The sequence below is a fragment of the Saccharothrix stipae genome (assembly GCF_054781895.1).
Window position 1 is genome coordinate 448,882 of record NZ_BAAGTN010000009.1, and the last position, 113,555, is coordinate 562,436.

At 72.4% G+C, this 113,555-nt stretch carries 107 protein-coding genes and 1 other RNA gene (1 of these 108 running past the window's edge); 69 read left to right on the forward strand and 39 right to left on the reverse strand.

Going from position 1 to position 113,555, the window contains the following annotated elements; translation table 11 throughout:
• The 6 genes from ACYVLT_RS25270 to ACYVLT_RS25295 all read left to right on the forward strand — a co-directional run.
• Positions 1–215, forward strand: the 3' portion of a protein-coding gene (locus tag ACYVLT_RS25270; protein ID WP_461122680.1) for an ABC transporter ATP-binding protein. The gene continues 967 nt to the left of window position 1, outside the view; only the last 215 of its 1,182 coding nucleotides appear in the window; its start codon lies off the left edge, out of view; its stop codon occupies positions 213–215.
• 277 nt (positions 216–492) lie between these two features.
• Positions 493–1,380, forward strand: a complete 888-nt coding sequence (locus tag ACYVLT_RS25275) for an SDR family NAD(P)-dependent oxidoreductase (protein ID WP_461122681.1) — start codon at positions 493–495, stop codon at positions 1,378–1,380.
• Positions 1,381–1,434: 54 nt separating this feature from the next.
• Positions 1,435–2,025, forward strand: coding sequence for a type IV toxin-antitoxin system AbiEi family antitoxin domain-containing protein (locus tag ACYVLT_RS25280; protein WP_461122682.1), 591 nt, complete (start codon positions 1,435–1,437; stop codon positions 2,023–2,025).
• 172 nt (positions 2,026–2,197) lie between these two features.
• Positions 2,198–2,479, forward strand: a complete 282-nt coding sequence (locus ACYVLT_RS25285) for a hypothetical protein (RefSeq protein WP_461122683.1) — start codon at positions 2,198–2,200, stop codon at positions 2,477–2,479.
• A complete protein-coding gene (locus ACYVLT_RS25290) occupies positions 2,446–2,802 on the forward strand; it encodes a nucleotidyl transferase AbiEii/AbiGii toxin family protein (RefSeq protein WP_461122684.1) in 357 nt (118 codons plus the stop codon). Before ACYVLT_RS25285 ends, ACYVLT_RS25290 begins: the two co-directional genes overlap by 34 nt.
• A gap of 79 nt (positions 2,803–2,881) precedes the next feature.
• Positions 2,882–3,853: a hypothetical protein gene (locus tag ACYVLT_RS25295; RefSeq protein WP_461122685.1), complete on the forward strand. Its 972-nt coding sequence runs from the start codon at positions 2,882–2,884 to the stop codon at positions 3,851–3,853.
• A gap of 1 nt (position 3,854) precedes the next feature.
• Here ACYVLT_RS25295 and ACYVLT_RS25300 read toward each other — a convergent pair whose 3' ends face one another.
• Entirely contained in the window at positions 3,855–4,694 is an 840-nt protein-coding gene (locus tag ACYVLT_RS25300) for a chromosome partitioning protein ParB (RefSeq protein WP_461122686.1), read from the reverse strand.
• A gap of 13 nt (positions 4,695–4,707) precedes the next feature.
• A complete protein-coding gene (locus ACYVLT_RS25305; protein WP_461122687.1) occupies positions 4,708–5,370 on the reverse strand; it encodes a metallophosphoesterase family protein in 663 nt (220 codons plus the stop codon).
• A gap of 107 nt (positions 5,371–5,477) precedes the next feature.
• On the opposite strand from ACYVLT_RS25305, the gene ACYVLT_RS25310 reads away from it, so the two are divergent.
• Entirely contained in the window at positions 5,478–6,563 is a 1,086-nt protein-coding gene (locus ACYVLT_RS25310) for a DUF2332 domain-containing protein (RefSeq protein WP_461122688.1), read from the forward strand.
• A 7-nt stretch (positions 6,564–6,570) separates the two neighbouring features.
• On the opposite strand, the gene ACYVLT_RS25315 is transcribed toward ACYVLT_RS25310, so the two are convergent.
• The gene (locus tag ACYVLT_RS25315) at positions 6,571–7,788 is read right to left on the reverse strand and encodes a hypothetical protein (protein ID WP_461122689.1); all 1,218 of its coding nucleotides are present in this window, start codon (positions 7,786–7,788) and stop codon (positions 6,571–6,573) included.
• Between the two features lie 181 nt (positions 7,789–7,969).
• Positions 7,970–9,046 (reverse strand): magnesium/cobalt transporter CorA, encoded by a 1,077-nt coding sequence (gene corA, locus ACYVLT_RS25320; protein ID WP_461122690.1) that lies wholly within the window; start codon positions 9,044–9,046, stop codon positions 7,970–7,972.
• Between the two features lie 297 nt (positions 9,047–9,343).
• Between corA and ACYVLT_RS25325 the strand changes: the two genes are divergently transcribed.
• Both ACYVLT_RS25325 and ACYVLT_RS25330 read left to right on the forward strand, forming a co-directional pair.
• Positions 9,344–9,850 (forward strand): MaoC family dehydratase, encoded by a 507-nt coding sequence (locus ACYVLT_RS25325; RefSeq protein WP_461122691.1) that lies wholly within the window; start codon positions 9,344–9,346, stop codon positions 9,848–9,850.
• Positions 9,851–9,931: 81 nt separating this feature from the next.
• A complete protein-coding gene (locus ACYVLT_RS25330; protein WP_461122692.1) occupies positions 9,932–11,017 on the forward strand; it encodes a DUF2332 domain-containing protein in 1,086 nt (361 codons plus the stop codon).
• Between the two features lie 59 nt (positions 11,018–11,076).
• Here ACYVLT_RS25330 and ACYVLT_RS25335 read toward each other — a convergent pair whose 3' ends face one another.
• Complete coding sequence (locus ACYVLT_RS25335) at positions 11,077–11,496, reverse strand: NUDIX hydrolase (protein ID WP_461122693.1); 420 nt, start codon at positions 11,494–11,496, stop codon at positions 11,077–11,079.
• 137 nt (positions 11,497–11,633) lie between these two features.
• On the opposite strand from ACYVLT_RS25335, the gene ACYVLT_RS25340 reads away from it, so the two are divergent.
• From ACYVLT_RS25340 to ACYVLT_RS25360, 5 genes are all read left to right on the forward strand, one after another.
• On the forward strand, positions 11,634–11,792 hold the full coding sequence (locus ACYVLT_RS25340; protein WP_360453817.1) for a hypothetical protein: 159 nt from the start codon (positions 11,634–11,636) through the stop codon (positions 11,790–11,792).
• A 38-nt stretch (positions 11,793–11,830) separates the two neighbouring features.
• Positions 11,831–12,391: a PH domain-containing protein gene (locus ACYVLT_RS25345; RefSeq protein WP_360453820.1), complete on the forward strand. Its 561-nt coding sequence runs from the start codon at positions 11,831–11,833 to the stop codon at positions 12,389–12,391.
• A gap of 14 nt (positions 12,392–12,405) precedes the next feature.
• Positions 12,406–13,263, forward strand: coding sequence for a PHP domain-containing protein (locus ACYVLT_RS25350; RefSeq protein WP_461122694.1), 858 nt, complete (start codon positions 12,406–12,408; stop codon positions 13,261–13,263).
• 108 nt (positions 13,264–13,371) lie between these two features.
• Complete coding sequence (locus ACYVLT_RS25355) at positions 13,372–14,178, forward strand: RecB family exonuclease (protein WP_461122794.1); 807 nt, start codon at positions 13,372–13,374, stop codon at positions 14,176–14,178.
• 10 nt (positions 14,179–14,188) lie between these two features.
• Positions 14,189–14,491: a hypothetical protein gene (locus ACYVLT_RS25360; protein WP_461122695.1), complete on the forward strand. Its 303-nt coding sequence runs from the start codon at positions 14,189–14,191 to the stop codon at positions 14,489–14,491.
• Between the two features lie 57 nt (positions 14,492–14,548).
• Here the strand turns inward: ACYVLT_RS25360 and ACYVLT_RS25365 are convergent, their stop codons facing one another.
• The 4 genes from ACYVLT_RS25365 to ACYVLT_RS25380 form a co-directional block, all read right to left on the reverse strand.
• A complete protein-coding gene (locus ACYVLT_RS25365) occupies positions 14,549–15,010 on the reverse strand; it encodes an RICIN domain-containing protein (RefSeq protein ID WP_461122696.1) in 462 nt (153 codons plus the stop codon).
• A 214-nt stretch (positions 15,011–15,224) separates the two neighbouring features.
• Complete coding sequence (locus ACYVLT_RS25370) at positions 15,225–16,097, reverse strand: alpha/beta fold hydrolase (protein ID WP_461122697.1); 873 nt, start codon at positions 16,095–16,097, stop codon at positions 15,225–15,227.
• Positions 16,098–16,139: 42 nt separating this feature from the next.
• Positions 16,140–17,495, reverse strand: a complete 1,356-nt coding sequence (locus tag ACYVLT_RS25375) for an Rv3212 family protein (protein WP_461122698.1) — start codon at positions 17,493–17,495, stop codon at positions 16,140–16,142.
• A gap of 307 nt (positions 17,496–17,802) precedes the next feature.
• Positions 17,803–19,464, reverse strand: a complete 1,662-nt coding sequence (locus ACYVLT_RS25380) for a DEAD/DEAH box helicase (protein WP_461122699.1) — start codon at positions 19,462–19,464, stop codon at positions 17,803–17,805.
• Between the two features lie 354 nt (positions 19,465–19,818).
• Here ACYVLT_RS25380 and ACYVLT_RS25385 point away from each other — a divergent pair, with 354 nt between their 5' ends.
• Together ACYVLT_RS25385 and ACYVLT_RS25390 are read left to right on the forward strand one after the other, a co-directional pair.
• Positions 19,819–20,517 (forward strand): ferritin-like fold-containing protein, encoded by a 699-nt coding sequence (locus tag ACYVLT_RS25385; RefSeq protein WP_461122700.1) that lies wholly within the window; start codon positions 19,819–19,821, stop codon positions 20,515–20,517.
• A 40-nt stretch (positions 20,518–20,557) separates the two neighbouring features.
• Positions 20,558–20,788, forward strand: a complete 231-nt coding sequence (locus ACYVLT_RS25390) for a DUF3107 domain-containing protein (protein WP_461122701.1) — start codon at positions 20,558–20,560, stop codon at positions 20,786–20,788.
• Between the two features lie 105 nt (positions 20,789–20,893).
• On the opposite strand, the gene ACYVLT_RS25395 is transcribed toward ACYVLT_RS25390, so the two are convergent.
• A complete protein-coding gene (locus ACYVLT_RS25395; RefSeq protein ID WP_461122702.1) occupies positions 20,894–21,196 on the reverse strand; it encodes a DUF4873 domain-containing protein in 303 nt (100 codons plus the stop codon).
• Positions 21,196–21,930 (reverse strand): TetR/AcrR family transcriptional regulator, encoded by a 735-nt coding sequence (locus tag ACYVLT_RS25400; RefSeq protein WP_461122703.1) that lies wholly within the window; start codon positions 21,928–21,930, stop codon positions 21,196–21,198. The genes ACYVLT_RS25395 and ACYVLT_RS25400 overlap by 1 nt, the downstream gene beginning before the upstream one ends.
• Before the next feature lie 65 nt (positions 21,931–21,995).
• Here ACYVLT_RS25400 and ACYVLT_RS25405 point away from each other — a divergent pair, with 65 nt between their 5' ends.
• Both ACYVLT_RS25405 and ACYVLT_RS25410 read left to right on the forward strand, forming a co-directional pair.
• The gene (locus ACYVLT_RS25405; protein WP_461122704.1) at positions 21,996–22,895 is read left to right on the forward strand and encodes an AurF N-oxygenase family protein; all 900 of its coding nucleotides are present in this window, start codon (positions 21,996–21,998) and stop codon (positions 22,893–22,895) included.
• Positions 22,892–23,785, forward strand: coding sequence for an alpha/beta fold hydrolase (locus ACYVLT_RS25410; protein WP_461122705.1), 894 nt, complete (start codon positions 22,892–22,894; stop codon positions 23,783–23,785). Before ACYVLT_RS25405 ends, ACYVLT_RS25410 begins: the two co-directional genes overlap by 4 nt.
• Before the next feature lie 49 nt (positions 23,786–23,834).
• Here the strand turns inward: ACYVLT_RS25410 and ACYVLT_RS25415 are convergent, their stop codons facing one another.
• The gene (locus ACYVLT_RS25415) at positions 23,835–24,482 is read right to left on the reverse strand and encodes a TetR/AcrR family transcriptional regulator (RefSeq protein WP_461122706.1); all 648 of its coding nucleotides are present in this window, start codon (positions 24,480–24,482) and stop codon (positions 23,835–23,837) included.
• A 139-nt stretch (positions 24,483–24,621) separates the two neighbouring features.
• On the opposite strand from ACYVLT_RS25415, the gene ACYVLT_RS25420 reads away from it, so the two are divergent.
• The 13 genes from ACYVLT_RS25420 to ACYVLT_RS25480 all read left to right on the forward strand — a co-directional run bounded on the left by ACYVLT_RS25420 (position 24,622) and on the right by ACYVLT_RS25480 (position 40,464).
• Positions 24,622–25,605: an alpha/beta fold hydrolase gene (locus ACYVLT_RS25420; protein ID WP_461122707.1), complete on the forward strand. Its 984-nt coding sequence runs from the start codon at positions 24,622–24,624 to the stop codon at positions 25,603–25,605.
• Between the two features lie 55 nt (positions 25,606–25,660).
• Positions 25,661–26,695, forward strand: coding sequence for a DUF3152 domain-containing protein (locus tag ACYVLT_RS25425; RefSeq protein WP_461122708.1), 1,035 nt, complete (start codon positions 25,661–25,663; stop codon positions 26,693–26,695).
• Positions 26,696–26,948: 253 nt separating this feature from the next.
• Complete coding sequence (moeZ, locus tag ACYVLT_RS25430) at positions 26,949–28,121, forward strand: adenylyltransferase/sulfurtransferase MoeZ (RefSeq protein ID WP_461122709.1); 1,173 nt, start codon at positions 26,949–26,951, stop codon at positions 28,119–28,121.
• A 261-nt stretch (positions 28,122–28,382) separates the two neighbouring features.
• Positions 28,383–29,180, forward strand: a complete 798-nt coding sequence (locus ACYVLT_RS25435; protein ID WP_461122710.1) for a TIGR02569 family protein — start codon at positions 28,383–28,385, stop codon at positions 29,178–29,180.
• A 152-nt stretch (positions 29,181–29,332) separates the two neighbouring features.
• Positions 29,333–31,306: a molybdopterin oxidoreductase family protein gene (locus tag ACYVLT_RS25440; RefSeq protein WP_461122795.1), complete on the forward strand. Its 1,974-nt coding sequence runs from the start codon at positions 29,333–29,335 to the stop codon at positions 31,304–31,306.
• Complete coding sequence (locus ACYVLT_RS25445) at positions 31,303–32,745, forward strand: FAD-dependent oxidoreductase (RefSeq protein ID WP_461122711.1); 1,443 nt, start codon at positions 31,303–31,305, stop codon at positions 32,743–32,745. The genes ACYVLT_RS25440 and ACYVLT_RS25445 overlap by 4 nt, the downstream gene beginning before the upstream one ends.
• Positions 32,746–32,844: 99 nt before the next feature.
• Positions 32,845–34,200, forward strand: coding sequence for an MFS transporter (locus tag ACYVLT_RS25450; protein WP_461122712.1), 1,356 nt, complete (start codon positions 32,845–32,847; stop codon positions 34,198–34,200).
• 118 nt (positions 34,201–34,318) lie between these two features.
• Positions 34,319–36,823 carry a nitrite reductase large subunit NirB gene (gene nirB / locus ACYVLT_RS25455; protein ID WP_461122713.1) on the forward strand — a complete coding sequence of 835 codons (2,505 nt, stop codon included), beginning with the start codon at positions 34,319–34,321 and terminating at the stop codon, positions 36,821–36,823.
• Positions 36,820–37,140 (forward strand): nitrite reductase small subunit NirD, encoded by a 321-nt coding sequence (gene nirD, locus ACYVLT_RS25460; protein WP_461122714.1) that lies wholly within the window; start codon positions 36,820–36,822, stop codon positions 37,138–37,140. The genes nirB and nirD overlap by 4 nt, the downstream gene beginning before the upstream one ends.
• Complete coding sequence (locus ACYVLT_RS25465) at positions 37,137–38,252, forward strand: uroporphyrinogen-III synthase (RefSeq protein WP_461122715.1); 1,116 nt, start codon at positions 37,137–37,139, stop codon at positions 38,250–38,252. Before nirD ends, ACYVLT_RS25465 begins: the two co-directional genes overlap by 4 nt.
• A complete protein-coding gene (locus ACYVLT_RS25470; protein WP_461122716.1) occupies positions 38,249–38,914 on the forward strand; it encodes a sirohydrochlorin chelatase in 666 nt (221 codons plus the stop codon). Before ACYVLT_RS25465 ends, ACYVLT_RS25470 begins: the two co-directional genes overlap by 4 nt.
• A gap of 204 nt (positions 38,915–39,118) precedes the next feature.
• Positions 39,119–40,078, forward strand: a complete 960-nt coding sequence (locus tag ACYVLT_RS25475; RefSeq protein ID WP_461122717.1) for a pirin family protein — start codon at positions 39,119–39,121, stop codon at positions 40,076–40,078.
• The gene (locus tag ACYVLT_RS25480) at positions 40,075–40,464 is read left to right on the forward strand and encodes a tetratricopeptide repeat protein (protein WP_461122718.1); all 390 of its coding nucleotides are present in this window, start codon (positions 40,075–40,077) and stop codon (positions 40,462–40,464) included. Before ACYVLT_RS25475 ends, ACYVLT_RS25480 begins: the two co-directional genes overlap by 4 nt.
• Here ACYVLT_RS25480 and ACYVLT_RS25485 read toward each other — a convergent pair.
• Positions 40,427–40,753 carry an MGMT family protein gene (locus ACYVLT_RS25485; protein WP_461122796.1) on the reverse strand — a complete coding sequence of 109 codons (327 nt, stop codon included), beginning with the start codon at positions 40,751–40,753 and terminating at the stop codon, positions 40,427–40,429. The genes ACYVLT_RS25480 and ACYVLT_RS25485 overlap by 38 nt on opposite strands.
• 64 nt (positions 40,754–40,817) lie before the next feature.
• Between ACYVLT_RS25485 and ACYVLT_RS25490 the strand changes: the two genes are divergently transcribed.
• Together ACYVLT_RS25490 and ACYVLT_RS25495 are read left to right on the forward strand one after the other, a co-directional pair.
• Positions 40,818–43,991: an ATP-dependent helicase gene (locus ACYVLT_RS25490; RefSeq protein WP_461122719.1), complete on the forward strand. Its 3,174-nt coding sequence runs from the start codon at positions 40,818–40,820 to the stop codon at positions 43,989–43,991.
• A gap of 63 nt (positions 43,992–44,054) precedes the next feature.
• On the forward strand, positions 44,055–47,567 hold the full coding sequence (locus ACYVLT_RS25495) for a UvrD-helicase domain-containing protein (RefSeq protein ID WP_461122720.1): 3,513 nt from the start codon (positions 44,055–44,057) through the stop codon (positions 47,565–47,567).
• Here the strand turns inward: ACYVLT_RS25495 and ACYVLT_RS25500 are convergent.
• Both ACYVLT_RS25500 and ACYVLT_RS25505 read right to left on the reverse strand, forming a co-directional pair.
• Positions 47,564–48,100, reverse strand: coding sequence for a hypothetical protein (locus ACYVLT_RS25500; RefSeq protein ID WP_461122721.1), 537 nt, complete (start codon positions 48,098–48,100; stop codon positions 47,564–47,566). The two genes, ACYVLT_RS25495 and ACYVLT_RS25500, sit on opposite strands and share 4 nt — an antisense overlap.
• A gap of 79 nt (positions 48,101–48,179) precedes the next feature.
• Positions 48,180–48,560: a DoxX family protein gene (locus tag ACYVLT_RS25505; RefSeq protein WP_461122722.1), complete on the reverse strand. Its 381-nt coding sequence runs from the start codon at positions 48,558–48,560 to the stop codon at positions 48,180–48,182.
• Between the two features lie 69 nt (positions 48,561–48,629).
• Here ACYVLT_RS25505 and ACYVLT_RS25510 point away from each other — a divergent pair, with 69 nt between their 5' ends.
• The gene (locus ACYVLT_RS25510) at positions 48,630–50,042 is read left to right on the forward strand and encodes a M20/M25/M40 family metallo-hydrolase (RefSeq protein WP_461122723.1); all 1,413 of its coding nucleotides are present in this window, start codon (positions 48,630–48,632) and stop codon (positions 50,040–50,042) included.
• Complete coding sequence (locus ACYVLT_RS25515) at positions 50,039–51,106, forward strand: potassium channel family protein (protein ID WP_461122724.1); 1,068 nt, start codon at positions 50,039–50,041, stop codon at positions 51,104–51,106. Before ACYVLT_RS25510 ends, ACYVLT_RS25515 begins: the two co-directional genes overlap by 4 nt.
• 69 nt (positions 51,107–51,175) lie before the next feature.
• Here the strand turns inward: ACYVLT_RS25515 and ACYVLT_RS25520 are convergent, their stop codons facing one another.
• Both ACYVLT_RS25520 and ACYVLT_RS25525 read right to left on the reverse strand, forming a co-directional pair.
• The gene (locus ACYVLT_RS25520; protein ID WP_461122725.1) at positions 51,176–52,720 is read right to left on the reverse strand and encodes a sensor histidine kinase; all 1,545 of its coding nucleotides are present in this window, start codon (positions 52,718–52,720) and stop codon (positions 51,176–51,178) included.
• Positions 52,717–53,394 (reverse strand): response regulator transcription factor, encoded by a 678-nt coding sequence (locus ACYVLT_RS25525; RefSeq protein ID WP_360458899.1) that lies wholly within the window; start codon positions 53,392–53,394, stop codon positions 52,717–52,719. The genes ACYVLT_RS25520 and ACYVLT_RS25525 overlap by 4 nt, the downstream gene beginning before the upstream one ends.
• Before the next feature lie 447 nt (positions 53,395–53,841).
• Between ACYVLT_RS25525 and ACYVLT_RS25530 the strand changes: the two genes are divergently transcribed.
• Positions 53,842–54,279 (forward strand): hypothetical protein, encoded by a 438-nt coding sequence (locus tag ACYVLT_RS25530; protein ID WP_461122726.1) that lies wholly within the window; start codon positions 53,842–53,844, stop codon positions 54,277–54,279.
• Here the strand turns inward: ACYVLT_RS25530 and ACYVLT_RS25535 are convergent.
• Both ACYVLT_RS25535 and ACYVLT_RS25540 read right to left on the reverse strand, forming a co-directional pair.
• Positions 54,249–55,148, reverse strand: coding sequence for a neutral zinc metallopeptidase (locus tag ACYVLT_RS25535; RefSeq protein WP_461122727.1), 900 nt, complete (start codon positions 55,146–55,148; stop codon positions 54,249–54,251). The genes ACYVLT_RS25530 and ACYVLT_RS25535 overlap by 31 nt on opposite strands.
• A 15-nt stretch (positions 55,149–55,163) precedes the next feature.
• On the reverse strand, positions 55,164–56,246 hold the full coding sequence (locus ACYVLT_RS25540) for a neutral zinc metallopeptidase (protein ID WP_461122728.1): 1,083 nt from the start codon (positions 56,244–56,246) through the stop codon (positions 55,164–55,166).
• 309 nt (positions 56,247–56,555) lie between these two features.
• Here ACYVLT_RS25540 and ACYVLT_RS25545 point away from each other — a divergent pair, with 309 nt between their 5' ends.
• From ACYVLT_RS25545 to ACYVLT_RS25565, 5 genes are all read left to right on the forward strand, one after another.
• Positions 56,556–58,196: a DUF2207 domain-containing protein gene (locus ACYVLT_RS25545; RefSeq protein ID WP_461122729.1), complete on the forward strand. Its 1,641-nt coding sequence runs from the start codon at positions 56,556–56,558 to the stop codon at positions 58,194–58,196.
• Between the two features lie 338 nt (positions 58,197–58,534).
• Positions 58,535–59,821, forward strand: coding sequence for a M16 family metallopeptidase (locus ACYVLT_RS25550; protein ID WP_461122730.1), 1,287 nt, complete (start codon positions 58,535–58,537; stop codon positions 59,819–59,821).
• The gene (locus ACYVLT_RS25555) at positions 59,818–61,206 is read left to right on the forward strand and encodes a M16 family metallopeptidase (protein ID WP_461122731.1); all 1,389 of its coding nucleotides are present in this window, start codon (positions 59,818–59,820) and stop codon (positions 61,204–61,206) included. The genes ACYVLT_RS25550 and ACYVLT_RS25555 overlap by 4 nt, the downstream gene beginning before the upstream one ends.
• Positions 61,203–62,153, forward strand: a complete 951-nt coding sequence (gene nudC / locus ACYVLT_RS25560; RefSeq protein WP_461122732.1) for an NAD(+) diphosphatase — start codon at positions 61,203–61,205, stop codon at positions 62,151–62,153. Before ACYVLT_RS25555 ends, nudC begins: the two co-directional genes overlap by 4 nt.
• A 346-nt stretch (positions 62,154–62,499) precedes the next feature.
• Positions 62,500–63,690 (forward strand): ROK family transcriptional regulator, encoded by a 1,191-nt coding sequence (locus tag ACYVLT_RS25565; RefSeq protein WP_461122733.1) that lies wholly within the window; start codon positions 62,500–62,502, stop codon positions 63,688–63,690.
• 6 nt (positions 63,691–63,696) lie between these two features.
• Here ACYVLT_RS25565 and ACYVLT_RS25570 read toward each other — a convergent pair whose 3' ends face one another.
• The 3 genes from ACYVLT_RS25570 to ACYVLT_RS25580 are packed head-to-tail and all read right to left on the reverse strand — an operon-like array spanning position 63,697 to position 70,597.
• Positions 63,697–67,941 carry an SbcC/MukB-like Walker B domain-containing protein gene (locus ACYVLT_RS25570; RefSeq protein ID WP_461122734.1) on the reverse strand — a complete coding sequence of 1,415 codons (4,245 nt, stop codon included), beginning with the start codon at positions 67,939–67,941 and terminating at the stop codon, positions 63,697–63,699.
• Positions 67,938–69,116 carry a TIGR02678 family protein gene (locus ACYVLT_RS25575; RefSeq protein ID WP_461122735.1) on the reverse strand — a complete coding sequence of 393 codons (1,179 nt, stop codon included), beginning with the start codon at positions 69,114–69,116 and terminating at the stop codon, positions 67,938–67,940. Before ACYVLT_RS25575 ends, ACYVLT_RS25570 begins: the two co-directional genes overlap by 4 nt.
• Complete coding sequence (locus tag ACYVLT_RS25580) at positions 69,116–70,597, reverse strand: DUF2397 domain-containing protein (RefSeq protein ID WP_461122736.1); 1,482 nt, start codon at positions 70,595–70,597, stop codon at positions 69,116–69,118. Before ACYVLT_RS25580 ends, ACYVLT_RS25575 begins: the two co-directional genes overlap by 1 nt.
• A gap of 51 nt (positions 70,598–70,648) precedes the next feature.
• On the opposite strand from ACYVLT_RS25580, the gene ACYVLT_RS25585 reads away from it, so the two are divergent.
• A complete protein-coding gene (locus tag ACYVLT_RS25585; protein ID WP_461122737.1) occupies positions 70,649–71,617 on the forward strand; it encodes a cobalamin biosynthesis protein in 969 nt (322 codons plus the stop codon).
• Here the strand turns inward: ACYVLT_RS25585 and ACYVLT_RS25590 are convergent.
• Genes ACYVLT_RS25590 through ACYVLT_RS25605 form a run of 4 tightly spaced genes read right to left on the reverse strand, consistent with a single transcriptional unit; the run spans position 71,559 to position 74,256 of the window.
• On the reverse strand, positions 71,559–72,386 hold the full coding sequence (locus tag ACYVLT_RS25590) for an SURF1 family cytochrome oxidase biogenesis protein (protein ID WP_461122738.1): 828 nt from the start codon (positions 72,384–72,386) through the stop codon (positions 71,559–71,561). The two genes, ACYVLT_RS25585 and ACYVLT_RS25590, sit on opposite strands and share 59 nt — an antisense overlap.
• A 16-nt stretch (positions 72,387–72,402) precedes the next feature.
• Positions 72,403–72,966 (reverse strand): DUF1349 domain-containing protein, encoded by a 564-nt coding sequence (locus ACYVLT_RS25595; protein WP_461122739.1) that lies wholly within the window; start codon positions 72,964–72,966, stop codon positions 72,403–72,405.
• Positions 72,967–72,973: 7 nt separating this feature from the next.
• The gene (locus ACYVLT_RS25600; protein ID WP_461122740.1) at positions 72,974–73,804 is read right to left on the reverse strand and encodes a fructosamine kinase family protein; all 831 of its coding nucleotides are present in this window, start codon (positions 73,802–73,804) and stop codon (positions 72,974–72,976) included.
• The gene (locus ACYVLT_RS25605; RefSeq protein WP_461122797.1) at positions 73,801–74,256 is read right to left on the reverse strand and encodes a low molecular weight protein-tyrosine-phosphatase; all 456 of its coding nucleotides are present in this window, start codon (positions 74,254–74,256) and stop codon (positions 73,801–73,803) included. Before ACYVLT_RS25605 ends, ACYVLT_RS25600 begins: the two co-directional genes overlap by 4 nt.
• 64 nt (positions 74,257–74,320) lie before the next feature.
• On the opposite strand from ACYVLT_RS25605, the gene ACYVLT_RS25610 reads away from it, so the two are divergent.
• From ACYVLT_RS25610 to ACYVLT_RS25645, 8 genes are all read left to right on the forward strand, one after another.
• Positions 74,321–74,794, forward strand: coding sequence for a hypothetical protein (locus ACYVLT_RS25610; protein ID WP_461122741.1), 474 nt, complete (start codon positions 74,321–74,323; stop codon positions 74,792–74,794).
• A gap of 370 nt (positions 74,795–75,164) precedes the next feature.
• On the forward strand, positions 75,165–76,124 hold the full coding sequence (locus ACYVLT_RS25615) for a polyprenyl synthetase family protein (protein WP_461122742.1): 960 nt from the start codon (positions 75,165–75,167) through the stop codon (positions 76,122–76,124).
• Between the two features lie 41 nt (positions 76,125–76,165).
• Positions 76,166–77,209, forward strand: a complete 1,044-nt coding sequence (cobC, locus tag ACYVLT_RS25620; RefSeq protein ID WP_461122743.1) for an Rv2231c family pyridoxal phosphate-dependent protein CobC — start codon at positions 76,166–76,168, stop codon at positions 77,207–77,209.
• Positions 77,206–78,072 carry a Nif3-like dinuclear metal center hexameric protein gene (locus tag ACYVLT_RS25625; RefSeq protein ID WP_461122744.1) on the forward strand — a complete coding sequence of 289 codons (867 nt, stop codon included), beginning with the start codon at positions 77,206–77,208 and terminating at the stop codon, positions 78,070–78,072. Before cobC ends, ACYVLT_RS25625 begins: the two co-directional genes overlap by 4 nt.
• Positions 78,069–78,806 carry a zinc ribbon domain-containing protein gene (locus tag ACYVLT_RS25630; RefSeq protein ID WP_461122745.1) on the forward strand — a complete coding sequence of 246 codons (738 nt, stop codon included), beginning with the start codon at positions 78,069–78,071 and terminating at the stop codon, positions 78,804–78,806. Before ACYVLT_RS25625 ends, ACYVLT_RS25630 begins: the two co-directional genes overlap by 4 nt.
• Positions 78,803–79,951, forward strand: a complete 1,149-nt coding sequence (locus ACYVLT_RS25635; protein ID WP_461122746.1) for a bifunctional RNase H/acid phosphatase — start codon at positions 78,803–78,805, stop codon at positions 79,949–79,951. The genes ACYVLT_RS25630 and ACYVLT_RS25635 overlap by 4 nt, the downstream gene beginning before the upstream one ends.
• A gap of 279 nt (positions 79,952–80,230) precedes the next feature.
• Positions 80,231–80,752 (forward strand): hypothetical protein, encoded by a 522-nt coding sequence (locus ACYVLT_RS25640; protein ID WP_461122747.1) that lies wholly within the window; start codon positions 80,231–80,233, stop codon positions 80,750–80,752.
• Positions 80,683–81,183: a tetratricopeptide repeat protein gene (locus tag ACYVLT_RS25645; protein WP_461122748.1), complete on the forward strand. Its 501-nt coding sequence runs from the start codon at positions 80,683–80,685 to the stop codon at positions 81,181–81,183. Before ACYVLT_RS25640 ends, ACYVLT_RS25645 begins: the two co-directional genes overlap by 70 nt.
• On the opposite strand, the gene ACYVLT_RS25650 is transcribed toward ACYVLT_RS25645, so the two are convergent.
• The gene (locus ACYVLT_RS25650) at positions 81,180–81,737 is read right to left on the reverse strand and encodes an NAD(P)H-dependent oxidoreductase (protein ID WP_461122749.1); all 558 of its coding nucleotides are present in this window, start codon (positions 81,735–81,737) and stop codon (positions 81,180–81,182) included. The genes ACYVLT_RS25645 and ACYVLT_RS25650 overlap by 4 nt on opposite strands.
• 221 nt (positions 81,738–81,958) lie before the next feature.
• Here ACYVLT_RS25650 and rnpB point away from each other — a divergent pair.
• Positions 81,959–82,359, forward strand: an RNA gene (gene rnpB, locus ACYVLT_RS25655) — RNase P RNA component class A.
• 187 nt (positions 82,360–82,546) lie between these two features.
• Positions 82,547–84,157, forward strand: a complete 1,611-nt coding sequence (locus ACYVLT_RS25660; protein ID WP_461122750.1) for a DUF6345 domain-containing protein — start codon at positions 82,547–82,549, stop codon at positions 84,155–84,157.
• Between the two features lie 306 nt (positions 84,158–84,463).
• Here the strand turns inward: ACYVLT_RS25660 and ACYVLT_RS25665 are convergent, their stop codons facing one another.
• A complete protein-coding gene (locus tag ACYVLT_RS25665; RefSeq protein WP_360462520.1) occupies positions 84,464–84,808 on the reverse strand; it encodes a hypothetical protein in 345 nt (114 codons plus the stop codon).
• A gap of 383 nt (positions 84,809–85,191) precedes the next feature.
• On the opposite strand from ACYVLT_RS25665, the gene ACYVLT_RS25670 reads away from it, so the two are divergent.
• Genes ACYVLT_RS25670 through ACYVLT_RS25710 form a run of 9 tightly spaced genes read left to right on the forward strand, consistent with a single transcriptional unit; the run spans position 85,192 to position 94,522 of the window.
• Positions 85,192–85,467: a hypothetical protein gene (locus tag ACYVLT_RS25670; protein WP_360462517.1), complete on the forward strand. Its 276-nt coding sequence runs from the start codon at positions 85,192–85,194 to the stop codon at positions 85,465–85,467.
• A gap of 3 nt (positions 85,468–85,470) precedes the next feature.
• Positions 85,471–85,944, forward strand: coding sequence for a hypothetical protein (locus tag ACYVLT_RS25675; RefSeq protein ID WP_461122751.1), 474 nt, complete (start codon positions 85,471–85,473; stop codon positions 85,942–85,944).
• A gap of 25 nt (positions 85,945–85,969) precedes the next feature.
• A complete protein-coding gene (locus tag ACYVLT_RS25680) occupies positions 85,970–88,786 on the forward strand; it encodes an ATP-binding protein (RefSeq protein ID WP_461122752.1) in 2,817 nt (938 codons plus the stop codon).
• Entirely contained in the window at positions 88,783–90,717 is a 1,935-nt protein-coding gene (locus tag ACYVLT_RS25685; RefSeq protein ID WP_461122753.1) for a hypothetical protein, read from the forward strand. The genes ACYVLT_RS25680 and ACYVLT_RS25685 overlap by 4 nt, the downstream gene beginning before the upstream one ends.
• Positions 90,717–91,325: a hypothetical protein gene (locus ACYVLT_RS25690; RefSeq protein WP_461122754.1), complete on the forward strand. Its 609-nt coding sequence runs from the start codon at positions 90,717–90,719 to the stop codon at positions 91,323–91,325. Before ACYVLT_RS25685 ends, ACYVLT_RS25690 begins: the two co-directional genes overlap by 1 nt.
• A 1-nt stretch (position 91,326) precedes the next feature.
• On the forward strand, positions 91,327–92,328 hold the full coding sequence (locus ACYVLT_RS25695; protein ID WP_461122755.1) for a C40 family peptidase: 1,002 nt from the start codon (positions 91,327–91,329) through the stop codon (positions 92,326–92,328).
• Between the two features lie 12 nt (positions 92,329–92,340).
• Positions 92,341–92,868 carry a hypothetical protein gene (locus tag ACYVLT_RS25700; protein WP_461122756.1) on the forward strand — a complete coding sequence of 176 codons (528 nt, stop codon included), beginning with the start codon at positions 92,341–92,343 and terminating at the stop codon, positions 92,866–92,868.
• Between the two features lie 37 nt (positions 92,869–92,905).
• On the forward strand, positions 92,906–93,094 hold the full coding sequence (locus ACYVLT_RS25705; protein ID WP_360462496.1) for a hypothetical protein: 189 nt from the start codon (positions 92,906–92,908) through the stop codon (positions 93,092–93,094).
• A gap of 21 nt (positions 93,095–93,115) precedes the next feature.
• Entirely contained in the window at positions 93,116–94,522 is a 1,407-nt protein-coding gene (locus tag ACYVLT_RS25710) for an RNB domain-containing ribonuclease (protein ID WP_461122757.1), read from the forward strand.
• Positions 94,523–94,525: 3 nt separating this feature from the next.
• Here ACYVLT_RS25710 and ACYVLT_RS25715 read toward each other — a convergent pair whose 3' ends face one another.
• Positions 94,526–95,638 (reverse strand): FAD-dependent monooxygenase, encoded by a 1,113-nt coding sequence (locus ACYVLT_RS25715; protein WP_461122758.1) that lies wholly within the window; start codon positions 95,636–95,638, stop codon positions 94,526–94,528.
• 118 nt (positions 95,639–95,756) lie between these two features.
• Here ACYVLT_RS25715 and ACYVLT_RS25720 point away from each other — a divergent pair, with 118 nt between their 5' ends.
• Genes ACYVLT_RS25720 through ACYVLT_RS25730 form a run of 3 tightly spaced genes read left to right on the forward strand, consistent with a single transcriptional unit; the run spans position 95,757 to position 98,168 of the window.
• A complete protein-coding gene (locus ACYVLT_RS25720; protein WP_461122759.1) occupies positions 95,757–96,692 on the forward strand; it encodes a TetR/AcrR family transcriptional regulator in 936 nt (311 codons plus the stop codon).
• Between the two features lie 52 nt (positions 96,693–96,744).
• The gene (gene npdG / locus ACYVLT_RS25725; protein ID WP_461122760.1) at positions 96,745–97,413 is read left to right on the forward strand and encodes an NADPH-dependent F420 reductase; all 669 of its coding nucleotides are present in this window, start codon (positions 96,745–96,747) and stop codon (positions 97,411–97,413) included.
• On the forward strand, positions 97,413–98,168 hold the full coding sequence (locus tag ACYVLT_RS25730) for a helical backbone metal receptor (protein WP_461122761.1): 756 nt from the start codon (positions 97,413–97,415) through the stop codon (positions 98,166–98,168). The genes npdG and ACYVLT_RS25730 overlap by 1 nt, the downstream gene beginning before the upstream one ends.
• Here ACYVLT_RS25730 and pip read toward each other — a convergent pair.
• The 4 genes from pip to ACYVLT_RS25750 form a co-directional block, all read right to left on the reverse strand.
• Entirely contained in the window at positions 98,158–99,099 is a 942-nt protein-coding gene (pip, locus tag ACYVLT_RS25735) for a prolyl aminopeptidase (protein ID WP_461122762.1), read from the reverse strand. The genes ACYVLT_RS25730 and pip overlap by 11 nt on opposite strands.
• Before the next feature lie 46 nt (positions 99,100–99,145).
• Positions 99,146–99,769 (reverse strand): hypothetical protein, encoded by a 624-nt coding sequence (locus ACYVLT_RS25740; RefSeq protein WP_461122763.1) that lies wholly within the window; start codon positions 99,767–99,769, stop codon positions 99,146–99,148.
• Positions 99,770–99,933: 164 nt separating this feature from the next.
• Complete coding sequence (gene panB, locus ACYVLT_RS25745) at positions 99,934–100,788, reverse strand: 3-methyl-2-oxobutanoate hydroxymethyltransferase (RefSeq protein WP_360462477.1); 855 nt, start codon at positions 100,786–100,788, stop codon at positions 99,934–99,936.
• A gap of 174 nt (positions 100,789–100,962) precedes the next feature.
• Positions 100,963–101,769: an alpha/beta fold hydrolase gene (locus ACYVLT_RS25750; RefSeq protein ID WP_461122764.1), complete on the reverse strand. Its 807-nt coding sequence runs from the start codon at positions 101,767–101,769 to the stop codon at positions 100,963–100,965.
• Between the two features lie 18 nt (positions 101,770–101,787).
• On the opposite strand from ACYVLT_RS25750, the gene lysX reads away from it, so the two are divergent.
• Positions 101,788–105,060, forward strand: coding sequence for a bifunctional lysylphosphatidylglycerol synthetase/lysine--tRNA ligase LysX (gene lysX / locus ACYVLT_RS25755; protein WP_461122765.1), 3,273 nt, complete (start codon positions 101,788–101,790; stop codon positions 105,058–105,060).
• Here lysX and ACYVLT_RS25760 read toward each other — a convergent pair whose 3' ends face one another.
• Positions 105,061–106,761, reverse strand: coding sequence for a right-handed parallel beta-helix repeat-containing protein (locus ACYVLT_RS25760; protein WP_461122766.1), 1,701 nt, complete (start codon positions 106,759–106,761; stop codon positions 105,061–105,063).
• A 57-nt stretch (positions 106,762–106,818) separates the two neighbouring features.
• Here ACYVLT_RS25760 and ACYVLT_RS25765 point away from each other — a divergent pair, with 57 nt between their 5' ends.
• Positions 106,819–107,631 carry a TetR/AcrR family transcriptional regulator gene (locus tag ACYVLT_RS25765; RefSeq protein ID WP_461122798.1) on the forward strand — a complete coding sequence of 271 codons (813 nt, stop codon included), beginning with the start codon at positions 106,819–106,821 and terminating at the stop codon, positions 107,629–107,631.
• Between the two features lie 34 nt (positions 107,632–107,665).
• On the opposite strand, the gene ACYVLT_RS25770 is transcribed toward ACYVLT_RS25765, so the two are convergent.
• Positions 107,666–108,415, reverse strand: coding sequence for an SDR family oxidoreductase (locus ACYVLT_RS25770; RefSeq protein ID WP_461122767.1), 750 nt, complete (start codon positions 108,413–108,415; stop codon positions 107,666–107,668).
• 120 nt (positions 108,416–108,535) lie between these two features.
• Between ACYVLT_RS25770 and ACYVLT_RS25775 the strand changes: the two genes are divergently transcribed.
• Positions 108,536–109,366 (forward strand): helix-turn-helix transcriptional regulator, encoded by an 831-nt coding sequence (locus ACYVLT_RS25775; RefSeq protein ID WP_461122768.1) that lies wholly within the window; start codon positions 108,536–108,538, stop codon positions 109,364–109,366.
• Here the strand turns inward: ACYVLT_RS25775 and ACYVLT_RS25780 are convergent.
• Positions 109,320–109,496: a DUF397 domain-containing protein gene (locus tag ACYVLT_RS25780; RefSeq protein ID WP_461122769.1), complete on the reverse strand. Its 177-nt coding sequence runs from the start codon at positions 109,494–109,496 to the stop codon at positions 109,320–109,322. The two genes, ACYVLT_RS25775 and ACYVLT_RS25780, sit on opposite strands and share 47 nt — an antisense overlap.
• Positions 109,493–110,323, reverse strand: coding sequence for a helix-turn-helix domain-containing protein (locus tag ACYVLT_RS25785; protein ID WP_461122770.1), 831 nt, complete (start codon positions 110,321–110,323; stop codon positions 109,493–109,495). Before ACYVLT_RS25785 ends, ACYVLT_RS25780 begins: the two co-directional genes overlap by 4 nt.
• 111 nt (positions 110,324–110,434) lie before the next feature.
• On the opposite strand from ACYVLT_RS25785, the gene ACYVLT_RS25790 reads away from it, so the two are divergent.
• Positions 110,435–110,647 carry a hypothetical protein gene (locus tag ACYVLT_RS25790; protein WP_461122771.1) on the forward strand — a complete coding sequence of 71 codons (213 nt, stop codon included), beginning with the start codon at positions 110,435–110,437 and terminating at the stop codon, positions 110,645–110,647.
• Between the two features lie 77 nt (positions 110,648–110,724).
• Positions 110,725–111,006: a DUF4287 domain-containing protein gene (locus ACYVLT_RS25795; protein ID WP_461122772.1), complete on the forward strand. Its 282-nt coding sequence runs from the start codon at positions 110,725–110,727 to the stop codon at positions 111,004–111,006.
• 7 nt (positions 111,007–111,013) lie between these two features.
• Here the strand turns inward: ACYVLT_RS25795 and ACYVLT_RS25800 are convergent, their stop codons facing one another.
• Together ACYVLT_RS25800 and ACYVLT_RS25805 are read right to left on the reverse strand one after the other, a co-directional pair.
• Positions 111,014–112,513, reverse strand: coding sequence for a class I SAM-dependent methyltransferase (locus tag ACYVLT_RS25800; RefSeq protein WP_461122773.1), 1,500 nt, complete (start codon positions 112,511–112,513; stop codon positions 111,014–111,016).
• Positions 112,514–112,541: 28 nt separating this feature from the next.
• Entirely contained in the window at positions 112,542–113,474 is a 933-nt protein-coding gene (locus ACYVLT_RS25805; protein ID WP_461122774.1) for a hypothetical protein, read from the reverse strand.
• Positions 113,475–113,555: the final 81 nt, after the last annotated feature.

The window sequence follows — 113,555 nt, forward strand, 5'->3', positions numbered from 1 at the left end:
GCCTCCAGGGTGAACAGGCGACCTCGGCCGAGTTGGCCGAGCTGGCCGCCGACGCGGGCTCGGCCGACGTGCCGGGCGGCGGTGTGTCGCTGGTCGCCCGGATCGCCGCCACGTCCACCGCGGTCGAGGGCGAGCCGGCCGAGATCTGGTTCGACGCGGACCAGGTGCAGCTGTTCGACCCGGCCAACGGCCGCAACCTCACCTACCGCGGCTGAACACCCGACGCCGAGGCCGTCCCCGCGCGCCGGGGACGGCCTTTCGCGTTTCCACCCGAGCCCAACGGGGGTTTTCCGGAGGTCACGGGAAGATGCTGACCAGTCGGGACCATCGGCAGGGACGAACTCCATAGGCCATTCAGCGCAGCAAACACACACCTCGTCGCATTTGTCCCGCCGCCTCTGTTGCCGATCCCCACCCTGGTCGAAGGCGGGAACGACTCCGGCCGTAAGCGCCGGGGCAGGGGAGACCGCCGAGCACAGAGAAGAGCGCGAGATGGGGACTCTTGACGGAAAAGCAGTCGTGATCACCGGGGCGGGGCGAGGGCTCGGCGAGGCCTACGCGATGCACGCCGCGCAGGCCGGCGCCGCGGTCGTCGTCAACGACGTGGACGCTGACCAGGCCGAACAGGTCGCCGAGCACATCCGGGCGTACGGCGGGCGCGCGGTGGCGAGCACGCACACGGTCGCCGATCCCAGCGAGGCCGAGAAGATCGTGGGAATGTGCCAGGCTGAGTTCGGCCGGGTCGACGGCCTGGTCAACAACGCCGGGCTGAACTACGAGGTGCTGCCGTGGGACGACGAACCGGAATCGATCCGGCGGATCGTCGAGGTCAACCTCCTGGGAGTCATATACACCGGGATGGCCGCGATGCGGGTGATGCGCGAGCAGGGCTCCGGCTCGATCGTGAACATTTCGTCGGGAGCGTTTCTGGGCCAGCGCAAACTGGCCGCCTACTCGGCCACGAAAGGCGCGGTGGCCTCGCTCAGCTCGTCGTGGGCCCTGGACCTGGAGGGGGACAACATCCGGGTCAACGCCGTCTGCCCGGTCGCGCACACCCGGATGGTGTGGAAGTCGGAGCGGTCGTTGCGCGCCATCCCGGCCGACCGCACCCCCGGCAAGGTCGCGCCGCTCGTGCTGTTCCTGCTCAGCGACGCCGCGGACGGCATCACCGGGCAGATCGTCCGGTGCAACGGCCGGCAGCTGCACCTGGTCGGCCACCCGTACTTCAAGCAGCCGATCCTGGAGAGCGACACGTGGGACACCGCGTCGGTCAAGCGGGCGTTCGACGGCGTCCTCCAGGCCCACCTGGAACCGTTCGGCCTGGAGAAGCGCATGCCACCGCGCCTGCGTGACCTGGTCGAACCCGGCCGCACGGCCTGAGATTCGTGGATGGAAGTGTCGCCAGGATCGACCAAGGTGGTGACACTTCCATCCATGGCGCCGTCTCTCGACGACCTGCCCGACACGTTCACGACGGCCACGGCCCGTGCCCACGGCCTCCACTTCCGCGACCTCTACCGGCTTCGGGACGGGGGAGAGGTGGTCGAGCTGTCGCGTGGTGTGTTCCGCAGAGCGGGCGCGCCCGCACCGTCCCTGCCCGATCTGCTGGCGATCGCCTATCGCGTGCCGAACGCCGTGGTCTGCTGCGTGTCCGCCGCCGCGGTGCACGACCTGACGGACGAGATCCCGATCGCGGTGCAGTTCGCCGTGCCGCGCGTGCAACGCCCGCCACGCATCGACTACCCGCCGACCGAGGTCTTCCGCTTCAACGCGGACACGTTCGAACTTGGTCGCACCGACGTGGAAGCGGCACCCGGCGAGGCCATTCGCGTCTACTCCGAAGAGAGGACCGTGGTGGACCTGATGAGGCTGCGGCACCGGCTCGGCGAACCGATCGCGCTGGTCGCCCTGCGCCGCTACCTCGGGCACCGCTCCGCTCGGCCGGGGCAGTTGCTGGAGATCGCGCGCCGGCTCGGTGTCCATGGGCCGGTGCGAACCGCGGTGGACGTGGTGATCTCCGAATGAGCCGCCCCACCAAGGGGACGCCCGGTGGGCGTGCCTACCGGGACCTGCGGAACCGGGCACGCAGGGAGGGACGCCCCACCGAGGAACTGCTCGTGCTCTACACCCTCGAACGGTGGCTCGCGCGGCTGGCCGGGTCGCCCCACGCGGCGAAGTTCGTGCTGAAGGGCGGCATGTGTTGGCCGCACTCGGTGCCCGCAGGCCGACGTCCGACGCCGACCTCCTCGCCACGCACCTCGCCAATGACGGGCAGACCGTGGTCGCCCTCGTGACCGAGGTGGCCGGTCGGTCGCCGGACCCGGACGATGGTGTCGAGTACCTGGTCGACTCGGTCCCGTCGCAGTCGATCCGGGACGACGCGCTGTACGCCGGGGTGAGGGTCACGATGGACTGCCGGGTGGGCAGCGCCCGGGTGAGCCCGACGTGGTCGTGCTGGGCTACCCCGTCGAGACCGTGATCGCGGAGAAGCTGAGCACGGTCATGGCGCTGGGGGAGGCGAACACCCGGGTGCGGGACTACGCGGACGTGTACGTGCTGATCGGTCGGAACGCAGTCGACCGTCCTGCCGTTCGCGCTGCGTTGCGGGCCACGACCGCGTACCGGGGAGTGGCACTCCGCGAGCTCTCCGAAGTCGTCGGCGGGCTGGGCGAGCAGCGCGCCGGCACGTACCGGGCGTTCAAGCAGGGACTGGGCGGTGGTGGTGACCGGTTGCCTCCGACGTTCGCCGAAGTGGTCGCGGTCGTCGTGGATTTCGCCGACTCGCTGGTCGCCGACAGCTGACCGGCGCGGCGGGCCTGCGTGGTCACCACTCCTTCGGGTGATCGCCTGATAGGTGGTCCGTGCTGCGACGATGCTGGACGTGGGCACGCGCACACCTCGGGTCACGGACTGGCGGCTGGTGGTCCAGTCGCGGCTGGATCGCGTGCGTGCCGACCTCGCCGCGCTCGGTCCGCCCGATCCGCTCGACCAGGAGAGCCAACAGTGGCGGGCGGTGGCCGAGCAGGAGGCGGCCGTGGTGGAGGACATGATCACGCGCACCGAGTCGCGGTGGCGGACGGTGGCGTCGTGGTGGTCCGGCTGGCACATCGAACGGGCCTGGCGGTCGTTGCACGAGGCCGAGATCGCGGTCGTGGCGGCGGGCAACGGGTTCCTCGGGCGGCTGCCCGGCCTGAAGGCCAGGGTCGGCGAGAACCTGGACGAGGACGACCCGCGGCGGGTCGCGCTGGAACAGATGCGGCCCGGCGAGTTCCCGCTCGCGGTGGAGCGGGAGATCGTGGTGGACGCGCTGCGGGCCGCGTTCGACGCCTCCGACTTCGCCCACGCCGGCTCGCGGGCGCTGCGCAACAAGCTGATCGCCACCTCGGTGGTGCTGTTCGTGGTCAACACCGTGCTCGGCGTCGTCGGCCTGCTCGAACCCGGGCTGGTCCCGATGTGCGTGAGCGCGGAGAAGCTGCCGACGGTGTGCCCCTCGGGCAAGATCGCGGCGAGCACGGACGTGTGGCTGATCCAGGTGTTCGGCGCGTTCGGCGCGGTGCTCTCCGCCGTCGTGCTGCTCCTGCGCCGCCGCCCCAGCCTGTCGCCGTACGTGATGGTCGGCTACCAGGCCATGATCAAGGTGCTGCTGGGCGCGGCGCTGGCGGTGGTCGGCATCCTCGCCCTCGGCGCCGGCGTGACGACCGGCCTGATCGGCGTGGCGTCCCAGGCGGCCCTGCTGCTGTGGGCCGTCATCCTCGGCTACGGCCAGCAGGTCGCGACCCGCCTGCTGGACACCTACACGGACCGGGTGATGGACCGGGCCCGCCCGCTGCCGAAGCTGGAGGAGCAGCGGTAGCTCACCGGCGCGAGCGCAGCGTGGCGATGACGTCCTGGTCCCACCGGTGCGTGCGGATCAGCCGGTACCGCTCGGCCGCCACCCACACGTAGGCCTCGGTCTCCGTGCGGTCGCCGACCAGGTCGGCCTGCCGCAGCATCCCCACCACCGGCTGGTACTCCTCGGCGTACCAGCGCCGCGCGACCGTCGCCCGGTCCAGGAACACGCCCTCGTCCTGCATCAGCCGGAAACCCCACGCCTCCACGTGCTCGCCCAGCTCGGCGTACTCCCACGGGTCCGACAGCAGCACCGCCGCCCGCGCCTGCCCGCCCAGCGGCACCCGCTCCAGGAACAGCCGCCGGTAGTCCTTCACGATCAGGTCGCCGCGGTGGCGGATGCCGTGCGCCGCGATCCGCGTCACGACCTCCGTCACGTACGCGTCGATCACCTCCAGGCCCAACGCGTGCGCCACCGACACCCGGTGGTGCCCGTCCTGGACGAAGTGCAGGTCGCCGACCCGGTACACCTCGATCGGCGGCACCGCCTCGCCCCGCCGCTGCGCCAGCGCCAACCGCTGCCACCGCTCGCGCACCCGCGCCGACGTGGGCCGGAACCGCCGGTCGAAGTCGCGGGTCCGGTCCACGCTGCCGACGATCGAGTCCAGCCGGATCGCCTGCAACCCCAGCCGCCGCTCGCTGAGCATCCCCAGCGACTCCACCACCTCGTGGAACGGCAGCATGATGTTCACGTCGTCGGGCTCGCGGCGCAGCCACGCGGCCAACCGCGACATCACCTGGCGACGGCGGGCGCGCAGGAAGTCGTTCTCCGCGTCGGCCCGCGGGAAACCGGTGTCACGTGGCACGTCACTCCTCCTTTCAGCGCACCCGGGACGGGATGTCCAGCACCTTGTGGCCCACCACGTTCACCACCCGCGTCCCGTCGAGGTCCCGGTCCGGCTTCACCTCGCCGTGCGGGTGGATGTGCCCGTGCAGCATGATCGGCGGCCGCAGCCGCCGCACGGCCTCGTGCAGGCACGCGAACCCGCGGTGCGGCGGGTCGGGCTCGTCGCCGCAGCCCGCCGGCGGCGAGTGGGTGAGCAGCACGTCCACCCCGCGCCCGTCGCGCAGCCGCCGCCACCGCGCGGCCCGCAGCACCCGCCGCAGCCGCCGCGCCTGCCCCCGTTCGGTCCACTGGTTCGGCCCGCCGCTGTAGCGGATCGACCCGCCGAGACCGGCGATCCGCAGGCCCGCGACGTCCACCACCCGTTCGTCGGCGTTCACCGCGCCCGCCGGTCCCGGCCAGCGCGCCGGGATGCCCGCCTTGGTCCACAGGCCGCGCACGTTCGAGTAGCCGGTCAGGTCCGCGTCGTGGTTGCCCGGCACGAACACGCACGGCCGGTCCAACGCGCTCGCCAGGTACTCCAGGTAGTCGAACGGCAGGTCACCGGCCGCGACGACCAGGTCGACGTCGAGCGCGCGGACCCGGTCGGTCCACAGCCGCTCGACGACCTCGTCCGCCACCGCGAGCACCTTCGGCACCCACCGAGCCTAAGCGCTGCCGCCGCCGGTGACACCTCGTCGGTGAAAGGGTGAAAACCACGTTCCTCCTACTGCCGCACAAGGGAAATCGGGTTAGCGTCACGGGTGTGCTCGCCGAGTTGTTCCTCGACGCGTCCCGCGGCTGCCAACTGCACAGCCCGCTCACCCACACCCTGCTGGTGTCGGCGGCGGACGACCTGGCCCGCGGCGGCGTCACCGCGCGGGTGATGGCGGGCGCCGAGTGCGACCGGCAGGGCACCGTGCCCGGCCTGCGGTTCGCGGGCGCCCTGCACCGGCTCGTGCTGGAGGGGCGCGCGCCGACGCTGGCCAGGCACTACCCGACCGCGGGCGGCAAACCGGACCTGGACACCCTCTGGGACGACGCGCTGCCCGTGCTGCACGAGCACGCCGACGAGCTGCACGCCCTCGTCACGTCCACGGTCGTGCAGACCAACGAGCCGGGCCGCAGCGCGCCGCTGTTCGGCGGCCTGCAGACCGCCACCCACCTGGCCGCCGCCGAGGTCGGCCGCCGGGCCACGTTCCCGATCCGCCTGCTGGAGGTCGGCGCGTCCGGCGGCCTGAACCTGCGCCCGCACCACATCGCCTACCGGGTCGGCGGCACCACGCTCGGTGACCCGGGCAGCCCGTTCGCACTCGACCCCCGGTGGTCGGGCCGGCCGGCGGTCGACTTCGGCCACAACCTGCGCCTGGTCCGGCGCGCCGGCTGCGACCTCAACCCGGTCGACGTGTCCACAGAGGACGGGCGGCTGCACCTGTCGTCGTTCGTGTGGGGCGACCAGGTGGACCGCTTCGAACGCCTCCAGGCAGCCGTCGAGCTGGCCAGGATCGACCCGGTCCCGGTGCGGCCGGCCACCGGCCCGGAGTGGCTGGCCGAGCAGCTCGTGCGGCCCGAACGCGACGTGTTGACCGTGGTCTGGCACTCGGTGGTCTGGCAGTACGTCTCACCGGCCGACCGCGCCATGGGCCGCGCGATCCTCGCCGACGCCGCCTCCCGGGCCACCCCGATGGCGCCGCTGGCGCTGCTGGTCTACGAGCCACGGCGCACGCACACCGCGGACATCTACGAGTTCCAGCTGCTGCTGAAGCTGTGGCCGGCCGGCATCTCGCTGCGCCTGGGCACGGGCTTGGGCCACGGGATCCCGTTCACCTGGGACACCCAGCCCTGGAACTAGTCGCCGGCTACCAATGCCGACCCGGGCCGTCCAGGAGCCGCCGGCGGAGTTCGCGGAACAGGGGGTCGTGCTCCGTCTCGTACTCGTCGGGGATGGCACCGCTGTTCGGGTAGAGCTGGAACGGGCGACCCCCGTCGTCGACGACCGTCGTGCCGCGCCGACCCGCGTGCAGCCACTCCAGGTGCAACTCCCAGTCGACCTCCTGCCCGGCGACCGTGGGCGTGACCACGAACTGCTCGGGATCGCTCGCGGTGACCGCGTAGGGGAACCCGCCGCGGGGAAGGACGGGCACGACCCGGTCTTGGGGTCCGTAGGACGACGTCCCCCGCGCGCGGACGTGCGGGGCGTCCTCGCGGAGATCCGTCGAGAAGTACAGGTCCTCGGCCTTCAGCCGCAACTCCGCCGCGGTCAGGTCGACCTCGACCGGCCGGACCGGCAGCATCATGGCGTTGACGGTCGGCGGCCTCCGGCGGACGGCGAGGCGCGGCTCGCGGCGCGCGACGACCACGGGCTTGAGGTCCTGGAGGACGACCGCCCGGGCGCCGCGACCTTCGACCGTCACCGTGATCGAGGCGTAGTCGCTCAGCAGCACCAGGCCCTCCGGATCACCGTCCACGACGAAGTGGTCGGACGTGCGGCGGACGTCGACGGTGACGATGACCGGCTCGTCGTGCTCCGCGGCGGAGCCGTAAAAGTGCACGCCGCCGTGGATGGCACCGGCTTGGACGAGGTTGCGCACCTCGCCGGTCGCCTCGTTGTGCGTTCCGGGAGCCCGGCGTTCCCCCTTCGGCGTGCCCAGGAGCCGGCGGAACCACTCCGCTCGTTCCTCGTGAGCCCCGCGCAACAGCGACGCGACGGTGTCCCGCACCTCGGCGGTCGACAGGTCGGCGAGCGGGTGCTCCCGGCGGTTCACGACGACCGCCGAAGCCCCGCCCGCCCCGTGCCGACGCAGGAAGTCGATCACCACGTCGGCCACCGACGCCCAGAACCCGTCGCCCGGCACGACCTCGACGAGCCGGTCCAGGAGCGACCCACGCGAGTCCTCCGGTCCCGGGCCGGACCGGATGCCCGCCCGGCGCAGTCGGGTGGCGAGGTCGTCGGCGAGCCGGGCCGGCACCCAGAACCGGAACGAGTCGGCGGTCGGGCCGGGCTCCGCCTCCAGTGGCGGGACGCGAGGCCGTTCCGGCCACTCGGCCTCGTCGAACAACCGCACGATCATCCGCACCCCCGCACCCGTGGAAGCAGTGCGGGGGAGCGTACCGACGGTCAGTGGCCGGTGGCGATCAGCAGCGTCACGGTGGCGAGCCAACCGATCAGGAACGTGAGCACCCAGAACCGCAGGTTGGTGAACATTCTGGTCATGGTCGAACCATCCCGTCGCAGGAAGGGGGGTAGGGGAAGGGCTGCTACAGCCACTGGTTGCGACGGAATATTCGGTACAGCGTCAGGCAGACCACGAGGATCACGGCGATCACCATGGGGTAGCCGTACTTCCAGTGCGTCTCCGGCATGAAGTCGAAGTTCATGCCGTACACGCCGACCACCATGGTCGGCACGGAGATGATCGCCACCCACGCGGCGAGCTTGCGCATGTCCGAGTTCTGCTGGAGCGTGATCTTCGCCAGCACCGCGTTGACCAGCGTGGTCAGCAGCTCGTCGAAGTTGATCACGCGTTCGGACACCTCGGTGAGGTGGTCGTCGACGTCGCGGAAGTACGAGCGCACCTGCTCGGGGATCAGCGGGGTGTAGCCCTCCGCCAACCGCCGCAGCGGCACGGCCAGCGGCATCACCGCCCGGCGCAGCTCCAGCACCTCGCGCTTCATCAGGTAGATCTGGTCGGCGCTGACCCGGCTGCGCGGCTGGAAGACCAGCGCCTCCATCTGGTCGATGTCGTCCTCGATGTGGTCGGTCACGTCGAGGTAGTTGTCGACCACGTGGTCGGCGATGGCGTACAGCACCGCGGCCGGACCGTGGCGCAACCGGTCGGGCTCCTCCTCCAGCTCGCGCCGCACCGCGGCCAACCCCGAGTGGTTGCCGTGCCGGACCGTCACCACGAAGTCCCGGCCGAGGAACACCATGACCTCGCCGCTCTCGACGATCTCGTTGGCCGTGTCGGGCGAGGAGTTCTGGATGTACCGGACGGTCTTGAGGACCATGAACAGCATGTTGTCGTAGCGTTCGAGCTTGGGCCGCTGGTGCGCGTGCACGGCGTCCTCGACGGCGAGCTCGTGCAGCCCGAACGTGTCCGCGACGCCCTGGATCTGCTCCTCGTCCGGCTCGTGCAGCCCGATCCAGACGAAACCGTCGCCGCGCTTGCGCACCTCCTCGACCGCGTCGGTGTGCGACCAGCGGCCGGGCAGGCGCGTGCCGTCGACGTAGACGCCGCAGTCCACGACGTAGTGCGACAGCGGCACGGGGATGGGCACGGAGGGGCGCTCCGGCGCGCGGCCTCTCAGGCCGCCGAGCGAGGGCAAGCTGGGCACGGGTCCTCCAGGTGGGGAGCGTCGACTCGACGAACGACGACGGCACGTCCCCGACCGGTACCGCTGGGCCTAGCTGTGGAAAGCCGGCTCCCCGATGAGGACGCGCGAGGTACTCGCAGGATGGGGGTCGTTACTCATCGGTAGTCCTCACCTCCTCGGGTCGGCCGTCCGCGGCGGTGTAGTCGCTCACAGACCAGTTGCCGAGGGTACTCCCCCGGTGCTCACACTGTCCCCCCGGTCGGCGTGGTCCTCGATCACGACGGCCGATCACCAGTTGCCGGCCAACGGAGGCGTGCGGTGCAGTTCGGGCGTTACTACGAGGAGTTCGAGGTCGGCGCGGTCTACAAGCACTGGCCCGGGAAGACGGTCACCGAGTACGACGACCACCTGTTCTGCCTGCTCACCATGAACCACCACCCGCTGCACATGGACGCGCACTACGCGGCGGAGACCACCGACTTCGGCAAGAACGTGGTCGTCGGGAACTACGTCTACTCGCTGCTGCTGGGCATGTCGGTGCCCGACGTGTCGGGCAAGGCCATCGCCAACCTGGAGGTGGAGTCGCTCAAGCACGTGAAGCCGACGTTCCACGGCGACACCATCTACGGTGAGACCGAGGTGCTGGACAAGACGCCGTCGAGGTCCAAGGACGACCGCGGCGTGGTCCACGTCGAGACGCGCGGGTACAAACAGGATGGAACGGTCGTCTGCGTGTTCCGCCGGAAGGTCATGGTGCCCAAGCGCTCCTACGGCGAGGCACGCGGCGGCGAGCAGCCGGGCAGGCCCGAACCCTCGGCCGGCTGAGCCGGCGATCGGGCAGGGGTCGGCTGAGCCGGCGATCGGGCACGGGTCGGCTGAGCCAGGGGAACAACACAGAGGAGTGACGTGACCTCGCTGGATCTGGTGCGGCAACGACTGGTCCGGTTCGCCCGGAGCGAGGCGCACGGCGTCTCGCCGCTCTACGAGCACCTGGCCACGCACGCCGCGGACGATCCGGAAGTCGCCGGGCTGCTGACCGCCGCCCCGGAGCGGTTCGCGTACCCGACCCTGCTCCTGGCGGCGGCGCACCGGCTGGTGCAGGCCGAGCCGTACCACGCGCTGTCCAACTTCTACCCGTCGTTGGGCGGCACCTACGGCGCGGACGAGAGCACGTGGCCGCTGTTCCGGCAGTTCGTGCTGGACCGGGCCGACCGGATGCGCGAGCTGATCTCCCGCCGGACCGTGCAGACCAACGAGGTGCGGCGGGCCACGCTGCTGTACCCGGCGCTGGCGAGGATCAAGGGACCGGTCGGGCTGCTGGAGGTCGGCTGCTCGGCCGGCCTGCTGCTCGGGCTGGACCAGTACGGCTACCGCTACCAGACCCAGCAGGCCGGGCAGCTGGTCGCCGGGCCGACCAAGGCGGCGCTGGGGCTGCACTGCGCGTTGGAGCTGGCGCCCGGCGCGGAGCTGCCGAAGATCCCCAAGACGGTGAAGATCGCGGCCAAGGTCGGCCTGGACCGGGCGCCCGCGGACCTGACCGACGAGGACACCTACGCGTGGCTCGAAGCGTGCGTGTGGGCCGATCAGCCGGAGCGGTTGCGGCTGTTCGGCGTGGCCGCGACCGTGCAGCGCAAGTCGCCGCCGGAGTTCGTGGTCGGCGACGCGGTGGCCGACCTGGGCAAGGCCGCCGACCGCGTGCCCGACGACCTGCCGCTGGTGGTCCTGACCAGCAACGTCCTGCCGTACGTGGCGGGGGAGGAGTTCATCGGCGCGCTGCGCGACCTCGGCCGGCCGCTGTGGTGGCTGAGCCACGAGGGCTACGCGGCGGGGCTGGTCCACGTGCTGCCGGAGCGCGACGACCTGCGGCCCGGACCGGACGCGTCGGCGTTCGGCGTGGTCGGGCTGGTCCGGGTCGAGGGCGGCGAGGTCCGGTCGGCGCAGGCGCTGGCCCGGACCGCGCCGCACGGCCAACGGCTGATCTGGCTCCCGTGACGGCGGCTGGTCGACTTCCGTGACGACGGCGGTCCGGCTCCCCGATCGGGCGAAGTCGATCAGCCGCGGGGGAGCTGCCCCCACCCCTCCAGGGTGTCGTGCAGCATCTCGGTCAGTGGAAGTGTGGCCAAGATCGCAGCATCGGCCCAACACGCGTCCGAAGCGTCGTCCCCCGGTCGGAGCACCCCCGATCGCACCTGGCAGACGTAGTCGTGGATCTCGAACACGCCCCGTGGCGCCGGACGGGTGACGGTGCCGATCCACGCCCCGACGGTCACGGAGAGTCCCGTTTCTTCGAGCAATTCCCGCACTATTGCGGTCTCGTCGGATTCGCCGGATTCCACTCGACCGCCCGGTAACGACCACAGTCCCTCACCTGGGGGATTGCGCCTCCGGACGAGTAGTAGCCGCCCGTTCGAGTCATGGACGATGCCACCGACACAGCGGATCCGGAGGTCACGTTCGGCCGTCACGATCACCTAGCGTAGTCACACCGGGTTGGCGGTGCAGCCCGCTGACCCAAGTGCGGTACAAATCTCCCGACGTGTCGCGGAGTGCGGTACAACGGTTTTCACTGGCGCCAAACGGGTGCGGGTAGCGAACGGGGTTGATCACCGTGAATCTGAAGAAGATTCTCACTTTCGCCGGGGTCGGCTTGGTCCTGTTCTTCCTCATCGCGGAGCCTCAGCAGGCGGCTCAGCTGGTGCAGAACATCCTGGGCACGCTCCGGACAGCCGCTGAGGCGCTCATCACCTTCGTGAAACAATTGTTCTGAGTCGCCCGACTCCTCCCCCACGGCGAGAGGTCGAAGGCATGTTCGCACCACGGGACCCCGACGAGTACCTCCTGCCCACGGAGCGTCGGGTCATCCGGGTCCGCAGGCACTGGAGCAGCCTCCTCTGGGACCTCCTGGAGGCGGCGGCGCTGCTGGCCGGCGCCATGATGATCTCCTACCTGCTGCCCGACAACGCCGGCATCATCCAGAACATCCTCTGGTACGCCTCGCTGTTCGTGCTGCTCAGGCTGGCCTACTTCGTCATGGAGTGGTGGGTGGAGCGGATCGTCGTCACCGACAAGAGGTTCATGATCTCCTCGGGGGTCTTCGAGACCAAGGTCGCGATGATGCCGATCAGCAAGGTCACCGACCTCACCTACGAGCGCTCGGTGCTCGGGCGCATGTTCGGCTTCGGCACCCTGGTCGTGGAGTCGGCGGGTCAGATCCAGGCCCTCAACCGGATCGAGTACCTGCCCAACCCCGAGGAGGTCTACGACGCCATCTCCGAGTTGACCTTCGGTGACAAGAAGGCCCAGGCGGAGCGCTTCTCGATGATCAAGGCGCAACGGGCGGCGCGCGGCAAGAAGATGGTGCCGTAGTTCAGACTGGTCGGGTGCGCATCGACCTGCACACCCACTCGACCGAGTCCGACGGCACCGACACGCCCGCGGAGCTGGTGGCGGCCGCGGCCGCCGCCGGCTTGAACGCGGTCGCGCTCACCGACCACGACACGGCCGCCGGCTGGGTGGAGGCGGCCAACGCGCTGCCACCCGGCCTGAGGCTGGTGCGCGGCGCGGAGCTGTCCTGCGCCTCCGACGACGGCCGGGGCCGGGTCATCACCGTCCACCTGCTCGCCTACCTGTACGACCACACCTCCCCCGCGTTGGTCGAGGAGCAGCTGCGGCTGCGCCTGGAACGACGGCTCCGGCTGCGCCGGATGGCCGAGCGGATGGTCGAGGACGGTTTTCCCATCGACCCGGACGAGCTGATGGCGGCCATGCCGGCCGACGCGCCCGCCGGCCGCCCGCACCTCGCCATGGCGCTGATCCGGGCGGGCGTGGTGGCCACCGTGGACGAGGCGTTCGCCAGGTACCTCACCGGCGGCCGCTACTACGCGCCGCGCACGGACACCCCCGTGGCGCGGGCGATCGAGATGATCACCGAGGCCGGCGGGGTGACGGTGCTGGCACACCCCTTCGCCGTCTCGCGCGGCCCGATCGTGACCGACCGGGTGGTCGCCGACCTGGCGGCGCTCGGCCTGGCCGGCGTCGAGGTCGACCACCCCGACCACGACCCGTCGACGCGGGCGCGGCTGCGCGGCCTGGCGGGGGAGCTTGGCCTGCTGACCACCGGTTCCAGCGACTACCACGGCACGAACAAGACCGTGCGGCTCGGCGCGGAGACCACGTCACCGGAGGTCTTGGACGCCCTGGCCGATAGGGCAACCGGGTGCAAGGTGTTGGTCGGTTGAGGTAGCGGTACGGAAACTGTCGGGGTCGCTCGGTAGCGTCTGCTCGTGCGGAAACAGTCGGGGCCGGAACCGTTGGGGCAGGAACAGTTGGGGTTCGACTTCGGCGCGATGCCGAAGAAGCTGGTGCGGGTGACGCCGGCGAAGCTCGCCACGTGGGCCGACTGCCCGCGCCGGTTCCGCATGGCCTACCTCGACCGGCCGTCGCCGCCGCGCGGCGGGGCGTGGGCGCACAACACCCTGGGCGCGGTGGTGCACAACGCGTTGAAGGCGTTGTTCGACCTGCCCGCCCAGCGCCGCACCCCCGAGCAGGCGGTGGCGTTGCTGCACCGGCAGTGGAAGAACGACGGCTTCCGCGACGCGGAGCAGGCCGCCGTGTACCGGGACCGCGCGGTCGGGTGGGTGCGCGACTACGTCACCGAGCTGGACACGTCGATCGAGCCGGTCGGCATCGAGCGCTGGGTGTCCACGCCCACGTCGAAGATCGTCGCCGAGGGCCGGGTCGACCGGATCGACCTGCGCGACGGCGAACTGGTGATCGTCGACTACAAGACCGGGCGGCACGCGCTCACGGTGGACGACGCGCGGGGCTCGCAGGCGTTGGCGCTGTACGCGCTGGCGGCCCGGCGGACGTTGCGCAAGCCGTGCCACCGGGTCGAGCTGCACCACCTGCCGACGGGCACGGTGTCGGTGTGGGAGCACACCGAGGAGAGCCTGGGGCGGCACGTCTCGCGGGCCGAGGAGGCGGCGGACGAGCTGCGGTTGGCCACCGACACCCTGGACGCGGGCGGCGACCCGGAGATCCTCTTCCCGCCGCGCACCGGCAACCAGTGCACGTGGTGCGACTTCCGCCGCTCCTGCCCCGAGGGGCAGCGGGCGGCGCCGACGCTCGACCCGTGGGCGTTGCTCGCGCCGTAGAGTTGGCCGCGTGACGATGGTGGACAGCGGACCCGAACCACGCCTGGCCAGGCTGTGGCGAGGCGTCAGCGGCGCACTCGCCGTCGGCTTGGTGCTGCTGGCGTTGGCGATGATCGGCGTGCAGGTCTACGCGGGCACCCGCGACCTGCCCGGCCCCGGGCTGGGCGTGGTGGCGGGGCACGTCGGGGCGGCCGTGGCCGCGGCGGTGGCCCAGGTCGTCGCCGATCGCCGCCGGGGCTGGCTGGTGGCGGTGTGCGGCCTGCTGGTCGTGCTGGTGGCGGCGTCGACGATGTGGTTCTACTGGTGGGCGTGACCTCGCGCCGATCGGGCACGTCGGTCGGGAGCGCCCGGCCGACGAGCCCGCGTCCGGTCAGTCGCGCACGTACCAGCGCTGGTCGGCCCGCTCGGGGTCGCACGTGGTGAGCAGCAGTTGCCGCACCGAGCCGTCGTGCGTGACGCAGGTGCCCGCGTCCATGTTCCGGATCATCCAGGGCTCGCTCTCCTCGCCCCGCCACTGCTGGGCGAGCGAGCCGTCACACGGCTTGCCGACGACCGCGTCGTCCTGCGCGGTCGCGCAGAGCCCGTCCCGCTGCTCCTTGAGCGTGCCGTTGTAGCCGACCTCCCACCGCTGGTTCGCCTCGCCGTGGGCGGGGTAGGCGATGGTGGGGTAGCCGGACCAGTCGGACTGGTCCCACACGTCACCCGGCCGGGCCGCGCTCTCGATCGTGACCACCCGCTGCGGGGTGTCGGCCTGGTCGGCGGTGGCGGTCGGTGCGAGGGCCAGTGCGGAGGCCGCCACGGCGACGGCGGTGAGCACGCGTCGGAACGTCATGCGTCTTCCCTTCCCTGTCGGTGCTGGGGTGCGCTTCCATTACAAGCGTCCGAAGGTACCTCTGAGCAGCGAAAACACCTTCAGGGAGGAAAACGACACGGTCCGGGCGAGCTGCTGCCCGCACCGTCACGCACGGCTCGGGCGGCGAGACCCGACCACGCGCCGCGCGGTGGTCGTCCGGGTGACGCACGGCGGACGTGGACCCCGCGAGGGGTCAGGAGAGCCAGGCGCGCCAGGTCGGCAGGAGCGTGGCCAGCAGGGCGTCCGGGGCCTCGGTGTTCGGGTTGTGCATGACGCCGGACAGCACGGCGAAGTCGGCGTCGAGGCGTTCGGCCATGTCCCGCTGGCTCGCCGCCGACCACGCGTCGTCCAGCTCCCCGCACACCACCAGGCACGGGATCCCCGTCGAGCGCGCGACGCGGGCCAGCTTGGCGACCAGGTCCGGCTCGGTGCGCAGCGCCTCGCCCATGCCCAGCAGCCCGGCGGGCGACGAGCGGACGAACCGCTCGTGGTAGAAGTCCTTCAGCTCCTGCGGCACCAGCCGCCAGTGCGGGTTGAGCGCCTGTCGGGTCTCGTGCACCTGCACGGCCGCGTCGATGCCCTGCTCGCGGAGCACGACCTCGCCGTAGTCCAGGGCGGTGCGGCGCTCGCCCGGCGGCAGTTCCGACGGGCCGGACGACAGCAGCGTCAACCCGGCCACGGGCGCGCCCGCCAGCACCGCGCCGCGTGCGACCAGGCCGCCGAACGAGTGGCCCAGCAGCAGCACGCGCCTGCCTTCGGCGGCCAGCTTCGCGGCCAGTTCGGCCACCGCCGCGCCCAGCACCTCGGGCCGGTAGTCGGATTCCACCACCGGTCCGGGCGACTCGTACTGGCCGGGCAGGTCGATGGCGACGACCTCGACGCCCGCCTCGGCGATGGGGTCGACCAGCGGCGCGAAGTCCTCTTTGGACCCGGTGAAGCCGGGGACCAGCAGCGCGGTGGCGCCCAGGTCGTGGCCCGCGGCGGGCGCGTGCAGGGCCGCGATCGAGCCGTACCTGCCGGGCAGGTCCACGCGTTGCGCCCGGTGCGGGCTGAACTGCGAGTGCACGTCTGGCAGTCTGCCGCACCGGCCGCGTGGGCGCGTGGCGCGTTACCGCAGTGCGACGAGGGTCGTGCCGCGCTGCTCCAGCACGACCGGGCCCTCGGTGGCCATCTCGACCGGGCCGGTGTGGTCGCCCCGGTCGACCGGGAGCGAGGCCACTTCCTCGCCGGTGACCTGGTCGAGCACCTTCAACCCGCGCTCCACCGGCACCAACAGCCGCCCGGCGAGCGTGGTGCCCGCGCCGAGGGTGCCGTTCGCGGTCCACAGCGGGGTCAGGTCGGTCAGCGACAGCGCCACCGTCTTCGACCCGGTGAACCAGTAGGTGTTCGCGGTGCTGGTGAACGTCGACGCCACCCGACCGGGGGGATCGCCCGCGAGTTCCTCGGCGGTCACGTCGACCGCGTGGGTGCCGACCGCGCTGCCGGTCTCGGCGTCGAACACCACGATCCGGCCCGGCACGGCCACCGCGACCCGGGTCGCGGTCACCGCGATCACCCGGGCGCCGGTCTCGCCGGTCACCGCGGTCGTGATGACCTGCGGCTCGTCGGCCTTCTCCGGGTTCGGCTTGAGCACGGTGAGCCGGTCGGACGGGTCCAGGGCGGGGCATCGCTCGATCAGCGCCACCTTGCCGCCGGTGACCGCGAACGAGCCGTAGGTGCACCCGGTGCGCGGCTGCTTGTTCGGGTTCACGATGGCGCGCAGCGCGCCGTACTCCATCGAGCGGACCAGGTCGTCGCGGCGGTAGACCTCGACGAACGTCTCGCCGGTGGTCAGCACGTGCGAGCCCTCGTTGAGCAGGCGGGTGCCGAGTTCGGCGTCGCCGTTGCGCTGCGGGCCGCGCTTGCCGGAACCGACCTCCAGGGTGGTCACCTCGGAGCAGTTGGTCTCCTTGCGGTGCACCGCGAACACCCGGCCCCAGGCCGTGGTGACGGTGCACAGGGGCCAGTCGCGGGCGTAGCGCCAGCGGACGTCGCCGGTCAGCGCGTCGCGGCCGACGACCTCGCCGCCGTCGCCGGTGACCACGACCGAGTCCAGGTTGACCGGCGCCGGGGTCGCGCCGCTGGGCGCGCGCCAGATCTCCGACAGCGTCGGCGGCAGCGCGGTGACCGGCTGGAGCGGGGTGATCTCGGACGGGCCGGTCTGGCTGACGGTGTTGCGGGCGTCGCTGGTGATCCACAGGACCAGGCTCGCCACCAGCACGCCGACCACGACCAGGGCCAGGCCGATGAAGTCGCCCCTGGTGCGCCAGGACCTGGCCGGCAGCGGCTCGAAGGTGTCGTCGTCGTGCGGCTCGTCGTGCGGCTCGCTGCGCTGCTCGACCTGGGGCTCGTCGGGCTCGGCCAGGACGTCTTCGTCGTCCAGCACGACCTGCCCGTTCGACTCCGCCTGCTCCGGCTGGCCCACTGCCCGGCTCCCGATGATCGGTGATCTGTCGCGTTCGGTCTGGCGACATGCTGCCACCACCGGGACGAGGTCGGTGTGAGGCGGCGGCACGTTCCGTCCCGCGCGGCCCGTCCGTGCGGCGTTCCGGCGAGGGGTCTCGCCGGGAGCACCGGGGTGGTTCGGGCCGCCTCGTCGTCGACCGAGGTGCGGTAACGGTGTTGTCGTACGTTGTCGAGCCTTGATCACCCGATCGGGCGGCCATCGGGCCGGGCAGCGCTCAGACCCGCGCTGCCCACCACGATCATGCCCTACTCGGCGTGCCCTGCTCCTACTCGGCGGACGCGGGCGCGGACTCGCCCTCGCCGCCGCCCGTGCGACGACGCCTGCGCCTGCGCGGCCGCTCGCCCTCCGCGGCCGGTGCGGCGGACGACTCCGCCGCCGGCGCGCCCGCGGTGACCTCGGCACCCGACTCGGGCGCGGTGCCGCTCTCGCCCGGCGTCACACCGGCGCGGCTGCGGCGACGACGGCGCGGTCGCGTGCCGCCCTCCTCGCCCGACCCGGAGCCGGTGGTGCTGCCGCCGCCGGTCGCGGTCGAACCGGTCTCGGCGGCCGGTGCCGCCTCGCCGCCCGAACGGCCCGTGCGGCGGCGCTTGCGCGTCTTCTTCTCGCCCTTCAGGTTCTCCTCGGGCTCGGCGTCCAGGCCCGCGCGCGTGCGCAAACCCATCGGCAGCCGACCGGTCGAACCCGCCGGGATGTCCAGCTCGGCGAACAGGTGGTCGGACGTCGAGTACGTCTCCACCGGCTCCGGCTTGCCCAGGTCGAGCGCATCGCTGATCATCTTCCACCGGGGCATCTCGTCCCAGTCCACCAGCGTGACCGCGACACCCGTGCGGCCCGCGCGACCGGTGCGGCCGATGCGGTGCACGTAGGTCTTCTCGTCCTCGGGGCACTGGTAGTTGATGACGTGCGTGACGCCCTCGACGTCGATGCCGCGGGCCGCCACGTCGGTGGCCACCAGCACGTCGATCTTGCCCGAGCGGAACGCCCGCAGCGCCTGCTCGCGTGCGCCCTGGCCGAGGTCGCCGTGCACGGCCGCCGCGGCGAAACCGCGCTCGACCAGCTCGTCGGCCACCTTCTGGGCGGTGCGCTTGGTGCGGGTGAAGACCATGGACAGGCCGCGCTCACGGGCCTGCAACGCCCGCGCCAGCAGCTCCGACTTGTCCAGCGCGTGCGCCCGGTAGACGAACTGCTCGGTGCGCTCGTGGATCGCGCCCGCGTCGTTCTCCTCGGCCCGCACGTGCGTGGGCTGGTTGAGGAACGTGCGCGCCAGCGTGATGATCGGCCCCGGCATGGTCGCCGAGAACAGCATGGTCTGCCGCTCGTCGGGCACCATGCGCAGGATCCGCTCGATGTCGGGCAGGAAGCCCAGGTCGAGCATCTCGTCGGCCTCGTCCAGCACCAGGCCGCGCACCTTGCCCAGCACCAGGTGGCGCTGCTCGGCCAGGTCGAGCAGCCGGCCGGGCGTGCCGACGACCACGTCGACGCCCTTGCGCAGCGCCGCGATCTGCGGCTCGTACGGCCGGCCACCGTAGATGGCCAGCACGCGCACGTTGAGGTGCTTTGCGGCGTCGGTCAGGTCGTGGGTGACCTGGAGGCACAGCTCGCGCGTCGGCACCACGACCAGCGCCTGCGGCGTGCCGTCACCGGGCGTGACGATGCGCTGGAGCAGCGGGATGCCGAAGCCCAGCGTCTTGCCGGTGCCGGTGCGCGCCTGGCCGATGACGTCGTCGCCGGCCAGGGCCAGCGGCAGCGTCAGCTCCTGGATGGCGAAGGTGCGGTGGATGCCCGCCTCGGCCAGGGAGCGCACGATCTCCTCGCGCACGCCCAGCTCGCCGAACGTGGGCGAATCGGGTTTGACCGGGGCGTCGGCCACGAGCGGGTGCGAGGTGTCGTCTTCCGGGACACCCGCCTCGCTGTGCTCCAAGGCCACCGGGTCGATATGGGTCTCTTCGTTCGTCGCGGTCAGGATGATCGCCTCTCTCGTACCAGCGCGCCACGGCCTGTACGGGCCGCTCGACCGCGTCACCGCCACTGGGGGCCACCGCAAGGGGCCGGGCGGGTCGCGGGAGGGCCAGCGAGGTGTGTGCGCGCACCCTCTCCTGGCGGCACGGTGCCGCCGCAGTTCAGCCTTCGGCACCGCTGCGAGCCCCCACTGGGCCGCGCCGCGCCGGGCGTCGTCTGTCGAGTCTACCCGCCGACTAGGCCGATCGGGCTGGATCGCGACGTCGAGTGCGGTTTCGCGTGCCTGGGGTGTTGTCAAGGACACCCGACTAGGCTCGCCGGTATGAACGACCCGGGAGTGGACGCAGCGGTGGGCCAGGCGGTCGCGGTGGGTGAACAGGACCAGGTGGCCGAGGGTGTCGTGGACCTGCTCGGCGCGCTCGCGTACGGCGAGCTGTCGGCGTTCGACCGGCTCGCCGAGGACGCCCGGACCGCGCCCACGCTGTCCGGGCGGGCCGCGCTGTCGCAGATGGCGGCGGCCGAGATCGGCCACTACGCGCTCCTGGAGCGGTACCTGGCCGAGCGCGGCCACTCGCTGGAGGAGGCCATGCGGCCCTTCGTCGCGGGCTTCGACGGCTTCCACGCCTCCACCGCGCCCCGCTCGTGGCTGGAGTCGCTGGTGAAGGCCTACGTCGGGGACGCACTGGCGGCCGACTTCTACCGCGAGGTCGCCGAGTGGCTGGACGAGCCGACCAAGCAGGTCGTGCTCGCGGTGCTGGCCGACACGGGCCACTCGGCGTTCGCCGAGCGCGAAGTCCGGGCCGCCTGCGACCACGACCCGACGTTGCGCGACCGGCTCACGTTGTGGGGGCGCCGGCTGCTCGGCGAGGCATTGACGCAGGCCCAGTACGTGGTGGCGGAGCGCGACGGGCTCGCCGAGCTGATCGTGCGCGGCTCGGGCGACCTGGCGGGCATCGCGGCGCTGTTCCGCCGCCTCCAGCAGAGCCACACGCGGCGCATGACGGCGCTCGGGCTCGGCTAGGGTTGGTCTTCGAAGCCATCAAAGCGGCACGGAGGTCAGCGTGGAGGTCAGGGTCGGGATCGCGGACAGCCCGCGGGAGCTCGTGGTGTCCAGCGGGCTCACCCCCGAAGAGGTCGAGGCGCAGGTAGCGGACGCGCTGAAGGCGGGCACCGGGCAGCTCGTGCTGGTCGACCAGAAGGGCGCCCGCTACCTGGTGCCCGCGGCGCGCATCGCGTACGTGGAGATCGGTCCGAGCGACACCCGTCGGGTCGGTTTCGTCTCCGGCGACTGAGCGACCGCGCGTCCGGCGGCTCACCGCCCGGCCACGCCGGGTCCGGGTGACCGGACATCAGAAGGGGCACCCGATCGGGTGCCCCTTCCGCGTTCCTCGTCCGGATCACCCCACCGTGAACGGCGGGGTGGAGATCCCCGCGACCCGGTAGCGGCGCCAGGGGTCGGGGTCGGTCAGCGACCCGGTCGCCGAGCCGTCGGGCGTGCGCAGCAGCGCGGTCCGCGCACCGCCCTCCACCAGCTCGGTGACCTGCTCGTTCGCGCCCACCCGGCCGTACCAGTGGTAGCGGCCGTCGATGGGCTGGAAGTAGCCGCGCAGCTCCACGCGCACCGGCACCTCCCGCTCGTCGAACACCAGCACGGCCGCGCCGGTGTAGCCCTCCTCGTCGTGCTCGTGCTCCTCGGACATCACGCCTCCTCGACGTCGACGACCCGCAAGCGGGGGCCGTCGTGCGGGTCGTCTGCGGGGAAATCGGTGGTCAGCGGCGCGTCCGGGTCGAGTTGCACGCCCGCGGAGCGGAGCAGGCCGTCGATGGCGTGCCAGATGATCGTGGTCAGGTAGTCGCTCAGGCTCGCGCGGGTCATCGACTGGCGGTCCAGCCACCAGTCGCCCGCGTTCTGCACCATGCCGACCAGCGCGTGCGCCCACGGCTCGGCGCCGCCGGAGTCCATGTCGAACGCGCGCAGGTGGTCGCCGAGCAGCCGGGCCAGGGCCGCGGCGATCATCTGCTTGTCCTCGTTGACCACGTCCTGCTCGACCGGCCGGTCGGTGAACGACTTGCGCACCACGAACCGGTACAGGTTGGGGTGCTCCTCGATCACCGACAGGTACGCGTCGACGATGCGCTTGATGCGGGGGCGGATCGGACCGTCGTGCTCGATCGCCGGACCCATCTTGTCCATCAGCATCTCGGTGCCGCGCCGGCCGACGGCCAGGTACAGGTCGGACTTGTCGGCGAAGTGCCGGTAGAGCACGGGCTTGCTCACGCCCGCCTCGGCGGCGATCTCGTCCATGCCCACGTCCGGGCCGTGCTTGGCGACGGCGCGGATGGTCGCCTCGACGAACTCCGCGCGCCGCGCCTCGCGGTGCCCCTTCCACCGCTCGCGGCGTGCGTCCGTCCCGCCCTTGACAGTTCGAGCCATGTGAAGCACGCTACCAGAAGTAACCGTTACCTCAAGTTACAGATAAATCGACGGGGAGGGACCCGATGACGAGGACCTTGAAGGTCACGGATCGCGAGAAGACCGCCGAACGTCTGCTCAACTCCTCGGCCGACAAGTTCTACGACCCCGAGGTCGACATCGACTGGTCCGCGCCACTCGTCGAAGGCCTCCGGTACACCCCGGAGCACCGGTGCTCGCTGTACGGCACCGAGCTGTGGGACCGGATGAGCCCGGAGCAGCGCATCGACCTGTCGCGGCACGAGGTCGCCAGCGTGGCGAGCGTCGGCCTGTGGTTCGAGATCCTGCTGATGCAGATGCTGCTCAAGGAGGTCTACCGGTCCGACCCGACGACCAAGCACGCGCAGTACGCGCTGACCGAGGTCGCCGACGAGTGCCGGCACTCCACGATGTTCGCCCGCATGGTCGAGACGATCGGCTGCCCGCCCTACGGCCCCCGCCAGTACACCTACCAGCTGGGCAAGCTGCTGCCGGTGGTCGGCTACGGGCCCGCGCTGTACGGGTCGATCCTGGTCGCCGAGGAGATCCTGGACCGGTTGCAGCGCGAGACGATGGCCGACGAGACCGTGCAGCCGCTGGTGCGCATGGTCAACCGGATCCACGTGCTCGAAGAGGCCAGGCACGTGCGGTTCGCGCGGGAGGAGGTCGTGCGGGGCATGGAGACGTTGACCAAGAAGGAGCTGCCCTACCAGCGGTGGCTGATCGCGACCACGTCCATGTTCATCACCCGTTCGTTGATCAACCCGGACGTGTACGCGGCCGTCGGGCTGGACAAGGACGTGGCGCACAAGGCCGCGCTGGGCAACCCGCACTGGCGGGAGAGCATCCGCTGGTCGGGCGAGCGGATCATGAAGTTCCTGGACGAGGTCGGGCTGGTCGGCAAGCCGGGGATGCGGGCGTGGCGCCGGTCGTTCCTGCTCGGATGAGCGCCCCCTGGCAGGTCGACCAGCGGTTCGTGACCTCGGACGGCACCGCGTTGCACGTGGTGGACAGCGGGCCGTCCGACGCGGGGTCGACGACCGTGCTGCTGCACGGCTGGACGTTGGACCACACGTCGTGGGACGCGGTGGCGGCGGGACTCCCCGGGCGCGTGCTGCGGTACGACCACCGGGGCCACGGCGGCTCCGCGCCCGCGCCGGTCGGCACGGCCACCATCGCCCGGTGCGCGGACGACCTCGCCGAGCTGATCGCGGACCGGGTGCCGACCGGGCGGATCGTGCTGGCGGGTCACTCGATGGGCGGAATGACGATCATGGCGTTGGTCGAGCAGCACCCCTCGCTGCTCGACCGCGTCGCCGGCGTCGTCCTCGTTGCCACCTCTTCGGGTGAACTCGCCGGGTCGACGCTGGGCCTGCCGGGCGCGCTGGGCCGGGCGTTCGTGCTGGGGGAGAAGGCGGTCAACCGCCGCATCGCCCGGTTGCGCCGGGCCGAGCTGCTCAAGCGCACCGGCGTTGCCCGACCGGGGCTGCGGTGGCTGCTGTTCGGCAAGCGGCCGTCGTGGCGGCACGTCGCCATGACCGCCGCCATGGTCGGCCGGTGCCACCCGGTGAGCATGGTGGGGTTCCGCGACTCGTTGGACGCCCACGACCGGCGCAAGGCCTTGGCCGAGCTGGCGGGGATACCGGCGGTGGTGCTGGCGGGCGCGGACGACCGCCTCACCCCGCTGCGCCACGCCCGCGTGCTGGCCGACGAGCTGCCGCACGCCGAACTGGTGATCCACCTGGGCGCCGGCCACATGCTGCCCCTGGAACGTGCTGCCGAGGTCACCGCCCACATCAAGGCAGTCACCGAATCGGCCTTCACCACCTCGCCCTGACCCGGACCACCGCGCGAGGCCGCCTTCCGGGCGGCCTCGCGGAGCCGGCTCAGTGCTGCAGCGGGAAGCCGCCGCCGATGCCGCGCCAAGCCAGGTTCGAGATCAGCGCGATCGCGTCTTCCTTGGCCGGCTTCCGGTCGTCGGCCAGCCACGCACGTGCCGTGACCTGCGACAACCCCACCAGGCCGACGGCCAGCAGCCGTGCGCGGTGCTCGTCGAGGCCCGCGTCGGCGGTGATGGTGTCGGTGATGGCCTCCACGCTGTCCGTCGTCGCCCGCTCGACGGCGCGCGCCACCGCGGGCTCGCCGCGCAGGTCCGACTCGAACACCATCCGGAACGCCTGACCCTCGCCGTCCACGAAGTCGTAGAACGCGGCCACCGCGGCCTTCACCCGCTGCTTGTTGTCCGTCGTGGACGCCAGCGCGCCGCGCACGCGGTTCACCAGCTCGTCCACGTGGGACTCCAGCAGCGCCATGTACAGCTCCAGCTTGCCGGGGAAGTGCTGGTAGAGGACGGGTTTGCTCACGCCCGCGCGCTCGGCGATCTCGTCCATCGCGGCGGCGTGGTAGCCGTTGGTCACGAACACGTCCTGCGCCGCGGCCAGCAACTGGGCACGCCGAGCGGTGCGTGGGAGCCGTACACCCCGCCCCGCCGCGCCGCCGTGGTGCCCGACCGCAGTCTGGGCCGTCTCCGTCATGGTGCCTCCAGCCAACCAATCACTTCGCGGAACCTGGAAGGGGGTTGCCCCTCCGGCTCGCCGGCAACCTTACTCGCTGGTAGCAGCGTTCCGGGAAAGCTTCTCGTTTCGTAGGACGCCCGGGAGGCATCCTGGAGTGGTGACCGAGACGCTGGAGGCGCGCAGAACCGCCATCACCCACGTGCCCCTGTCCACCACGCCGCTACCTCCGCTGGACACAACGATCCAGCCGTGGCCTGGTGACTACGTCGAGGTCGGCGGGCACAGCGTGCACGTCCGCCGCACACCGGGACCGGCCGGGTCCCCCGCGGTGTACGTGCACGGCCTCGGCGGCTCGTCGACCAACTGGACCGACCTGGCCGCCCAGCTGCGCGAGCACGTCGACGGGCACGCGCTGGACCTGCCGGGGTTCGGCCGGTCCGAGCCGATCGACGGCTACGACTTCCGGATGGCGACCCACGCGCGGGTGGTCGCCGAGTACGTCGAGTCGCTCGGGAGCGGCCCGGTGCACCTGTTCGGCAACTCCATGGGTGGCGCGATCACGCTGATGGTCGCCTCCGCCCGGCCCGACCTGGTGCGCACCCTGACCCTGGTCTCGCCGGCCGTGCCGGACCTGCGGCTGAGCCTGCGCCGGGTGTCGGACCGCCGGATGCCGCTGGCGTTCCTGCCGGTCGTGGGCGCACGGGTGCGGGACCAACTGGCCGCGTTGACGCCGCACGAGCGCACCAACCAGATGCTGCGGCTGTGCTTCGCCAACCCCCACTCGGTGCCGCCGAACCGGATCGCGCAGAGCGAGGAGGAGTACACGGAGCGGTCCGCGCAGGCGTGGGCGGGCAACGCGCTGAGCCGCAGCACGATCGAGCTGATCCGCACGTGGCTGGTGCCCAGGTCGAGGTCGATGTGGCTGCTGCCGCCGAAGATCGCCGCGCCGACGCTGGTGGTGTGGGGCACCGAGGACCGGCTGGTCAGCGTGCGCAAGGCGCCGCGGGTGGCCCGGCTGATCCCGCGCGGCCGGCTGCTCGTGCTGCCCCGCACCGGGCACGTGGCGCAGATGGAGCGGCCCGCGTCGGTGGCCCGGGCGGTGCTGGGCATGTGGGAGGCGGTCGAGCGGGGGCAGTGGTGACGCACGGGTCACCTGGAATCCGCCATCCGGGTGCGGTTGTGGCACCCTGGTTGCCGTGAACCGGACGTCGCAGGGCGCGCGTGACACGCCGCCGTCCGCCGATGACCGGCCGCCGCTGTCCGAAGACCGCTACCGCCGCGGCACGCGTCGCACCGGCGCGGAGCCGCTGGCCGCGTCCTGGGAACCGGCCGGTCGCCGGCGCCGCAAGCGCCGCAGGGGCGTCAAGGGCCTGATCGCGGGTTACGGCTGGCGCATCTACGCCATTCCCGTGCTGCTCGTGCTCACGGCCCTGGTCGTGCTGGACACCGCCACGCCGTCGACGCTCGGCGGCGGCGAGACGAACACGGCCGATCCGGGCGCCGGGCCGTCCACGCCGCCGACGTCGTCCGGGCCGCCCGAGGCGACCGAGAAGCCGCCGGTCGACATCGACCTGAAGAACTTCCCCACCGCGCAGCTGCCCGAGGGGCCGAAGTTCTCCGAACAGGGCGCGGGCACGTTCGCCGTGGTGCCGGGCTCCACCCAGCCGGCCGGCACCGGCGGCAGGCTGTACAAGTACGCGATCGCCATCGAGGACGGCGTCGAGCCCGCGGACTACAACGGCGACCGCGAGGCGTTCGCGCGCACGGTGGACGGGATCCTGGCCGACCCGCGCAGCTGGATAGGCACCGGCCAGGTGTCCATGCAGCGCGTCGACGGCGGACCGGTCGACTTCACCGTGAGCTTGACCACCACGAGCACCACGCACGCCATGTGCGGCTACTCGATCCAGTTCGAGTCGTCGTGCTGGCACGACCTGTCCAAGCGGGTGATCATTAACAACGCCCGGTGGGTGCGCGGCGGCAAGGTCTACGGCAGCGACCTCAGCGCGTACCGGACCTACGCGATCAACCACGAGGTCGGCCACGTGCTGAAGAACCCGCACGAGGGCTGCAAGGAGAACGGCAAGGCCGCGCCGGTGATGATGCAGCAGTCGTTCGGGGTGGCCAACGACTACGTCGCCCAGCTCAACTCGGTCGACTCCACCAACCGCTACGCCGTCGAGGCCAACGGCCTGGTCTGCACCCCCAACCCCTTCCCCGTATCGCCCTAGGCATGACATGCCGCAACCGGACCGTCACGCGAGGTCGCGTCGGTCGTTCGCGACTCATTTCCCGGCGATCACGCTTTTCGATCGTCGGGAAATCAGGCGCGAACGACCGACTTCCAGGCGACCGAGCCGGCGTCTGCGGAGCAGCGGCCATGTCACCGTCCCGCGCCTTGGGACGACTTCCCATCGGGGAAGACGGAGGGGCAGGCTGGTGTTGTCCGTCGGTACAGGACATGTTTCGTCGAGGAGGACTCAGATGGCGCTTCCGCCGCTCGTGGAGCCCGCAGCGGAGCTGACCAAGGAAGAAGTAGCGCGCTACAGCCGCCACCTGATCATCCCGGACGTCGGGGTCGACGGGCAGAAGCGGCTGAAGAACGCGAAGGTCCTGGTCGTCGGGGCAGGCGGCCTGGGCAGCCCGGCCCTGCTCTACCTCGCGGCGGCGGGCGTCGGCACGCTGGGCGTGGTCGACTTCGACGTCGTCGACGAGTCGAACCTCCAGCGACAGGTGATCCACGGCCAGTCCGACGTCGGCCGGCCGAAGGCCGAGTCGGCGCGCGACTCGGTGGCCGAGATCAACCCGTTCGTGAAGGTGGTGCTGCACCAGACCCACCTGAACTCGGAGAACGCCCTCGACATCTTCCGCGACTACGACCTGATCCTGGACGGCACGGACAACTTCGCCACCAGGTACCTGGTCAACGACGCGGCCGTGCTGCTGGGCAAGCCGTACGTGTGGGGCTCGATCTACCGGTTCGAGGGCCAGGTCAGCGTCTTCTGGGAGGACGCGCCGGACGGCCAGGGCCTGAACTACCGCGACCTCTACCCCGAGCCGCCGCCGCCCGGCATGGTGCCGTCGTGCGCCGAGGGCGGCGTGCTGGGCGTGCTGTGCGCGTCGATCGGCTCGGTCATGGTGACCGAGGCGATCAAGCTGCTGACCGGCATCGGCGACCCGCTGCTCGGCCGGCTCATGGTCTACGACGCCCTGGAGATGTCCTACCGGACCATCCGGATCCGCAAGGACCCGGAGAGCCCGAAGATCACCGAGCTGATCGACTACGAGGCGTTCTGCGGTGTGGTGTCCGACGACGCCCAGCAGGCCGCGGCGGGCAACACGATCACGCCGCTGGAGCTGAAGCAGAAGCAGGACAGCGGTGAGGACTTCCTGCTGGTGGACGTTCGCGAGCCGCACGAGTACGAGATCGTGAAGATCCCGGGCTCGGTGCTGATCCCGAAGGACCGCATCCTGTCGGGCGAGGCGTTCGCGGAGCTGCCGCAGGACAAGCAGGTGGTGCTGCACTGCAAGTCCGGCGCGCGTTCGGCGGAGGCACTGGCCGTGCTGCACCAGGCCGGGTTCAAGGACGCCGTGCACGTGGGCGGCGGCGTGCTCGCCTGGGCCCGCGAGGTCGACCCCTCGCTGCCGACGTACTGACCGCACCACCCGATCGACCACACGCAGGGGCCTCCGCCAAGGGGGCCCCTGCTCTCGTCGGGCCGGCGACCGCCTGCCCGGCAACCACCATCCCGGCCCCATGCCCACGACGGTCCACCCGTGGACCGCGGCGTGGCGTCGGTCACACGGCAGACTCTCCTGTTGAGACCGCAATAGTGCGGTTGGGCCGAATGCGTGGACACCACGTGTTCGACCCCTGAGGTCCACCAACCGAAGGCCCGGTGCAGGTAGCGTGCCGGCGTGACCTCGACTCCGGAGCCGCCACCGTCGCACGTGCGCGCGGCGTTCGGCGCGCGTGACGCCGAGCCGGAGTTGATCGACGGCGGTCCGGTGTGGCGGTGCGGCGACGCGGCCATCCGGCCCGCGGGCAAGCCGGCCGAGGCCACCTGGGTGGCCAAGACCCTCGACGCGCTCGACGTGGAGAACCTGCGCGTCGCACGCCCCCTGCGCTCCACCGACGGCCGGTACGTCGTCGGCGGCTGGGCGGCGACCAAGTACCTGTCCGGCCGGGCCGAGCCCCGGCACGACGAGGTCGTCGACGTCGCCGTCAAGCTCCACCGGGCGACCGCCGAGCTGGCCAAGCCGCGGTTCCTGGACGCGCGCGCCGACCTGTTCGCCACGGCCGACCGCTGCGCGTGGGACGAGGAGCAGGCCGACCTCGACCCCGACCTGGGCGGCCGGTTGTTCGAGCGGTGCGCGGCCTACCGCAAGCCGGTCGCGCTCAAGCCCCAGGTGGTGCACGGCGACCTGTTCGGCAACGTGCTGTTCGCGGGCGACGCGGCCCCGGCGATCATCGACTTCGTCGCCTACTGGCGGCCCGCGTCGTACGGCGCGGCGGTCGTCGTGGTCGACGCGCTGTCCTGGGGTGGCGCGGATCACGGTCTCGTGCAGCGCTGGGCCCATTTGGACGAGTGGCCGCAAATCCTCCTGCGCGCGACCCTTTTCCGCCTCGCGGTCCACGCCCTGCACCCCCGGTCGGGCGGACAATCCCTGGTGGGGCTGGAGCGAACGGCCGCACAGGTCGTCGAGCTGCTGTGACCTCACCCTCAACGCGGAGCCGTTGAGCAGGCAAGTTCGCGTGGACGAAACAATCCGCGTTCTGTCGTTAACAGCTGCTTCTTACCGTCGGGCTCGTGACCGCCTCCGCGAGCATCGACACGCACTGCCCGTACTGCGCCCTGCAGTGCGCCATGACCATCGACAACGGCAAGGTGTCGCCGCGCGAGTTCCCGACCAACCGCGGCGGCCTGTGCCAGAAGGGCTGGACGTCGGCCGAGCTGCTGACCTCGCCCGCCCGGCTGACCACGCCGCTGGTGCGCCGTGACGGCGCGCTGAGCCCGGCCACCTGGGACGAGGCCCTCGACCTCGTCGCCGACAAGCTGGGGCAGCTCCGGCGGGACCACGGGCCGGACTCGGTCGGCGTGTTCGGCGGCGGCGGGCTGACCAACGAGAAGTCCTACCTGCTCGGCAAGTTCGCCCGGGTCGCGCTGGGCACCTCCCAGATCGACTACAACGGCCGGTTCTGCATGTCGAGCGCCGCCGCCGCGGGCATGAAGGCGTTCGGGCTGGACCGCGGCATGCCGTTCCCGGTCACCGACCTCGACCGCGCGGACGCGATCCTGCTGGTCGGCGGCAACCCGGCGGAGACCATGCCGCCGTTCGTGCAGCACCTCAAGAACGCCGAGCTGATCGTCATCGACCCCCGGCGCACGCCCACCGCCGAACTGGCCACCCTGCACCTGCAACCGGCGCCCGGCACGGACCTGGCGCTGGCCCTGGGCCTGCTGCACACCGCCGTGGCCGACGGCCACCTGGACGCGGAGTACCTGGCCGAGCGCACGACCGGCTTCGACGCCGCCTGGCGCATCGCCGCGACGTGGTGGCCGGAACGGGTCGAGCGGGTCACCGGCGTGCCGGTCGCCGACCAGCGCGCGGCGGTGCGGATCCTGGCCGAGGCGGCCAACGCCTACATCCTCACCGGGCGCGGCACCGAGCAGCACGCCAGCGGCGCGGACACCGTGTCGGCGTGGATCAACCTGGCGCTCGCGCTCGGCCTGCCCGGCACCAAGTACTCCGGTTACGGCTGCCTGACCGGCCAGGGCAACGGCCAGGGCGGGCGCGAGCACGGCCAGAAGGCCGACCAGCTGCCGGGCTACCGCAAGATCGACGACCCCGCCGCCCGCGAGCACATCATGAACGTCTGGGGCGTGGACGACCTGCCCGGACCGGGCCGTTCGGCCTACGAGCTCCTCGACGCGCTCGGGCAGCCGGACGGCCCGAAGGCACTCCTCGTTTTCGGCAGCAACGTCATCGTCTCCGCGCCGAGCTCCCAGCACGTCGCCGACCGGCTCGCCGCGCTCGACCTGCTGGTCGTGTGCGACCTGGTGCTGTCGGAGACGGCCGCGGTCGCCGACGTCGTGCTGCCGATCACGCAGTGGGCCGAGGAGAGCGGCACGATGACCAACCTCGAAGGCCGCGTCCTGCTGCGCCAGGTGGCCGTGGCGGCGCCCGAGGGCGTGCGCAGCGACCTGGACGTGCTGCGCGGCCTGGCCACGCGCCTCGGCCAGCCCGCCGAGCGGTTCCCCACCGACCCGGAGACGGTGTTCGAGGAGTTGCGGCTGGCGTCGAAGGGCGGCGCGGCCGACTACTCGGGCGTCACCTACGAGCGCCTGCGGCAGGGCGAGGCGCTGCACTGGCCCGTCGTGCAGGAGAGCACCCCGCGCAACTTCCTGGACCGCTTCGCCCACCCCGACGGCCTGGCCAGGTTCATCCCGGTCGAGCACCGGGGACCGGCCGAGGTGCCCGACGCCGAGTACCCGTTGCAGGCCACCACCGGCCGGGTGTTGCAGCACTACCAGTCCGGGGCGCAGACCCGGCTGGTGGCCGAGCTGAACCGGGCCGAGCCCGAGGCGTACGTGGAGGTCCACCCGGACACCGCGACCAGGGCGGGCCTGGGCAACGGCGCGCTGGCGGCCGTGGTGTCGCGGCGCGGCCGGACCGTGGCACGGGTGCGCTGCGTGCCCTCCATGCGCATCGACGTCGTGTTCCTGCCCTTCCACTACGCCGGCGACGGCCGGGCCAACCTGCTGACCAACCCGGTGCTGGACCCGACCAGCCGGATGCCCGAGTTCAAGGTGTGCGCGGTCCGATTGGAGTCGGTATGAGGAACGTTGTCATCGTGGGCTACGGCATGGCCGGCGCCCGGCTGGCCGACGAGATCCGCCGCCGCGACCCGAAGGCCGAGCGGGTCTCGCTGACCGTGCTGGGCGACGAGTCGCACCCCGCGTACAACCGGGTGCTGCTGTCCAGCGTGGTCGCCGGGTCGCTGACGCCCGAGGCGGTGCGGCTGCACGACCCGGACTGGGCCGCCAAGCACCACGTGGACCTGCGGTTGGGCGGCACGGTCACCAAGATCGACCGGACCCGCCGGGTCGTGCACGTGGACGACACCGAGGTGCCCTACGACGCGCTGGTGCTGGCCACCGGCGCGCGGTCGTGGGTGCCGCCGACGCCCGGCCTGCTCGACGGCAACGGCGTCCTGGCGCCCGGCGCGGTGGCGTTCCGCTCACTGGACGACTGCGCCCGGATCGTGGACAAGGCCTCGCCCGGCACGCCGGTCGCGGTGCTCGGCGGCGGGCTGCTCGGGCTGGAGGCCGCCCGCGGCCTGGCCGGGCGGGGCTGCCTGGTCACCGTCGTGCACCCGGTCGGGCACCTGATGGAGCGGCAGCTCGACGCGGGCGCGGGCCGGGTGCTGGCCACCACGCTGAGCGGGCTGGGCATCGAGTTCCGGCTCGGCGTGCTGGCCGCGAAGTACGTGCCCGGCGACGGGCTGGAGCTCGACGACGGCACGCACGTCCCCGCCGACCTGGTCGTCGTCTCGGCCGGCGTGCGCGCGGAGACCGGCTTGGCCGAGCAGGCGGGCATCGAGGTCGACCGGGGCATCCTGGTGGACGACGCACTGCGCACCAGCGACCCCAGGGTGCACGCCATCGGCGACTGCGCCCAGCACGTCGGCACGGTGTCCGGCCTGGTGCAGCCCGCGTGGGAGCAGGCAGCCGTGCTCGCCGACCGGCTCACCGGCGTCGCGCCCGCCGCCCGGTACGCCGGCACCACCGTCGTGACCAGGCTCAAGGCCCGTGACGTCGACCTGGCCGCGTTGGGCGACGTGCACGTGCCCGTCGACTCGGTCGACGACGAGGTGCTGTGCTTCCAGGACCCCGCGCGCGGCCGCTACGCCAAGCTGGTGCTGCGCGACGACAAGGTCACCGGCGCGATCGTGCTGGGCGCCCCGGACGCGGCCGCCGCCATCACCCAGCTGTTCGACCGCGGCCTGCCCGCGCCCACCGACCGGCTCGCGCTGCTGCTGGGCCGCGCGCTGCCCGCCGAGAACGAGGCCAGCCCCGCCGACCTGCCCGCCGCCGCGGTGGTGTGCCGGTGCAACACGGTCAGCAAGGGCCAGCTGGTCAGCGCCTGGCGCGGGGGTGCGACGACGTTGTCCGCGATCGCGGAGGTCACCCGCGCGAGCACGGGCTGTGGCGGCTGCAAGGACGCGGTGTGCGGGATCGTCGACTGGCTCGCCGCCTCACAACCCCAGTCCGCTTGATGTGCGCGGGAGTTGCCGTCCGCGACACCTCCTCGCACACCCAGGTAACTCGCCGTTCTTACGGTCTGCGCAACGAAGAACCGTGGTCCAGGAGGTCCGATGAGCACGATGGTGGACACCCCCAGCCCTGCACCGCAGGCGAAGCGCGGAGGCCGGTGGATCGACCACTGGGAGCCGGAAGACCCCCAGTTCTGGGAGAGCACCGGCAAGAAGGTGGCCCGGAAGAACCTGGTCTTCTCGATCCTCGCGGAGAACCTGGGCTTCAGCGTCTGGGTGCTCATGAGCATCGTCGTGGTGAGCCTGAGTTCGGTGGGCTTCGCCTTCAGCGTCGGCCAGACGTTCTGGCTGCTGATCGTGCCCAACCTGGTCGGTGCCACGCTCCGCATCCCGTACACGTTCGCGGTGCCCAAGTTCGGCGGCCGGGGCTGGACCACGTTCAGCGCGGCCATGCTGCTGATCCCGTGCGCGATGCTCACCTACGCGGTGACCACGCCGGGCACGCCGTACTGGTTCTTCCTGCTCACGGCCGCCGCTACCGGCTTCGGCGGCGGTAACTTCTCGTCCTCGATGGCGAACATCTCGTTCTTCTACCCGGAGGGCAAGAAGGGCCTGGCGCTCGGTCTGAACGCGGCGGGCGGCAACCTCGGTGTCGCCGTGACGCAGCTCATCGTGCCGTTCGTCATCACCATCGGCACCGGCATCCACCTCGCCTACGCCGCGCTGATCTGGATGCCGTTCATCATCATCGCCACCGCGTGCGCGTGGCTGTTCATGGACAGCCTCACCCAGGCCAAGCCGGACGGCGTCTCGTACAAGAAGGCGCTGAGCAACAAGCACACGTGGGTGATGTCGTTCCTCTACATCGGCACGTTCGGCTCGTTCATCGGCTACTCGTTCGCGTTCCCGTCGCTGATCAAGATCAGCTTCGTGGACTACAAGGGCTTCGTCGCGCTGGCGTTCCTCGGCGCGCTCATCGGCTCGATCGCCCGGCCGTTCGGCGGGTGGCTGTCCGACCGGTTCGGCGGCGCGCGGATCACCCTGATGACGTTCATCGGCTTGGCGCTGGGCACGATCGGCGTGCTGGTCAGCGTGGACATCAGGAGCTTCCCGGTGTTCTTCAGCTCGTTCATCGTGCTGTTCGTCATGGCCGGCGCGGGCAACGGCTCGACCTACCGGATGATCCCCGCGATCTTCGCGGCCACGGCCGGTGAGGTGAAGTCGGCCAGGCGGCAGGCGGCGGCGGTGGTCGGCATCGCGGGTGCGATCGGCGCCTTCGGCGGTGTGCTGGTCAACCTGGTGTTCAAGTTCTCGCTGGAAGGCGCCGGCAAGTCGCTGACCCCCGCGCTGATCGCGATCCTCGTGTTCTACAGCCTCTGCGTGGCGACCACGTGGTGGTTCTACATGCGCCGTCGGGTCCTCGCGAGCCGTCCGAGCCTCGCTTATGCCGGTGTGTGAGACACACAACGCTCTGAAGTGCGGCGTGAGGCTCCTTTAACGCCTGCGAAACAGTCGCGACCTAGGCACGACACGGTGCCCGGTGAGCATTGACCGGGTAGAAGGAGGGATTGGTCCCATGACGCGAACGCTCGTAGTGGTCGGTCACGGCATGGTCGGTCACCGGCTCGTGGAGGCACTCCGCGAGAAGGACGTCACCGACCAGTGGCGGGTCGTCGTGTTCGCCGAGGAGAACCGCCCAGCCTACGACCGGGTCGCGCTGTCCTCCTACGTGGACAACTGGGACGCGGAGTCGCTCAGCCTCGCGCCGCACCGCGACGACGCCGTGCGGCTGCACCTGAACGACCAGGTGGTGCACATCGACCGGGACAACAAGGTCGTGCGCACCATGGCCGGCCGGGCACAGCCGTACGACGCGCTGGTCCTGGCCACCGGCTCGGTGCCGTTCGTGCCGCCCGTGCCGGGCCGTGACCTGCCCGGGTGCCACGTCTACCGCACCATCGACGACCTGGACGGCATCCGCGCCACGGTCGAGTCGGCCCGCAGCGTCGGTCGGCACGCGGGCATGGTGCTCGGCGGCGGCCTGCTCGGCCTGGAGGCGGCGAACGCGCTGCGCGGCATGGGCATCTCACCGCACGTGGTCGAGCTCGGGCCGCGGCTGATGCCGTTGCAGGTGGACGAGGGTGGCGGCGGCCTGCTCAAGCGCCTGGTGGAGAAGCTGGACCTGACCGTGCACACCGGCACGTCCGCCTCCTCCATCGAACGGGACGGCGAGCGGCTCATCGCCAAGCTGTCCAACGGCGTCGAGCTGGACCTCGACGTGGTGGTGTTCTCGGCGGGCATCCGGCCGCGCGACGAGCTGGCGCGTTCGTTCGGCCTCACCGTCGGCGAACGCGGCGGCATCGTCGTCGACAAGGCGTGCCGCACCTCCGACCAGGACATCTACGCCATCGGCGAGTGCGCCAACCTCGACGGCATGGTGTACGGACTCGTGGCACCGGGGTACTCCATGGCCGAAGTCGTGGCCGACCGCCTGCTCGGCGGTACCTCGGAGTTCCCCGGAGCCGACATGTCCACCAAGCTCAAGCTCCTCGGCGTGGACGTCGCCTCGTTCGGCGACGCGCACGCCAAGCAGGAGGGCGCGCTGGAGGTCGTCGTCAACGACGCCGTCGCGGGCACCTACGCCAAGGTCGTGGTGTCCGACGACGCGAAGACCCTGCTCGGCGGCATCCTCGTCGGCGACGCGTCCAAGTACATGTCGCTGCGGCCCCTGGTCGGCAGGCCACTGCCCGGCGACCCGGTCGCGCTGATCGGGCCGGAGGGCGGCGTCGAGCTGACCCTGCCGCACGACGCGCAGGTGTGTTCGTGCCACGCGGTCACCAAGCAGCACATCGTGGACGTGGTCAACTCCGGCGAGGCCGTCGACGTGCCGGGCATCAAGGCCTGCACCAAGGCGGGCACCGGCTGCGGCTCGTGCGTGCCGATGCTGAAGAAGCTGCTCTCCGAGTGCGGCATCGAGCAGTCCCGCGCCCTGTGCGAGCACTTCGACCACTCGCGCGCCGACCTGTTCGAGATCGTCCGCTCCACCGGCATCACCACGTTCACCGAGCTGATCTCCCGGCACGGCCGCGGCGCCGGCTGCGACATCTGCAAGCCCGCCGTCGCCTCGATCCTCGCGTCGCTGGACAACGGGCACGTGCTGGAGGGCGAGCAGGCCACCCTCCAGGACACCAACGACCGCTTCCTGGCCAACATGCAGCGCAACGGCACCTACTCGGTCGTGCCGCGCATCCCCGGCGGCGAGATCACGCCGGAGAAGCTGATCGTCATCGGCGAGGTCGCCCGCGACTTCGGTCTCTACACCAAGATCACCGGCGGGCAGCGGATCGACCTGTTCGGCGCGACCGTGGACCAGCTCCCGCAGATCTGGAAGCGCCTGGTGGACGCCGGGTTCGAGTCCGGGCACGCCTACGGCAAGGCGCTGCGCACGGTGAAGTCGTGCGTCGGCACCACGTGGTGCCGCTACGGCGTGCAGGACTCCGTGTCGCTGGCCATCGAGCTGGAGCTGCGCTACCGCGGCCTGCGGTCGCCGCACAAGCTCAAGTCCGCGGTGTCCGGCTGCGCGCGGGAGTGCGCGGAGGCGCGGGGCAAGGACTTCGGCATCATCGCCACCGAGAACGGCTGGAACCTCTACGTCGGCGGCAACGGCGGCTTCACCCCGCGCCACGCCGACCTCATCGCGTCCGACGTGGACACCGAGACCCTGATCAAGCTGATCGACCGGTTCCTGATGTTCTACATCCGCACGGCGGACCGGTTGCAGCGCACCTCGACCTGGATCGAGTCGCTGGAAGGCGGCCTGGACCACCTGCGCGACGTCATCGTGCACGACAGCCTCGGCATCTGCGCCGACCTGGAGGCCGCGATGGCCAAGCACGTGGACAACTACGCCGACGAGTGGCGCGGCGTGCTGGAGGACCCGGAGAAGCTGTCCCGCTTCACCTCGTTCGTCAACGCGCCCGGCACACCAGACCCGACCATCGCGTTCCGCGAGGAGCGCGGCCAGAAGGTGCCGGTTCTGTTGGGCGTTCCCAGTGTCGGCCAGGCGGAGGTTTCCCGATGACACCTGTGTGCGAGTTGAGCGCCCTTCGTCCCGACCAGGGGGTGGCGGCCCTGCTGCCCGACGGTTCCCAGGTGGCGGTGTTCCTGACCTCGGCGGGGACGGTGCACGCGCTGGGCAACATCGACCCGTTCAGCGGTGCGGCGGTGATGTCGCGCGGCATCGTCGGCGACCGCGGCGGCGTGCCGGTGGTCGTGTCGCCGGTCTACAAGCAGGCGTTCGAGCTGAGCACCGGCAAGTGCCTGGACGACCCCTCGACCGGGGTGCCGGTGCACCCGGTCGTCGTGCGCGACGGCGTCATCCAGGTCGGGTCACCGTGACCGCCGCCCCGCTGGCCGGGTACACGGTCGGTGTGACCGCCGCCCGGCGGGCCGACGAGCTCTCGGCTCTGTTGGAGCGCAAGGGCGCGACCGTGCTGCACGGTCCCGCCATCCGGATCGTGCCGCTGCCCGACGACGCGGAGCTGCTGGCCGCGACGCGGACCGTGGTGGAACAACCGGTGGACTTCGCCGTGGCGACCACCGGCATCGGCTTCCGGGGCTGGGTGGAGGCCGCCGAGGGCTGGGGGTTGGGCGCGCGGCTGCTGTCCCGGTTGTCCGGGGCGCGGGTGCTCGCCAGGGGGCCGAAGGCGCGGGGCGCGGTGCGTGCGGCCGGGCTGGTAGAGGCGTGGTCACCGGAGGGGGAGAGCAACGCGGAGTTGCTCGACCACCTGCTGCGGACCGGTGTGTCCGGTCAGCGCATCGCCGTGCAGCTGCACGGCGAGCCGTTGCCGGAGTTCACGTCGACCTTGCGCGCGGCGGGTGCCGCGGTCGTGGAGGTCCCCGTCTACCGCTGGACCGGCCCGTCCGACCCCGCGCCTTTGGAACGGCTGCTGGAGGCCGTGCTGGCGGGGCAGGTGGACGCGCTGACGTTCACCAGCGCACCAGCCGCGGCCTCCGTGCTGCGGGTCGCCGGGGCGATGGGCAAGCTGGCCGAGCTGATCGCGCTGCTGCAACGGGAGGTGCTGGTGGTGGGCGTCGGCTCGATCACCGCCGGACCGCTGGTGTCGGCGGGCATCCCGGTCGTGCAGCCCGCCCGGGCCCGCATCGGCGCGCTGGCGCGCGAGCTGACCCTCGAACTGCCCGCCAGGGCGACCCGGCTGCGCATCGCGGCCCGGGACATCGAACTGCGCGGCCAGGCCGTGGTGGTGGACGGCGAGCTGCGCCCCGTCCCGCCGGCGCCGATGGCCGTGCTGCGCGTGCTGGCCGCCGCACGGGGCCGGGTGGTGTCCCGGCGCGACCTGCTGGCGGCGCTGCCCAGTGGTGGCGAGGAGCACGCCGTGGAAACCGCGATCGGCCGGCTGCGCACGGCGTTGGGCGAGCCGCGGATGGTCGCCACCGTCGTCAAGCGCGGCTACCGCCTGGCCATGGACCCCGCCGGAGTGGCTGTATGACCCTCGTCCTCGTCGCGCACGGCACCCGTGACCCCGCCGGGGCGGTCGTCGTCGAAGAAATCGCGTCCCTCGTCCGCGCCCGCCTGGGTGGCGTGCCGGTGCGCGTCGCCTATGCCGACGTGCGCCAACCGGACGTCACGTCGGTGCTGTCGTCCGTCTCCGGCCCGGCCGTCGTCGTCCCCGCCTTCCTCGCCGCCGGCTACCACGTGCGGGTGGACATCCCGGCGCAGGTGGAGGCCTCCGGCCACCCCGACGTGGTGGTCACCGACCCGATCGGCCCGGCCCTGCTGCCCGCCCTGCTGGCACGCCTGACCGAGGCCGGCTGGACCTCGGGCGACTCGGTGGTCCTGGCCGCGGCGGGCTCCTCCGACCCCCGTGCCCTGGCCGACGTCCGCGCCATCGCCACCGCCCTGTCCCGCCGGGTGGGCCCGGTGACCATCGGCTACGCCGCCACCGCCGAACCGCGCATCGCCGACGTGGTCGCCTCCGCCGCCGGCCGCGTGGCCGTCGCCTCGTGGCTGCTGGCCCCCGGCCTGTTCCACCAGGTCGTGGCCTCCTCGGGCGCGGCCGTCGTGGCCGCCCCGATCGGCGCCCACCTGCGCGTCGTGGAAGCCGTCCTCCTGCGCTACTACGAGGCCCGCTGCTTCCAAGACGTCGCCTGACCCGCCCCCCACCCCCGCGAGAGTCCTACTTCCACCCCGCGAGAGTCCTACGTTCAGAACGCGCGTGTCCTACCTTCGCGTACCCCGAATTCAACGCTCAGGTTCCGGCGGCGGGCGATCGCGGGGTGGAATAGTTGAGATCTCAACTAGGTTGACCCGGGTGAGACCGCCGAACCAGGGCGGTCACCGCCCGAGGAGGCAGCCATGCCCGCCGTCACCGCCGACACCCTGACCCTGCCCCGCCTGCCCGAGCTGCCCGAGGCCGCGACCGCGTGGCGCGAGGTGCGGCGCGTGGTGCGGGCGCAGCGGTTCCTCGAAGGCGAGGGCTTCCAGGTCCGCCGCCCCTTCCCGGGCGTCGACCTGCCCGACGCGGACCCGTTCCTGCTCCTCGACCACATGGGCGCCGTCGAGTACGGCCCCGGCGAGGCCAAGGGCGCGCCCTGGCACCCGCACCGCGGTTTCGAGACCGTCACCTACATGATCGACGGCGTGTTCGAGCACCAGGACTCGACCGGCGGCGGCGGGGTGATCACCAACGGCGGCACGCAGTGGATGACGGCGGGTTCCGGCGTCCTGCACTCCGAGCTGCCGTCGCAGGAGCTGGTGGCCAAGGGCGGTCTGTTCCACGGCGTGCAGCTCTGGGTCAACCTGCCGCGCGCCGCCAAGTGGACGCCGCCCCGCTACCAGGACATCAACGCGGCCGACACCCTGCTGCTGTCCAGCGACGACGGCGGCGCGCTGGTCCGCGTGATCGCGGGCGACGTGGCGGGCCACCGCGGCCCCGGCATGACGCACACGCCGATCACCTACCTGCACGCCACCCTCAGCCCGCACGCCCACCTGACCCTGCCGTGGCCGGAGGACTTCACCGCGATGGTCTACGTGCTGTCCGGTCGCGGCACGGTCGGCGCGCGGCACCGCCCGCTCGAAGAGGGCCAACTGGCCACCTTCGGCAACGGCGCCGCGCTCACCATGCACGCCGACACGACGTGGGACGTCCTGGTCCTGGGCGGGCTGCCGCTGCGCGAGCCGGTCGCGCGCTACGGCCCGTTCGTGATGAACACGCGGGCCGAGATCGTGCAAGCCATCGAGGACTTCCAAGCCGGGCGACTGGGCGCGACGCACGTCCCGCACGTCACCTCGGCGGACGAGGAGCTGTCATGACCGACATCCGGGAACTGCTGCGCAAGGGCCGCATGTTCCGCGCGTCCGGCGACCCGAGCGGCGCGGCGCGGTACCTGGCCGAGGCCGCGGAGCACGCGCCGGGCGACCGGACCGTGCTCACCGAGCTCGCGCTGGCGCACTTCCAGTCCGCCGCGCTGGGCAAGGCCGAGGGCGTGCTCAAGGTCCTGGTCGACCTCGACCCGTCGGACGGCTACGCGCGCCTGCTGCTCGGCCGCACGCTCAGCCGGCAGAGCAGGCACGCCGAGGCGTTGCCGCAGCTGCGCCTGGCCGCGGCGATCACCCGCGACCCGGAGGTCGGGTCCGAGGTGGCCCGGGTCGAGGCGCGGGTCACCACAGACCGGGGGGCTCCTCCGACTTCTCCTTGACCGCGTCCTCCCAGCGGTACGTGCGCAGGTCGACCTTGCCGCCGTCGGCCACCACACCCTCCTCGCGCAGCCGTTGCAGCTGCTCGTCGGCGATGTGGGGCGCGCACGTGCCGTTGGCGCGCAGCACCCGGTGCCACGGCAGGTCGTGCCCGTCCTGGTTGAGCACCTGCCCGACCAGGCGGGGCGACGGCGCGCGGGCGATGTCGGCGACGTCGCCGTAGGTCGCCACCCGGCCGCGCGGGATCTTGCGCACGACCTCGCGGACCATCTCGTGCAGCTGTTCGTCCACGCCGAACAGCTTTTCACGTGACACGGCGCCGCCCTGATCCCACCGGGAATTTCGCTGTGGTTCGATGCCTCCCGTGGCAGGCAACAGGGCGCCCTTGTTGGTGCGCCGGGTGCGGCAGGAGGAGCCCCGGCACGACTGGGACGCGCCCGCACGCGCCGTGTTCGAGCACGTCGGCGGGCCGTTGCGGGTGCTCGGCGGCCCCGGCACGGGCAAGACGACGTTGTTGGCCGAAGTGGTGGCGCACCGGGTGCTGCACGGCGGCGTGCACCCGGAGAACGTGCTGGTGCTCACCGCGAACCGCCGTGCCGCGGAGGCCATGCGCGCCCACATCACCCGCCTGCTGACCGCCGCGCGCACGGACGGCGTGCTGCCGACCACGCAGGAACCGCTGGTCCGGACCGTCCACTCGTACGCCTTCGCGGTGCTGCGCGCGCAGTCCGCCCAGGAGGGCGAACCGGCGCCCCGCCTGCTGTCCGGCCCCGAGCAGGACGCGGTGGTGCGCGAGCTGCTCGCCGGCGACGTGAGCATGGGCGCGCCGAAGTGGCCGGAACGGCTGCGCCCCGCCCTTACCCTGCCCGGTTTCGCGCACGAGCTGCGCGACCTGATGCTGCGCGCCACCGAACGCGGCCTCGCCCCGGAGGACCTGACGGAGCTGGGCCGCAAGCACTCCCGCGAGGAGTGGGTGGCGGCCGGGCTGTTCGCCACCCAGTACGAGCAGGTGAACCTGCTGGCCAGCAGCGGCCAGGGGCACGCGCCGTCGTTCGACGCGGCCGAGCTGGTGGGCAGCGCGCTGCTGGCGTTCGAGACCGATCCGGACCTGCTCGCGGGCGAACGGCGGCGGGTGCGCCACCTGCTGGTGGACGACGCCCAGCACCTCGACCCGCTGCAGTACGAGTTCATCCGCGTGCTCGGCGAGGCCGCCCAGGAGTTCGTCCTGGCGGGCGACCCCGACCAGGCCGTGTTCTCCTTCCGCGGCGCGGACCCGACCCTGCTGGCCGACGCGGGCGGACCGGCCGTGGTGCTCACCACGGGCTACCGGATGGCGCCGGAGATCCGGGCCGCGGTGGGCCGGCTCGCGGCACGGCTGCCGGGCGCGTCGCCCACCCGCGAGGTCTCCCCGGTCGACGGCACGGGCCACGTGCAGGTCCGCCTGTTCGCCTCCGCCGCGCAGGAGGCGAGCTGGGTGGCCGACCAGCTGCGCCGGGCGCACCTGATCGACGAGGTCCCGTGGTCGCGGATGGCGGTGGTGGCGCGTTCGGCGACGAGGTCGCTGCCCGTGCTGCAACGGGCGCTGCTCGCGGCGGGCGTGCCGGTGGCCGTGCCGCGCGACGAACTGCCCCTGGCCCGGCAGCCCGCGGTGATGCCGTTGCTGGCGCTGCTGCGCTGCGCGGCCGTGCCGGGCAGCCTGGACGAGGACACCGCGGCGATGCTGCTGTCCTCACCGCTGGGCGGCGCGGACCCGTTGGCGCTGCGGCGGTTGCGGCGCGGCCTGCGCCGGCTGGAGCTGGCCGCGGGTCGTGACCGACCCAGCGGCGAGCTGCTGGTCGAGGTGATCGAGTCCGACGACCGGCTGGCCGCGTTGGAGGACGCCGAGGCGCAGCCCGCACGGCGGATCGCCGGGCTGCTGCGCAAGGCGCGCAAGGGGATCGCGGACGGGCTGACCGTCGAGCAGGTCTTGTGGGAGCTGTGGCAGACCACCGGTCTGGAGCTGCGGTGGGCGGCGCAGTCCGCCCGGCACGGCACCACCGGCATGCAGGCCGACCGCGACCTGGACGCGATCGTGGCGTTGTTCGAGGCGGCGGCGAAGTACGTGGACCGCTTGCCCGGTTCGGGCGCCGAGGGCTTCGCGGACTACCTGGCCGCGCAGGAGATCGTGGGCGACACGCTGGCCGCCGCCGCTCCCACGGGTGAGGCGGTGTCGGTGCTGACCGCGCACGCCGCCGCCGGTCGCGAGTGGACGGTCGTGGCGGTGCCGGGCGTGCAGGAGGGCAGCTGGCCCGACCTGCGGCTGCGCGGGTCGCTGCTCGGCGTGGAACGCATGGTCGACGTGGTCGCGGGCGTGTCGGCCGAGACGGTGTCCGCGGTCGCGCCGATCCTGGCCGAGGAACGGCGGCTGCTGCTCGTCGCGGCGAGCCGGGCGCAGCGGACGTTGCTGGTCAGCGCGGTGCGCGGGGAGGACGAGCAGCCGTCGCGGTTCCTGGACGAGATCGAGGAGCTGTCCACCGGCGAACCGGAGCGGCCGACGTTCACGCCCGAGCGCGGGTTGGTGCTGGCCGAGCTGGTCGGCGAGCTGCGGCGGGTGGTGTGCTCCGACGACGAGCCGGCGCGACGCCGGGAACGCGCGGCCGCCCAGCTGGCCCGGTTGGCGGCGGAGGGCGTGCCGGGCGCGCACCCGGACTCCTGGTACGGCCTGGCGGACGTCACCACGGACAGTCCACTGTGGACCGAGGAGCACACGGTGAGCGTGTCGCCGTCCACCGTGGAGACCCTGGCGAAGTGCCCGCTGCGCTGGGTCGTCGAGCGGCACGGCGGCCAGGACCCGGCCGAGCTGGCGTCGATCACCGGCACGCTGGTGCACGCCCTGGCGCAGGCCGCCGCGACCGGCGCGGACGAGAAGGAGCTGCGGGTCAGGCTGGACGAGGCGTGGGCCGCGGTGGACGCGGGCGCGCCGTGGTTCTCCCGGCGCGAGCGGATCCGGGTGGAGCGGATGCTCGACACGTTCCTCACCTGGCTGGCGTCCAGCCGCACCCAGCTCACCCAGGTCGCGGTCGAGGAGGAGATCTCGGTCGAGATCCCCAAGCAGGACGGCGGGCCGTCGCTGCGGGTGCGCGGCCGGGTCGACCGGCTGGAGACCGACCGGGACGGGCGGCCGGTCGTGGTGGACGTGAAGACCGGCAAGACCCCGGTGTCCAAGGACAAGGCCCAGGAGCACCCGCAGCTCGCGGTCTACCAGCTGGCCACGGCGCTGGGCGGCTTCACCCACCTGGGCCTGGGCACCGACCCGGGCGGCGCGCGGCTGCTGTACGTGGCCAAGGAGGACCGCAAGTCCGGCGCCGTCGAGCGGGAGCAGGTGCCGCTGGACGAGCAGGGCGTGCGGGTGTGGCTGGAGGCCGTGCAACTGGCCGCCGGGTCCAGCGTCGGACCCGCCTACCAGGCGACGGAGAACGCGGACTGCGATCGCTGCCCGGCCCGCACCACGTGCCCCGTGCACGCGTCCGGCCGGCAGGTCAGCCAGTAGCCGACCAGCGGATACGCGCCCGCCCTGCGGGTCGCCGAAGGTAGCCGGCGGCGACCACGGAGAATGCGGGGCGTGGTCGTGCCGAGCGGGGTCGAACGGGTGGCGGGTGAGCCGGTGGCGCTCGCCAGCCCGTTCGAGGTCGCCGAGGCGCTGGGCCTGCCCAAGCCGACACCGGAGCAGGCCGCCGTCGTCGCCGCGCCCACCGCGCCCGCGCTCGTCGTGGCCGGCGCGGGGGCCGGCAAGACCGAGACCATGGCCGCCCGCGTGGTCTACCTGGTCGCCAACGGCTTCGTCACCCCCGACCGCGTCCTCGGCCTGACGTTCACCCGCAAGGCCGCCCGCCAGCTGTCCGACCGGGTGCGGATGCGGCTGCGCCGGCTCGGCGGCTCGTCCCTGCTGGACCGGCTGGACCCCGGCGGTGAACGGCGCGCCGCGGTGCTGACCACCGAGCCGGTGATCCTGACCTACCACGCCTACGCGGGCCGGCTGGTCGGCGAGCACGGCCTGCGGCTGCCCGTGGAACCCGGCGTGCGGCTGCTCACCGAGACCGCCGCGTGGCAGCTCGCGCACCGCGTGGTGTCGACGTGGGCCGAGGACATCGACACCGACAAGGTGCCCGCCACCGTCACCGGCTACCTGCTCGCGCTGGCCGGCGAGCTGGGCGAGCACCTGGTCGAGCCGACCGCGTTGCGCGAGCACGCCGAGCGGCTGTGCGCCGTCATCGAGAACGCGCCCAAGACCGCCCGGCAGCGCGACGGCCTGCCCGAGTCGCTCAAGGCCGTGGTCAACGCCCAACGCCTGCGCACCAACCTCCTCCCGCTGCTGGAGGCCTACCAGGCGCGCAAGCGGCGGGAAGCGGCGATGGACTTCGCCGACCAGATGTCGCTGGCCGCCCGGCTGGCCTCCGAGCACCCGGAGGTCGTGCGCGGCGAACGGGAGCGGTACGGCGCGGTGCTGCTGGACGAGTACCAGGACACCGGCCACGCGCAGCGCGTGCTGCTGCGGTCGTTGTTCGGGCGGGGCGAGCCGATGCCCGTGACGTCGGTGGGCGACCCGGCGCAGGCGATCTACGGCTGGCGCGGCGCGTCGGCGGCGAACCTGCCCCGGTTCGTGCACGACTTCCCGCCCGCGAAGAAGTACGGCCTGCTCACCAGCTTCCGCAACCCGCCGGAGGTGCTGGCGCTGGCCAACGCGGTGTCCGCGCCGCTGCGGGCCATGGGCCTGGACGTGGACGAACTGCGTGCCCGTGACGGCGCCGGGCCGGGTGACGTGCGGGTGGCGTTGTTCACCGACGTGCGCCAGGAGCTCGACTGGGTGGCCGACACCGTCGCCGCGCAGTGGGAGGCGCACCTCGACACCAGCGACGAGCCGCCGACCGCGGCGGTGCTGGTGCGCCGCCGTTCGGACATGGCCGACATCGCGGCGGCGCTGCGGGAACGCGGCCTGCCGGTGGAGGTCGTCGGTCTGGGCGGGCTGCTGGACGAACCGGAGGTGCGTGACCTGACCAGCGCCCTGCGGGTGCTGGTCGACCCGCTGGCCGGCACCGCCGCCGCCCGGCTGCTCACCGGCTCGCGCTGGCGGGTCGCGGCGTTCGACCTGGCCGCGCTGTGGACCCGGGCGCGCGACCTCGCGGGCGCGCCGACCAGGCAGTCCGTGGCGGACGACCCGTTGGCCGTGCTGGCCGACGCGCTGCCCGGTGAGCACGCCGACCAAGCCGGTCTCGCGGACGCGCTGGACGACCCCGGCGACCCCACCGCGTACTCCGCCGAGGGCTACCGGCGGATCCGGCGGCTCGGCGCGGAGCTGGCGGCGTTGCGCCGACGCCTGGGCCAGCCGTTGCCCGAGCTGGTCGCCGACGTGGAACGCACCCTGCTGCTGGACATCGAGGCGATGGCCCGGCCCGGTGGGGTCGGTCGGGCGCACCTGGACGCGTTCGCCGACGTGGTGAACGACTTCGCCGCGGCCAGCCCGTCGGCCACCCTGCCCGCGCTGCTCGACTACCTCTACACCGCCGAACAGGCCGAGGACGGGCTGGAACCCGGCGAGGTGGAGGTGGCCGAGAACCGGGTGCAGGTGCTGACCATGCACTCCGCGAAAGGCCTGGAGTGGCACATCGTGGCCGTGCCGCACGTGGTGAAGGACGTGTTCCCGGGTCGGAAGAAGTCGTCCAGCTGGCTGCGCTCGGTGGCCGAGCTGCCCGCCGACCTGCGCGGTGACGCCGAGGACCTGCCGAAGCTGCGCATCGCACCCGACGCCAACCGCAAGGAGGTGGAGGAGGCGCTGGTCCGGCACGAGGACGACTTCGACGCGCGGCGGCTGGTCGAGGAGCGCCGATTGCTCTACGTCGCGTTGACCAGGGCGGAGCACAGCCTGCTGGTGTCGGGGCACTGGTGGGCCGAGACGGGCGACAAGCCCAAGGGGCCGTCGGCGTTCCTGACCGAGATCCGGGAGTCGGTGCTGGCCGCCGACCACCCGCCGGCCGACATCGCGCACTGGGCGCCCCCGCCGGCCGACGACGACCCCAACCCCCTCGCGTCGCAGACGAAGACGGCCCAGTGGCCGACCGACCCGCTGGGCAAGCGCCGCGCCGCCGTGGCCGAGGGCGCCGAGCTGGTCGTGGCCGCCCTGGAACGCCACCTGGCCGAACCGCCCGCCCCGCCCACCCCGCCTGCCTCGCCCGACCTCCCCGACGACCTGCCACCCGAGCCTCCCGACGACGACCTCCCCCCCGACTTCGCCGGCCTCCCCGAGCCACCGGCCGACGACCTGCCGCCCGAGCCTCCCGACGACGACCTGCCCCCGGACCCGCTCGACGCACCGGACGAGGACCCGCGCGAGTCGAACGCCCAGGCCCCGCGGGTCGAACCTCCAGGACCCCCGAGTTCACCGTTCGAGGACCCCGACCCGGACGGCTGGGCACGCGACGTCGACGTGCTCCTGGCCGAACGCGCCGCCGCGGCCGACCGGCGGGAACGCGTCGTGCTGCCCGACCACCTCTCGGTCAGCCAGCTGGTCGAGCTCGCGGCCGACCCGGACCTGCTCGCCCGCAGGCTGCGCCGCCCCCTGCCGTTCCCGCCCAACCCGCTGGCCCGCCGCGGCACCGCGTTCCACACGTGGCTGGAACAGCGGTTCGGCGCGAGCCGCCTCTTCGACCTGGACGAACTCCCCGGCGCGGCCGACGACGGCGCGGCGCCCGACGCCGACCTCACCAGGCTCCAGGAGGCGTTCCTGGCGAGCGGTTGGGCCGACCGCGTCCCGCACGACGTCGAGGTGCCGTTCGAGGCGGAGATCGACGGCCTGTCCGTGCGCGGCCGGATGGACGCCGTGTTCGGCGACGACGACGGCGGCTGGACCGTGGTCGACTGGAAGACCGGCGCGGTGCCGGACGAGGACCGCCTACCGGCGCTGTCGGTGCAGCTCGCGGCCTACCGGCTGGCGTGGGCGGCGTTGACCGGCTCACCGGTGGAGAAGGTGCGGGCGGCGTTCCACTACGTCCGGCAGGACCACACGTTGCGCCCCGCGGACCTGCTGGACGCCGACGGCCTGCGCGAGCTGATCCGCTCGATCCCGAACTAGCTGTTCACCCGGGCGTTGGCGGGCACTTCCTTCAACACCCGGTCGTAGAGCACTTCCAGCAGCCACCGGCCGAACAGCGACGGCCCGAACTCGGTCGACCGGTCCTCCGGCGGCACCAGCAGCTCCGCCGTGCCGGCCACGTCCACCGCGACCACGCCGATGCCGTAGTAGTCCAGCTCGATCAACGGCCACGGCTGCTCGCCCTGCGGCGCGGGCAGCACCACCGCGCACGGCGCGAGCGTCATCAACGTCCCGCACGACTGCAACGCGCGGTCCACCGTGGACTCGCCCACCAGCACACCGACCAGCTCGACCGCGGGCACGGGCAACTGGTCGTGCGCGGCCGGTTCGAACCACGAGCGGAACCACGACGGGTCGGCCTGCGGCGGCCAGCCGTTCGCGCTGCGCCACTCGTGCACGTCGGCACGGACCCGCACGACGGCCGACACCTGGTGGCCCAGCACGGCTACGTCGGGCACGACGATGCCGCGCCAACCCAGCGCCGACGCGGCATGGTGGAGGAGCGGTTGCACTCGGGCATCCTAGGACTGGTTCCGGTTTCGATGACAGCCCCTCGGCCGCGCTGGGTGTCGGACCCAGTGCCGAGAGTGATCAGGGAGTTGAGCGTCCCACGCGCAAGGCCCACAGGATGAGCGGCACCTGGAGCGGCAACCGGCCGTAGGCGACGGCCTTCACCCTGGGTGACTTCGCGCGGTAGTCGTAGGCCATCTTGACGTTGGCCGGGAACACCGCCGCGAAGAACCCGGCCGCCAGCCTGCCCCCGACACCCCGCGTGCGCGGCACGGCGACCGCCACGGCCAGCGCCACCTCCACGGCACCGGACACGTAGGTCCAGGTCCGAGGCTTGCCCGGCAGCGCACGCGGCACGATCGCGTCGTACGGCTTCGGCTTGGCGAAGTGCGTGGCACCCGCGGCGCCGAGCAGCCCCGCCAGCGCGAGCGCCGACCAGGGACGGGAACGAGTGGGTTCCATGGGACCACCCTGTCACGTCGGCCGCCGCACGACGCCCTCAGGGTTGCTCCGGGGTTATCCTCCCGCATCGTGAGCGGTGATCCCGAAAATCCCGAACATCCCGAGCGGGCGGCCGTGGCCGCCTTCGCCGACGACTTCCTGAGCGGCCTGCGCGAGTGGCTGGCCATCCCGTCGATCGGCGTCGACCCGGCGCACCACGGCGACGTGGCCGCGTCCGCGCACTGGCTGGCCGAGGCGTTGCGCCGCGACGGTTGGCCCGACGTGCGGGTCTGGGACGAGGGTCCGGCGCTGCCCGCCGTCTACGCCTGCTGGCCCGCCGCCGACCCCGACGCGCCGACCGTGCTGGTCTACGGCCACCACGACGTGCAGCCGGTCGACCCGGTCGAGCAGTGGCACCACCCGCCGTTCGAGGCGACGGTGGTCGGCGAGGAGCTGTTCGCGCGCGGGGCCAGCGACGACAAGGGGCAGGTCGCGATGCACCTGCTCGGCGTGCGGGCGCACCTGGCGGCCACCGGCGCGACGCGGCCCGCGGTGACGTTGAAGCTGTTCGTCGAAGGGGAGGAGGAGTCCGGCTCGCCGCACCTGACCCGGCTGCTGGACGAGCACCGCGACGACCTCGCGTGCGACCTGGTGGTGTTCACCGACACGCCGCTGTACGGGCGCGACGCGCCGACGGTCTGCACGGGGCAGCGCGGCGTGCACGGGGCGGAGGTCGTGTTCACCGGCGGCACGTCGGACGTGCACTCCGGTCGGGCCGGCGGGAGCGTGCCGAACCCGGCGACCGCCATCGCGCGGCTCGTCGCGGCCCTGCACGACGACTCCGGGCGCGTCCAGTTGCGTGACTTCTACACCGACGTGATCGAGCCCACCGAGGCCGAACACGCCGACTACGCGGCGTTGCCGTTCGACGAAGCGGTGTGGTTGGCGAACGCGGGCCGTGCCCAGGGCCTGTCCGGCGAGCCCGGTTGGTCGACTCTCGAACGGGTGTGGGTGCGGCCCACCGCCGAGGTCAACGGCATCCACGGCGGCTACACCGGGCCCGGCTTGAAGACCATCGTGCCCGCGCGGGCGTCGGTGAAGCTGTCGTTCCGGCTCGTGCCGGACCAGCGGCCCGAACAGGTGGCGGACGCGCTGCGCGAGTTCGTCGCCGCGCACACCCCGGCCGGGCTGCACGCCGAGGTGATCGCACGCGGTGACGGTGCGCCGCCCTACGCGGTGGACGTCTCCCACCCGGCGGTGGGCGCGGTGCGCGACGCCGTGCAGGCCGCGTTCGAGCAGCCGGTGAGGTTCAGCCGCACGGGTGGCTCGGGGCCGGCGGCGCTGTTGCACGGGTGGCTCGGCGTGCCGGTCGTGTACCTGGGCGCGACGTTGCCGGATGATCGGATCCACGCGCCCAACGAGCGCGTCGTCGTGCCACTGCTGCTCCGCGGCGCCGAGGCGGCCGCCCGGTTGTGGCGACTGCTCCCGGAGAGGTTGTCATGATCCGCCGCACCAGCCCGGGCGAACCGCTGGCCGAGCGGCCGGGCCACTCGCTCGTCGGTGTGGTCAGGATGCCGGACACGGTGCAGAGCCCGGTCCGCGCGATCCTCAAACGGGTCATCGGCGCGCTCGGCGCGCTCATGGCGGCCGTGCTGATCGTCTACATCGACCGTGACGGCTACCGTGACGTCAACGGGGACGGCCTGTCCCTCTTGGACGCGGTCTACTACGCGACGGTGTCGCTGTCGACCACCGGATACGGTGACATCGCCCCCGCCAGTTCCTCGGCGCGGCTGGTCAACGTCCTGGTGATCACCCCCTTGCGGGTGCTGTTCCTGATCGTCCTGGTCGGTACGACCCTCGAAGTGCTCACCGAGCGTTCACGACAGGCGCTGCGCATCCAGAAGTGGAGGACCAAGGTGCGGGACCACGTGGTCGTCATCGGGTACGGCACGAAGGGCCGGTCCGCGGTCAGCGCCCTCATGGGCGACGGGGCGGAGCCGGGTTCGATCGTCGTGGTCGACACCACCCAGGAGGCCTTGGACGCCGCGTCGGCGATCGGCCTGGTCACCGTGCACGGTTCGGGGACGAGCAACGACGTGCTGCGCGTCGCCGGCGTGTCCCGCGCGCGGGCCGTCGTCGTGGCGGCGAACCGCGACGACACGGCCGTCCTGGTCACCCTCACCGCCCGTGAGCTGGCGCCGAAGGCCCAGATCGTGGCGTCGGTGCGGGAGCGGGAGAACGAACACCTGCTGCGCCAGTCCGGCGCGGACTCGGTGGTCGTCTCCAGCGAGACCGCGGGCCGGCTGCTGGGCATGGCCACCGCCACCCCGTCCGTGGTCGACATGGTGGAGGACCTGCTGACCCCGGACGCGGGCCTGGCCATCGCCGAACGCGACGTGGAGCCCTCGGAGGTCGGCGGCTCGCCCCGGCACCTGCCGGACATCGTGCTGGGTGTCGTGCGCGACGGCACCCTGTACCGAGTGGACGCCCCCGAGGCCGACGCCGTGGAAGCCGGCGACCGCCTCCTCTACGTCAAGAAGGTGACCCCGCCCAGGGAAGCCTGATTCGGCCCGCCGCACCCGGCGCCGCATCGGGTCGGCCCACCCGAACGGCTCGATCGGTCTCGGCCGGCCTCAGTCGGCCAACGGAATCCGCACCTCGAACGCGGCCCCGGACACTTCGGCCACCGCGCCGTGCCGCGCGGCACCCACACCCGGCGAACCTGGCGACGCGGCCGGGTGCGTGCTCGCCGTGTCACCGGGCGACTCCCGCGTCGCCGGGGTGTCGACCGGCGGGCTCGCGGTCGGCGTGCTCCCGGTCGGCGTGCTCGGGGGCCCGCTCGTGTTCTTGGCGCTCGGGTTGGTGGCGCCTGGGACCGGTTCGGGCGGGATCGGGTCTTGGGGGACGGGGTGGTGTGTGGCGGGGTGGTGTGGGCTGTGGGCGCGTTGTGACTCGTCCGGGTCGATGCAGGACAGTTCGCCGCCGTGTGCCCGCACCACGCCGCGGGCGATCGGCAGGCCGAGGCCTGAACCTCCCGAGCGCTGGTCCCGGGCTTCGTCCAGCCGCACCAGCCGGTCGAAGATGCGTTCCCGGTCCGCCGCCGGCACGCCCGGCCCGTTGTCGGACACGACCAGCAGCGCGAAGCTGCCCGCCCTCGACACGCGCAGCCGCACCCGGCCCGACGGGCCGGTGGCCTGGCGGGCGTTGTCGGCCAGGTTGGCCAACACCTGCGCCAACCGCTGCGGGTCGCCGGAGACGAACGCCGACTCGCCCTCGGCGGCGATGTCGAAGTCGGGCGCGAGCAATTGCGTCCGCCCCACCTCGGCCTCGGCCAACGCGAGCAGGTCCACCCGCTCCCGGTGCAGTTCGAGACCGGCCTCGATGCGCGCCAGCGCGAGCAGGTCGTCCACCAGCCGCCCGGCGCGCCGCGACTCGCGCACCAGCAGCAGGTTCAACCGCTCCCGCTCCTCGGCGCTGCCGGTCTGCATCAGGGCCTCCGCGACCGCCTGCACGCCCGCGACGGGTGTCCTCAGCTCGTGCGCCGCATCGGCCACGAACCGCTTCGTCCGCTCCTCCGATCCCTCCAACGAATCCAGCATGTCGTCGAACGCGGCCGCCGCCCGCCCGAGCTCGTTGTCCGCCCGCGACGGGTTGAGCCGGTGCCCCCGGCCACCCCGCGCGATCGAACGCGCCAGCGTGGTCATCGCGTCCAACGGCGCCAACGCCCGCCGGACCACCCACACCATCGCCGCCGCCGTCACCGCCAACGCGCCGAACCCGACCACCAGCAACAACCGCCGCAACCGGGCCTGCGCGGCCGTGATCACCGACGACTCGGCGTACACCGTGATCCTCGACCCGTCGTTCAACTGCCGACTGACCTCGTTCGCCACCTCCTCGTCCGGCGCGTTCCCGAACACCGTCCCGTCCGGCATGACCAGCCGGACCTCCACGCCCCGGCCTTCCAGCCGGTCCACCAGGTCCGCCCCGCGCACCCGCTGCTTGACCAGCTGCTGCGCCACCCGCGACTTCTCGAGCAGCGCGGTGTCGACGTCCCGCTTGGACTGCGCCGCGAACAACGCGTCCACCAACAGCACGACCCCGAGCAGCACGACGGCCAGCACGCCGATCGCGGACAACGTGACCCGCCGGCGCAGCGAAACGGTCCGCAGGCTCACGTCTCGTCCGCCCTGAGCACGTAACCGAGCCCGCGCACGGTGTGCAGCAGTCGTGGGCCGTGTTCCTCCAACTTCCGGCGCAGGGCGCTGACGTGCACCTCCACCAGGTTCGGGTCGTAGTCCTCGTAGCCCCACACGGCGGTGAGGATCTGCGTCTTGCCCACCACCCGTCCCCGCTGGGCGGCCAGGTACCGCAGCAGGCGCAGTTCGGTGGCGGTCAACTCGATCGGCGCGTCGCCCCGCAGTACCACCGCCGAGTCGGCGTCCACCAGCAGGTCGCCGATCTGCACGGTCGACGGCGTCCGCCCCAGCCGCCGCAACACCGCGCTCACCCGCGCGACCAGCTCCGCGAGCACGAACGGCTTCACCACGTAGTCGTCCGCACCCCGGTCGAGCCCGCGCAGCCGATCGGACACCCCGTCCCGAGCGGTCAACATCACCACCCCGGCCCCGGACGCCCGCCGGATGACCTCCAGCAACGTGAAGCCGTCCCGACCGGGCAGCATCACGTCGAGCACCACCAGGTCCGGCCGGAACCGGACCAGGTCGCCTTCCAGCTCACGGCCGTCCGGCCGGACCTGCACCTGGTAACCCGCGTCCCGCAAGGCGGAGCTCACCGCGGCGCCGATCGCCTCCGCGTCCTCGATCACCAGCACCCTGGCAGCAGTCGACACCTCCACATTCTGCGTCGCGACCCGCGCCACGGCCGTGAGGCCGCGACGGATCCGAACGAACGACCCTCAGCCACCGGCACCCCTCAGCGGTGCCCGGTCGAACCCGCGCACGCCGCGCGACGTGCGGGGCCGGTCTCCCACGACGTGGGCGCGGACGGGGGAGACCGGCCGACCGAGGGGAGGACGGCGCGGGCGGGCCTTCGGCCTGGCGGCCGGGCCCGTGGTCGGGAATCCCAAGGTCGGAGATCCCGCCGCGGCGCGCGGTGCGGCATCCGGCGACGTGCGGGCGGTCGAGAGGGTCCGGCGGTGGGAGCGGTGAGGTTCATGGGACAAGTGTCGAACAGGAGTTCGAGGGTGGGCAAGATCACGAACGAGTGATGTTTGGGTGCGCGGAAGACCCGTCCGCCCGCACGACAACCGACCACCCAGTCTGCGACCATCCACGCTGTGGCGGTTCCGCGAAGCCCGGTCAGGTGGGCGCTGGTGCTGCTGGTCGTGGGCCTGGCGGCCGTCGCGGCAGCGGTCGCCTTGTGGTGGCCGAGCACGTCCGCCGAGGTCCGACCGGTCGCCGCGACCGTCGTCGCCCCGGCCTCCTGCGGCGACCCGGACGCCTACGACCGGGTCGAACTGACGGTCGGTGACCGGAAGCACACCGCGAAGCTCGACGGCTGCGGCCACCAGGAGAACGAGGTGGTGGAGGTCGTCCTGCCGGCCGACACCAGCGGCGAGTTCACCGTCCAGGCCGCCGCCAGCACGCCCGTCGGCATGCCGTTCCACGCCCGCCTCACCACGTTGCTGATGTGCCTGAGCGGCCTCGCCGGCGGCCTCTACGCCTACCTGCTGACCAGGCGCTCTCAGCCCACTTCCGTCGGCGACGCCGCGTAGGTGTTGCACGACGAGGTCACGCCCTCGGTGAACCCCAGCGAAGCCCAGTCGGACTGGTTCTCCGGGGTGCCGTGGGCGTTCTTCTCCGGCGGCTCGGCCACGGCGTACCGGAAGTCCTCCGCCGCCTCCTGCGCCAACCCGCTCCCGATCGAGCCGGATGCCGCCACCAGGAACATCCCGGCGAAGCAGTTGGCCTGCAGCTCGATCCGCCGCGACATCTCCAGCCCCGCGGGCGTTTCCTCGCCCGCGTCGACGATCTTGCTGTCCGCGGCGCGGAGCATCCCGGTCAAGGCCTGCACGTGGTGCCCGTACTCGTGCGCCAACGTCGCCAGGTGCGACCCCGCGCGATGGCCGCCACCGTTGTCGCGCAGCCGGCGCGTGGGCATGTAGATGGTCCTGTTGCGACCGCAGTAGTACGCGACCGCCTCACTCTCGGCGGGCGCCGTGCCGCACGGCCCGTCGGTCAGGTCGGGCGCGGTGTCCAGCGCGGGCGGGTCGAACGGCAGGTTCGCCTGCTCCAGCAAGGGCTTCCACGCCTGGTCCAGGCACACGACCCCGGCCTTGTAGTACGCCGACAGCTCCGTGTCGGACACCCCGAACCCCGGCAACGTGCACGCCACGGCGGGCAGTCGGGCGGGTGCGGTCAGCAACGGGTGGTCGGCCAGCCGGTGCACCGCACGCGGCCGGGGCGGTTCGGTCTCGGTGCTCTGGGCGACCGTCACGCCGGGCGCGGCCACCGCGCGGCCGTTGATCCGCTGGGACGTTTCGAGCTGCGTGATGCCGCCGAGGCCCAACACGCACAACACGATCAACGAGAACACGCCGATGAGGACGATCGGGTTGTTCGTGGGCTCCTCGGGCGTGTGCACGGTCCTCCAGTCGGGTCAGCTGACGTCCGCCGCGCTCGCCACCCAAGTGTTGCACGCGCTCGTCTCGTTGTTCTTGAAGCCGTGGTCGACCCACGCGGCGTTCCGCTCCGGGGCGCCGTGGTCGCGGTTGGGGTAGATCGGGTAGTCGCCGCGGTTGCCCGCGTCGGTCAGGGCCACCGAGATCACGTCGTTGGGCACCGCGCCGTGCGACAACGGCGCCAGCGTCATCCCGCCGAAGCAGGTGGCCTGCAGCTCCTTGCGCCGGTTCAGGTCCAGGCCCTCCGGGGTGTCCCAGCCGCCCTTCTCGTACTGAGCCTGGCTGGACGCCCGCAGGATGCCCGACAGCCACTGGACGTGGTGGCCGTACTCGTGCGCGAGCTGCCCCAGGTACTTGCCCGGGTGGTTCGGGTTGGCCGAGCCCTGCTCGTTGGCGTAGTGGTTCGGCGTCCAGTAGATCGTGCCGTCGCAGTACATGGCGGTGCGGTCGGGTCCCATGGAGCCGCACGTGTTGGTGATCTGGGAGGTCACCAGGACCAGCTCGACCGGCTGGTAGGGCAGGTTCGCGCGTTCGAACGACGGCTTCCACATCGCCTCGATGCACGGCAGCGCGGCCCGGAGGAACCGGTCCTGGCCGGCGGGCGAGTAGTCCATCGCGGGCAGGGCGCAGCCGTCGATGTTGAACGCGCCCAGGCCCGCGCCGTGGATCGGGTTGTCGCCCAGCGTGACCACGGCCTTCGGGCCGGCCTTCGACGTGCTGGTCGACGTGGACCGCTCGCTGCTCGCCGTCGTGGTCGTCGTGGTGGTGGTCGTGGTGGTGGGCTCGGGCGTGTACGTGTAGCTGGAGTACCCGTTGCCCGAGTCGCTCGCCGCCTCGGAGCCGTTGTTCGCGGCCAGGATCCCGATCGTGGTCACACCGAGCACGAGCAACCCGACGATCAGCACGGCGACCAGCGGGCCCTTGCTCTTCGGCCGCGGTGGCGGCGGGTACTGCATCGGCGGCGGACCCCACCCCGGCGGCGGGCCGGGCGGCGGCCCCCAGTTCACGGGCGGCGGCTGCGGCGCGGCCATCGGCGGCGGTGCCACGGGGGGCGGTGCCATCGAGGGTGGTCCCATGGGCGGCGGTGCCATCGGCGGCGGTGTCATGGGGGCGTGCCCGGGCCACGGCTGCGTGGGCTGCGGACCGGTCGGCGGGGCCTGGGCGGGTGGCGGCTGCTGCGCCGGCCACTGGTAGGGCTGCTGGGGCTGTTGCGGCGGGGTCAGCGGTGAGGGCATCGGCGGCGGTCCGACCGGTCGTGGCGGCGGCCAGCCACCAGGCGGCGGTGGTTGCGTCATCGCTGGTCGTCCCCCATATCGCGGATACCCGAATCAGCACAAGAGCTTAGGGGAACTCCGCTATTCTCCGCGGCCGTGTTGAAAAACTGGGGAGCGGCGGCCATCTGCGCGGTCGCGCTGTGCGCGGGCACCGGCACGGCGTCGGCGCAGCCGAGCGGCACGGCCGGGCTGCCCGGGACGGTCGGCGCCGACGTGCGGCTCAAACTGGAGCGCGACGGCAGGCTGACCGTGACCGAGGTGGTCACCGTCCCCGAGGGCCGGGCGGCGACGCGGGTGGTCCCGCTGCGCGTTCCCGTCGGCGCGGACCGCGAGCGGGTCTTCCGGGTCGACGACGCGGCCGTGGCGGGCGAGGGCACGGCTACAGCATCGGACGACGAGCTGACGATCGCACTCCGGGCGGGCACGTCCACCGTCAAGTACTCCGTGGTCGGCGCGGTCGCCAAGATCGGCGACACGCTGGAGCTGCGCTGGCAGCCCGCGAGCGGCTGGGACACCGCGCTGGACTCGGTGAAGGTCTCCGTGATCACGCCGGACGCGCCGCGGTCGGTGAGCTGCCTGGCCGGCGAGCCGGGCACGTCGAAGCCGTGCACCAGCGCGGACCTGGGCGACGGCCGGGGCGTGCGGGCGACCGAGATCGGCCTGGCCGCCGGTGAGCGGGTCGACGTGGTGGTGGGGTTGCAGGAGGGCGCGGCGCCCGCCAACGCGCTGGTCGAGGAGACGTCGGGGCTGGCGGCGGCGTTCGCGCTGACCCCGCTGACCGGCGCCGGCCTCGGTGGGCTGGTCGTGTTGCTGCTGTGCGGCGGGTTGCTGCTGTGGTACCTGCGCGGTCGTGACGCGCGGGCCTTGGCCGCCGAGGTCGGGCCGGTGGACGTGCTGGTCACCGACGGTGCCGGGCGGGTGGCGTTCGCCTCGCCGGACGGCGTGCTGCCCGGCCAGGTCGGGACCGTGGTGGACGAGCACGTGGACGTGGTCGACGTGACCGCGACGATCGTGGACCTCGCGGTGCGCAACTACGTGTGGATCGAGGAGGTCGACGGGCACGACTGGCGGTTCGTGCGGCGCAACCCGGCCGACCCGTCGCTGTCCGGGTACGAGCACGCGGTGTACGAGGCGTTATTGCCCGACGGCGTGGACGCGGTGTCGTTGTCGGAGCTGCGGGGCAGGCGGATCGACCTGTCGCGCGTGCGGGACGCGCTGTACGCCGACGTGGTGGCGAAGAACTGGTTCGCGCGCCGGCCGGACGCCGAGCGCAACCTGTGGTGGTGGGCCGGGGTCGGGGTGGGTGTGCTCGGCATCGTGCTGACGGTGGTGTTGGCGTTGGCCGGTGCGGCGGCGTTGTTCGGGTTGGTGGTCGTGGTCGCCGGTGTGGCGTTGGCGGTGGGCGCGCGCTCCATGCCCGCTCGCACCAAGCGCGGGAGTGCCCTGTTGGAGCACGTGCGCGGGTTGCGCGGGTATCTGCACACGGCGAGCCCTTCGGACATCCCGGAGTCCGACCGGGAGATGGTGTTCTCGCGGTCGCTGCCGTACGCCGTGGTGTTGGGGGAGACGGAGCGGTGGCTGGCGGCGTTCGCCGGCGCGCGGCCGGGGCTGTACTGGTTCGGCGAGGCGGAGCAGGGCGGTGACCTGCGGCGGTTCGCGCGGAGCTTCCCGGCGTTCCTCGGGGCGTTGGACGGGGTGCTGGCACAGGCGGGGCACCTGCGGTCGCTGCGCGGCTGACCCCTCGTTTCACCCGATAGTGATCTTGCGCTAGGTCGAACAGCAGTTCGACAATGGAGCCACCTCGGCACACGGACCCGCGGGCGGCGGGTCGGGTGTGCCGCGGTGGTCGGGCCGAAGCCAACCCGGTGTCCACACGCGCCGGCTCCACCGGGTGGGCGGCCTGCCGAGACGAGCGGTGGTCCGGATCGGGCAGGCGTGCGCCCGGCCCCGGATCGACCGTCGCACCGCTGGTCGGGCCGTGGGTACCGGGTGGGTTCGCGCTGGGCGTAGCGGGTCTGCACCGGTGGTGGGCGACCATCGGGACCGGCAGTGGTGTGAACCCGTAGGCTGCGTCCATGGCGCTACCCGAACTGCACAGGTTCACGCTTCCCAACGGTCTGCGGGTGGTGCTCGCACCCGACCGCAGCGCCCCGGTCGTCGGGGTGAGCGTGCACTACGACGTGGGCTTCCGCTCCGAGCCCGAGGGGCGGACGGGGTTCGCGCACCTCTTCGAGCACCTCATGTTCCAGGGCAGCGAGAGCTTGGAGAAGCTGGCCCACTTCCGTCACGTGCAGTCCTCGGGCGGCACGTTCAACGGGTCGACCCACCCCGATTACACCGACTACTACGAGGTGCTGCCGTCGGCGGCACTGGAGCGGGCGCTGTTCCTCGAAGCGGACCGCATGCGGGCGCCGAAGATCACCGAGGAGAACCTGCGCAACCAGATCGACGTGGTGAAGGAGGAGATCCGACTCAACGTGCTGAACCGACCGTACGGCGGGTTCCCGTGGATCCTCCTGCCGCCGGTCCTGTACCAGACCTTCCCGAACGCGCACAACGGCTACGGCGACTTCACCGACCTGGAGAAGGCCACCGTGGACGACTGCGCCGCGTTCTTCGACACCTACTACGCGCCGGGCAACGCCGTGCTGACGGTGGCGGGCGACTTCGACCTCGAGGGGGCGAAGGCACTCGTCGAGAAGCACTTCGGTGACGTGCCCGCCCGTCCGGTGCCGCCCCGGCCGTCGTTCGCCGAGGCGGCGCCGAAGGGCGAGCTGCGGGCCGAGCACACCGACCAGCACGCGCCGATGCCCGCCATCGCCGTGGGCTACCGCATCCCGGACCCGGTGACCGAGGTGGAGGGCTACCTCGCCTACTTGGTCCTGGCCGGCGTGCTGACCGACGGCGACGGGTCGCGGCTCCAGCAGCGGCTGGTGCACCGCGACGCGATCGTGGTCGACGTCGGCGCCGGGTGCGGTCTGTTCGGGCCGTTGGAGGCGCGCGACCCCGACACGTTCACCGTCACCGCGATCCACCCGCCGGAGGTCACCTCCGAGCAGGTGCTCGCGGCCGTGGACGAGGAGCTGCTGAGGCTGGCCGAGGAAGGGCCGACCGAGCAGGAGCTCGCGAAGGTCACCGCACGCTGGGTGTCGACCATGCACCGCGAGCACGACCGGCTCACCAGCCGGACGTTGGGCCTCGGGTCGGCCGAGCTGCTGTTCGGGCGGGCCGAGCTGCTGTACGAGCTGCCGGACAAGCTGTCCCGCATCACCACCGACGAGGTCGCCGCGGCGGCCAAGGCGCTGCGGCCGGACTCGCGCGCCGTCCTGACCCTCAAGCCCGTCGACGGAGGTACCGAGTGAGCGCCCCGACCAAGCACCGCAGCGCCGACGAGATCGGCCGTACGGCGCTCGGGCCTCGCCCGTTCCCGGAGCTGGGCGAGCAGCGGGCGGCGGCCGACCTGGACACCGTCGACACGACGCTGGCCAACGGCCTGCGGGTGCTCGCGGTGCGCCGGTCGTCGGTGCCGCTGGTGGAGGTGCGGGTGCGGATCCCGTTCGGCGACCCGGCGTCGAGCAGCGCCGGTTCCACCCACGCGGCCCGCGCCGAGGTGCTGGCGAACACCATCCTCACCGGCACCGCCACCCGCAGCCGGGTGGACGTGGACACCGAGCTGGCGCTGGTCGGCGGCGAGCTGGACGCGGCGGTCGACCCGGAGCGGCTGGCGCTGTCCGGCAACGCGCTGGTGTCCGGTTTCGCCACCGTGCTGGACGTGCTGCGGGACGCCCTGACCGGCGCGACCTACCCGGCCGACGAGGTCGAGCGGGAGCGCGCGCGGCTGGTGGAGCGGATCCGGTTGGCGCGGTCGCAGCCGAACGTGATCGCGCGGGAGGCGTTGCAGCGCCACCTGTACGGCGACCACCCGTTCGCCAAGGAGATGCCCGAGGCGGACGAGGTCGCGGCGGTGACGCGGGACGACGTGCTCGCGCTGCACTCGTCGGCCGTGCTGCCGCGCGGGTCGGTGGTGGTCGTCGTGGGCGACGTGGAGCCGGACGCGGCGGTGCGCGCGGTCGAGGGCGCGCTGGGCGGCTGGACCGGTGAGGCCACCGCGGTGGCGCTGCGGCCGGTGCCGCCGGTGCGCGGCGGCGACGTGCTGCTGGTGCACCGCCCCGGCGCCGTGCAGTCCCAGATCCGGCTCGCCGGCCGCGGGCTGGCGCGCACCGACGAGCGGTACGCCGCGTTGCAGCTGGCGAACCTGGTGTTCGGCGGGTTCTTCTCGTCCCGGCTGGTGGAGAACATCCGCGAGGACAAGGGCTACACCTACAGCGCGCGCTCGCACCCGGAGTTCACGCCGGGCGGCGCGACGCTGCTCGTGGACGCCGACACGGCCAGCGAGGCGACCGCGGCGGCGCTGTTGGAGACCCGGTACGAGCTGGGCAAGCTCGGCCTCGTCCCACCGACGGAGTCCGAGGTGGACACCGCGCGCCGGTACGCGATCGGGTCGCTGCTGACCGCGACGTCGTCGCAGGGCGGCCTGGCGTCGTTTCTGATGAACCTCGCCGGTCTCGGCCTGGACGTCGAGTGGTTCACCGGGCACCCCGGCCGGTTGGCGGCGGTCACCGTCGAGCAGGTCGCCGAGGTGGCGCTGGAGTTCTTCGCGCCCACCGCGTTCACCGGCGTGCTGGTGGGCGACGCGGACCAGCTGGCGCCGCGACTGCGGGCGCTGGGCGGTGTGGCCCTGCCGTGAGCTTCGAGCTGGGGGAACTGCCCGCCCTGTCGCGGTTCACGGTGGACCGGCGCGAGCCGTTGCGCGGTGACGCGGAGCGGATCGCGCAGTTGTGGCCGAAGGCGCGCGTGCTCACCGTGGACGCGCACGGCCGCACGTTGGTGGCCGACCGGGCATCGCGCCTGGTCGACCGCCCCGCCACCGAGTTCGGCGACGGTCCGCCGGACACCGCCGTGCTGCTGGGCGAGCAGGACGGCGTGGCGTACTGGGCGGTTCCACTGGCCGAGGACGAGACGGACGTCCACGCGCCCACCGGCCGGGCGTGGTTCCGGCCGGAGCTGACCGACGAGCCGCAGTGGCTCGACCTGCGGGCGTGCGGCGCGTTGCTGGACGACACCGGTGCGGGCCTGTTCACCTCCGCGGTCGCGTTGTTCCACTGGCACCGGTCGGCGAAGTTCTGCGCGGTGTGCGGCGGGCGGACCGGGCCGATCAAGTCCGGCTGGGCGCGGGTCTGCGAGCAGTGCGGGCGCGAGGAGTACCCGCGCACCGACGCGGCCGTGATCTGCCTGGTGCACGACGGCGCGGACCGGGTGCTCCTGGCCCGCGGCGAGGGGTGGCCCGAGGGGCGGTACTCGGTGCTGGCCGGGTTCGTCGAGGCGGGCGAGTCGCTGGAGGCGTGCGTCGCGCGGGAGATCGAGGAAGAGGTCGGCGTGCAGGTCGGCGCGATCCGCTACCTCGGCAGCCAGCCGTGGCCGTTCCCCCGGTCGTTGATGGTGGGGTTCGAGGCGGTGGCCGACCCGACCGAACCCCTGCGGCTCGCCGACGGCGAGATCGCGCAGGCCAGGTGGGTCGATCGGGCCGACGTGCGGCAGGCGCTCGCCGAGCCGGGCAGCGTGCCCGACCTGCTGCTCGCGCCGGGCGCGTCCATCGCCTACCGGATGATCCACTCGTGGGCGGCGGCGGGCTGACCCGGCGCGCCACCGCCTGCCCGCGAAGACCAGGTGCGGTTCGAGGTCCGACGGCACGGGCAGGGAGAACGCGCCCTCGCGCGGTCCCCGCGACGTCCAGTCGCCGAACTTGTCGTCGATGAACGCCGAAGCCCCGGGACCGTCCACCTCGGACCAGCCGCGACCAGGTGTTCCTCGATGCGTCGCTCGCTGAGCGACCGCGACGTCGCCGATCACGAGCGCATCGGGCGCAAACTGCTGGAGGCGCACGGCAAATGGGACACCAAGCGGTTCGCAACCGACTAACGTCGGGACTTCGACGCGCCCGTGTGGCGGCCGTGGTCCTACTCGCCCGTTGGGGGTCGCCGTGCACCGCAAGCTGACCGTGCGCGACCTGCGTGCCGGTAACCGGGCGCGGGTGTTGCGCGCGCTGTACTTCGACCAGCCGCGCAGCCGGCAGGAACTGGCCGGCGTCACCGGCCTGAGCCAGGCGTCGGTCAGCAACGTGGTCGCCGAGCTCATCTCCGACGGCGTGGTGGTCGAGGCCGGGCAGGTCGACTCGGACGGCGGGCGGCCACGCGTGCTGCTGCGGGTCAACCCGGCGCACGCGGCGGTGGTGGGCGTCGACGTCGGCGAGACGCACGTGCTGGTCGAGGTGTTCGACCTGACGTTGCGGCGGCTGGCGGAGGCGACGTTCCCGATGGAGCCCGACGTCCACTCGATCGACGACGTGGCCCGGCGGGTCCTCGAAGGACTCGACCGGTGCCTGGCCGAGAGCGGGGTCGGCGACGTGCTCGGCGTCGGCATCGGCGTGCCCGGCCAGGTCGAGCACGGCCTGGTGTACGCGCAGACCGTCGGCTGGCACGGCGTCGCGTTGGAGCAGCTGCTCCGGACCGGCACCGACCTGCCGTTGTTCCTCGACAACGGCGCGAACACGTTGGGGCAGGCCGAGGTGTGGTTCGGCGCGGGCCGCGGCACGGGTGACGTGGTGGTCGCGCTGATCGGGTCGGGTGTCGGCGCGAGCGTGATCGCGGGCGGCGTGCTGTACCGCGGGTCGTCGGGCGGCGCGGGGGAGTGGGGGCACACGACGGTCGCGCTGGACGGCCGGCCGTGCCGGTGCGGCGCGCACGGGTGCCTGGAGGCCTACATCGGCGCGTCCGCCGTGGTCGACCGGTACCGCGCGGTGCACGCGAACGTGCCCGCCGAGCAGGAGGCGGCGCTGGCGGCCCTGGTCGCGGACGGTTCGCGGGCGGCGCGGGACGTCCTCGCCGAGACCGCCCGCTACGCGGGGCTCGGCATCGCGAACCTGATCAACCTGTTCAACCCGTCACAGGTGATCGTCGGCGGCTGGGCCGGGCTGCTGCTGGGTGCGCGGATCCTGGACGACGTGCGTACCCAAGCCTCCCGCCACGCCCTGCACCGACCGTTCGAGCAGGCGTCGATCACCCTGTGCGAACTGGGCCCGGAGTCGGTCGCGCTCGGCGCGGCCACCCTGCCGGTCGCCGAGTTCCTGGCCGCCGGCGGTGTGCGCCGCAGCACGGCCAGCCGCGTGGTGTGAGTGCGTTCAGGGGTCGACGCGGTCCAGTGCCGCGCCGTCCCACGTCGTCTGAGTGCACGCCACGCCGCGGCCGTTCTTGGGGCGCAGCACGTCGTAGATGTGCATCCGCGGGATCTTGTCGGACACGCCCCAGCCGCTCGGCCAGGTGATCACCCAGTCCATGTCGAGGTCCACCAGCAGGCCGAGCATCCGCGCGATCGTCGGGTCGTCCAGCCGCTCGAACGCCTCGTCCAGCAGCACCAACCGCAACGGCGAGAACTCGCCGCTCACCGCGTCGTAGAACGACGCCGCCGCCGCGAACAGCGTCACGTACGAGATCAGCCGCGTCTCGCCGGACGACAGCTGCCGCAGCCGGCGTTCGCGCGGGTTGCCGTCCGGGCCGGTGTCGGCGACCGTGACGGTGAACTGGTGCCACGTGCGGTAGTCCAGGGCGCGGGACAGGATCTCGGCGTAGTTGCCGGTGTGCGCGTCGCGTTCGGCTTCGATGCGCTCGGTGAACACGCGCCGCAGGGTGGCGTCCTCGTCGGGATCGCGGTCCGCGTACGGCAGGCGGACCAGTGCGAGCGCGTCGCGCGTCTCCTCCTCCAACGCCGCCGACGGCTTCCACGCCAGCTTCACGTGCACGCCCTGGCTCGACCGGGCCTTGCCGAGCACCTCGTTCATCCGCTTGCACAGGTCCTCGGCGACCGCGATCTGCCCGCGCAGCCACTCGGCCAGGTCGCGGATCAGGTAGTCGGCGAAGATGTTCTGGTACTGCTCGTCGAGGAAACCGCGCTGTTCGGCCAACTTCGCGGTGACCTGCCGTGCGGCCACGGCCACCGGCCGGGCACCCTCCTCGCCGGTGACGGTGACGGTGAGCAGGCCGACGTGCTGCTCGGCGGCGATGTCGTGGCTGCCGGCCAGCGAGGTCTGCAACGCCTGGAGCTTGGTGATCACGGTCGCCTCACCCGCGCCGCGGCGGTCGGAGCCGGCCAGTGCCGCGCGCACCGACGTGACGTCCTCCGGCACATCCGGCAGTGCGGCCACCAGGATGCCGGGGGCCTGCACGGTGGCCTTGAAGTGCTCGGTCGCGTGGGTCAGGGTGTCGCGCGCGGAGGCGAGCTGTTCGGCCGAGGTCTCGATCTGGGCGCTCAACTTGGCCGCCTGCTCGCGCGCCGACGCGACCTGCTCCCGCACACCCTTCAACTCGTCGCGCATCTCCCGCCGCGAACGCTCCACAGTGGACAGTTGAGCCGCGATTTCCCTTGCCTCGCCGCCGATCGCGTCGGTCAGCTCGGCCAACGTCGACGCCTGCGACGCGTAGTCCACGCACCGCGCCTCCGCATCCGCTTCGGCCGCAACCCGATCGTCCACGGCGGCGTGGTAGCGGTGGGTCGCGTCGGTCAGATCGGCGACCGTGCCGCGGCACTGGCGGCGCAGCACGTCACCCAGCCGATCGGCCGTGCGCTGCGCCTCGGCCGCCGCCTGTTGGGCCTGCCGCAGGCCGTCGGTGGTGGCGGGCAGGCCCGCGTCGCCCGCCTGGCGCACGACTTCGGCGGCGGCGGCCTCGCCGCGGGCCTGGGCGGCGGCGAGTTCGTCGCGCAGCTCCTGGGCACGGCGGGCCGCCCGGTCGGCCGATTCCTGGGCGGCTTGGAGGCGGCCGTGCCGGGCGACGAGCTCGCGGTCGGCGGGGAAGCGGTCGAGGTGGGCCTCCCACTGCTCGACCCGGCCGTGCGCGGCGGCGAGGTCGGCTTCGGCCGCGCCCAGGTCGGCGCGCAGGGTGGCCAACTCGTCCTCCAGCTCCGCGATCCGGCGCCGGCGGGCGGCTTCGCGGGCCCCCGCGCCGATGAACTCCGCCGCGTCCTTGTGCCACGCGCCGGTCAGCACGCCTGCCTGCCACCGTCCGTCCGGCGACACCGCGAATCCGGCGGCGGGGGCAGGGTCACGGCCAGGCGCGGGGGTCGGGTCAGGGGCGGGCTGAGGGGTGGGGCTGGGGGCCTTGGCGGGGGCGAGGGTGTGCAGGGACACCGACGCGAGCAAGTCCGCCACGACTGCGGCCGGCACCGGGGAGTTCGGCTCGACGGCCGGGATCAGGACCGTCGCCAGGGACGGGCCGGCTACCGGGGTGCCGGGTACGGCCAGCACGTCGTGAGGTGCGGTCGGCACGTCGTGGGGAGTTGTCCGCGGGGGGTCTGAGGGGTCGGGGGTGGTTTCGGCGGTTCCGCTGGTTTTCAACCGAGTGGTGGTAACAGTGTTTCCGTACATATTCGGGCCATGTTCACCCGAAAGTGATCCCGGCACCCAGGCGTCCAAGAGGCCGGATGCCTCCAGAGCCGCTTCCAGACCTGCCCGCGACGCCTCGTCCACCGACGGGGCGAAGTCGACCAGGCGGTAGAACGGGGCACCGTCGCCGGAGTCCCGGTCCGCCGCGGTGAAGCGACCACGTTCCGGTGCCTGCGCCGTCCCCGAACGCAGGCCGGAGAGTTCCGCGTCCAGCCCGTTGATGGCCGCGGCCAGGTCCGACCGCCGCTGCACGACGGCATGCGCGTCGTCCCGGGCAGCCGTCACCAGAGGACCCACCCAGTCGCGGGCGGCCGTGGTGAGAGTACGGGCGGCGGCTGGGTCGACCGTGGTGGGCACGTCAAGCGTGGTGTCCGGCCGGACCTCCGCCAACGGGCCCGAGGTCCGCCACGACTCGACCTCGGCCAACCAGTCCTGGGCCACCTCGGCCAGTTCCTGCGCCTCCTGGTTGCGCAACGCCGCCGCCTCGGTCGATGCGTGCTGGGCATCCCGCGCGGTCTGACGGAGGGTGTCCACCTGCCGTTGCGCCGCATCCAACTCGGCCGCCCGCGCGGCCAGGGCCAGCGCCAACGCCCCGCGCTGCCGGGCCGCGGCGGCGATCTCCGACATCCTCGCCGCCACCGCCTCCAGCACCTCGCCACCCACCTCGGCGGCGGGCGGCACGCGGCGTTCGATCGGCAGTGGTTCGGCTTCGGGGTCGGGCTTGGCCCGCACCGACTCCGTGCGGACCAGGGCGTCCGAAGCGGACACGCCGGGGACGTCGGGCACCGCCGAGGTGTCGAGGCCGCTCACCCGCAGGTGGTGGCGCAACGGCTCGACCAACTCCTGCGCCGAGCCGAGGTCCTCGGCCAACCGCCGCAGCAACCGCAGCACGCCGTCGACCGCGCCGTCCTCCTGCAACCGCTGCTTGTTCGCCATGTCCAACGCCGCGGCCGCCGACGAGCGCTTCTCCGCCACCAGCTTCTCGCGCGTCTGGAGGTCCTGGAGGTCGCGGAACGCGGGCAGCTCCTTCAACGCCCCGATGGTCTCCTCGGCCTGCTGCTCACCGGCCTCCAACGACGTCAACGAGTGCTCCGCCGCCGCACGCGCCGCCAACGTCTCCGCCAACGACGCCGACAGCCGCGCCGACGCCCGCTCCAGCTTGCGCACCCCGTCCTCGGCCGCGCCCAACCGCTCCGCCGCCGCCCGCAACCCACCGAACGCGTAGTCCGAGTACGTCTTCAGGAACGTCCCGAGCGCCGCGTCGGCCGACGACAGCCGGGTGATGTTCTCCCGGATCGACTCCAGGTCGTCGAACGACGTCGCCAGCTGCTCGACCATCGCCGAGTCCAACGGCGGCAGGGCGTCGGACAGGATCTGCTCCAGCTGCCCCTCCAGCACCTTCAACCCGACGTCGGGGTTGCGCAGCGTCCGTTGCAGGTGCAGCAGGTCGCCGTACCGGGGCGCGGGCACGCCGTACACGGTCTCGGCCACGCGCGCCCGGAACGCGGCCTCTTCCAGCACGCAGTCCGCGCCGATCAGGTCACGCAGCTGCGCCGGACCCAACGGCGTGCGGTCCGGACCCACCAACGACAGGCCACGACCCACGCGGGACGAGGTGATGAACCGCCACGAGTCGGTGATCGCCTGGGACGTCTTGGACGCCTTCACCCCCAACCCGCAGGTCAGGAACTCCTGCGAGCCCGAGTCCGCGCCGCGGGTCAGCTCCACCCACGCGTACCCGATCCGGTTGGGCCCGCCGTCGTAGTCGTCCAGCATGAGCCGGCGCAGCGACACCGTGTCGAAGCCCTTGGAGCCGACCTGTCGCAGGTCGCCGTCCAGGCACAGCGGCAGCAGCAGTTCCAGCGTGCGCGACTTGCCGGACCCGTTGGTGCCCTGGAAGATCGCGCGCCCACCGGAGAAGTCGAACTCCTGCTCGGTGTACTGCCAGATGTTGACGATGCCGCCCCTGTGCAGCCGCCACCTGTTCACGCGGTCTCCTCGTCGAACAACGACCAGCTGGGCACGTCCGGCACGACCACCGGCTCCACGTCACGTTCCGGGTCGCCGTCCGGCGAGGGCAGCCACCGGTGCGCGGCCGCGTTGAGCAGCCACCCGTCCCCCGCCGGATCGGGGTCGGGCACCGCCAACCCCATCCGGCGCAACAGCTCCAGCACCTCGTCGACCAGCCGGTCCGGGTCTTCGGTGAACTGCTTGGACCACGCGGTCGGGTAGTCCGCCACCAACCGCTCGCACACCGACCTCACCTCCGCTGCGGCGACCACGTGCCGTCCGTCGGAGCGGTGCGGCGAGGAGAGCAGCTCCGGCAACGCCAGCAGAGCGATCCGCGCCACGGTGGACGTGCCGGGGAAGTACAGGTCGGTCAGGTAGTCCTCGGGGTCGGCGGCCAGCACGCCCTCGACCCGGCACTCGGTGTGCAGGCCGAAGCACGTCTCCAGCAACGCGGACTCCTTGCGCTGGTTGCGCCGCAACCACTCCGCCTGCTCGGGCGGCAGGTCCGCGTACAGCACCACGGGGTTCTCCACCAGCTTGCGCCGCACCGCGTGCTCGACCCCGCGCGGACCGGGCCGTGCGGCCAGCTCCACCAGCCGTGCCGGGTCCGACGCCTCCGCCACCGGACCGGTCAGCAGCTGGCCGAGCAGGTCGGTGTCGATCGTGATCAACGCCTCGGCCTGCACGTCCACCGTGCCCTCGGTCTCGTGCAGCACGCCCAGCGACACCAGGTGCCGCAACGCCGCCGTCAACGCGCGCCGGTCGGTGACGTCGTCCACGACGGTGAGCCCGGCCTCCACGGCCGCCGCACGGACGTCCGCCACCAGCCGCGACAGCAACGCCTGCCGCCCGATCCCGGTCAGCACCGCCATGGTCAGCGCCACGTACGCGTAGCCGCGCGGCGACATGCCGAGCACGCCGCGCGAGTCGTCGGGTCCCGGCCCGGCCTTGTAGAGCCGCGCGAACCGCCGTTCCACCACCAGCCGGTAGCCCAGCACCCGGGCGAACAGGTCCTGCAACGCGGCCCGGTGCCGGAAGACCAGCGTGAGCAGCTCGCCGTCCGGCCCGTCGGCGCGCAGCAACGGCCGCCGCAGCAGGGTGCGGGCGCAGCGCACCACGTTCGCCGCGTCGATCTCGGAGAGGTCGTCGAACATCAGTCGAGCACCAACGTCGAGTCGTGCAGCGTCAACGTCCCCGCCGCCGAACGGATCCGCGTGGCACGGCCGGCGGCGTGCGCCACCGTCACCCGCAGCCCGCGCACGGGATCGGTCGCCGAACCCGGGTCGGCCGCCGTGTCGCGCTGCGCCATGGCCAACGTCAGCAGCTCGCACAACACGCCGAGCGCTTCGCCGGACAACGTCGTCTCGGCCAACCGGGGCGCGGCCGCCGCCAGCTCGGCCACCGAGGCCGCCCGCCGCTCGTCCGCCTCCCGCGCCTCGGCCAGCAACGACTGCTCGGTCATCGGGTCGTCCAAGATCCGCGACGTGCGCCCGCGCGCACCGCGATCACCCCGGCTGCGCACGCTCACCTGCACGTCGACCACCGGACCGTCCCGCCACGGCGTGCGCTCGTTGTCGCTGTCGTGCTCGGGCGCGGGCGACACGTGCCGCGCCGAGTGCAGGCCGAACGCCGCCGCGTACAGCTCGTGCGCCTGCGCCCGGGTGCCCGCGTCGAACCAGCCGGCCAGCTTGAGCAGCTCGGCCCGCCGGCTGGGCAGCAGCCCGCCGCCGGACGTGGCCCGCTTCACGCTGGCCAGCAACGACCCGATCGCCCGGGCGGTGGCCTCGCGCAGCGCCGTCACCTGGCTCGGCCGGCCGGGCCGGTCCACGAACCAGTCGGTCAGCTCCTGCCAGTCCTCGGCCGATCGGCCGCGCGCCCGTTCGACCTGCTCGCCGAGGTCGGCGCGGCCCAGCAGCCGGAGCAGCTCGGAGCGCGCGGAGGTGACCCGGGCCAGGGCCTCGGCGATGGCCGGGGTGTGCCGCAGCACGTCCTCCACGACCATCTGGATGTACTCGACCAGCAGGTTGCGGAACCCGGAGATCTCCTCCGGCGCCAGGTGGTGCCGCGTCACGACCTGCCCCAGGTAGGCGTAGAAGTCGCGCACGGTCGCGGCCAGCTCGGCGTGCTGGAGGAACAGCGTGGTCACCTGCTCGGCCAGCACCTCGCGCGACCGCGGCGCACCGCTGATCAACGCCTCCGACAGCGACCGCCCCAGCCGGTCGAGACCGCGTTCCACGGCGGGCAGCAGCTCCCGTGAGACCTCCCGCGCGCCCTCCGGCACCCGCAGCAGCTCGTCCACGTCGCGCTGCACCCGGACGGCGAGCTTGCTGACCTGGTAGCGCACGCTGCCGTGCTGGAACTCGGCGATGCTGGAGGCCACCACCTCGCGCCTGCCCTGCACCAGGTTGCCCCACTCGACCAGCTGCCGGAGCCGGTTGAGCACGTTCTCGATGCGCGACTCGCCGGGCTCGACCCGGCCCTCCCGCTCGGCGCCCGCCAGCGCGCCCGCGACCTCGCCCGCGGACAGGTCGGCCAGCAGCGTCGAGGTGAACAACCGCATGATCGCCAGGTAGGTGCGCTGGTGATCACGGGCGTCCAGGTACGCGTAGAGCTTGAGGCGGCCGGCTGGTTCCACGGTGCGCCACCCTAATGCGGCGGTCCGACACGTGCGGGCTACCGTGCCCGTGTGAGTCTGGGGCGCGCGGTGGGGTTGGTGCTGGGCGTGGCCGCTGACGCGGTGTTCGGCGACCCCCGGAAGTATCACCCGGTAGCGGGATTCGGACGTGCGGCGGCGGCGCTGGAGCGCAGGCTGTACCGCGACCACCGGGTGGGCGGTGTGGCGCACACGGCGGTGCTCGTCGGCGGCACGGTCCTCGCGGGTGTCGCGGTGGAGCGGTTGGGCAGGCGCGGCCAGGTCGTCCAGGCCCTCACCACGGCCGCCGCGACGTGGCTCGTGCTCGGCGGGTCGTCGTTGGCCGACGAGGGCACCGCGATGGGCCGCGAGCTGGACGGCGGCGACCTCGAAGCGGCGCGCAATCGTTTGCCCAACCTCTGCGGGCGTGAGCCGCGCAAGCTCGACACGATGGGCCTGGCGAAGGCGACCGTCGAGTCCGTGGCGGAGAACACGTCCGACGCCGTGGTGGCCCCGCTGTTCTGGGGCGCGGTCGCGGGCGTGCCCGGCCTGCTCGGCTACCGCGCGGCGAACACCCTCGACGCCATGGTCGGCCACCGCAACGAGCGGTACCTGCGGTTCGGGTGGGCCGCGGCCCGGCTGGACGACGTGGCCAACCTGCTGCCCTCGCGGCTGGCCGCGCTGCTCACGGCGGCGGGCGCGCCGGTCGTCGGCGGGTCCGCGAGCGAGGCGTGGCGGACGTGGCGGCGGGACGCGGCGGCGCACCCCAGCCCCAACGCGGGCCAGGTCGAGGCGGCGTTCGCGGGTGCCTTGGAGGTCCGGCTCGGCGGTCGCACGGTGTACGCGCACGGCGCGGAGGACCGGCCGGTGCTCGGGCACGGCCGCAACCCCGACGCGGGTCACGTCACGCGTGCGGTGGAGCTGTCGCGAGTGGTCGGCGCGTCGGCGGCGGCCGTGACCGCGGTCATCGCGCTGGCGCGGCCTCGTCTTCGGCGAGCTGTTCGGCGACGGACTTCCGCCTGACCTTGGTCCTGCCGTCCTCGGTCTTGCCCTCCGGGCCGTCGTCCTCGCGGAGCGCGCCGCCGGGCCGGATCTCGCGGACGGTGAAGTACAGCCAGCCGCCCAGCGCCATCGCGCCGAACGCGATCCACTGCAACGCGTAGGAGAAGAACGGGCCCGCGTCGAGCTTCGGCAGCGGCAGGGCCTGCTCGACGCCGGGCTGGCCCTCGGTGAGCTGGAAGTAGCCCGGCCGGATGTCGAGCCCGGCGGCCCGGCCGACCACGGCGGAGTTCACCGAGTACACCTGGCGGTGCCGGTCCTCCTGGAACGCGTCGCGGGCGTCCGACTCGTCCCGGCGGACGAGCGCGACCAGCGTCACGTCCCCGGTCGGCAGGGGGGCGAGGTCGGGCACCTTGATGCCGTTGACCGGCCGCACGTAGCCGCGGTCGACCAGCACCACGGGCCCGCCGGCCAGCTGGAACGGCGTCAGCACCTCGAACGCCGCCTCGCCCTGCACGGTCCGCAGCCGCGCCACGGCCTGCCCGTCGGGCAGGTAGCGGCCGGTGAGCGTCACGCGTCGCCACTCGACCTCGGCGGCGGGTCGGTCGAGCAGCGCGGTGACGGGCACCGGGTCGGTGCGGACGGACGAGGTGACCGCGTGGTTCTGCGCCTCGCGCTCGGCGTCGCGGTGGAACTGCCACGGCGCGAGCAGGGTGAAGCACGCGCCCGCGAACACCCACACCGCCAGCGTCAACGCCAGCCAGCCGGGTCGCAACAGGAACTTCAACCGCACGTGACCACGGTAAGCCCTAGGCCGTTGTGACCTGCACCCGGTCGAATCGGGCGGTGAAGCCGGGGCCCGTCGGCGCGGCCACCATCACGCCCGCCAGCGTCCGGACCTCCGGCGGGAAGTACGCCAGCCGCAGCATGGTGGTCGGCTCGGCGTCGCCCACGCCGTAGCGGACGGTCACCGCGTCGCCCTCGCGCACCGCCGCGATCGTCACCCGGCCCACGTGCCCGGCGGGCACCACCGACCAGTCGGAGAAGTCCCTGGTCACCACGGTGCTGACCTGGAACTCGTCGTCCACGAGCTCGACCCCGGCCTTGATCCAGTTCCGGTCGTCGAGCCACAGCGCGAGGCCGGCCTGGTCGTACTGGGCGGCGTAGTCCGCGGTGAACGAGGCGGCGATGGTGAAGTCGCCGGCCAGGGGCACTCCCAGCACGTGGCCGCTGTCGCGGTCGTAGCCGTAGTGGGTGGTGCGCCAGAAGTCGGTCTCCGGGTCGCTGGTGATGGTCAACCCGTCCTGGTCGCTCCAGGACCGCGGCTCGTTGAGCCACTGCCAGTCGTCGCGGTCGAACGCCTTGATCCCCATGCCGTCATCATGGCAGCGATCGCGCCAGCGACAACGCCTGTCGGGCGTATCCGCGGCCGAACAGCACGGCGTGCACGAGCACCGGGAACAGCTGGTGCAGCGGCACCCGGTCGCGCCAGCCGTCGGCCAGCGGCGCGGCCTCGTCGTAGGCGGCGAGCACGCGGTCCAGGTGCGGGCAGCCGAACAGGGCCAGCATGGCCAGGTCGCTCTCCCGGTGGCCGCCGTGCGCGGCCGGGTCGATGAGCCACGCGCGGCCGTCGGCGGCCCAGTGCACGTTGCCCGCCCACAGGTCGCCGTGCAGCCGGGCGGGCGGCTCGTCCGGCGCCTCCACCCGGACGTCCTCGACGGTCCGGGCCTCGGCGGCGGTCATCGCGCCCGCGTCCACCGCCAACCGGGCGTAGTGGGCGATCCGGTGCTCGGCGAACCACTCCGCCCAGTTGCCGGATGCAACGTTGCGCATCGGTGCCTTGCCGATCGACGCGTCGACCGGCCCACCGGGCGGGGGAGCGCCGAACGCCGGCGCGCCGGTCGCGTGCAGCGCGGCGAGCCGACGACCGAACTCGGCCGCGGCTCGTGGGGTCGGCGGTCCCGGCTCGACCCGGTCCAGCGCCAACCACCGCCCACCGTGCCCGCGCACCCGCGGCACCGGCGGTCCCCCGGGTTCGGCCAACCACGCCAGCGAGGCGGCCTCGGCGAGCACCGCGTTCGGCTCCTCGTGCCGCTTCACGACCACCGCGTCGCCGTCGGCGAGGTCGACCTCCCACACGTCCCCGCCGAGCTGCCGCACCGCGATCGCCGCCGCACCGGTCAGCTCCGCCGCCGCCTCGGCCGGCCTCACAGCCGCTCGCGCACCCACGCCAACAGCCCCGGCACGGAGGCCTCCACCAGCTCCACCACGTGGTCGAAGCCCGCCTTGTCGCCGTAGTAGGGGTCGGGCACGTCCACGCCGTCCGCGTCCGGGTCGAACGAGCGCAGCAGCCGGACCCGGGCCGGGTCGGCGACCATCCGCCGCAGCTGCCGCGCGTGCCCGGAGTCCAACGCGACCAGCAGGTCGGCGTCGAGGTGGTTCTCTCCCACCTGGGCGGCGGTGTGCTCGGTCGGGTAACCGTTGTCGGCCAACGACTTCGCCGCGCGGGGGTCGGCCGGGTCGCCGACGTGCCACCCGCCGGTGCCGGCGCTGGTCACCTCGACGACGTCACCCAGCCCGGCACGGCGCAGGTGCTCGCGGAATATGATCGCGGCCACGGGGGAGCGGCAGATGTTGCCGGTGCAGATGAACGAGACGGTCAGCGTCACGGCAGGGGAGTCTGCCAGGTCGGCGCCCCACGACCGGCTCGGTGTTGGGGGTCCAAGCATGTCCGGGGTCGTGGTCGGGGTCGTCGTGCTGCTCGCGGTCGTGGTGGCCGCCGGGGTGGTGGTGGCGGTGCGCCGCCGTGCCTGGCCCGAGACGCCCGCGTTCGCCCGGCCGCGGCCCGTGACGTCGCCCGGCGGGCTCGCCCCCGATCCCAACGCCGGATTCTTCACCCACCGCCGTTTCGTGTTCCGGAAAAGGCATTTCTTCGTCGGCACGGGGTGCCCTCCGGTGCTGGTCGCCGATTTCTCGTCACTCGACGTGTTGCGTCGGGAACAGCCCGTGCGCATTGCCCGGTACGGCATTCGGGTGTGGTGGTGGTTCGAGGACGAGTTCTACCGTGAGGCGGTCGGTCTGGGCGCCGGCGACGTGCGAGCATGGGTGCGCGAGCGGGAACGGAAGCGGTTGGCCCGGCAGGACCGGGCCCGACTGCTCTCAGCGGCGGAAGAGAGTCTGCGAAAGCGTGATAACGGGTAACGGATCGGCCCGCAATTCCGACGCCAATGGTGTGGGGAATGTGTCGGGAAGGAACGTGGATGACTCGCATGTGTCGTGTGCGGAGGGGTCGTCGGAAGGTCGGCGTCCGGTGGTGACCGACCCTTCGCTGTGCCGGGCGGCCCGGTACGAGGTGCCCTCGCCGGCGCACCTGGTCCTGAGCTTCGCCCTGCTGTTCTTCGCGGTGGCCGCCTCGATGCTGTGAGGTTGCCGCGGCGGCTCACGCGGCGGTGACGGCGCACGCGATCTCAGCGCGCTCTCAGGTGGCGCGCGGGACGATCACCGTGTGTCCACAGTGAAGTCGTCGAGCTCGGGAACGTCGTCGGACCGGGGGCGGTCGACCATGCCGACCATGCCGGCGCTCGCCAGTGCGCTGCCGAGGGTCGAGGACGAGATCCGGGCCCTGGCGACGTCGTCCTCGCTGCCGATCGTGAACGCCTTCTCCGGCCGCATCACCGCGGCCGGCGGCAAGAGGCTGCGCTCGGTGCTCATCCTGTCCGGCTCGCTGGCCGTGTCGGGTGAGATCACCGACAAGGCCGTCACGGCCGCCGCGTGCGTCGAACTGCTGCACGCGGGCTCCCTGGTGCACGACGACCTGATGGACAACGCCGAGGAACGGCGCGGTGTGCGCACGGTCAACGCGGACTGGGGCACGGGCCCCGCCGTGCTGGTCGGCGACTTCATGCTGGCCCGCGCCAGCCAGGCCGCGCTGGACCGGATCTCGCCGTTCGCCGCGAGCAGGCTCGCGCGGGCCGTGACCGACCTGGTCGAGGGGCAGGTGCTGGAGGTCGTCGACCTGTTCGACCCGTACCGCGGCCCGGACGACGCGGTGCGGTCCATCGAGCTGAAGACCGGCGCGTTGTTCGAGGTGGGGTGTGTGCTGGCGGCGCACTGCGCGGACGCGGACGAGGCCACCACGGCCGCCATGGCCCGGTTCGGCGCGTTGTTCGGGCTGATGTTCCAGATCCTCGACGACCTGCTGGACCTCGCCTCCACCGCGCAGCGGCTGGGCAAGCCGGTCGGCAACGACATCCGCCAGGGCGTCTACACGCTGCCGCTGCTGCGCGCGTTGACCGACGACCAGCGCACGCTGCTGGCCGAACGCGGCCGTGAGCTGACCGACGCCGAGCTGACCCGGCTGCTGGCGGAGCTGCGGCAGACCAGCCTGGTCGCCGACACGCTCGCGCACTGCACGGCGTTGGCCGCGCAGGCGGTGCACGCGCTGCCGGACCTGCCCGACTCGGAGGCGCTGGGCATCCTGCGCGAGCTGCCGGGCGCCTACCTGGACTGGGCCGCCTCCCAGATCGCCTAGCGCGCGGGTCGGCCGCCGGCAGGTCGCCTAGACTCGCGCCGATGACCAGCCAGGATTCCGGCCGGGCGCTGCTGCGCCACCACGGGGACGTCGACGCCGCGCCCGGGCTCGCGGACTTCGCGGTGAACGTCCGGTTGCCCACGCCGCCCGCGTGGCTGCGCGACCGGCTGGTCGCCGTGCTCGACGACCTCGGCTCCTACCCGGCCGCCGCCGCCGACGAACGCGCCCGCGCCGCCGTCGCCGCACGGCACGGCCGCGACCCGGACGAGGTGCTGATCCTCAACGGCGCCGCGGAGGGGTTCGCGCTGCTGCCCAACCTGCACCCGTGCCTGGCCGCGGTGGTGCACCCGTCGTTCACCGAGCCCGAGGTGGCGTTGCGGGACGCGGGCGTGCCGGTGCAGCGGGTGGCGTTGTGGCCCGAGGACGACTACGCGCTGCGGCCCGAGCTGGTGCCCGACGAGGCCGACCTGGTGGTGCTGGGCAACCCGACCAACCCGACGTCCGTGCTGCACCCGGCCGACGTGGTGGCGTCGCTGAGCAGGCCGGGCCGGGTGCTGGTGGTGGACGAGGCGTTCGCCGACACCGTGCCCGGCGAGCCGGAGTCGCTGGCCGGTCGCGCCGACCTGCCCGGGCTGCTGGTGCTGCGCAGCCTGACCAAGACGTGGGGCTTGGCGGGCCTGCGCGCGGGCTACCTGCTCGGCGCGCCCGACCTGCTGGCCCGGCTGGCGCTGCCGCGACCGCAGTGGCCGGTGGGGAGCCTGGTGCTGGAGGCCGTCACGGCGTGCTGCGAGCCGTCGGCCGTGGCGGAGGCGGAGGCGTCGGCCCGGGAGGCCCGGGAGCACACCGCGCACGCCGTCGACCGGCTCGGGGACCTGGTCGTCGTGCCGCCGGACGCGCCGTTCGTGCTGCTGCGCGTGCCGCAGGGGCCGCGGGTGCGGCAGGCGTTGCGGGACAAGGGGGTCGCGGTGCGGCGCGGTGACACGTTCCCGGGCCTGACCCCCGACCACATCCGGGTCGCGGTGCGCGCGCCCGAGGAGTTCGCCGTGCTGGTGGACGCGCTGCGAGTCGTGCTGGAGGAGCTTTGACCACGCTCGGGGACGTGCTGGCCGCGCTGGAGGCCGCCTACCCGCCCGCGACCGCGGAGTCCTGGGACGCCGTCGGCCTCGTCTGCGGCGACCGCGCCGAACCGGTGTCGAGGGCGCTGTTCTGCGTCGACCCGGTCGAGTCCACAGTGGATGAAGCGCTGGAGGTGGGCGCGCAGTTGCTGGTGGCGCACCACCCGCTGATGCTGCGTGGCGTCACGGGCGTGCCCGCCGACGACCCGAAGGGCGGGCTGGTGCACCGGCTCATCCGCGCCGGCGTCGCGCTCTACACCGCCCACACCAACGCCGACGCGGCCAACCCCGGCGTCTCGGACGCCCTCGCCGAGGCCCTCGGCCTGCGCGTCACCGGCCCGCTGGTGCCCGCGGCCGGCGAACCCGGGACCGGGATCGGCATTGGCACCGGCACCGGCATCGGCCGGATCGGCGAACTCGACCGGCCCGAACCGCTGCGCGAGTTCACCCGGCGCGTCGCCGACGGCCTGCCCGCGACGGCGTGGGGCGTGCGCGCGGCGGGCGACCCGGACCGCCCGATCCGCCGGGTCGCGGTGTGCGGCGGCGCGGGCGACGGCTACCTCACCGCCGCGGCACGCGCGGGCGTGGACGCCTACGTCACCGCGGACCTGCGCCACCACCCGGCGGGCGAGCACCTGGCCGCGGGCGGGCCGGCCCTGGTCGACGTGGCCCACTGGGCCAGTGAGTGGCCGTGGTGCGAGCAGGCGGCGCACGTCGTGCGCACCGCGCTCGGCGGTACGGTCGAAGTCCTGGTCTCGACCCGCCGGACCGACCCGTGGACCGTCGGCGTGACGACCGAACACCGAGCACCCCGAATGAGAGGCTCACAGTGAAAGCCGATCCCGCCGTGCAGCGCAGGCTGCTCGACCTCGCCCAGGTCGACGCCGAACTGTCGCGCGTCACCCATCGGCGCCGCACGCTGCCCGAGATCGCGGAGATCGCCGAGGCGGAGAAGCAGTTCCGCGCCAAGCAGGACGCGCTGACCACGATCGAGACGACCCTGGGCGACCTCAACCGCGAGGTCAAGCGGCAGGAGACCGAGATCGACCAGGTCCGCGCCCGCGAGGAGCGCGACCGCAAGCTCCTCCAGGGCGGTGCCGTCGGCGCCAAGCAGCTCACCGACCTGGAGCACGAGCTGGCCACCCTCGGCCGCCGCCGCGGCGCGCTGGAGGACGACCTGCTGGAGCTGATGGAACGCCGCGAGGCGGTCGAGGCCGACATCCAGCACGCCCGGGTCGCGCTGGACAAGGCGCAGGAGGCGCTGTCGGACGCGGCCCGCCGCCGGGACAGCGCGTTGGCCGACCTGGAGTCGACCGACACCAAGCGCACCGCCGACCGCCAACGCATGGTCGGCCAGTTCCCCGAGCCGCTGCTGGCGCTCTACGAGCGGGTGCGCAAGCAGAAGAACATCGGCGCGGCGCTGTTGCAGTCACGGCGCTGCGGCGCGTGCCGCATCGAACTGGACCGCAACGCGTTCGCCAACATCAAGGAGTCCGCGGCGGACGAGGTCATCCAGTGCGATGAGTGCGGCGCGATCATGGTGCGGACCGGGGAATCGGGTCTGTGAAGGTCGTCGTCGAGGCCGACGGCGGCTCGCGCGGCAACCCCGGGCCCGCCGGGTACGGGGCCGTCGTGCTGGACGCCTCGGGTGAGGTGCTGGCCGAGCGTTCGGCCGGGATCGGCGTGGCCACCAACAACGTGGCCGAGTACCAGGGGCTCATCGCCGGGCTGCGGGCGGCGGCGGAGCTGGGCGCGTCCGCCGTCGACGTGCGGATGGACTCCAAGCTCGTGGTCGAGCAGATGTCGGGCCGGTGGAAGGTCAAGCACCCGTCCATGACGCCGCTGGTCGCGCAGGCGCGGGAGGTGGCGCGGGCGTTCGACCGGGTGAGCTACGAGTGGATCCCGCGCGAGCGCAACCAGCGCGCGGACCGGCTGGCGAACCTGGCGATGGACGAGCAGGCGGGCGTCTCGCGGCCGGCGCGGGCCGAACCCGCCCGGCCGGAGCCGCAGCAACCGGACCCGACGTCGCAGGCCGACGGGGCGTTGCGGGCGGACGCGGCGGCGACCACGTCACCCGCGTCGTGGACCGGCGCGGTCGGCGAGCCGACCCGGCTGTACCTGCTGCGGCACGGGCAGACCGAGCTGTCGGTGGCCCGCCGCTACTCCGGGCGCGGCAACCCGCCGCTGACCGAGGTCGGGCGCGGGCAGGCCGAGGCCGCGGCACGCCGGCTGGCCAAGGTCGAGGGCCTGACCGCGATCGTGTCGTCGCCGTTGGGTCGGGCCCGGGAGACGGCGCGGGCGGTCGCCGCGGCCACCGGCGCCGAGCTGTCGTGGGACGACGACCTGATCGAGACCGACTTCGGCGCGTGGGAAGGGCTGACCTTCACCGAGGCCGCCGAACGCGACCCCGACGTGCACCGGCGGTGGCTCGGCGACCCGTCCGTGCCCGCGCCCGGCGGCGAGAGCTTCGACCAGGTGCACCACCGGGTGCGGCGGGCGCGCAACGCCGCAGTCTCCCGCTTCGGCGCCGCGAACGTCGTCGTGGTCAGCCACGTCACGCCGATCAAGTCGCTGCTGCGGATGGCGCTGGACGTGGGCCCGTCGCTGCTGTTCCGCCTGCACCTCGACCTCGCGTCGCTGTCGGTGGTCGAGTTCTACCCCGACGGCCATGCCTCCGTGCGGCTGGTCAACGACACCTCGCACCTGACCTAGGGGCGCGTCGCCCACGCTGGGCACCCCCGCCTCGACCAGCGGCACCAGCGCCCGTGTCGCCGTAATTGTGCGGTGTGTCGCCTCGTTGTGGGGCGGATGGTGTGAGTGGTGGCCGATCGTGTCGGTCGGGTGGGGGGCGAGGTCGCGTGGTGGTGGGCGACGGCACCGGGGAGGGGCTTCTTCAGCACGCCGTGGTCCCGGGCACAGGGATGGCGGTGCAGGCCGGTCGCGACGCGACGGTCGTCATCCACCGGTCGGCCCCGGTGCCGCACGGGGCAGGTGATCCTCACCAGCCGCCTGCGTGACACCGCCCTGACCCGGGGCGGTCACCGGCTGGTCGAACTGGACGTGTTCACCGAGGCCGAGGCGGTGGCCTACCTGGCCGGCGCCCTGGCGGTCGGCGTGGCCGACGGTGGCGACCTGACCCGGTTGCGCGGGCTGGCCGGGGACCTGGCGTGGCTGCCGCTGGCCCTGGGCCAAGCCGCGGCGTTCATCGTCGACCAGCCCCTGCTCACCGTCGCCGCCTACCGCCGGATGCCGGCCGACCGGCGCCGCACCCTGACCGAACTCACCCCGCCGGAGGACGCGCTCCCCGAGCACCAGGCCACGGTCGCCGCCACCTGGTCGCTGTCCATCGACCGCGCCGACCTGTCCGCCGGCGGGGCGGCGGCCTGGCCCGCGCACTGCTTGAGCTGGCCAGCCTGCTCGACCCCAACGGCACGCCGCTCGCGGTGTTCACCAGCCAGGCCGCCCGCGACGACCTCGCCGCGCACCTCGACCCCGACCACCCGGACACGTTGACGACCCGCGCGAACCTCGCCCACTGGCGTGGTGAGGCGGGTGATCCGGCGGGTGCCGTGGCGGAGTACGAGGTGTTGCTCGCCGATCGGCTGCGGGTCCTGGGTCCGGACCACCCGAAGACGTTGACCACGCGCAGCAGCCTGGCCTACTGGCGCGGTGAGGCCGGTGACTCGGCGCAAGCCCTGGCCGAGTACCGATCGCTGCTCGTGGACCAGCTCCGGGTCTTGGGACCCGACCACCTCCACACCCTGGACACCCGCGCCAACCTCGCCCGCCGGCTGCGCGAGGCCGGTGACGCGGTCGGCGCCGTGGTCGAGTTGGAGGCGCTGCTCGTCGACCAGGTGCGGGTCCTGGGTGCCGACCACCCCGACACGCTGACCACTCGCGACGACCTCGCCGAGTGGCGGCGCCTGACCGAGCGTCGCGGCTAGCCGGCGGGCCGCAGCCGGGGCCGTTCGCGCCGCAGCCGGGCGTCCTCGACCGCCAGCGCGAACCGGTCCACCGCGTCGCGAATCGCGTCGGCGGCTTTCGGCGCGATGGTCGAGCCCTGGATGTCCGGGTCGAGCACGAATTCGCCGCGCAGCACCGAATCCGCGCCTTTGCCCGCGAGCAGCGGGTTCAACGCGTAGTCCATCGCGACCACGAATCCCTGGCTGCCGCCCGTCGCCAACGGCAGGATCACCCGGCCGCGCAACGCCTTCTTCGGCAACAAGTCGACCAGCGCTTTCACCAGCCCGCTGTAGGCCGCGCGGTAGACCGGGCTGGCGACCACGATGCCGTCCGCGCGCAGCACCGCGGCGACCGCGTCACCGATCTCCGGGTCCCGCAGGTCCTCGGTGAGCAGCGGCAACGTCGGCAACTGCCGTACGTGCAGGGTGCGCACCGCGTACCCGGCCTCGCGCAGCAGCCCTTCGACGTGCGAGACGACGACGCCGGTCCGGGACGTCGGCGACGGGCCGCCGGAAATCAGCAGAATGGAGGACATGGGTCGCTGGCACCTTTCGCGAAAAGGCTCGGAGTACGAGGTAAAACTGTCAGCGACAACAGATCGCGGCGGCGGTGCGGCCGAAGTCGACGTGCCGGCGGCGGGTGAGTCCCCCGATTCCTGCCATGGTTTCGAGTAGAGCAGCAAGCCCACATCGCGACAAGGTTTCGCCGCCCTGGTTCCACTGCCTGGGAAGCCCGTCGGTATCCTGGTGGTGCGGATGAGTCGGCAGGGCGGCCGCGTCGGCGGGTCTCCGGATCCGCCGCCGAGGAAAGTCCGGACTCCACAGGGCAGGGTGGTTGTCAACGGCAACCAGGGGCGACCCTCGGGACAGTGCCACAGAGAACAGACCGCCCCGGCGCGAGTCGGGGTAAGGGTGAAACGGTGGTGTAAGAGACCACCAGCGTCCCCGGTGACGGGAACGGCTAGGTAAACCCCACCCGGAGCAAGGCCAAGAGGGTGCCCCAGGGCACCTGCGCAGGCGTTCGAGGGCTGCCCGCCCGATGCCTGCGGGTAGGCCGCACGAGCCTGTCGGCAACGGCAGGCCGAGATGGATGGCCGCCGAACGGGACCGCCGCGAGGCGCCCGGGAACAGAATCCGGCTTACATGCCGACTCATCCGCCCTTCGGCCCTCAAAGGCCCTCAAGGCCCACCTGTCCGCCTGTAGATCCCCTGTGCGGCAGCGGCGTTACACAAATGAGGCCGTTCGAGTGGTTGTCGGTCGGTCGTCGGTATCAACCCCGTCCGGTGTGAGTCCTCCTCGCAGACCACGGGCCCTGCCCCGCGGTACCACGAGGAGGGGAAGCACATGTCCACCAACAGGAGGCGTGCCACCACCTGGCTCGCCCTGACGGGTTTGCTGGGCGCGGCGGCGGTCACGGGAGCCGGCGCCACGGCCGCGGCCGCACCGGCGGAGCTGCCGGTGTACGAGGTCCGGTCCACCGGCCTCACCCAGGACCAGGCCGCCGTGCTCCAGCGCGCGTTCGGCCTGAAGGACGTCCAGCTCGGCGAGGACGGCTCGGTGTCGTTCGCCGACGAGTCGACCTACCTGCGCGTGCCCGGCCTGGACCTGGGCGCGGGCAAGCCGGACGAGGACGGCGCCGAGACCGCCCGGACGGCGCTCGACGTCGACTCGCTGAGACGCCTGCGCGCCATCCCGGTCGAGGACGCCACCAAGCGCGCCCTCGAAACCCTGCGCGGGGCCGGTCTGCTGCCGGACAACGCCACGCCCACCGCCGGGCAGACGACGTTCGAGATCGTCGACGCCAACCAGAAGGCGGTCGTCACCGCGCCGCTGGACACCGCGGTGTCGTTCACCTTCACGCTCGACGGCGTGCCGCTGGAGGGCCCGGGCGCGAAGCTCCGGGTCGCGTACGACGGCCAGGGCGCCGTCGCCGGTCTCACCCACAGCACCCGTGACGTGGTGAAGGCGGGCAGCGTGCCCGTGCTGAGCCTGGACGAGGGTCGCGAGCGGTGCGCCGAGGTGTTCGGCAGGAGCGTGCGGCCGACTGGCGTGTCCTACGTGTACGAGGCGCCGGCGTTGGCCGAGAAGGTCGAGAAGCTGGAGCCCGGCCTGCGGTGCGACGGCGTGAACTCCGACGGCGCGGCCGTCCAGTCGGTGATCGTCGGTGCGGCGGTGGACGCCCGGCTGCCGGAGCCCGGCCCGGCGGACCCGCCGCGCGAGGAGGGTGCGCTCAGCCCGCAGTGGACCAACCGGATCGACGTCGGCAGCGAGGGCACGGGCCCGTGCTCCGGCCTGCCGTGGACGGCGAACAACCTGGCGTCGTTCAACAACCGGTTCACCGCGGCCGGCGTGCCGGTGCAGTTCAGCTGGGTCAACCACAACGCGTGGGAGCGCGACTTCAAGGACCCGGTGTTCCCCGGCGGTCAGGACCACCTCTACGCCGACGACGTCGACATGACGTACTGGCAGGGCCACGGCTCGCCGACCGGCTTCTCGTTCGCCGGGTGCAGCAGCAACACCGACACGTTCCTGTCCAACAACGACGCGCGCTGGGGCAACCGGGACGTCGAGTGGATGAGCCTGTTCACCTGCTCGATCCTGCAGGGCACGTCGGGCGGGCAGAGCTGGGCGACGCGCTGGGGCAAGGCGTTCCGGGGGCTGCACCAGATCAACAGCTTCGACACCGTGTCGTACCACAGCGCCTCGCACGGCGGGAAGTTCGCCAACTACCTCGTGCGGACGCCGTTCCTGTGGTGGAACAAGCCGATGAAGGTCCGTGACGCGTGGGCGCAGGCGTCGATCGACACCCAGCCCGCGTCGGTGAGGTGGGCGACCATGGGCCCGATCGGCTTCGGCGGCCTGGCCAACTTCGACGACTACTTCTGGAACAAGGGCCCGGTCGGCCCGGACACCCAGCCGACCCACGGCTTCTGGCGCATCTCCGGTCTCAGCTGACCCGCGCACCTGCGCACACCCGATGGGGTCCCTTCCGCACCTGGGGGTCGGAAGGGGCCCCATCCCGCGTGTCGACCCCCAACCCCCCGCGAGTCCTACGTTCGCGTCGCGAGAGTCCTACGTTCAGAACACCCGAGTTCAACGTTCAGAACAAGATCGACTGTTCTGAGCGTTGAACTCGGGGTACGCGAACGTAGGACACGCGCGTTCTGAACGTAGGACACGCGCGTTCTGAACGTAGGACACGCGCGTTCTGAACGTAGGACTCGCGCGGGCTGGAGGTAGGACTCTCGCGGGGGGTGGGGGTTAGGTGCGGCGGGAGGGGCGGCCCGGGGGCATGCGGAACACCGGGCGGAAGGCGGCGCCGCCGTTGTAGCGGCGTTCCAGCTCGGCCACGTAGGCCTCGACCGCCGGGTTCACGATGTCGGCCAGGCTGCGCACGCCCGCCGCCTCCTCGTACGCCGCCAGGTAGGTCGCCGCCGCCCGCGCCCGGGCCAGCACGTCCTGGTCGAAGTTGACCGTCCGCTGCACCCGCCGCCCGGTTTGCCGGTCGCCACCGGTAACCTGATCTTCGCCCGAAACGGTCACGGAGACGGTGATTTCGTTCACTCCGGCGGCTGGTTCGGGCGCGACCTCGGGCGGCTGGGTCATCGGCGAGCCTCCTCGGCGTCGTCACTCCGGCGTGCGGACCGTTCGGGTGCTTGTCGCTCGACCGGTCGGGGGAATCTCCGTGACCGGAGGAGAGAGGGCTGGAGGTCGTGCACACTGTGCGTGACCAGGGGGTTCGCAGTCGGGTGAACTATCTCAGCAATCGGGAGAATCCGGGGACGTCGGTTCTCCACCGGCTCCCCCCCAACGATGATGTCTGTGGTCAGATTAGACGTAATCGACTGCCAGGGGAACGGTTATTGATCTACGCACCGCTAGTCACCCGATACACCTCGTGACGAAGACGTGTTCTACTCGATAGCGCATCAACCGGACGGGCACCCCTCGGCTCGCCCGGCGAAGTCCTGCGTACTCAGGAGTACGAGATGACCGCCATGACCCTGGTAACACTCGCCCAGCAGCAGCCGCCCAACCTGGGCACCGGTGGGTTGCGCCAGTGGATGCTCGACAACCTGGTCCCCTTGCTCTTGCTGACCGTTGCCGTCCTGCTGCTCTGGCTGGGCGGGGGCAAGGGCGACAACGCCGGGGTCATGCGCCGCCTCGGCGGCGTCATCATCGCGCTGGCGATCATCGGACTGGCCGTCGGCGGCAACGCGGGCGCCATCGGTTCGTGGATCGCCGGCCTGTTCACCGGCGGGTGACCCTTGCGGGTACGCACTGACGACGAGGTCTACCGGGTCGACGCCGTCTGGCTCGGTCCGCCCAGAGCGACCTTCCCGTGGCGTGCGCGCTACGTCGCGTGGGGTGTCGGAATCGTGGTGTTCCTGCTGGTCACGGCTGTCCAGCGCCAGGTCGGCTTCGGTTTCGACTTCATCAACACCGGCTGGGGCTTCGTGATCACGGTCGCCCTGACCAGGTTCATCTGCTCGCGGATCAGCCACGAACGCCCGTTGTCGTCGGTCATGACGATGTGGGTGCGCGAGCTGACCGCGCCGCGGGAGACCACGTCGGGTCAGGGTGGCGCGGCGAGCGCCGCGCGGATCCGGGTCAACCCGCAGCGCCCGCGCAGACGTCCCAAGAAGGGGGCGAAACGCGCGAGCGCCGCCACCCGATCCCAGCACCGCGGGCAGCAAGACCGCCGTCAGAAGGAGGTGCGCGGTGTTCGGACGCCGGCGTGACCGTGACCGACGCTCCGCTGCGCACGTGGCCCAGCACGCCGCCGCCGCGCGCGACGACCGCAAGGTCTACAGCAAGCGCGGCCGCCGCCTGCCGGGCGAGCAGGCCGTGCCCAACTACACGCCGTCGATCTCCGCGCGCAGCATCGACGGCCACCTGCTGCGCACCGGCCAGGAGGTCTACGCCTGGTACCGGCTCGCGCCGCAGCGCTGGTCGTTCCGCTCGGACTCGCAGCGCCAGGACCTGATCGCGGCCATCGCGGGCCAGTACGCCGAGCTACAGGGCCGCTGGATGCACCTGCGCGTGACGAACCGCCCGTACCCGATCCGGATGTGGGCCGAGGCGCACGTGCACAACGCCGTGCGCCGGCTCCCCGACACCCCCGGCACGCTGAGCTTCGACGACTACATGGTCGGCGAGCAGCAGCAGCTGATGGGCCGGTCGATGGCGGAGAAGGAGGTCTACCTCGGCGTCCAGGTGCAGACCCGCAACATGATGGACCGCGCGGTCGAGCGCGCCGCCCCCGTGCTGCGCAAGGTCTTCCCGGACGCGGTGGACGCCGAGCTGGTCGCGATCGAGTCCGAGATCGACCACCTCGACCAGGTGATCGGCTCCGCCGGCCTCGAAGGTCGCCCGGCCACGGCCGAGGAGATGTCCTGGCTGATGCACCGGTCGTGCTCGCTGGGCCTGCCCGCGCCGCGCAACCTGCCCGCGGTGCCCGGCGCGCCGTGGGAGCCCGAGGACCTGGCCAGCTTCACCGACGCGGCGGACTTCCACCAGGAGCCGTACTCGCCCACGGTCACCGTGCGCGGCCGCACGGGCTCGAACGCGGGCATCAAGCGGCACGTCGCCGTGCTCACCGTGGGCCTGATGCACGGCTTGCAGATCCCCGAGCAGGACGACCCGTGGGTGCAGCGCTCGGACCGGCTGCCCGCCGCCGTCGAGTGGTCGGCGCGGATCTACGTGCGGCGTCCCGAAGAGGTCTCCGGCGAGCTGCAACGGCAGATGAGCAAGGTCCGCTCGCAGGTGCGCCACTACACCGACGAGCACGAGCTGGACCCGCCGCAGTCGCTGGCCCGCCAGGCGTCGCGGGTGCTGGAGATCGACGACGAGATGACGTCGGGCTTCACCGCCCTGGGCACGCGGGTGCGCAGCTGGTGGCGGCTCGCGGTGTCCGGCCCGACCGAGCGCGAGGCGTTGCGCCTGGCCCAGGGCCTGCTCGACCTCTACAAGCCGAAGGTGGCCATCGAGCACCCGGAGGCGCAGTACGCGATCGCCCGCGAGTTCATCCCGGGCGAGCCGCTGTCGTCCTCGGCCTACTTGCGCCGCGGCTCGGTGCTGTGGGCGGCGAGCGCCGTCCCGACCGCCACGGCCGAGGTGGGCGACCGCCGCGGCATCCTGCTGGGTGAAACGGTGACCGCGACCCGCCGCCCGGTGGCGTGGGACCCGTGGATGGCGCAGGAGCTGCGCGACTCGTCCGGTCTCACGGCGATGGTCGCCGGTCTGGGCGCGGGCAAGTCGTTCCTCGGCGGCGGCATCGTCTACAAGACGTTGCGCGCGGGCGCGCACTGGACGCTGCTCGACCCGTCCGGTCCGCTGGCCGCGCTGTGCGAGCTGCCCGAGCTCAAGCCCTACGCCCGGCCGATCAACCTGCTCAACGCGCAGGCGGGCATCCTCAACCCGTACCGGGTGGTGGCCGAGCCGCAGCTCGACCACTTCATGGACGAGGAGGACCCGGAACGGGCCTGGCGGCGGGAACGGGCGCTGGCCGCGGCCACCCGCCGACGCCTCGTGCTGGACGTGCTGTCCGGCCTGCTGCCGTTCGAGGTGGCCCGGCTGCCGCAGACCCGGATCGTGCTGCTGCGCGCGGTCCGCACGGTCGGCGGCCGGCCCGACGCGCACCCCGGCATGGTCTTCGAAGCGCTGCGCCGGGACGCCAGCGAGCACCACGAGCACGCGGTCGTGGTCGCCGACTTCCTGGACGAGATGCGGGAACGCATGTCGCTGCTCATCCCCGAGCAGGACCTGGACCCGTACAACGAGGCCCGCGACGACCGGCTCACCGTGCTCACCATGGCGGGCCTGAACCTGCCGAAGGACGGCGTGGGCCGCGAGCACTGGACGGACGCGGAGGCGCTCGGCGTGGAGATGCTGAACCTCGCCGCGTGGCTGACCCAGCGCTCGATCTACGAGCGGCCCAAGGACCTGCGCAAGGGCGTCTGGATCGACGAGGCGTTCTTCCTGTCCGAGGTGCCGACGGGTCGGGTGCTGATGAACCGGTTCGCCCGCGACTCCCGCAAGTGGAACGTCCGGGTGCTGCTGTCGTCGCAGATCCCGGCCGACTTCCTGAAGATCCAGGGCTTCGTCACGCTGCTCGACTCGGTGTTCGTCGGCCGGTTGGACGACGACCAGGCCCAGGCCGACGCGTTGCGCCTGCTGAAGGTGCCGATCGGCGCGGGCTACGAGCAGGTCGTGGCGTCGCTGGGCCGACGTCCGGGCGGGGTGCGCACCAACCTCGAACGCGACCGGGCGCCGCGCCAGTTCATCTTCGGCGACGGCGCGGGCGGCGTGGAGCGGATCCGGATCGACTTCTCCGGTCCGCACCTGGAGCACCTGCGCAACTCGCTGGACACCACGCCGGACGCGCTGCGCGACGGCGCGGAGTCGACCGAGGTCGAGGTCTCGTCGCCGCCGCAGGACCCGTTCGCGTACGCCGAGCAGTACACCGACGAGTACGACGACGAGTTGGCCGCCGACCTGGAGGTCGGCCTCACCGACGAACTGGTCGACTCGGCGCACGGTGAGGGAGGAAACCGCCGACCGGGCCGGGAAGGGAAGGCATGAGCACCCTTGTCCTCCTGGCGCTGGTCGCCGTCGCGCTCTACGCGCGACGGCGTTTCAGACGCGCTCAAGAGCACGCGGTCGCGCACGGCAAACCCGGCCGGGCCCGGTGGCGCGCGATGGCCGTGGTGGTCGCGATCATCGGCCTCCAGGTGGTCATCGGCGCCACGCCCGCCAACGCCGCGCCGTGCGGTGAGGCGCCGAACCCGGAACGGCCCGGCTCGGGCATGGTCGGCGCGATCGACCCGCCGATCGGCAACGGCCTGCCCGGCACGCCGTACCTGACCCACGGCTACGCGGGCATGGTCTGGCACACCTACCAGGAGAAGTGCCTGGTGCCCAACGCCACGCCGGTGCTGGACACCTGGATGGGCAACGAGCTGTTCAACGTCGGCAAGAACATCGTCGGCGCGACGAACGCCCTGCACTACACCGTCGTCGGCCAAGGGCTGCTGCAACCGCTGGACGAGGCGGTGAAGAACGGTGTCCAGAAGGTCTACGACAACGTCTACCTGCGCTGGTTCGGCCTGGTCGCGTTGATCCTGGCGGTGTTGATGTTCCGCCAGATCTGGCAGGGCGACCTGGCCTCGATCAGCAAGCGCGGGCTGTGGGCGCTGGCCGCGATGTGGCTGGCGACCTCGACCCTGGCGCTGCCGCAGTTCTACAACCTGCTGGACAGCACCCTGGTCACCAAGACCTCGGAGATCCAGGCCGGTTTCATCGACGTGGACGCGGACCAGGACACCCTCGACAAGCTCCCGTCGGACCTGCACCACACCGTGGTCTACCAGAGCTGGCTGCGCGGTGAGTTCGGCACGCCCGACGCGCCGCAGGCGAACGACTTCGGCCCGAGGCTGCTGGCCGCGCAGGCGTGGACGGTGCAGGAGCTCGCCGAGCACAAGGACGGCGACCAGGCCGCGCTCGACGCGAAGAAGGCCGAGTACAAGAACATCTACGCGCAGCTCGGCCCGACCAAGGGCTACTTCAGCGGCGAGGACGGCGGCCGCACCGGCGCCGGGTTCCTGTCGTTGCTGCAAGCCGTGGCGTTCTCGTTGTTCCAGCTGTTCGCGAAGGCCGCCGTGCTGCTGGCGCAGCTGCTGCTGAGGGTGCTCACGCTGGCCGGCCCGCTCATCGGCCTGGTCGCGCTGATCCACCACGACCTGCTGCGCAAGGTCGCCCGCGCGGCGGCCGTGACGGTGTTCAACGTGCTGGTGCTGGCGGTGCTGGCGGGCACGCACGCGCTGCTCCTCCAGGCGATCTTCAACGCGAGCGGGCTGACGCTGCTGACCAAGGCGCTGCTCGGGCTGATGCTCACGCTGGTGTGCTTCATGGTCGGCAAACCGCTGCGCCGGATGTGGCAGATGGTGGAGATGTCGGCCGGCTCGGCCAGCAACGCGCTGCCGATGCGTGGCGGCGTGCTGTCCAGGCTGCGCAAGAAGAAGGAGGGCCCGTCGCCGCAGGAGGAGTTCTGGGACACCGTGCGCGACGCGGACCCGGACGATCCCGAGGTGCCGCAGCGCGACCGGCGGCGGGTGCGGCCCGAGGCGGCCAACCCCGTGGTGGCGACCGCGCAGCGGTTGGACCGGGCCGGGAACAGCGTGGGCGAGCTGGGCGTCGGTGTCGGTGCGAACGGCGTGGTGGCGCTGCCACCCGGCCGGCACGGCGGTCCGGCGGCGTTGCCGTCCGGGCGGTCCAGGGTGGTCGACGCGCCGCCCGTGGCCGACCGCAACTACGACCGGCCGAACGACGCGGTGCTCGTGCCGTCCCGCATGCCCGGGGGTCGCCGCGTCCTCGACGGCTACCCCGACATCCCTCAAGCGATGGATTCCCAGACCATGCGGCGACCGGTTGTCGTGGAGGCGGAGACGGTGGCGGGACGGCAGGTCCACGTGATCTACCGGCCGTCACGCGGGCTTGAGGTCAGGGACAGCTGATGCCGATCCGAACCAACCGCGGCCGCACGGCCGTGTACCGACGCCTGTGGGGCTGGCCGCTGCGCTCGCCCCGCCACCTGGCGGCCTCGATCGTCGGCGTGGTCGTCGTGGTCACCACGATCAGCGTGGTGATCCCGAACGCGATCAAGCCGCGGCCCGGCGGCGGCACGGCGGGCACCACGTCCACCGTGTCGACCGGCGGCAGCGGCGGCAACCAGGTCGGCGTGCTGCCCAGCGCCACCCCGGGCACGTTGCCGACCAAGGCGCCCAGCCCCACCGCGGCGCCCACCTCGGCCCCGGCGAACGCCGACGCGCGGCTGGTCGCCGACATGTGGGTGGACGCGTTCGGCTCCTTCCAGCCGGGCAAGACCACCAAGGACAAGTGGCTGGCCGGGCTCAAGCCCCACACGTCCGAGGAGCTGTTCCCCCGGTTGTCGTCGATCGAGCCCGCGAACGTACCGGTCGTGATCGACCAGCCGCTCAAGCCGATCAAGTCGTTCACCGATTCGGCGGAGTTCGAGGCACAGCTGGAGGAAGGCAAGCTCGTCGTGACCGTGGTGAAGCTTCCCGAGGGTTGGCGCGTGCACGAGTTCGACAAGGTGGGCTGAGATGCTGAAGATCGGGATCGCGGTGGCCGCGGTGGTGGCGGTGATCGTCATCGCGGTGAGCAACGGTGTCTCGACCGTCATCAACGAGAACACCCCGTCGGAGGAAGCCGCCGGCATCCGCATGGTCGGCTGCAACGCCTCGATCGGCCCGTGGGGAGGCGACGGTGAGGAACGGGGTCGCCGTGACGCGGAACGGCTCGCCGACGACCAGCTGACCACGGTCGCCAACATCATCTCCATCGGTCGCGAGAAGGGCCTGCCGCCGCTGGCGTGGCAGATCGCCATCCAGGCGGGCATGACCGAGTCCGGGCTGCGCAGCCTCGACTACGGCGACCGCGACTCGCTGGGCATCTTCCAGATGCGCCCGTCGATGGGCTGGGGCACGCCGCAGCAGGTGACCGACCCCCGGTACGCGATCAACAAGTTCTACGAGGTGCTGCTCAAGCTGCCGAACTGGGAGGAGCAGCGGCCCGGCGACTCGGCCCAGGACGTGGAGCGCTCGGCGTTCCCCGACCGGTACCACAAGTGGGAGGCCATGGCCGCCTTCCTGATCAGCAAGGAAGGCGACGTCAGCGACCCGGCCGGGTGCGGCGAGGGCGCGGGCGAGTACCTGCTCGCGTCCAACGCGGCGGGCTCGGCGATCGAGTTCACCAAGCAGCAGCTGGGCGAGCCGTACCTGTGGGGCGGCAACGGCCCGGACGCCTGGGACTGCTCCGGCATCCTGGTCAAGGCGTTCGCGTCGGCCGGCGTGAAGATCCCCCGGGTGGCGAACGACCAGTACATGGCCGGTGGCGCGTACCTGCCGGTGCGCGAGGCCAAGGCGGGCGACCTGATCTTCTGGGCGACCAACCCGGCCAACCCGGTCACCGTCCACCACGTGGCGATGTACCTGGGCAACGACGAGTACATCCACGCACCGCAGACCGGTGACGTGGTGAAGATCAGCAAGGTCAACTGGGACTACCACGAGTTGATGCCGCTGGCCGTCCGGCCGGGCGTGTAGGGAGGCACGACGGTGTTCAACCACGAACCCATCCAGCGGCACGCCGGGCCGCCGGCGTCGAGCACGCCGACGCGGGACTACCTCAACACCCGGCCACCGGGCACCGACCAGTCCTACGCGGTGCTGCCGCGGTCGCTGGTGGAGGCGATGCCGCTGCCGTGGCAGCAGCAGATGGCGCACCTGCTGGCCGACTTCCACCGCACCTACGGCCACCTCAACTGGCCGGTGTACCGGGTCGTGCCGTCCCGGGTGGAACGGCTGGTCGACCTGGACGAGGACCAGTTGGCCGAGGTCGGCGCGATCGTGGAGATCGACTCCGACGGCGAGCTGGTCTACCGGGACCGCGGCGGCGCGGTGATCACCGACCCGGAGCACCGCACGGTGCTGGTGTCGGTGCTCGACCCGATCCCGGGCGAGTTCGCCAACGCCAACCAGAACACGCCGCCGCGCGGTTTCCCCCAGCCGCCGGTGGTGCCGCAGCCGACGTACCCGCAGTCGGGTCCGCTGCCCGTGCAGGCGCCGCCACCGCCCCAGCGGTGAACATGACATGCGCTGCGGCGCATGGAAACCTGGACGCATGGCTTCTGATCCGAACGCGTGGTACTACTGCCTGACCCACCGGACGGTCGAGCGCGGCGTCGGCTGCCGGGGTGGCGACCGCATGGGCCCCTACCCCGACGAGGCCACCGCGCAGCGCGCGCTGGAGTCGGCGCGGGAGCGGACGAAAGCCGAGGACAAGGCCGATAAGGAGTGGGGCAAGCGCTGAGGCCGGCTTAGGGTGCACCCCATGGTGATCCGCACCGGCCGAGCGGACCTGGACTTCGGCGGCATCCGGACCGAGTTCGGCCTGCCCGAGGAGTTCCCGGCCGCCGCGCTGGCCGAGGCACAGGCCGCGGTCTCGCGCGACGTCGGCCTGGCCGACCGGGAGGACGCGACCGCGCTCCCGTTCGTGACGATCGACCCGCCCGGCGCGAAGGACCTGGACCAGGCGCTGCTGGTGCAGCGGGTCGGGTCCGGGTTCCGCGTGCACTACGCGATCGCCGACCTCGGCGTGTTCGTGGAGCCGGGCGGCGCGCTGGACGCCGAGGTGCGCAAGCGCGGCCAGACGCTGTACCTGCCCGACGGCAACGTGCCGCTGCACCCGCCGGTGCTGTCGGAGGGCGCGGCGAGCCTGCTGCCGGGGCAGACGCGGCCGTCGGTGCTGTGGACGTTCGAGTGCGGCCCGGACGGCGAGCCGGTCGAGGTGCGCGTGCGCCGGGCGGTGGTGCGTTCGACCGCGCAGTTCGACTACGAGGGCGTGCAGGCGCAGTTCGACGCGGGCACGCCGCACCCGTCCATCGAGGCCCTGCCCGACTTCGGCCGGCTGCGGCGCGAGCGCGCGGCCGAGCGCGGTGCGGTGGAGTTGCAGCTGCCCGAGCAGGAGATCGTGCCCAACGGTGACGGCGACTGGAAGCTCGCGGTCCGGCCGCGGGCCGACGTGGACGCCTGGAACGCGGAGATATCCCTGCTCACCGGCATGTCGGCGGCGAAGCTCATGCTCGCGGCGAAGGTCGGCGTGCTGCGCACCCTGCCCGACGCGGACGACGGCGCGGTGGACGCGTTGCGGCGGTCCGCGCACGCGCTCGGCGTGCCGTGGCCGGACGGCACGACCCCGGCCCGGCTGCTCGCGGGCCTGGACCCGAGCCGGCCGGAGGCGCTGGCGTTGTTCGTGGACGCGACCCGCCTGCTGCGCGGCGCGGGCTACACCGCGTTCAACGGCGAGATCCCGCCCGTCTCCACCCACGCGGGCCTGGCCGCGCCCTACACCCACGTGACCGCGCCGCTGCGCCGCCTGGTGGACCGCTTCGCCACCGAGGTCTGCCTGGCCGTCACCGCGGGTCAGGACGTGCCGGAGTGGCTGACCAAGGCCCTGCCGCTGCTGCCCGGCCTGATGGGCGGGTCGGACGCCCTGGCGAGCAAGGTCGACCGGGCGTGCCTGGACCAGGTAGAGGCGTGGGTGCTGGCCGACCGGGTCGGCCAGCGCTTCGAGGCGGTGGTGCTGCGGGCGGACTCGGGCGGCGCCGACGTCTTCGTCCCCCAACCGCCGGTCATGGGCCGCTGCACGGGCGAGAACCTGCCGGAGGGCGAGCGGATCGCGGTGCGCCTGGTCGAAGCCGACCCCGAGCGCCGCAAGGTCGTCTTCGAACGGGCCTGAGCCCTACCCGAGCGCGATCGCGCGCTTGGCCCGCTCCACCGACTCCCCGGCGGGCGGACCGGCCGGGTTCTCGGTGGCCAGGGCCTGGTTGAGCGTGACGAACGGGCGCATCCGCCGCTCGTAGGCCGCGAACGCGGCGGCGTGGTCGACGTCGGCCCGGCCCAGCTCCTCCGCCAGCACGTAGGCGCCGACCAGCGCGAGGCTGGTGCCCTGCCCGGACAGGGCGGAGGCGCAGTAGCCCGCGTCACCGACCAGCGCCACCCGCCCGGTCGTCCAGCGGTCCATGTGGATCTGCGTCATCGAGTCGAAGTAGAAGTCGTCCGCGTCCGCCATGGCGGCCAGCAGGGTCGGGGTCTCCCAGCGCAGGCCCGCCAACCTCTCGGCCACGATCCGCTTCTGCCCCGCGACGTCGCGGTGGTCGTAGGCCACCGGCTCGGACCGGAAGCCGAGCGTGACCCGCAGCTCGGCGTTGTCGCGCACCGGGTAGAGGGCGCCGCCCGTGCCGGTGTCGGCGTCCTGGAACCACAGCTGCCAGTGGTCCAGGTCCAGGTAGTTGGCCATCGGGAAGATCGACAGGTACTGCCCGAGGTGCCGGCCGAACCGCTCCTCCGGCCCGAACGCGAGCCGCCGCACGGCCGAGTGGACGCCGTCCGCGCCGATCACGAAGTCGAAGGTGCGCGAGCCGCCGCGCTCCAGTTCCACCACCACGCCGTGCTCCTCCTGCCGCAGCGCGGTGACCGAGTCGTCGAAGACGTGCTCGACCCGGTCGCCGGTGGCTTCGTGCAGCATCGCGACCAGGTCCTCGCGCAGCAGTTCGACGTCCCCGTTGTCCAACCGCCCGCTGCTGAACGTGTGCTCCTCGGACCGGAACAGCTCGTTGCCGTCACCGTCCAGCACGGACATGCCGCGCATCCGGGTGCGCGCGGCCCGCACCCGCTCGCCGAGGCCCATCCGGTCGACCACGTCGAGCGCGACGCCGCGGATGTCGACCGCCTGGCCACCCCTGCGCCGACCGGGCGCGCGTTCCACCACGGTCACCGAGAAGCCGTGGCGCCGCAGCCAGTAGGCCATGGCCGACCCGGCGATGCCCGCCCCTGAGATCAGCACGTTCCGCATGGTGCTCCCCTCGAAATACGCTGTACATGTACGGTGAACACACTGCCTAAAAGCAGTACAGACAGCCGAAACTGACCTAGTACAGTTCAGATCTGTACCAGCACAGACAGGAGTGCGTGTGCCGACCGGACCGCGGTACCTGGACATCGCCGCCGACCTCCGGCGACGCATCGAGCAGGGCGAGTGGGCGCCGGGCGCCAAGGTGCCCTCCACCCGCCGGGTCGCCGCCGAGTGGGGCGTCGCGATGGCCACCGCGGCCAAGGCGCTCGCCACCCTGGCCCGGGAAGGCCTGGTCCGTGCCGAACCGCGCTCCGGCACGGTGGTCGCCGGACCGCCGCGAGCCACCCCGGCGACACCCCGCCCGGCCCACGGCGCAAGGCCGCCGGAGCTGACCCGCGAACGGGTGGTGCGCGCGGCGATCGCGATCGCCGACGCCGAAGGGCTCGGCGCGTTGTCCATGCGCGGCGTCGCGGCCCGGCTCGGGGTGGCGCCGATGTCGCCGTACCGGCACGTGGCGGGCAAGGACGAACTGGTCTTGCTGATGGCCGACGCCGCGTTCGGCGAGCGGGGCTACCCCGCGCGGCCCCCGGACGGCTGGCGCGCCCGGTGGGAACTCGGCGCCCGCACGCTGTGGTCGCTGTACCGGCGACACCCGTGGCTGGCCCAGCTCAGCCCGATCACCCGCCCGCTGCCGCTGCCGAACCTGGCCGTGCACGCGGAGTGGGCGCTCGCCGCGCTGACCGGCCACGGCCTGAGCGCCGCCGTGCTGTGCGACCTGCACGTCATGCTCTTCAGCTACGTCCACGGCATCGCCGTCCACCTGGAACGCGAGCAGCAGGCACAAGGGGCGTCCGGCATGTCCGAGGACGAGTGGATGGACACCCAGGCGCCGGCGATGGGGTCGATCGTCGACTCCGGCCGCTACCCGACGTTCGCGTGGATGCTCACGACCCTGTCCGAGGAGGGCTACGACCTCGACCTGGACGACCTGTTCGAACTGGGGCTGCGCTCGCTGCTGGACGGCCTGGCGCTGCGGCTGGACCGGGCGACGTGATCACGCTCGCCATCGCACGGCCCGTCCCGACCACGTGTGATGTGATGGCCGGGTGACTGATATCCGTGAGCTCACCGTCGGGGTGCTGGGTGGTACCGGTGCGCAGGGCAAGGGGCTGGCGCTGCGGTGGGCCAAGGCGGGCCTGAAGGTCGTGATCGGGTCGCGCAACGCCGAGCGCGCCGAGGCCGCCGCCGAGGAGGTGCGCGCCCAGACCGGCGTCGGGCACGTCAGCGGCGCGGACAACGAGGGCTGCGCGCGGCAGGCGGACGTGGTGCTGATCGCGGTGCCGTGGGACGGGCACGCCGACACGGTGGCGTCGTTGCGCGAGCCGCTGCACGGCAAGGTCGTGATCGACTGCGTGAACCCGCTCGGCTTCGACAAGCAGGGCCCGTTCGCGCTGCCCGTGCCCGAGGGCAGCGCCGCGCAGCAGGCCGCCGCGCTCCTGCCGGACTCCCGCGTCACGGCCGCGTTCCACCACGTCTCCGCGGTGAACCTGGCCGACCTGACCATCGAGCGGGTGGACAACGACGTGCTCGTCCTCGGTGACGACCGCGAGGCCACCGACCTGGTCCGCGCCCTGGCCGAGACGATCCCCGGCTTCCGCGGCGTCTTCGGCGGCCGGCTGCGCAACGCCCACCAGGTGGAGGCGTTCACCGCGAACCTCATCGCCATCAACCGCCGGTACAAGGCGCACGCCGGCCTGAAGATCACCGACATCTGATGCTGCCCGTCGACGACCTCGGTGAGCCGGTGCCGCTGCCCGGCCCGCCGACCCGCGTGGTCAGCCTGGTGCCGTCGCTCACCGAGGCGGTGGTCACCGGGGGCGTCGACCCGGCGGTGCTGATCGGCGCCACGGACTACTGCACGCACCCGCCGGACCTGGACGTGACCAGGGTCGGCGGCTCGAAGTACCCGGCGGTGGACCGGGTGCTGGCGCTGCGGCCGGACCTGGTGCTGGCCAACGGCGAGGAGAACCGCCCGCAGGACGTCGAACGGCTGCGCGCCGACGGCATCCCGGTGTGGGTCACGGCCGCGCCCGCCACCGTGCCCGCCGCCCTGGGCTCGCTGCGCCGCCTGCTGGGCACGGTGTGGGACGTGGAGCCGGACTGGCTGGTGGAGGCCGAGCGGCTGTGGCGCGAGGTGACGCCGCCGTGGACGCGGGCCGTGATCCCGGTGTGGCGCAAGCCGTGGGTGGTCCTGGGCCGCGACACGTTCGCCGGCGACGTGCTGCTGCGCCTGGGAGTGGTCAACGCCTTCGCCGACCACCCCGAGCGCTACCCGCGCCCCGGGCTGCCCGAGCTGCAGGACGCCGAGATCGTCGTGCTGCCGGACGAGCCGTACCTGTTCACCCCGGACGACGGCCCGCAGTTCTTCCCCGGCCTGCGCCCGGTGCACGTCTCCGGCCGCTACCTGACCTGGTACGGCCCGTCGCTGGTGGAGGCACGGGCATCGTTGGCGGCGGCGCTCAGACCTTGAACCGGTCGGTGGCGTTCAGCAACGCCCGCAGGATGCCCGGCTCGTCGAACGCGTGCCCGCCGTCGGGCACCACCACCAGCTCCGACCCCGGCCACGCGCGGTGCAGGTCCCAGGCGGTGGTGGCCGGTGTGGCCAGGTCGTAGCGGCCCTGCACGATCACGCCGGGGATGCCCGCGAGCTTGCCCGCGTCACGCAGCAGCTGCCCCTCCTCCAGCCACCCGGCGTGGCGGAAGTAGTGGTTCTCGATCCGCGCGAACGCCAGCGCGTACCGGGGCTCAGCGAACGCCTCCACCAGCTCGGGCCGCGGGAGCAACGTGACCGTCGACCCCTCCCACACGCTCCACGCCACCGCGGCCGGTTCGTGCACGGCGGGGTCGGGGTCGTTCAGCAGCCGCCCGTAGGTCTCGATCACGTCGGCGCCCTCCGGCACGCGCGCCACCACCCGTTCCCACAACTCGGGGAACAGGAAGCCCGCGCCACCGCCGTAGTACCAGTCGAGTTCCTTGCGCCGCAACGTGAAGATGCCGCGCAGCACCAGCTCGGTGACCCGGTCGGGGTAGGTCTGGGCGTACGCCAACGCCAACGTCGAACCCCACGACCCGCCGAACACCTGCCACCGGTCGACACCCAGGTGCTCCCGGACCTGCTCCAGGTCCGACACGAGGTGCCACGTGGTGTTGGCCGACAGGTCCACGCCGTCCTCGGCCGCGTGCGGCACCGACCGCCCGCACCCGCGCTGGTCCAGCAGCACGATCCGGTACGCCGCCGGGTCGAACAACCTCCGGTGCACGGGCGCGCACCCACCACCGGGCCCGCCGTGCAGGAACACCACGGGCTTGCCGTAAGGGTTGCCGCACACCTCCCAGTAGACGCGGTTGCCGTCACCTACGTCGAGCAGGCCCTGGTCGTGAGGTTCGATCTCGGGATACATGCACCCACTGTGCCGGAGACCCCGGAGCCGGCCGGCCGGGAGCCGTTCAGCTCGGGGGCGGCTGGGTCAGGAACACGCCCGCCTTCTGGCCCGAATCCCTCAACCGCACGTAAACGGCCACGCGCAGCAGGTCCCACCCGCTACCGCTGGTGTTCGACCAAGTACCCGGCAAGTCACCCTGCTTCACCTTCTGCACGTAACCGCACGGTGACGGTTGGCCGGCGGTCCAAGAACCCTTCCACACCCCGTGGCCCACATGCGTGAGCACCGACTCGGTGGACAGCTTCCGGTAGTAGGCCACGCCGACGTACAAGCGGCCGCAGTCCTCCTCGACCGTGGCCTTGTCGCCGCCGAAGTCCGCCGAGCTCGGCAGGTCGTAGGGACCTGCGGCGACGTTCAGGAAGCCGGGGCCCGTCCACTCGCCATTGCTGTTGGGGTTCTGGTTGGAGTAGGAGGCCATGTAGATGTCGACGATGTATCGATGACAGCCCTGGCCGGCGTAGTAGTAGCCGCCGTCCTTGCTCACGAACTTCTGCTCGCCGAATTTCGCCGGCACGTGGATCACCGCGTGCGGCGGCGCGCTGAGGCAGGGGTCGATCGTGGGGTCCGTCGGATCCAGACCGGGGAGATCGGCCGTCCCCTCCTGGGCCACTGGTGCGTTCTCGTCCATCGCGGCGGCTCCTCGGTCGATTCGAGTTCCGTCGTCGATGGTGACGTGGCAGGTCGCGGTGGGTACACCGCTTCTCAGGGGGTGTCCGTCCGCACATCGGCGGTCGGGAGCCACCGGTGGTCGCCGCGCTGGCCGGAGCCCGCGCGGCGACCACGTGCACGGGGTCAGTGGAACGTGTGCTCAGGGCCGGGGAACTGGTGGCCCTTCACCTCGGCGGCGAACTGTTCCGCCGCGGACTTCATCACGCCCGCCACGTCGGCGTAACGCTTCACGAAACGGGGCGCCTTCCCGCGCCGCAGGCCCATCATGTCCTGCCAGACGAGCACCTGCGCGTCGGTGTCCGGTCCCGCGCCGATGCCGACGGTCGGGATGCGCAGGTCGTGCGTGATCTGCTTGGCGACCTCGGCCGTCACCATCTCCAGCACCACGGCGAACGCGCCCGCGGCCTCGACGGCGTGCGCGTCGTCCACCACGGAGTCGAACGCGTCGCTGCGCCCCTGCACCCGGTAACCACCGAGCTGGTGCTCACTCTGCGGCGTGAACCCGATGTGCGCCATGACCGGGATGCCCGCCCGCACGATGGCCTCGATGTGCGGTGCGAAGTGCTTCCCGCCTTCGAGCTTCACCGCGTGCGCGCGGCCTTCCTTCATGAACCGCACGGCGGTCGCCACGGCCTGCTCGACCGAGACCTGGTACGACCCGAACGGCAGGTCGGCCACGACCAGCGCCCGCTTCACCGACCGGGTCACGCCCCGGACCAGCGGGATCAGCTCGTCCACGGTCACCGGCAGCGACGTGTCGTAGCCGTAGACGTTGTTGGACGCGGAGTCGCCGACCAGCAGCACCGGGATGCCCGCCTCGTCGAAGAGCTCCGCGGTGTACATGTCGTAGGCGGTGAGCATGGGCCACGGCTCGCCGCGTTCCTTCATCTCCCGCAGGTGGTGGATGCGCACCTTCTTGCCGGTGGGTGCGTTGCCCGCACCGTTGCCGTAAGGCGCGGTTACCTCTGTCGAGGTCATCGTCGACCGTCCTCCCTCGAAGCCCGCGTCATCGCGGGTCCCCGGGCGCTTGTTGCACGGTTACCCGCCCAGCGTGACACCGACGTGGGGGGATTGGCGCGGAGTGCGAGTAGCTTCACACGGCCAGGGCCACGGCCGGTCCCGACTGCACCGATCCGGAAGGGCACCGCGTCCTCACCCGCCGCGCAGCGCCCTGAGCACGGCCAACGCCACCGCGTCGGGCCGGTCGACGGGCACCATGTGGCGGCTGCCCGGCACCGGCACGGTCCGCCCGACCGGGCTCAACGCGGCCAGCGCCACGTGCGCGGGTAACGCCCGCCGACCCGCCGTGAGCACGGTGAACGGCACCGGCGGCAGCGGTCGGAACGCCCGCAACCGCTCCACGGCGGCCACCTGGCCGGGGTAGGACGCCAGTTCGTCCAGCACCGCACGCGTCACCGACGGCCGCCCGTACACCGAGCGCAGCACCGCGTCCGACGCCGGATCACGCCGCCCGAGCGTCGCCCCGCGCATGGCCCACCGCCGCAGCCGCACCCCCTGGGCGGCCACGACCGGGTCCAGCCCCACCCGCAGCACCCACCGCGCCACCGCCGCCGACAGGTCGAACGGCCGCCCCGCGCCCGGCACCTCCGGATCGGGGTCCACCAGCACCAGCCCTCGCACCCGCCCCGGCCGCAGCCGCGCCCACGCCTCCACGTGCAGCGCCGCCATCGAGTGCCCCACCAGCACCGCCGACGGCGCCCCCACCAGCACCGCGTCCAGCACGGCCACCTCACGGGCCAGCGTCGCGGGCGCCAACGCGGGCCCCGACCACCCCGTGCCCGGCCGGTCGAACACCAGCACGTGCGCGTCCGGCAGCAGCGCCACCACCGCGTCCCAGTCGAACCACGCGCCGCCCAGCGCCGAGCCGAGCACCACCACCGGCCCGCCAACACGCCCGGACGCGCGAACGTGCACCCGACCGGCGAGTGAGGCGACCATGGAGGACAACCGAGTTCCTTGGAGCGTGTCGTGGCGGTGGCCAGGTGGAAGACGCGGACGGCGGGTGTCGTCGCCACGGTCGTGCAGTTGGCGGCCCTGGCGTCGATCGTGCTGTTCCTCGTCGACGAGGAGGGCGTCCTCGCCCACAGCATTCTGCGGGTGTCTTACCTGATCGGCCTACCCGTGGAGGCGAACCTGTTCATCGTCCTGGTGCTGGTCGTGCTCGGCGCGGCCCTGCGCCGGCGCAAGCAGGCCGCCCTGTGGACGTTGCTGCTGTTCGAGGTGATCAACGGCGTCTCGGTGCTGCTCCTCATCGTCCGCTACTGGATCGACCCGTCGCAGTTCCTCGGCAGTGACGAGTCACCCGATCGGCTACAGGTCACCCTCGACCTCGGCAGTTTCGTCGTCTTCACCGTCGCGGTGATCGTGCTGCTGGTGGCGATCAAGGACGCGTTCCCGGCCAAGCTGTCGCCGGGCGCGTGGCGGCAGGCGCTGGCCGTGTTCGTCGGCGGGGTCGTGGCGCTGTGCCTGGTCGGCTGGGGCCTGACCGAGCTGTTCCCCGGCTACCTGCACGGCACCTGGCACCGGCTGGCGTGGGCGGCCAACCAGATCACCGGCGAGGTGCTGCCGCAACGCCGCGGTGGCGAGGGTCCGCCGTGGCTGAGCGTGCTGCTCGGCTTCGGCGGCATGCTCGTCGCGATCGCCGCGCTGTACGTGTTCTTCCGCGGCGTGCGGACCAGCCGGTCGCTCGCCGACACCGAGGAGCTGGCCGTGCGGCGGCTGCTGGCCGCGCACGGCGAACCCGACTCGCTCGGCTACTTCGCCACCCGTCGCGACAAGAGCGTGGTGTTCGCCCCGAACGGCCGGGCCGCGCTCACCTACCGGGTGCTCGCCGGCACCACGCTGGCCAGCGGCGACCCGGTCGGCGACGAGGAGGCCTGGCCGCAGGCCGTGCAGGCGTGGCTGGCCGAGGCCGGGCGGTACGGCTGGCTGCCCGGCGTGCTGGGCGCGAGCGAACGGGGTGCCCGCGTCTACGCGGCGGCGGGCCTCAAGGCGTTGGAGATCGGTGACGAGGCCGTGCTGGACGTGCGCGAGTTCACCCTGGCCGGTCCCGAGCGCCGGGCCGTGCGGCAGGCCGTGAACCGGGTCGAACGCGCCGGTTACACCTCCCGCGTCCGCCGGCACGCCGAGATACCGGCCGACGAACTTGCCTCGATCCTCGACCTGGCCCAGCGCTGGCGCGGCGCGGAGACCGAACGCGGTTTCTCCATGGCGCTGGGCAGGCTGGGCGACCCGACCGACGGCCGGTGCGTGATGGTCGAGGCCTACGACGAGGCCGGTGAGCTGCGCGGACTGCTGTCGTTCGTGCCGTGGGGCAGGCGCGGGCTGTCGCTGGACCTGATGCGCCGCGACCGCGCCGCCGAGAACGGCCTCAACGAGTACATGGTGGCCGAGCTGGTCGCGGCCGGCTCCCGGCTGGGCGTGCAGCGGGTCTCGTTGAACTTCGCCATGTTCCGCGCGGTGTTCGAGGAGGGCGAGAAGATCGGCGCCGGGCCGGTGCTGCGGGCGTGGCGGCGGGTGCTGAGCCTCGGGTCCCGGTTCTTCCAGCTCGAATCGCTGTACCGGTCCAACGCCAAGTACGGCCCGGACTGGCTGCCCCGCTACCTGTGCTTCACCCGCACCCGCCTCCTGCCCAGGGTGAGCATCGCGGCGGGCGTGGCCGAGGGGTTCGTGCCGAACCTGAGGGCGTTGTTCCAACGCGGCTCGTCCCGCGCGCTGCGCTACGAGAACTCCGACGCGGGCTTCGCGGCGGCCGTGGCGGAGATCGACGCGATCAAGGTCGAGACCAGGCAGGTCCGCCGTCCCGAGCAGGTGCGCGTCCGCATCGCCAAGCTCGACCGCCTGCGCGAGGACGGCATCGACCCGTACCCGGTGAACTACCCGCGTGAGCAGTCGGTGGCGCGGGCCCGGGAGCTGTTCGGCGACGTCGTGTCGGTCACCGGCCGGGTGGTGGCGCTGCGCGAGCTCGGCGGCCTGTGCTTCGCCCGCATCCGCGACTCGACCGGCGAGATCCAGCTCATGCTCGACGCCGGCCGGGTGGACCTCGGCCCGTGGAAGGCCGGTGTGGACCTCGGCGACCACGTCGGCGTGCGCGGCGAGGTGCTCTACTCGCGGCGGGGTGAGCTGTCCGTGCTGGCCGACGAGTGGACCGTGACCGCGAAGTGCCTGCACCCGTTGCCGGACAAGCGCAAGGGCCTGTCCGACCCGGAGGCCCGCGTCCGCAGGCGGTACCTGGACCTGGTGGTGAACGACGACTCGGCGCGGATGCTGCGGCTGCGCGGTGACGTCGTGCGCGGCATCCGCGACTTCCTGCACGACCGCGACTACCTCGAAGTCGAGACGCCGATGCTCCAGGCCGTGCACGGCGGCGCGAACGCCCGGCCGTTCGTCACCCACATCAACGCCTACGACATGCGCATGTACCTGCGCATCGCGCCCGAGCTGTACCTGAAGCGGCTGTGCGTGGCGGGCGTGGACCGGGTGTTCGAGCTGAACCGGAACTTCCGCAACGAGGGCGCGGACGCCACGCACAACCCCGAGTTCACCATGCTGGAGGCCTACCAGTCCTACGCCGACTACACCACGATGCTGCACCTCATGCGGGAACTCGTGCAGCACGCCGCCGTCGCCGCGCACGGCCGCCCGGTCGCCGTGCGCGACGGCGTGGAGGTGGACATCTCGGGGGAGTGGCCGATCGTCCCCGTGCACGCGGCGGTCTCCCGTGCGCTCGGGGCGACCGTCACGCCCGACACCCCGTTGCCCGAGCTGCGCTCGCTGCTGGCCGGTCACGGCATAAAGCCGGCCGACGACGCCGACCACGGCGCCCTGGTGCAGGAGGCGTACGACGAGCTGGTCGAGCCCAACACCGCCGGACCCACCTTCTACACCGACTTCCCGACCTCGGTGTCACCCCTGACCCGGCCGCACCGCGCCGATCCCCGCCTGGCCGAACGCTGGGACCTGGTGGCGTTCGGGGCGGAGATCGGCACGGCCTACTCGGAGCTGACCGACCCGCTGGAGCAGCGCCGCAGGCTGGAGGCGCAGTCGTTGCGGGCGGCCAGCGGCGACGTCGAGGCGATGGAGCTGGACGAGGACTTCCTCACCGCCCTGGAGCACGGGATGCCGCCCACCGGCGGGCTCGGGATGGGCGTGGACCGGGTGCTGATGATGCTCACCGGCACGTCGATCCGGCAGACCGTGCTGTTCCCGCTCGTCCGGCCCGTCCAGTGATCAGGCGCGGGGCGTGAGCAGGCCCGCCCGCGCCCGGATGTCGGCGGTTGCGGCGTCGAGCCCGGCCCGGTCGGTGATCGTCGTGTTGTCCTCGTAGGTGACGCCGTCCGGCACGGCGTCGCCGCCGACCGGGTCGGCGTCCCAGAAGTTGCCCCGGTAGACGACGTGCTCCAACGGCGGTTGGACGTGCAGCACGGCCGTGTTGTCCGCGCGGGCGACCACGTTCTCCGACACTGTCACCCAGCTCGCCCCGTAGTCGGTGTACAGGCCGAAGTTGTACGGGGTGCGGACGTCCTCGATGACGTTCCCGCTGATCACCGCGCCGCGCTCGGCGTCGCCCTGCGGACCGGACAGGTAGATCCCGCCACCGTCGGCCAGCACGGTCATGGCGCCGGTCACCAGGTTGTGCGTGACGCGGGCGCCCCGGCCGGGACCGACGACGATGCCGTTGTGCGGCACGTCGTGGACGTGGTTGTGCGTGATCGTGCCGTCCTCGGTGCCCAGCACGGTGATGCCGGGCGAACCGGAGTGGTCGAGGCCGACGTGCCGGACCAGGTTGTCCTCGATCAGCACGGCCCGGCCGCCGGTGACCGAGACGGCCGAGGCGGCGAGGGTGTCGAAGTCGCAGCCGCGCACCACCAGGTCCGCGCCGCCGGTCGCACCGAGGCCGGTGGCGCCCAGGCGGGTGAAGGCGCAGCCCTCGAACCGCACCCCGGTGGTCCCGTCGAGCCGCACGCAGGCCGGGACCTGCTCCTGGCCCTCCGGGGCGTTCAGCCACGCCCCCTCGCCCATGTCGATCTTCACGATCGGGCCGCCGTCGTAGTAGCCGTTGCCGTGGTAGTGCGGGAAACCCTCGTCGCCGCCCGGTCGCAACCACGTGGTGTCGGCGAACGTGAGGCCCCGGAACGTCACGTCCCGCGCGCCGGTGGCGTGCACCAGCACCTCCAGCGCGGGCGCGACCACGTGCGGGTTGTCTTCGTCGGCTCGCGGGAGGTAGTGCAGGACGTGCCGGCCGGGTTGCGACCGGTCCAGGGCGAACGTGCCTGGTTCGGTGAGGAACGCCGGGTCGTTCTCGATCCGGGTCGGCTCCGGCGGACCGGCCGTCACCTGGCCGTACCACTCGGCGTTGTACAGCTCCAGGGCCAGGTCGAACCCCGGCCGCGCCATGGTGATCACGGTCTCGTCCCCGTCGCGGGTGACCGACGCGACGGCCAGGCGTGCCTCCGTCCACGGGTAGACGCCGCGGTGCACGAACTCGACGCCCGCCGCGTTCCGCCAGTCCAAGGCGTGATCCGTGACGTAACCGGTCGGCGTCCGGCGCACGGTCCCGGGCAGCCCGTCCAGACCCGCCCGCTCGACCCGGCGGCCGTTCACCGCGAGGTGTCGGGTCACCAGGTCGCCGACCTCGGCCCGCCACACCCCGTCCGGCCCGAGCCGTCCGGTGATCTCGCGCCCGCCGCTGATCACGACGTCCTCCGGCGTGGTGGTGCCGTAGCCGAACGCCTGGTAGGTCGTCCGGTCGTCGTCCTCGGTCAGCTCGAACGGCTCGGTGAGCACGTGCGTGCCCGCCCTGAGGTGCACGACCACGTCACCGGTGGCCGCACGGGCCGCCTGCCGCGCGCGTCGCAGGGTGGCGAACGGCCGGTCGGCGGTGCCCGGCGTGGCATCGTCCCCGGTCGGGGAGACGTGGAAATCGGTCATGAAGAGCCCCCAAGCTGTTTATGGCATAAACCATAACAGGTATACCATGGAGGCGTGATGGGGAACGCGGACGATCCCGACCGCTCGGTCGAACTGCTGTGGGGCGGACGAGGGGGGCTGAGCCTCGACGCGATCGTGGGCGCGGCGGTCGAGGTGGCCGACGCGGAGGGCCTGGCCGGGCTGTCCATGCGCAAGGTCGCCGAACGGCTCGGCTTCACCACCATGTCGCTGTACCGCCACGTGCCCGGTCGTGACCACCTGGTCAACCTGATGCGTGACGCCGTGCACGGCGACCCGCCCCCGGCGGAGGGCAGCGGTTGGCGGTCGAAGCTGGAGGCGTTCGCGCGTCGGAGCTGGGAGTTGCGCGAACAGCACCCTTGGCTGGCCGAGCTCCCCGGCCGGTACGTGCCGGGACCGAACGCGCTGGCCCACTACGAGCACGCGTTGAGCATCCTCGCGGACACCGGCCTCACCCCGGCCGAGGTGGTCGCGGCGGTCGGCTTGGTCGGCCGGTTCGTGGACGCCGAGGCGTCCGCCCTGGTCGAGGCCGCGCGGGCGGAGCGCGGCACCGGGGTGAGCGATGAACAGTGGTGGGGCGAGCGGGATGCGTTGTTCGCCCACTTCGACCGCTACCCGACCCTGACCCGGCTCTGGGAGACCGGCGGCTTCGACCAGCCGGACCCGTTCGGGTTCGGCTTGGCCCGGGTGCTCGACGGCATCGAGCTGCTGATCCGGCAGCGTGATGAAAAGCGTGATGAAAGCTGTCGGGTCTGTGGTCGACCGGTGGCGCAACCCGCGTCCGGGCGACCCCGCGCGTACTGCTCGCGGGCGTGCCAGCAACGCGCCTACCGCAACCGCCGGTCGACGTGAGCCGCCCACCGACCGGTGGGCGGCTCGGCCGTCCTCAGACCTGCACGGTCGGCAGCACCACGAGCTGCCTGAGGTTCACGTTCTTCGACCGGCTGGTGGTGAACCCGACCAGGTCGCCGAGGTCCGTCGGGCTCAGCGGCGGCACGGACTCCCGCCACCGCGCCAAGTGCGCCGCCACGTCGGGGTTGTCGATGTGGTCGGGCAGCTCGCTGTGCACCAGGCCGGGCTCGATGTTCGTCACCCGGACGCCCTTCGGGCCCAGCTCCGTGCGGAGGTTCGCCGACAGGTGCGTGACGGCGGCCTTGGTGGCGCCGTAGACGGCGTAGTTGGGGAACGTCAGGTGCGAGGCCACGGACGAGATGTTCACCAGGTCGGCGGTGCCGGTCGCGCCCGCCTCGACCAGGTCGGCGGTGAATGCCCTGGTCACGTTCAGCAGGCCCATGACGTTGGTGTCGAGCATCCGGCGCCACTCGTCGTCCCGGCCCTCGGTGAGGGGGTTCGCGAGCATCACGCCCGCGTTGTTCACCACGAGGTCGACCCGGCCGAAGGCGGTGTGGATCCTCTCCACGGCCTCGGTGAGGTCACCGGTGACGTCGGCGGCGACGGCGAGCGCCTGCCCACCCTCGGCGGCGATCTTGTCGGCCAGCTCGGCGAGCCGGTCCGCCCGACGGGCCAGCAGCGCGACCTTCGCCCCCGAACGGGCGAGGACGAGCGCGATCTCGGCGCCGATGCCACTCGCGGCACCGGTGACGACGGCAGTGCGGTTGTTCAGGTCGTAGGTCATGCCAAGAACACTGGACCCGGTCACGCCCGGTACCAGAGGCCCTGGTCAGCCTGTGGGCCCGCGTTCCCCAGGTCTGGCAGTACCCAGGTTGGGCACGTGGAGGACGGCCATACTGGGTGGGTGAACCACGACCTCGGCGAATTCCTCCGCAGCCGCCGGGCTCGCGTCCGCCCGGACGACGTCGGCCTGCCCGGTGGTGGTCGCCGCCGCGTGCCCGGCCTGCGCCGCGAGGAACTGGCGTTGCTGGCCGGCGTGAGCGTGGACTACTACATGCGCCTGGAACAGGGCCGCACGCCCGCCGTCTCCGACTCGGTGCTCGACGCCGTCGCCCGCGTGCTGCAACTGGACGAGACCGAACGCGCCCACCTGCGCAACCTGGTCCGGCCGGTGGCGTCCAAGCGCCCCGCACCGCAACGCGTGCGACCGGGATTGCGACGGCTGTTGGACATGATCGAGGACGTGCCCGCGTTCGTGATGGGTCGCCGTTCCGACATCCTCGCCTGGAACCCCCTGGCCGACGCCCTCTACGGCTTCGGCGACCTGCCACCGGAGGACCGCAACTCGGCCAGGCACACGTTCCTGCGCCCGGAATCCCGCACCTTCTACCGCGACTGGCCGACCGTCGCCGCGGACATGGTGGCGTTCCTCAGGCTGGACGCGGGCCGCTACCCGGACGACGCCAGGTTGGCGGCGTTGGTGGGTGAGCTGTCGGTGAAGGACGAGACGTTCCGCAAGCTGTGGGCGCAGCACAAGGTGCTGGAGAAGACCCACGGCACCAAGCTCATGCACCACCCGGTGGTCGGCGACCTGGACCTCGACTACGAGACCCTGCGACCCACCGGCGACCCGGACGTGGTCCTGGCGGTGTACACGGCGAAGGTCGGCTCGCCCACCGAGGAACGCCTCACGCTGCTGGCGAGCTGGGCCGCAGTGCCTTCAGGAACGCCCTGAGCGCGGCGGGCGCGAACTCCACCACGGGACCATCCGGGTTCTTCGAGTCGCGCACGGCGTCCAGTCCCGCCCGCAGCTCGACGCACTGTCCGCCGCTGTTCCCGCTGTAGCTGCTCTTGCGCCAAGTCATGGTGCCAAGCTATCAAGCCGGTCGGTCACCGAAACCGCCACCAGCTCCCGGAAAACCGCCTCGTAATGGGAGATCCGGCTCTCCTCATCCACCAACAGCCCGTCCGTCAACGTCTCCACGTACACGGTCTTCGCGCGGTTCCCGGAGGGAGTGAAGATCGCGAAGGGGAAGTAGAGCGCACCGGTGAGGCCGACTTCGTCCGGGATGATCCGGATCGTCACGTGGGGCAGCTCGGAGATTTTCTTCAGGTGGCTGATCTGGTCGAACCGGGTCTCCGGAGACCCGACCGGTGCCCGTAGCACCGCCTGCCTGATCACTAGTGTGTAGTCCGGCGGATCCGGCTCGGTCAGCCGCCTCTGGCGAGCCATCCTGGCCTGCACCAACTGCTCCACCTCGGGCGGTCGCAACGCCGGATTGGTCTTGATCACCGCCCGCGCGTAGTCCTCGGTCTGCACCAGCCCGTCCAACAGATCAGGTCGATAGAGCTCGATCCGGCGTGCTGTCTCCTCGGTGTTGAAGAACTTCCGCAGCCGGTCCGGGATGGCCGACCCCCAAGGCGTCTTGGGTCGGCGCTTTCGGGCCTCCTCGCCGAGGTGCAGCAAGTCCGCGCGCTCGTCACCGCGAACGCCGAAGAGGTCCAGCAGCGCCGCCAGCTCCAGCGGGACGACCGACGAGTCACCCCGCAGGATCTTGCTGACCTTGGACTCCGAGCAACCGAGCGTCTCCCGGATCTGGTCTCGCGTGACCCCACTGCGTCGCATCAACTCCCGCAGCCGCACGGCAAGCCCGAGTCGGTAGTCGGTCGGCTTGCTGCCGCTGCTGGTCATGGTCCCTCTCCTCGGCGGTGATCGCCGACAGTCTGCCGCACTCCGCGGTGCCCGCCCGATCACCCGATCAGGCGGCTAGTCAACATGACCGGTCGACTTTACATTCTCCTTATGACTGGTGAAGAGCGCGAGATGGTGGCGGAGGAGGCTCCGCGCCTGTTCGCCGTGGTGGAGCGTGGCCCGGAGTTGCAGGTGGCCGCGTGGGGTCTGGCGTTCGAGGACAGCGCCCAGGTCGTCTCGGAGGACGGCACGCTCCGGATGAGCCTGCAAGGCCCCGAGAGCTGCCTTCACCTGTTCAAGGACTCCGAGCTGCTCTGGATCTAGCCGTCGGACAAAAAATATTGTCATGACAGACAAATTTGTCCTAGAGTTGGGGGCACACCGACGAACAGGAGCCAGTCATGTCCTTCCAGGCCTACCTCGACACCATCGAGCGCAAGACCGGCAAGACCCCCGCCGAGCTGCTGGCGGAGGCCGGTGAGCGCGGGTACGGCGCGACGACCAAGGCGGGTGTCGTGCTGGAGTGGTTGAAGGACGATTACGACCTGGGCCGCGGACACGGCATGGCGCTCTACCACGTGCTCAAGAACGGCACCGCGATCAGCGACAAGCACGTCGGCAGCACCGGGAGCCACCGGGACGCCTCCGCGACCCTGCGGATCGACGGCCTCGCCCACCGTTGACCCGGCTCTAGTGGGGGCGGCGCACCACGTGCACCTGGTGCTCGATCTCGATGTCGTAGAGGTTGCGGATCTCCAGCTTGTGCGACCGGTGCGTCGCCGAGTTGACCAGCAACGGGGTGAGGCCGGAGTAGATGCCGTGCCCGCCCGGCGCCAGCAGGTTCGCGTACATCCGGGCGAAGCGCCGCGGGCTCTCGGGGTCGTCGCCGATCTGGTTGTTGAGCAGGCCGCCGGAGTTGATGACGAAGTCGGCGGCCTTGAGGCCGACGTCGTCGAGCAGGGCCGCGGCGTCGTACTTGTACTCGAACATGTCCCGCACGAGGGCCGTCGTCTTGGCGAACGGGTGGCTGTCGGCGAGCGTCGCGAAGCGCTCCTCCGCGACGACGATGTCGTCCTGGCTGTAGTCGACCACCACGTACCTCACCCGCAGGTCGCCCTTGGGGCGCGCCGCGCCCAACTCCCGGATGATCCGCTCGGCCAGGTCACCGTTGCCGCCCGCGATGTCCAGGACGGTGATCGCGTCGCGATCCGGCGGCACCAGGCTGAGCAGGTACTGGGCGATCTTGGGGTGGACCTCGGCGTAGTAGGTCCGGCGGTTGCCGCCCTTGTCGATGCGCCAGTCGGCGGCCTTGCCCTGCCAGTGCTCGTCACCGGCGAGGTTCAACGCCATGTGGCTGGTGTCGTACTCGACCTGGTCGCCCGCGTACAGGCGGCGCTGGCTGACGAGGTTGCCGACGAAGTTCCCGCCGACCTGCGCGCGCGAGGTCCCGTCGCCGAGCACGACGCGCCCGCCGGTCACCGTCTTCTGCGTGAGCTTCGGGTCGAGCACGCCCTCCACGAGCACGACCGGGATCCCGTCGAGGTCGAACTTGGAGCCGCTGGTGTCCACGCGCAGGATCTTGTGGTTCGGGCCCAGCCTGCCCCACCAGTCCTCCTCCTCCACCGGCGCGAAAGCGCTGCCCGCCAGGTCCTTCCGGAGCGAGGCCAGTGCCGCGGCCAGTTGGCCGTCCGGGAGCTTCGGCGGCGCGCTGCGGCCCTCCGCCACCTGGAACTTGAACAGCTCGGACACCTTCTTGTCGGTGCCGGCGTACAGGGCGTCGGTGATGGACGGCAGGTTGACCAGCAGCTTGGTGCGCTGCGCGGTGATGGTCTCCATGGCCTGCTTGCGCAGCTCCATCAGGTGCGGCTCGCCGGCCAACCCCGCGCCGGTCGGCCGGGGGTGCTTGACCAGCAGCTCGGTGTACTCGCACGTGTAGGAGTAGGCGATCCAGGCCAGCGCGACGTCCGGGTCGTCGTTCGTGCTCTGCGCCTGCGCCTCGACGCCGTCGAACAGCCTGCCGAGGCGGGCGCGCTGCCCGATGTGCGAGGCGTGCAGCAGTTCCATGGTCGCCCGGTACTCGGTCAGCAGCTGGACGTGCACGCCGCGGCGGAGCACGGCGGAAACGCGGTCGAAAATCCCGACCAGATTCCCGAGCTGCATGTCGTCGAGTTCGTGCCCCGGTCCGGTCATGATCCGTTCCTTCCGGTCGTCGGCGCGCTCAGGCCAGGTCGTCGAACCACGCGTCGATCACCCCGCGCAGGTGTTCGGAAATCCACGCGAGCATTTCCGCGTCGTTCGACTCGTTCAAGTGCGGGATGCTCACCGAGGTGACGGTCGCCCACCCCGCCACGGCCTGCCAGCCCTGCACGGATTGCATCGGGTAGCACTGGAGTGGAACGACCAGCGCCGCACCCGGCGCCGGGACGATGCCGTTGGCCAGCACTTGGGGACTCACGGTCCCCACTGGCGGGAAGAGCGTCAGCCCATTGCTGGAGCCGTGCCCGATCGTGATGACGATCAGGTGTCCGGGAGTCGGCTGGGGAACGGGAACGGTGATCGTCCGATGCGCGGTCGAGAATTGGTAGGGCCGCGCACCGGCCGGCAGGTTCGACTCGTTCGGCAAGCGGATCAGTGCATCGTCGGGCGGCACGTGGAACGTGATCCGGTCATCGACGAACTCCGCCAGCACCCCCTGCACCTCGCGCATGGCATCGGGGTGGATCCACTCCTGGTCGAGGGCCTGGTGCGCGACCTCGACCGGGACGCCGTCGAAGATCAGCCCGGCGAGTTGCTCGGTCCCGGCGCGATTGGTCCGCAACGCCTGGTCGGCCTGGACGTACTTCCTCCGCAAAGGAGGTATCAATCTCTGGGCGAGTTTGCCGCCGGCCCAGATGACGATCGCGCGAGTGCCTTCGATGATCTGGGCGCGATGCTCGCTGTAGGCGAATTCGGCGTCGTTCAAAGCGGTGAACCGCTGGAGGACGGCCGGAGTTTTGAGGCTGTGCGCCGCGGCTTCACCGATGAGTGTGACGAGCAACCGGTTCATCGGGGATCGCCGGTGGTTGCTGATGTAGGCTTCTTTGTCCCGGAGCTTCAAACGTAATTTCTCCAGCGACTCTTCGGTGACTACGGTGACGCCGTCGACGGCCATGCGACCCCCCTCGGAAGTATGACGGCGAGCCTAGCCGCCGGCGGCCCGGCGGTAAGCGGGATCACACGGTCGGCCTATGCG

Coding starts and splice junctions, on each gene's coding strand:
- ACYVLT_RS25715 (WP_461122758.1), bottom strand. CDS start 95,638: ATGCGGAACGTGCTGATCTCAGGGGCGGGCATCGCCGGGTCGGCCATG.
- ACYVLT_RS25355 (WP_461122794.1), top strand. CDS start 13,372: ATGCCGAAGAAGCTGGTGCGGGTGACGCCGGCGAAGCTCGCCACGTGG.
- ACYVLT_RS25610 (WP_461122741.1), top strand. CDS start 74,321: ATGTCCGGGGTCGTGGTCGGGGTCGTCGTGCTGCTCGCGGTCGTGGTG.
- ACYVLT_RS25490 (WP_461122719.1), top strand. CDS start 40,818: ATGCCTCCCGTGGCAGGCAACAGGGCGCCCTTGTTGGTGCGCCGGGTG.
- ACYVLT_RS25575 (WP_461122735.1), bottom strand. CDS start 69,116: ATGTTCGACGACCTCTCCGAGATCGACGCGGCGAACGTGGTGCGCTGC.
- ACYVLT_RS25765 (WP_461122798.1), top strand. CDS start 106,819: ATGGGGAACGCGGACGATCCCGACCGCTCGGTCGAACTGCTGTGGGGC.
- ACYVLT_RS25415 (WP_461122706.1), bottom strand. CDS start 24,482: ATGACGGAGACGGCCCAGACTGCGGTCGGGCACCACGGCGGCGCGGCG.
- pip (WP_461122762.1), bottom strand. CDS start 99,099: ATGTATCCCGAGATCGAACCTCACGACCAGGGCCTGCTCGACGTAGGT.
- ACYVLT_RS25515 (WP_461122724.1), top strand. CDS start 50,039: ATGATCCGCCGCACCAGCCCGGGCGAACCGCTGGCCGAGCGGCCGGGC.
- ACYVLT_RS25405 (WP_461122704.1), top strand. CDS start 21,996: ATGACGAGGACCTTGAAGGTCACGGATCGCGAGAAGACCGCCGAACGT.
- ACYVLT_RS25710 (WP_461122757.1), top strand. CDS start 93,116: ATGGTGATCCGCACCGGCCGAGCGGACCTGGACTTCGGCGGCATCCGG.
- ACYVLT_RS25615 (WP_461122742.1), top strand. CDS start 75,165: ATGCCGGCGCTCGCCAGTGCGCTGCCGAGGGTCGAGGACGAGATCCGG.
- ACYVLT_RS25770 (WP_461122767.1), bottom strand. CDS start 108,415: ATGACCTACGACCTGAACAACCGCACTGCCGTCGTCACCGGTGCCGCG.
- ACYVLT_RS25345 (WP_360453820.1), top strand. CDS start 11,831: ATGTTCGCACCACGGGACCCCGACGAGTACCTCCTGCCCACGGAGCGT.
- ACYVLT_RS25730 (WP_461122761.1), top strand. CDS start 97,413: ATGCTGCCCGTCGACGACCTCGGTGAGCCGGTGCCGCTGCCCGGCCCG.
- nirD (WP_461122714.1), top strand. CDS start 36,820: ATGACACCTGTGTGCGAGTTGAGCGCCCTTCGTCCCGACCAGGGGGTG.
- panB (WP_360462477.1), bottom strand. CDS start 100,788: ATGACCTCGACAGAGGTAACCGCGCCTTACGGCAACGGTGCGGGCAAC.
- ACYVLT_RS25690 (WP_461122754.1), top strand. CDS start 90,717: ATGCCGATCCGAACCAACCGCGGCCGCACGGCCGTGTACCGACGCCTG.
- ACYVLT_RS25740 (WP_461122763.1), bottom strand. CDS start 99,769: ATGGACGAGAACGCACCAGTGGCCCAGGAGGGGACGGCCGATCTCCCC.
- ACYVLT_RS25595 (WP_461122739.1), bottom strand. CDS start 72,966: ATGGGGATCAAGGCGTTCGACCGCGACGACTGGCAGTGGCTCAACGAG.
- ACYVLT_RS25365 (WP_461122696.1), bottom strand. CDS start 15,010: ATGACGTTCCGACGCGTGCTCACCGCCGTCGCCGTGGCGGCCTCCGCA.
- ACYVLT_RS25445 (WP_461122711.1), top strand. CDS start 31,303: ATGAGGAACGTTGTCATCGTGGGCTACGGCATGGCCGGCGCCCGGCTG.
- ACYVLT_RS25450 (WP_461122712.1), top strand. CDS start 32,845: ATGAGCACGATGGTGGACACCCCCAGCCCTGCACCGCAGGCGAAGCGC.
- ACYVLT_RS25650 (WP_461122749.1), bottom strand. CDS start 81,737: ATGTCCTCCATTCTGCTGATTTCCGGCGGCCCGTCGCCGACGTCCCGG.
- ACYVLT_RS25660 (WP_461122750.1), top strand. CDS start 82,547: ATGTCCACCAACAGGAGGCGTGCCACCACCTGGCTCGCCCTGACGGGT.
- ACYVLT_RS25780 (WP_461122769.1), bottom strand. CDS start 109,496: ATGACTTGGCGCAAGAGCAGCTACAGCGGGAACAGCGGCGGACAGTGC.
- ACYVLT_RS25695 (WP_461122755.1), top strand. CDS start 91,327: ATGCTGAAGATCGGGATCGCGGTGGCCGCGGTGGTGGCGGTGATCGTC.
- ACYVLT_RS25275 (WP_461122681.1), top strand. CDS start 493: ATGGGGACTCTTGACGGAAAAGCAGTCGTGATCACCGGGGCGGGGCGA.
- ACYVLT_RS25550 (WP_461122730.1), top strand. CDS start 58,535: ATGGCGCTACCCGAACTGCACAGGTTCACGCTTCCCAACGGTCTGCGG.
- nirB (WP_461122713.1), top strand. CDS start 34,319: ATGACGCGAACGCTCGTAGTGGTCGGTCACGGCATGGTCGGTCACCGG.
- ACYVLT_RS25800 (WP_461122773.1), bottom strand. CDS start 112,513: ATGACCGGACCGGGGCACGAACTCGACGACATGCAGCTCGGGAATCTG.
- ACYVLT_RS25540 (WP_461122728.1), bottom strand. CDS start 56,246: ATGGCACCGCCCCCCGTGGCACCGCCGCCGATGGCCGCGCCGCAGCCG.
- ACYVLT_RS25400 (WP_461122703.1), bottom strand. CDS start 21,930: ATGGCTCGAACTGTCAAGGGCGGGACGGACGCACGCCGCGAGCGGTGG.
- ACYVLT_RS25395 (WP_461122702.1), bottom strand. CDS start 21,196: ATGTCCGAGGAGCACGAGCACGACGAGGAGGGCTACACCGGCGCGGCC.
- moeZ (WP_461122709.1), top strand. CDS start 26,949: ATGGCGCTTCCGCCGCTCGTGGAGCCCGCAGCGGAGCTGACCAAGGAA.
- ACYVLT_RS25670 (WP_360462517.1), top strand. CDS start 85,192: ATGACCGCCATGACCCTGGTAACACTCGCCCAGCAGCAGCCGCCCAAC.
- ACYVLT_RS25750 (WP_461122764.1), bottom strand. CDS start 101,769: ATGGTCGCCTCACTCGCCGGTCGGGTGCACGTTCGCGCGTCCGGGCGT.
- ACYVLT_RS25480 (WP_461122718.1), top strand. CDS start 40,075: ATGACCGACATCCGGGAACTGCTGCGCAAGGGCCGCATGTTCCGCGCG.
- ACYVLT_RS25705 (WP_360462496.1), top strand. CDS start 92,906: ATGGCTTCTGATCCGAACGCGTGGTACTACTGCCTGACCCACCGGACG.
- ACYVLT_RS25410 (WP_461122705.1), top strand. CDS start 22,892: ATGAGCGCCCCCTGGCAGGTCGACCAGCGGTTCGTGACCTCGGACGGC.
- ACYVLT_RS25805 (WP_461122774.1), bottom strand. CDS start 113,474: ATGGCCGTCGACGGCGTCACCGTAGTCACCGAAGAGTCGCTGGAGAAA.
- ACYVLT_RS25795 (WP_461122772.1), top strand. CDS start 110,725: ATGTCCTTCCAGGCCTACCTCGACACCATCGAGCGCAAGACCGGCAAG.
- ACYVLT_RS25440 (WP_461122795.1), top strand. CDS start 29,333: ATGACCATCGACAACGGCAAGGTGTCGCCGCGCGAGTTCCCGACCAAC.
- ACYVLT_RS25685 (WP_461122753.1), top strand. CDS start 88,783: ATGAGCACCCTTGTCCTCCTGGCGCTGGTCGCCGTCGCGCTCTACGCG.
- ACYVLT_RS25790 (WP_461122771.1), top strand. CDS start 110,435: ATGACTGGTGAAGAGCGCGAGATGGTGGCGGAGGAGGCTCCGCGCCTG.
- ACYVLT_RS25505 (WP_461122722.1), bottom strand. CDS start 48,560: ATGGAACCCACTCGTTCCCGTCCCTGGTCGGCGCTCGCGCTGGCGGGG.
- ACYVLT_RS25495 (WP_461122720.1), top strand. CDS start 44,055: ATGCGGGGCGTGGTCGTGCCGAGCGGGGTCGAACGGGTGGCGGGTGAG.
- ACYVLT_RS25665 (WP_360462520.1), bottom strand. CDS start 84,808: ATGACCCAGCCGCCCGAGGTCGCGCCCGAACCAGCCGCCGGAGTGAAC.
- ACYVLT_RS25475 (WP_461122717.1), top strand. CDS start 39,119: ATGCCCGCCGTCACCGCCGACACCCTGACCCTGCCCCGCCTGCCCGAG.
- ACYVLT_RS25785 (WP_461122770.1), bottom strand. CDS start 110,323: ATGACCAGCAGCGGCAGCAAGCCGACCGACTACCGACTCGGGCTTGCC.
- ACYVLT_RS25760 (WP_461122766.1), bottom strand. CDS start 106,761: ATGACCGATTTCCACGTCTCCCCGACCGGGGACGATGCCACGCCGGGC.
- ACYVLT_RS25385 (WP_461122700.1), top strand. CDS start 19,819: ATGAACGACCCGGGAGTGGACGCAGCGGTGGGCCAGGCGGTCGCGGTG.
- cobC (WP_461122743.1), top strand. CDS start 76,166: ATGACCAGCCAGGATTCCGGCCGGGCGCTGCTGCGCCACCACGGGGAC.
- ACYVLT_RS25280 (WP_461122682.1), top strand. CDS start 1,435: ATGGCGCCGTCTCTCGACGACCTGCCCGACACGTTCACGACGGCCACG.
- ACYVLT_RS25470 (WP_461122716.1), top strand. CDS start 38,249: ATGACCCTCGTCCTCGTCGCGCACGGCACCCGTGACCCCGCCGGGGCG.